This window comes from Geobacillus zalihae, assembly GCF_030414215.1.
Taxonomy (GTDB): domain Bacteria; phylum Bacillota; class Bacilli; order Bacillales; family Anoxybacillaceae; genus Geobacillus; species Geobacillus zalihae.
This window is the reverse complement of record NZ_CP129217.1, coordinates 2,295,486-2,408,743: the sequence shown is the minus strand read 5'-3', so window position 1 is coordinate 2,408,743 and position 113,258 is coordinate 2,295,486. Positions and strand designations below refer to the sequence as shown.

Sequence of the window (113,258 nt, the reverse complement as noted above, 5' to 3'; positions counted from 1 at the left end):
GATATGAATCAAAGCGCGGCGGAGCTGCTTGAAGTCGATAAAGACAAAGTGATCGGCAAGCATATTTTGACCGTTCTGCCGTCAAGCGGCTTGCCGCGCGTGCTCGAAACGAGGCAGACGGAGTTTCATCAAGAAGTGGAGCTGGCCAATGGAAAAAAATTGATCACCACCCGCATCCCGATCATCGATGACAATGGCAAACTGTTTGGGGCGCTCGCGGTATTCAAGGACATCACCGAGCTTCTCGCTTTGGCGGAAGAAATCACCGACTTAAAAGAAGTCCGCATGATGCTTGAAGCGATCATCCACTCGTCGGAAGAGGCAATTTCTGTCGTCGATGAAAATGGGAACGGTATTTTGATCAACCCGGCGTATACACGGCTCACCGGTTTGACAGAGGAAGACGTCATCGGCAAACCGGCGACCGCCGACATCGCCGAAGGGGAAAGCATGCATATGCAAGTATTGAAAACGCGCCGCCCGGTGCGCGGAGCGCGCATGAAAGTCGGCCCGAAAAACCGGGATGTCATCGTCAATGTTGCGCCGATTATTGTTGATGGCGTATTGAAAGGGAGCGTCGGCGTCATTCATGATGTGTCAGAAATTCAGCGGCTGACGACTGAGCTCAATCGGGCGCGGCAAATCATCCGCACGCTCGAGGCGAAATATTCGTTTGCCGACATCGTCGGCGAGTCGGAAGAGATGAAGGTTGCCATCGAGCAGGCGAAGCTGGCGGCGAAAACACCGGCGACGATTTTGCTGCGGGGGGAATCAGGGACGGGCAAGGAGCTGTTCGCCCACGCCATTCACAACGCGAGCGACCGAAAGTATAACAAGTTTATCCGCGTCAATTGCGCGGCCATTCCGGAAACATTATTGGAAAGCGAACTGTTTGGCTATGAGGAAGGAGCGTTTTCCGGCGCGCGGCGCGGAGGCAAGCGAGGGCTGTTTGAAGAAGCAAACAACGGAAGCATTTTCCTTGACGAAATCGGCGAACTGTCGGCCAGCACGCAGGCGAAGCTGCTCCGCGTCTTGCAGGAGCGGGAGATCGTCCGCGTCGGCGGGACGAAGCCGATCCCGATCAACGTCCGCGTCATCGCCGCCACGAACGTCAACCTTGAAAAAGCGATTGCCGAAGGCGCCTTTCGCGAAGACTTATACTATCGGCTCAATCGGATGCCGATTTATATTCCGCCGCTGCGCGCCCGCAAGGAAGACATTCCAGCTCTTTGCCGGCGTTTGATCCAGAAACTGAACCAAGATTACGGGCGCAACGTCGAAGGTGTCACGGATGAAGCGATGGCGAAGCTTCTTGCCTATGATTGGCCGGGAAATGTCCGCGAGCTCGAAAATGTGCTCGGGCGGGCGATGATTTTCATGAAATTTCATGAAGTGATGATCGATGCGACGCATTTGCCGCCGCTCGCTTCGCCTTCGTCAGTGCCGGCTCATCGAGTGGAAACGGAAGAGGAGATTCGGCCGCTTGAGGAAATGGTGAGCCGATACGAAGCGAGCTTGATTGAGCAGGCGCTTCGCCGCCATCGAGGCAATAAAACAGCGGCGGCCCGGGCGCTTGGCATTTCGGTGCGCAATTTATATTACAAGCTGGAGAAATACGGGCTTGACAAAAATATCATGCAATAATTTGCGCGGAGTGAAGAATATTGCACATATCTGTTTGCGAAGGTAGTGTGTTTTAAAGCGCTTTCAGTCATTTTTGGTTGGCACAGTTTTTGCATAAAAAGACTGTGCCGCACGATTTGCAGAAAAGGTTGGTGCAGATGATGAAGCTTGAATCGTTAGTGCAAGAAGCAAGACAATGCCAGGACCGGACGGTGGCCGTGGCGGCGGCGGAAGATGAAGAAGTGATTGAAGCGGTGGCGATGGCGCTCGAACACCGTCTCGGACGCTTTGTGCTTTATGGCGATCGGGAGCGGCTCGGACGGCTGTTGAAGGAAAAAGGATGCGCCCGCTTTTCCGACGTCGATGTCGTTCATGCGAATTCGATCGGGCAAGCCGCAGAGCTTGCCGTGCGCGCCGTTCATTTGAATGAAGCAGATGCCTTAATGAAAGGGCACGTACCGACGGCAACCTTGCTGAAAGCCGTCTTGAACAAAGAATACGGGCTGCGCACAGGAAAGGTGTTGTCCCATGTCGCTGTTTTTGAGGTGCCGGAGTTTGACCGATTTGTCATCGTCACCGACGCGGCGATGAACATCGCTCCGGATTTGGAGCAAAAGGTGCAAATTGTCAACAACGCCGTCAGCATCGCGCGCTCCATCGGCATCGAGCGCCCGAAAGTCGCGGCGCTGGCGGCGGTGGAGACGGTCAATCCGGCCATGCCGGCAACACTTGATGCAGCGGCGCTCGCAATGATGCAAAAGCGGGGGCAAATCGAACATTGCCTCGTTGACGGACCGCTTGCGTTGGACAACGCGGTGTCGCTGGCGGCGGCGAAGCATAAGCGGATTGAAAGCGAAGTGGCTGGACAGGCTGATATTTTGCTTGTGCCGGACATTGAATCCGGCAACATGCTGTATAAGTCGCTCGTCTATTTTGCGAACGCACGCGTCGGCGCAGTCATCGCTGGGGCGAAGGCGCCGATCGTGTTGACGTCGCGCGCCGACTCGGCGGAAAGCAAACTGTATTCGTTGGCGCTTGCTATTTGTTCGGCAGCAAAATGAAATAGATGAAGGAGGCCATCAGTGATGGAACTGTTTCAATATATGGAAAAATATGATTATGAGCAAGTGTTGTTTTGCCAAGACAAAGAATCCGGATTGAAGGCGATCATTGTCATTCATGACACGACGCTCGGCCCGGCGCTCGGCGGGACGCGCATGTGGATGTACAATTCGGAAGAAGAGGCGCTTGAAGACGCCCTGCGCCTCGCCCGCGGCATGACGTACAAAAACGCGGCCGCCGGCCTTAATTTAGGCGGGGGCAAGACGGTCATCATCGGCGATCCGCGCAAAGATAAAAACGAGGCGATGTTCCGCGCGTTCGGCCGGTTCATTCAAGGGCTGAACGGCCGCTACATCACGGCGGAAGACGTCGGCACGACCGTTGCCGATATGGACATCATCTATCAGGAAACGGACTATGTCACCGGGATTTCGCCGGAATTCGGCTCATCCGGCAACCCGTCGCCGGCCACGGCTTACGGCGTATATCGCGGGATGAAAGCGGCGGCGAAGGAAGCGTTTGGAAGCGATTCGCTTGAAGGAAAAGTTGTCGCCGTCCAAGGGGTTGGCAATGTCGCCTACCATTTATGCCGCCATTTGCACGAAGAAGGAGCGAAACTCATCGTTACCGACATCAACAAGGAAGCGGTGGCGCGCGCGGTCGAGGAATTTGGGGCGAAAGCGGTCGACCCGAACGACATTTACGGCGTGGAGTGCGACATTTTTGCTCCATGCGCGCTCGGCGGCATCATCAACGACCAAACGATTCCACAGCTGAAAGCGAAAGTGATCGCCGGCTCGGCGAACAACCAGCTGAAAGAGCCGCGCCATGGCGACATGATCCATGAAATGGGCATCGTCTATGCACCAGATTATGTGATCAACGCCGGCGGCGTCATCAACGTCGCCGATGAGCTGTACGGCTACAACCGTGAACGGGCGATGAAAAAAATCGAGCAAATTTATGACAACATCGAAAAAGTGTTTGTCATCGCCAAGCGTGACAACATTCCAACGTATGTGGCCGCTGACCGGATGGCCGAAGAACGAATTGAAACGATGCGCAAAGCGCGCAGCCAATTTTTGCAAAACGGCCATCATATTTTAAGCCGCTGCCGCGCCCGCTAATAGCGGCGCGGGGCGGCCTTCCGCCCCGCCGGCGGATGATGGAGGGACAGCAACGATGGAAGAGCAGAAGTTTCGCATTTTAACGATCAATCCAGGCTCGACTTCAACGAAGATCGGCGTCTTTGAAAACGAACGGCCATTGCTCGAAAAAACGATCCGCCACGAGGCGGACGTGCTTCGGCAATATAAAACGATCGTGGACCAGTATGAGTTTCGCAAGCAAACGATTTTGCAAGCACTGGATGAAGAAGGGATCAATTTATCGAAGTTGAACGCCGTCTGCGGCCGCGGTGGACTCCTCCGCCCGATCGAAGGCGGGACGTACCGCGTCAATGAGGCGATGCTTGAAGATTTGCGCCGCGGTTATTCGGGACAGCACGCCTCCAATCTCGGCGGCATTTTGGCGCATGAGATCGCCTCGGCCTTAAACATCCCGGCGTTTATCGTCGACCCGGTCGTCGTCGATGAACTTGATCCAATCGCCCGGATCAGCGGATTTCCGCTCATTGAGCGGCGCAGCATTTTCCACGCCTTAAACCAAAAAGCGGTCGCGCGCCGCGTCGCCAAGCAGCTCGGCAAACGGTATGACGAACTGAACTTGATCGTCGCCCATATGGGCGGCGGCATTACGGTCGGCGCCCATAAGCAAGGAAGGGTCGTCGATGTCAACAACGGGCTTGATGGCGAAGGCCCGTTCAGCCCGGAGCGCGCCGGGACGGTGCCGGCCGGCGATTTGGTGGCGCTATGCTTCTCGGGCGACTACTATCGCGAGGAAGTGATGCGCATGCTCGTCGGTCAAGGCGGACTTGTCGGGTATTTGGGCACGAATGATGCGGTGAAAGTCGAGAACATGATCGAAGCCGGCGATGAAAAGGCCAAGCTCGTGTATGAGGCGATGGCGTACCAAGTGGCGAAAGAAATCGGTGCGGCAAGCGCCGTGCTTTCCGGCAAAGTTGACGCCATCATTTTGACCGGCGGACTGGCGTATGGCAAATCGTTTGTCGAACAGATCACTCGCCGCGTGCAATGGATCGCCGATGTCATCGTCCATCCGGGCGAAAACGAACTGCAGGCGCTTGCCGAAGGCGCGCTTCGCGTCCTGCGCGGCGAAGAAGAGGAAAAAGTGTATCCAGGCGAGGCCGTTTCGCCGATTCCAGCCCGGCGTTGATGCGGCAATGGACAGAAAGGAGAAGGCAAGATGGCAAAAGAATACGATGTCGTCATTCTCGGCGGAGGAACGGGTGGCTATGTGGCCGCCATTCGCGCCTCGCAGCTCGGGTTGAAAACGGCCGTTGTGGAAAAAGGGAAGCTCGGCGGCACGTGCCTGCACGCTGGCTGCATTCCGTCCAAAGCGCTGCTTCGCAGTGCCGAAGTGTACGCACAAACGAAAAATGGCGAGGCGTTTGGCGTCATCGCCGACGGCGTGCGCCTTGATTTTGCCAAAGTGCAGGCGCGCAAAGCGGCGATTGTTGAGCAGCTCCATAAAGGAGTGCAGCATTTGATGAAAAAAGGGAAAATCGATGTGTACGCCGGCACCGGCCGCCTGCTCGGCCCGTCGATCTTTTCCCCGCTGCCGGGGACGGTGTCGGTCGAAATGAACGACGGCAGCGAAAACGAAATGCTCGTCCCGAAATTCGTCGTCATCGCCACCGGTTCGCGCCCGCGCACGCTGCCGGGGCTCGAGCCGGACGGCGAATTCGTGATGACGTCCGATGAGGCGCTGCAAATGGAGACGCTCCCCTCGTCCATCTTGATCGTCGGCGGCGGTGTGATCGGCATGGAATGGGCGTCCATGCTCAATGATTTCGGCGTTGACGTGACGGTGCTCGAATATGCCGATCGCATTTTGCCGACAGAAGATGAAGACGTGTCAAAAGAAATGGAAAAACTGCTTCGCCGCCGCGGTGTCAACATCGTCACGGGAGCGCGGGTGCTCGCGGAAACGCTCGAAAAAGGAAACGGCGTCACAATCCAAGCGGAGCATCAAGGCGAGCGGAAAACGTTTGCGGCTGACAAGATGCTCGTTTCCGTCGGGCGTCAGGCGAACATTGAAGGGATTGGCCTTGAGAACACCGACATCGTCATTGAAAAGGGATATATTCAAACGAACGAGTTCGGCCAAACGAAAGAAGCGCACATTTACGCGATCGGCGATGTGATCGGCGGTCTGCAGCTCGCCCATGTCGCCGCCCATGAAGGGATCGTCGCCATTGAACATTTAGCCGGGCATAACCCGGCGCCGATTGACTACACGATGGTGCCCCGCTGCATTTACACCCGTCCGGAAGCGGCGGCGGTTGGCTTAACCGAACAAGAGGCGAAAGCGAAAGGCTATGATGTCAAGGTCGGCAAATTTCCGTTTAAAGCCATTGGCAAGGCGCTTGTGTTCGGTGAGGCGGAAGGGTTTGTGAAGCTCATCGCCGACCGGAACACGGACGATCTGCTTGGCGTCCATATGGTCGGGCCGCACGTAACCGATTTGATTTCCGAAGCCGGTCTCGCCCGCGTGCTTGATGCGGCTCCTTGGGAAATCGCCCATGCGATCCACCCGCATCCGACGCTGTCAGAGGCCATGGCGGAAGCGGCGCTGGCGGTCGATGGCAAAGCGATTCATTTTTAACCGATTTCGCCGTATGCGCGCGGCGCGTGATCATTGGTTGACTATGTGAATCTAAGGGAGGTTGTTGCGATGGCGCAAAACCGTCATCAGGCGCTTGGATTAAGCGATGACACGGTGTTGGAAATGTATGAAACAATGCTTCTCGCCCGCAAGCTCGATGAACGGATGTGGCTGCTAAACCGCGCGGGGAAAATTCCGTTCGTCATCTCATGCCAAGGGCAGGAGGCGGCGCAAGTCGGCGCGGCGTTTGCCCTCGACCGGACGAAAGACTATGTCTTGCCGTATTACCGCGATGTGGGCGTTGTCCTGACGTTTGGCATGACGCCGAGAGAATTGATGTTGGCGGCGTTTGCCAAGGCGGAAGACCCGAACTCGGGTGGCCGGCAAATGCCTGGCCATTTCGGGCAAAAGAAAAATCGGATCGTCACCGGTTCATCGCCTGTGACGACGCAAGTGCCGCACGCGGTCGGCTTTGCGCTGGCGGCGAAAATGGAAAAGAAAGATTTCGTCGCCTTCGTCACCTTTGGCGAAGGGTCGTCGAACCAAGGCGATTTCCACGAAGGGGCAAACTTTGCCGGCGTTCATAAACTCCCAGTCATCTTTATGTGCGAAAACAACAAATACGCCATTTCCGTACCGATTTCGAAACAACTCGCGTGCGAAAAGGTGTCGGACCGCGCCATCGGCTATGGCATGCCGGGCTATACGGTCGACGGCACCGATCCGCTTGAAGTGTACCGCGTCGTGAAAGAAGCGGCCGACCGCGCCCGCCGCGGCGAAGGGCCGACGCTCATCGAGGCGGTGACATACCGGCTGACGTCGCACTCGTCGGACGACGACCACCGCGTCTACCGGACGGAAGAAGAGCTCGCCGAAGCGCGCGCCAAAGACCCGATCGTGTCGTTTGCCAACTATTTGAAAGAAACCGGCGTTTTGACCGATGAACAAGATGAAGAAATTCAAGCGCGCGTCATGAAAGAAGTGAACGAAGCGACCGACTATGCGGAGAAGGCTCCGTACGCCGAGCCGGAGCATGCGCTTCGCTACGTGTATGCCGAGGAGTAAGGGGGAATCGACGATGCCTGTTATTTCCTATATTGATGCCGTCACGATGGCGATTCGCGAAGAAATGGAACGAGACCCGCGCGTGTTTGTGTTAGGAGAAGACGTCGGCCGAAAAGGCGGAGTGTTCAAAGCGACGCAAGGATTGTACGAGCAGTTCGGCGAAGAGCGCGTCATCGACACGCCGCTTTCCGAGTCGGCGATCGTCGGCGTCGGCATCGGCGCGGCGATGTACGGCCTGCGCCCGATTGCCGAAATTCAGTTTGCCGATTTTATCATGCCAGCGGTCAACCAAATCATTTCGGAAGCGGCGCGCATCCGCTACCGCTCGAACAACGACTGGAACTGCCCGATCGTCATCCGTGCCCCGTACGGCGGCGGCGTTCACGGCGCTTTGTACCATTCGCAGTCCGTCGAAGCGATTTTCGCCAACCAGCCTGGGTTAAAAATCGTCATGCCGTCGACGCCATACGATGTGAAAGGGCTGCTGAAAGCGGCGATTCGCGACGAAGACCCAGTGCTCTTTTTCGAGCATAAACGCGCCTACCGCCTCATTAAAGGGGAAGTGCCGGAGGACGACTACGTGCTTCCGATCGGCAAGGCGGACGTCAAGCGTGAAGGCGATGACATCACCGTCATCACGTATGGGCTGTGCGTCCATTTTGCCTTGCAGGCGGCCGAGCGCGTCGCCCAAGACGGCATTTCCGTTCACCTGTTGGATTTGCGCACCGTCTATCCGCTTGACAAAGAAGCGATCATCGAAGCGGCGAGCAAAACAGGAAAAGTGCTGCTCATTACGGAAGACAACAAAGAAGGCAGCGTCATGAGCGAAGTCGCCGCCATTATCGCCGAGCATTGTTTGTTTGATCTCGATGCGCCGATTATGCGCCTCGCCGGCCCGGACGTTCCGGCCATGCCGTATGCGCCGACGATGGAAAAATTCTTTATGATCAATCCAGAAAAAGTCGAAAAAGCGATGCGCGAATTAGCGGCGTTTTGAGGCGAAGACATTGCAGCCAAGATAGGAGGGTATCGATGTGGCCATCGAACAATTGACGATGCCTCAGCTTGGGGAAAGCGTCACGGAAGGCACGATCAGCAAATGGCTCGTTTCCCCGGGCGACAAAGTGAACAAATACGACCCGATCGCTGAAGTCATCACCGATAAAGTGAGCGCGGAAATTCCGTCGTCGTTTGCCGGCGTCATTCGCGAGCTGATCGCCAAAGAAGGGGAGACGCTCCCAGTCGGCGCGCCGATTTGCACGATCGAAGTCGAAGGCGCTGCACCGGCTCCGGAAGCGAAGCCGGCGGATGAAGCGCCGAAAGCAGAAGACAACGCGGAACCAGCCGCTCCGAAACAGACCGGCCGGGCAAACAACGGCCGCTATTCGCCGGCCGTGCTCCGCCTTGCCCAAGAACATGGCATTGACCTTGAACAAGTGAAAGGCACCGGCCTTGGCGGGCGGGTGACGCGCAAAGATTTGCTCAAACTCATTGAGTCCGGCCAAATTCCGAAAGCGGGAGAGGCACCGGCGGCGGAACAAGCGGCGCCAAAAGCGGAACCGAGAACGGAGCAGCCGGCCCCGGCCGCCGCGGCGGCTCAACCGTCTGCCGCTGCCGCGCCAACTGCGCCGCAAGCAGCGCCGGTCAAACTAGCGGCCCCGAACGTCGAAGCCGGAGCGGGCGACATCGAAATTCCGGTCACCCCGGTGCGCAGAGCGATCGCCGCGAACATGCTCCGCAGCAAACACGAAGCGCCGCACGCGTGGACGATGGTCGAAGTCGACGTCACCGACCTGGTCGCCTACCGCGATGCGATCAAAGACGAGTTCAAGCGGCGTGAAGGCTTCAATTTGACGTATTTCGCCTTCTTCGTCAAGGCGGTCGCCCAAGCGCTGAAAGAATTTCCACAGCTGAACTCGACGTGGGCGGGCGATAAGATCATTCAGCGCAAAGACATCAACATCTCGATCGCCGTCGCGACCGATGACGCCTTGTTCGTGCCCGTCATCAAGCACGCCGATGAAAAAACGATCAAAGGCATCGCCCGCGAAATCGCCGAGCTGGCGGCAAAAACGCGCGCCGGCAAACTGCGCCCGGAAGACATGCAAGGCGGTACGTTCACCGTCAACAACACCGGCGCGTTCGGCTCGGTGCAGTCGATGGGCATTATCAACTACCCGCAAGCGGCCATTTTGCAAGTGGAAACGATCGTCAAACGCCCGGTCGTGAAAGACGGCATGATCGCCATCCGCGACATGGTCAACTTATGCTTGTCGCTTGACCACCGCGTCTTGGACGGCCTCATTTGTGGACGCTTCCTCGCCCGCGTCAAAGCGATTTTGGAAAACATGAACAAAGACAACACGCCGATTTATTAACGATTCCCCCATCGCCATCGGTTGGCGGTGGGGGTTTTTGTGTGGCGCGATTTCAAACTTCTTTCACAAATGTGAGGTATAATGAGGGCGGAAACAAACGTGCGAAGGAGAAAAACAAGATGAAACGAGCGAGCGTGTGGATGCTGTTGTGCTGGTTCTTTCTGCTAAGCGGCTGCGTCCATCCGTCGTTTCCCCCGGTGGCCGATTCGCTTTCCGTCGTCATCAGCCTCGATGTCAAAGCGGGAACGGTCACCTTTTTGAACGCGAAAAATGGCAGCAAAATCGCCCGTTGGAACATCAATGAACCGTTTCAAGGCGGGGCGTTGAGCCCAGACGGCCGGACGCTTCTTTTGTACGGACGGGAGCTTGACGGCGTATATCGGTATGATTTGGCGACGGGAAAGCCGCTTTCAGAGTGGAAAACGGGAAGCGGCATCGTCAGCGCGGCCCCGTCCCCGGATGGCCGTACGTGGTTTTTCGGCGACAGCGAACATCACGCGGTGCGCGTTGTGAGCCGGGGCGGAAAAGAGATCGCCCGCCTTTTGGTCGGACGCTCCCCGATGACGCTGCTTGTCAATCGCCAAGGAACGGAGATGTATGCCATCGACTTTCAAGACGGCCGCGCTTTTGTCATTGATCCGAGGCGCCTTCGTGTCATTCGCTCATTTTCGGTGCCGAAGATGGCGTTAGGTGGATTGATGCGCGAGCAGCAAGGGGAATTGTGGGTCGGCGGACATGGAAGCGGAAGCAAGGTGGAGACCAATATCCATGTCTATTCACTTCGAGACGGCCGCTTGTTGCGGACGGTTGCTGCGCCGGTCATGCCGGTCGATTTCGTCGAAACGGGCCGCGGCGTGTTTGTGCTAAGCCACGGTTCGAACACGGTCTATCAATTTTCGCCAAGCGGGAAGCGGCTCGGCTCCATCTCTGTCGGCGCCAATCCATTTGCGATGGAAGCGGCGTTGGGCCGTTTGTATATCGCGAGCTATGACAGCGATGAAATTATCGTGGTCGATGAGGCGACGTTGCGTCCGCTTGTCCGTTGGAAAACAGGGGATGGCCCGCTGCAGCTATTCATTCGGGAGGGACGAACATGAGCGAACGAACCGTTTTAATCGTCGATGATGAAGAAGAAATGCGCCTGCTCGTTGGCATGTATTTGGAAAACGCCGGCTTTCGCTGCCTCGAAGCAGGGGACGGGGAAGAAGCGCTGGTGCTGCTTTCGCAACATCCGGTTGATGCCGTGCTGTTGGACGTCATGATGCCAAAACAGGACGGATTCGCCGTCTGCGCCCGCATCCGCGAGCAGTCGGACGTGCCGATTTTGTTTTTGACCGCGCTTGGCGAAGAATGGGACAAAGTGAAAGGATTGAAGCTGGGAGGCGACGATTACATCGTCAAACCGTTCAGCCCGGGAGAGCTCATCGCCCGCCTTGAGGCGGTGCTGCGCCGGGTGCAGCGCGTCCGCGAGCACGACGGACGGCTGCAATTTGGCGACCTTGCCATCGACGAAAAAGGCCGAACCGTGACCGTTGGCGGCAAACCGGTGAAATTGACGTTGAAAGAGTTTGAGCTGTTGCTGTTTTTGGCGAAGCACCGCGGTCAGGTGTTCAGCCGCGACAACTTGCTCGTCAAAGTGTGGGGATATGATTATACAGGAAACGCCCGCACGGTCGATACGCATGTGAAAACGCTGCGCATGAAGCTGAAAGACGCCGCTCGCCATATCCAAACCGTCTGGGGCATCGGCTACAAGTTTGAGGGATGAACATGAAACGGCTTCGGTTAGGACAAAAACTATGGCTGTCGATCGGCGCCGCGGTCGTGGTGACGCTGGCGTTTTCTTTTGGTCTTCTCAATTATTTTTACCGGACGGTGTACATGAAAGAAGTTGAGCGAACGTTGATCGCGGAAGGGACGAGCCTCGCCCGCGACTATCGCGGCGGGGCGGTGACGGAGGCATATCGCCGTCAAATCGAATGGTATGACGAAAAATCAACGGCCACGATCTTGTTGATTGACAACCCGCGCGAACTGAGCGCCTGCTTTCCGTTTCCGGTCCACTATGACGCGTTAGTCAGCGGCCGCGACCGGGAAACATTGTTAGCCGGGAAGCCTGTTGTCAAAACGGGATACGAAAAGCGGTTCGGCCGCCGCGTGATGGCGGTCGTCGTTCCGCTTTTGGACGGCAAGCGGCTTGAAGGAGCGATTTACTTGTATTTGCCGTTAGCCGACGTTCAGGAAGCAACGAAGCGGGCGGCCGCCGCGTTTTGGCCGTTGGCCGCCATATTCGCCGCCGCGCTTTTGGTTGTCGGCCGACGGATGGTGCGGCAGATGACCGAGCCGCTGCAGGCGATGGAACAAGCGGCAGAACGCATGGCGGAAGGACGCTACGAAGCGGACATCCCCGTGCGGAGCGATGATGAAATCGGCCGCCTGGCGGAGGCGTTCAACCAAATGGCGGACGCCATTGCCAAAGAAGACGAGCGGAAGCGCGAGTTTTTAGCGAACGTCTCGCATGAGCTGCGCACGCCGCTCAGCTATATGAAAGGATACAGCGAAGCGCTCCTTGCTGGCCTCGCGAAAACGAAGGAAGAAGAAAAGGCGTACCTTCGCCTCATCCACCGCGAAACGGAGCGGATGGAGCGGCTGGTGCGCGATCTTCTTGACCTGGCGCGCCTTGAAGGGCAAAGCGTGCCGCTCGAGCGCGAGCCGGTGGCGTTCGCCCAAGTGATCGAAGATGTCATCGCCACGTACGAACCGATCGCCGCGCAAAAGCGGATCGAGCTGGCGTGCGAGTTGGACTATGACATCATCGTCAACGGCGACGCCGACCGGCTCGAACAAGTCGTGCGCAACTTGCTTGACAACGCCATCCGCTACACCCCAGAAGGCGGTGTGGTGACGGTGCGGCTTTCCCGCTTGTCGGAAGCGGAAGGCGAGCTTGTCGTCCAAGATACGGGCAAAGGCATTCCAAAAGACCAGCTCCCGTTTCTCGGCCAGCGCTTTTTCCGCGTCGATCGCGCCCGCACTCGCAAAGAAGGCGGCACCGGCTTGGGGCTTGCCATCGTCAAACAAATCGTCTCTCTTCATGATGGCTCGATTCGGTTCGACAGCGACCTTGGACGCGGGATGACCGTATTCGTCCGCCTGCCGCTCGTTCGGGAAGAGGAATAAACATCGTTCAAGACACAGGAATGGATGGTGTATAATCAATATAAAATTAGGAGGCAGGTGGAGGATATGGGTTCACCAGAAAAGGAACAGGCCCCTATGACGTACAAAGAGTATGCGACATGGCCGGAAGGAAAACGGTGCGAGGTGTTGGATGGGAACATCATCAGCATGGCGCCGTCGCCGACACCGGAACATCAATCCGTTTCGCTCCAACTTTCCATTGAATTCGGGATGCATCTTCGTGGGAAGGATTGCCGCGTGTTGGCCGCCCCGATCGATGTGTATCTTTTCGAAGATCATCGAAAGGGATGGATGGATGAAAACGTCCGAAACTGGGTATGCCCCGATCTTGTCGTCATCTGCGACCAAAACAAAATTCAAAAAAACCGCATTGTCGGGGCTCCGGATTTGGTCGTCGAGATCTTGTCCCCCGCCACGGCCAAAATCGACCGGATGGACAAACGGATCGCGTACGAGCGGGCCGGGGTGAAGGAATATTGGATCGTTGACCCGGCGAATCAAGTGGTGGAAGTGTATTTGCGCGGAAAAACAGGAAGATTGGAACTTCATGGAGTGTACAACCGGGATGACGCCGTTTTGGTTCATGTATTGAAGGATTTCGTGATCGATTTGCGAAACATTTTCCAATGAATAAATGGCAGTTGAGATTTTCGCTAAGCGGCGATTTGGAGGGGGACGAGGGAGCATCGTCCAAGAGAGCATGCAACAACGCCCTCTTCCTTTCATGTTTTTTCAGGGCTTCTTGGAGGATTTGTGAATCGTTGAGATGGTGTTGTTTCGCCAAGTCATCGAGCCATTTCGGGATCGTTCATGTTTTTTTGACCGCTTTGTTTTCCATTTCATGGCGAAATGGTGGCATCAGCAAGTTGTTTGCCTTTTTGTTCATTGCCCAAACGCGGCCGATGTACTACAATAAACATAGAAACCGTTTTTTCCCACACGAAGCGTCATCAGCGTTTCGTTCTGAGCAGACGGGTTCGAGAGGGAAAGGTGCGGCTTGAAAAGAAAGCGGTTTCTTATGTCTGGAAGGCAAAGGGGGATCGGAATGAGCGATGTCGCAAAGATGAAGGAAGCGGCGTTTCCGGCTCCGAGGGTGGAGGAGTGGGAGCGGGAAGCGGAAAAGTCGCTGAAAGGCAAGCCGCTCGAGCGGCTTGTATCGATGACGTACGAAAACATTGCGGTCAAACCGCTCTATACGCGCCGCGATGTGGAGGCGCTCGGCCCGCTTGAGCAGTACCCGGGCTTTGGCCGCTATGTGCGCGGGGCGCGGCCGGAAGGGTATCGGGGCGAGCCGTGGAAGGTGAGCCAGGAGATTTCGGCAGCGAGCCCGTCCGACTGGAACGAGGCAGTGAAGCACGACTTGGAGCGGGGGCAGACGGAAATCCATCTTGCCCTTGGTCGGCTGCCGTTTGCCGTCGAGTCGGTTGATGATGTGGCGGCGATGTTTGATGGCGTGCCGCTCGATCGCTATTCGCTCCGTGTGGACGCCGGGGCGCGGTCGCTTTCGTTTTTGGCGCTGCTTGTCGCTTATTTTAAGGAACAGGGAGTGCCGCTATCGAGCGTACGGGGCGCGATCGGCATGGATCCGCTCGGAGCGTGGGCGGAACAGGGGACGCTCCCGTGTTCGCTTTTGCGGCTGTATGATGAAATGGCGGAAGCAACGAAGTGGACGAAGGAACAGATGCCTGCCGTCCGCACGATTTTGGTGCGCGGCGAGCCGTACCATAACGGCGGGGCGAACGCCGTGCAGGAGCTGGCGTTTGCGCTGGCGGCGGCGGTCGAGTACATCCGCGCCGGGCTGGATCGGGGGCTGACGGTGGATGACATCGCGACACGGATGCAAGCGTCGTTTGCGGTTGGGGCGGACTTTTTTATGGAAATCGCGAAACTGCGGGCGGCGCGGCGGTTGTTTGCTCAAGTGATGGAGGCGTTTGGCGGCGGTGAATCAGCAAGGCGGATCGAGCTGCATGTGCGCACGTCGCCCTTTACGAAAACGGTGTACGACCCGTATGTGAACATGCTCCGAGCGGCGGCGGAAGCGTTTGCGGCCGTTGTCGGTGGCGCCGATGGCGTGCACGTGTCGCCGTTTGACGAGGCGATCGGACTCGCCGATGAGTTTTCTCGGCGCATCGCCCGCAACACGCAGCTCATTTTGCTCGAAGAGGCGCATGTGGCGAACGTCATCGATCCGGCAGGCGGCTCGTATTATGTGGAAACGTTGACCGCCAAGCTCGCCGAAGAAGCGTGGAAGCTGTTCCAGCGTGTGGAGGAAAAAGGCGGCATGGCGAAGGCGCTCGAAGACGGCTTCGTGCAGACGGAAGTGGAAGCGGTCGCCAAGCGGCGGCTGGATCGTGTCAAGACGCGGAAGGAAAGAATCGTTGGCACGAACGTGTACGCCAATTTGGAGGAAACGCCGGTCGAAAAACCGAAGCAAGACGCAGCGAACGTGGCGCCGCCGCTGAATGAAAAGCGGGTGGCCGAGATTCGCAGCGCGCTTGTCGGCGGAAAGTGGATGGAAGCGGCGATTCGTGCGGCCCGCCGTCGAGCAACCGCTCGGGAGATCGCAGCGGCGCTTGCTGACGGAAACGCGTCCATCCGCATTGCGCCGATTCACGCATGGCGCTTGGCCGAGCCGTTTGAGCAGCTGCGGAAGGCAGCCGAGGAGTATGCCGAACGCACGGGAAGCCGGCTTTCCGTTCACTTGATCAATATCGGGCCGCTTGTCCGCCATCAGGCGCGCGCCGATTTCATCGCCGGGCTGTTTGCGGCCGGCGGGGTGGCGGCTGAGCGGAGCGATGGCTTTGCCTCGGTCGCGGAAGCGGTCGAATGGGTGCAAAGCACGAGCGGGACGCATTATATCGTGTGCGGCGCCGATGACGATTACCCGGCGTTCGTTCCAGCGTTGGCTCGGGCGTTTAAGCAAGCCAAGCCGAACGCGAAGCTGTATGTCGCCGGAAAGCCGCCGGAAGAGCTTGAGAGAACGTACGCGGACGCGGGCGTGGACGGATCGATTCATCTCGGTTCGAACGCGTACGAGGTGATCGTGGCGTTTCTAACGGAAAGAGGGGTGGCGCTTGATGGCGAAGTACGTTGATTTTGCCAACATGACGCTTTCCGCCATAGCGGCCGATGTGGATGAGAAACAGTGGAGAGACGCGGTGGAGCGGCGCGTGCAAGCGTCGATCGATGAGCTGTTGTTTCAGACGAACGAACACATTGCGGTGAAGCCGCTTTATACAAAGGAAGACATCGATGGGCTTGATTTTCTTGATTCTATGCCCGGCTTGCCGCCGTACTTGCGCGGGCCGTACCCGACGATGTACGTCGTGCGGCCGTGGACGATCCGCCAATACGCCGGCTTTTCGACCGCCGAGGAGAGCAACGCCTTTTATCGGCGCAACTTGGCGATGGGGCAAAAAGGGTTGTCGGTCGCCTTTGACCTGGCCACCCATCGCGGCTATGACTCCGACCATCCGCGCGTCGTCGGCGACGTCGGCAAAGCAGGGGTGGCCATCGATTCGGTGCTCGATATGAAAATTTTGTTTGACGGCATCCCGCTCGACCAAATGTCGGTGTCGATGACGATGAACGGGGCGGTGCTCCCGATCATGGCGTTTTACATCGTCACCGCCGAAGAGCAGGGAGTGACGCAAGACAAACTGTCCGGCACGATTCAAAACGATATTTTGAAAGAATATATGGTGCGCAACACGTACATTTATCCGCCGGAGATGTCGATGCGCATCATCGCCGACATTTTCGCCTATACGGCCAAATACATGCCGAAGTTCAACAGCATCAGCATTTCCGGCTACCATATGCAGGAAGCCGGGGCGCCGGCCGATCTGGAGCTGGCGTACACGCTCGCCGACGGGCTTGAGTACGTGCGCACCGGCTTGAAAGCGGGCATTGACATCGACTCGTTCGCGCCGAGGCTGTCGTTTTTCTGGGCGATCGGCATGAACTACTTTATGGAAGTGGCGAAACTGCGGGCGGCGCGCCTCATGTGGGCGAAAATGATGAAAACGTTCAATCCGAAAAATCCGAAATCACTCGCTCTCAGGACGCATTCGCAAACGTCGGGTTGGAGCTTGACTGAGCAAGATCCGTTCAACAACGTCGTGCGCACGCTCATCGAGGCGCACGCGGCGGCGATGGGGCATACGCAGTCGCTCCATACGAACGCCTTGGATGAAGCGATCGCCTTGCCAACCGACTTCTCGGCGCGCATCGCCCGCAATACGCAGCTGTACTTGCAGGAAGAAACGGGCATTTGTCGGACGATCGACCCGTGGGCCGGTTCGTATTACGTCGAGACGTTGACGAACGAGTTGATGAAGCGGGCGTGGGCGCATATCGAAGAAATCGAAAGCTTAGGCGGGATGGCGAAAGCCATTGAAACCGGCATCCCGAAAATGCGCATCGAAGAAGCGGCGGCCCGCCGCCAAGCGCGCATCGATTCAGGAGCGGAAACGATCATCGGCGTCAATAAATACCGCCCGGAAAAAGAAGAGCCGATCGACATTTTGGAAGTCGACAACACCGCCGTGCGCCAGCGGCAAATCGAGCGGCTGAACGAGCTAAAGGCGACGCGCGACAACGAGCAGGTCGAAGCGGCGCTTGACGCCATCACGAAAGCGGCGGAAACGGGCGAGGGGAACTTGCTCGAGCTTGCTGTCCAAGCGGCGCGCGTCCGGGCGACGCTCGGGGAAATTTCGTATGCGATCGAAAAAGTGGCGAGCCGTCATCGCGCCGCCATCCGCTCGATCAGCGGCGTTTACAGCTCGGAATACAAAAACGAAGCGCAGCTGGAACGGGTGAAGCGACGGGTTGAGCAGTTCGCCGAACTCGAAGGACGCCGCCCGCGCATCTTGATCGCGAAAATGGGGCAGGACGGCCATGACCGCGGGGCGAAAGTCATCGCCACGGCGTTTGCCGATTTAGGATTTGACGTCGACATCGGCCCGCTCTTCCAGACGCCGGAAGAAACGGCGCGCCAGGCGGTCGAAAACGACGTGCACGCTGTCGGCATCAGCTCGCTCGCCGGCGGGCATAAAACGCTCGTGCCGCAGCTTGTGGCGGAGCTTGAAAAACTCGGCCGCGGCGACATTCTCGTTTTTGTCGGCGGCGTCATCCCGCCGCAAGACTACGCGTTTTTGTATGAGCACGGCGCCGCCGCCATCTTCGGGCCGGGAACCGTGATTCCGGAGTCAGCGGAAAAGGTGTTGGAGGAAATTTACGCCCGGCTTGGCTATGAGGAAGTGAACCAATGAACGGCGAAGAGAAACGGCGGGAACAGGAAAGCGGCCAGAGCGCAGCTTCGGACGGGCAGCCGCGGCGCCCGGAATGGGCGGACGACAATGGCTTGTCGTCGTACGTGCAAGCCGAGCGCCCGCCGGCGCCAAAGCGGGTCGTGAGACGGAAAGAGCGGTCGGTCGAAGAGTACGTCCAAGGGGTGCTCGCCGGCGACCGCACCATTTTGGCGCAGGCGATTACGCTTGTCGAAAGCAATGCGTCTAGGCATATGGATCTTGCCCAGCAAGTGCTCAATGAACTGCTTCCGCACGTCGGCCGCTCGATTCGCATCGGCGTCACCGGCGTGCCGGGGGCGGGAAAAAGCACGTTCATTGAAGCGTTTGGCACGTTTTTATGCGAGCAAGGGCACCGTGTCGCGGTGTTAGCCGTCGACCCGACAAGCTCATTGACCGGCGGCAGCATCCTTGGCGACAAAACGCGGATGGAGGCGCTTGCCCGCCATCCGCACGCCTTCATCCGTCCATCTCCATCCGGTGGGGCGCTTGGCGGCGTGCATCGGAAAACGCGCGAGACGATGATGCTGTGCGAAGCGGCCGGCTATGACATCATCCTCGTCGAGACGGTCGGCGTCGGGCAAAGCGAGTTTGTCGTCCGCGGGATGGTTGACTTTTTCCTGCTGCTCGCCTTAACCGGCGCCGGCGATGAGCTGCAAGGCATGAAGCGCGGCATCATGGAGCTGGTCGACGCCATCGTCATCAACAAGGCGGACGGCGATAATAAAGAAAAAGCGCGGATGGCGCAAAACGAATACAACCAGTTTCTCCATTACCTCCGCCCGGCCACGCCCGGCTGGGAGACGAAAGCATACACATGCTCGGCGCTGTTGGGCGAAGGGATCGCCGACATGTGGCGCGTCATTCAAACGTTTGTCGAAACGACAAAGCGATCCGGCGTCTTTTTTGACCGCCGCCGCCAGCAGCAAAAAGACTGGATGCACGCCATGATCAAAGAATATATCGAAACGCGCTTTTTCGCCGACCCGATCGTGAAAGAAAAGCTCCCGATGCTCGAGAACAGCGTCATTTCCGGCGCCAAGCCGGTCACCGCCGCCGTCCGCGAGCTGATTGAAGCATACGAACGGAGCCTCGGCGGCGAAGTATGATATGATAAAGGCAAACCGAAGGAGGTGTTGAGATGTTCCAATTTCAATTTCCGCTCTATCACGACATCGTCGAACAAGCGCGGCGTGAAGCGGTCGAAGCCGGATTTGAAGAGCTACGCACGCCGGAAGACGTCGATGCGGCATTCCGCCGTCCGGGCACCACGCTTGTCCTCATCAACTCCGTATGCGGCTGCGCCGGCGGCATCGCCCGTCCCGCAGCGGCCCATGCCGTTCACTACGACAAGCGCCCGGACCATTTGGTGACCGTCTTTGCCGGCCAAGACAAAGAAGCAACCGCCCGCGCGCGCGAATATTTTGTCGGCGAGCCGCCATCCTCGCCGTCGTTCGCCTTGTTAAAAGACGGGAAATTGTGCGCCATGCTGCACCGACACGACATCGAAGGGCACGAACCGGTCGCTGTCGTGCAAAAGCTGCAGGCGCTGTTCGATGAATATTGTGAGGAAGTGTGAAAGGAGAACCCGAAGTTCGAAAAGGGACTTCGGGTTTTTGCATGACCATTATTGTTTGTGATAATATAAAAAGAGATCAGAGACAGGCAAACAGCAGTGCATATGATCATCATTTTAGCAGGCTTCTCTTGCGATCAACTTTTTCTCTTGTTTCTATCAAAAACCAAAAACTAAAAAAAGGATCATCTTTTATGGAGTTATATGATGTTAGTCATTGGAAAAAAGATGAGGAGCGGCAAGCTTCTGGGACAAGAGAGAAGTTTTGGTTAATTAATCCAGATAATAAACGTCGGTATCTATTTAAAGGCTCTTCACCACAACATGTACTTGACAAGCAATACGGTTTCCTGCCCAAAGATGTGCAAAAATCACTGATTTGTTGATTTTCCCTCACAAGCGTAAATAGAGTATGTTCAGAAAAAATCAAGTACAACTTTTGGTGAAGAGCCTATTTAAAATTCCTAAGGAAAATACTGGGGAAGCGTGGGCAGAGGTTGTTGCATCCAAAATCGGCCAACATATAGGGTTAGATATGATGAAGGCCGATTTAGCTGTTTACGATGGAACAATAGGTATTTTATCTGAAAATTTCGTCTTATATAATGAGGAATTTTATGAAGGTGGCGATTTGTTCTTTACAATTGAAGAGAGTTTTGATCGCCGCAATTTAAAACATTATCATTTTCTGAATGTAATAAAAGTGTTGTCTGGATTTCATCTTGAAAAAGAATTTGTCCAAATCCCTGTATTTGACGCGCTAATCGCCAATCAAGATCGTCACTGTGATAACTGGGGGATTATTGTTCACCACACTAGCTGCAAGCTTGCACCTATATAAGTTGAAACTTTGTTTTACATCCAGTAGAGCGCCCGCCGCATTCTACCAAACTGACTTGTATGAAGGAAAACAGAATCGAGCAATCGGAAAATCTTTATTACAACTTATATATATATGATAACGGGGCGTCGCTAAGATACCAATTGAAGGAAGAACGTATTCTAAAAATGTTTCAAGATCAGAGAATGTTCGAAGCTTTTACAAATCGGAGTTTTTCTTTAATCGGACTTCCTCATAAGAAGAAGCCTAAATATAAAGAATTACTAAGTTTCATTTATGAATTGTATCCAAAAGAAATGAAGAAGGAAATTGATCGTATCAGTCAAATAAATGAGCAACAAGTCACAACTGTTTTAGATGGTGTTTCAGAAAATGTCATGAGTAAAATTTACAAAGAATGGGTATTAAAATTATTACAGTATCGAAAAGAATGGCTCGTAAATTGGTATATGGAGGTGAAATAAGCGATGCGCCCTTTTGTGCTTTGGTTAATTTGGCAAAATGAATGTACTCGGCAGCGATATCATATTGGAAACTTATTACACGATGGGGATAAGTATGTATTTTATTATGAACGCAGCAGGAAGAGAAGAGGACTGTTCGAAGCACTAGAAAACGGTTATCAACCTCATTTGTCGTTTCCGGATATAGGAAAAAAATACGTTTCTAACAGATTGTTCGGGCCTTTTGAGCGGCGTTTGCCTGACCGGCGCCGTCCGGATTTTTTAGAAATTTTGCGGACATACGGCTTGCCGCGCGATTGTACAGATATGGATATGTTGCGAGCGACTGGTGGTAAACTTGCGACAGATTCTTATGAATTTGTAGCGCCAATTTATGTATGGGGAAATCATTTCGATTTTGATTTTTATGTCGCCGGTTGGAGGTATTATGAGGGAGATCAAGTGGTTCAACATCTTAAAGTGGGAGATGAGGTGCATTTTCGGTTAGAGCCGGAGAATAGGCAAGATTCTAAAGCAGTAGAAGTGTTAACAGATGAAGGGTGTAAGCTAGGGTATATTCCTGCTTTCTATAGCGAGTTTATGTTTAACCTTATTCAAAACAACGGGCGTTATATGGCGAGAATTGAATCAATTCATGTTGAGGCTTTTCCTCAGCGCAAAGTAAATATAAGTGTCTACGGCGAGTTCCTTCCGTCTTATCAGACGCAAGATCTCGATATGTTGCATCAAATATCGTTAGAAGTGATTTAGTCTGTTCACTGTTTTCTGAAGTGAGCATGTTTGATTTCAGATGAATGAATATGTCCACGAAATCGAAGCGCTGCTGCAAAACATCAAAGAAGAAGTGATCGACCGTGATGTATGGAATGAGCCCGACCGTGTTTGAACGGCTGATGGCGTATTTCGCGGGCGAAGAAGATATACAAAAAGTCGTTTTGTTCGGCTCGCGGGCGCGCGGCATGGCCCGCTACAACTCGGACATTGACTTGTGCATTGACTAGACCGGAAAACAGAAGTGGAAAATCAAAGAGGATCTTGACGAGATTGTCGGCATTTACTCATGTGATGTGCTCTTTTTCGACGCGCTGAACGAAGCGATCCGGCGCGAAATCGAGCGCGACGAGAAGACGATTGATGACAAAGCCCGCTCATAAACTATTTTTGTTTAGGATGGTCTGTCCCGTATCGGGGAGATGAGGTGGGGGCTGTACGGGTGTGTCCAACGAACGGAGACCACACCAGCAAGCCCCCACATTCCTCTGTTGGGTTCCGCCCTCGTTTACCAAAACTCCCGTCCAATCAAAACGGCGGCGATCACAATGCCCGCCCCCAGCCACATCATGGGGAGAAGGAGGGACAGCGAATCGGCCGGCGCTTGAAACAAAAACAGATGTGGCCACGGCATGAACGTTCCTTGCGTTGCGACTTCCATAAACGTATAGACCGCGATGACGGACAAGGCGACATCCAGGCTGCCAAAGACGCCTAACAAGGCAAGCCCAATCAACTGGTAAAACAAAAACAACAGAAACAGGTGCCCCAACACGGGAGCGGTGAGAAACATCGTTCCTTGAATCCCTATGACCGCCGCGACAAGAAGAGCGATGCATCCCCCATGCAAAACGGCATAGCGGACCAAGTCGAAGACGACCGCTTTCCGGTAATGCCATACCAACGCGTCTTTCGCCCCTTCGTCGTACAAATGGCGGTACAAAAAGACGAGATGCCATCCGGCGATCGGCACGGCAATGCCTTGGATGACGGTGTACGGCAAAAACGGTTCGTCGGAGCGGGCGGACAAGACCGCCATCAACCCGACGCACAGCCCATACACGAGAAACGGAAACCAGTACAATCGGCCGAGCAAGCGGCGGTCAAAAGAAAAATGATGGGCGATCGTTTTTTTATCCATGCGCTTCCGCCTCTTTCAACAACGCCAAATATCCGTCCATCAGCCGCGGGGCGACAGGCCGGCCGATGGGTTGTTCGGACAAGACGCGCACGACGACGTGGGAAGGCTCTTCGCTCATTTGAACGACTTCGTTGGCGGCCATGATCGAGTCGAGTTCCGCAAACGGCACCTCCAACTCATACGTATAAGGGGCGGCTTTTTGCTTGAGCTCATCGGGACTGCCTTCAAACAGCACCACGCCGCGGTCCAACACCCCGATTTTCGTGCACAGAAATTCAATGTCCTCGACAAGGTGCGAAGAGATGACGATCGTATGATCGTGCCCCAGCCGCTTCAACAAATTGCGAAACCGCACGCGCTCGCGGATGTCAAGCCCGGCCGTCGGCTCATCAAACAGGAGGATGGACGGCTCCCGAAGCAGCAGCATGGCAATGCCCACCCGCCGCCGCATGCCGCCGGACAGCTCGCGCATTTTTTTGTTGAGGTGCGAAGACAAGTTGACTTGTTCGATGACCTTCTCGATTTTGGAGCGGCAGGCGGCGGGATGTTCCCCTTGCAAGACAGCGAGATGCTCAAGCACTTCATACATCGTCAGCTCGGGATACATCATAAACTCTTGCGGCAAATAGCCGATCTCGTTCACCCGCTTCACTCTCGTGCCCGTGCTGATCGGCTCGTCTCCGAGCGACACCCGTCCGGCATTGAACTCCAACAGTCCGGCCACAATGCGCATCAACGTCGTCTTGCCGGCGCCGTTTGGCCCCAGCAAGCCGTACACGCCGGAGAGGGTGAGGGAGACATCGGATAAAATCGGCTTCTTTTTCACGATTTTCGTCAATCCTTCAATGACGACCGCCAACGCCGTTCACCTCCTGCATCATCTCCAAGATGCGGTCCCATGTCCAACCGTCGTCCATGTTCGCATACCATGTCCGCAAACATCGTTGCTTTTGGTCGACATCCAGCGGCTGAAACGCCTGATAAATGGCTTCAATTTGCTTCTTTACGGATGACGGCTGCGACTCGAACCACTCGCTTTTGGAGCTCCAGTCGATCACCGAAAGGCCTTGTTTTTGCATCAGCCAGCGGGTGGCCAGCGAAATCCACTCGTTGTACATGATCCGCGATCCTTTCGGCGGAACCGAAAGACGGAGCATTTTTTCATAATAATCTCGTTCCATATGATAGGTGCCAATCGAAAAAAAATTCGTGTTATAGACAAGATGGTCATGGGCCATAAACGAGGATAGCCCCGAGCTGGAGAACACAATCTTGTTCGGCAGCGATGAAACCGCCGTGGATGCGATTTGTTGTACATGATGAAACGTTTTTTTTAACTGGCGGATGACCGTCGGCGCCCGTTCCGCCATGTGCGGCCAGTCAGCGGGGTAGGTGATCTCATATCCTTGATCGACGAGTTGATGCCCTTGCCCTTTGATCAAGGTGACCGCCTGCGCTTTCCCTCGGTAAACCGTCCCCCGCTTTGGCACATTGCAAAACAGCACATCGCCGTCCACGTTCAAGGTAAAGGTGTACGTTTCATTCGGAACGAATTGATCGGTGAACGCCCCATCCCAAGCTCTCGTTCCCGCCACCCGATATTCATAAGCCCGATACATGTGCGAAGCCCTCCTTTTCGGATACCACGCCCGATCCGCCAACAGGACGATGCGGCCGTTCGTGTACGGAATGAGCGCCGTATCGACGATCTCATAGGAAAAGGTGAGCGTCGAGGTGCGTTTCGGCAGCCGCACGGTCACGAGATCGCCGTTTCTCGTAAACGTGACGGGCTGGTGGTCCGCTTCAATCGAGTGGAGCGGATACAAATGGTACAGTTGAAACGTGGGCCGGTTCGTGTCCAACTGGGACAAGGCCACGCGCACGACCGCGCGCGATCCATGCAAAGAAATGTCATACGACTGGATACGGTAGCGCAAATCGGCTTTCGTCTCTTGTTTCATCTGGCGGTATTCCTCGAGTTCGGTCGTCTGATCGGCCCGAGTGAACGCCTTGGTGTTCGTTTGCAAGGAGTGGTAGGCGGTTAGGACGATCAGAAACGGGAAGACGAGAAATGCTTTCAAGACGGCGTTTCGCTCCTTTCTCGTCTGCGTAAAGCGGATCGACGACAACAACGCCAACCCGACAAGGGAAAGAAACCATGCGGCCCATTTCCATTCCCCGCCGCGGTCGACCTCAAACCCGATGTAGGAATCATACGCCTGTTGAATGGCGTGTTTTCCGATAAACAGCAGCGACGTCCAGTCGCGGGCATGAACGGTTTGGGACAAATCGATGAACAGCTCAGTCGTCATCGGGCCGGTCAGGATCCATACAAGCAACATAGCGAAAAAACTGACCTTTTTCGTTTCCAACAGCAGCGCGATGATGACGCCGTACAGAACGGTGAGCACGAGCGGTCCAAACTGGTAGACGGCGAGAAACCGAAGCAGCGACCAATACAGATCCGAAGGCTCCACCCCAACGAAGAGATACACGAGTGAAAAAACGCCGTAGCTCATCATCAGCATGATCCCTTGGCACAGCGCATGAACCGCCAGCAAGGCGCTCATTTTCTCCAGCAAAATCCGGTAGCCGTCGGCGAACCATGACGAAACGCCGTAACGAAGCTCGTTGGAGTAGAGAAAGTAGAACCATACGATGTAAAAGAGCGAAACGATTTGAACAAGCATGAACACTTCAGAAGGCAAATCTCCAGAGTATTCCATGCCTGCATTCATATCGTCTGAAAAGAATAAAACGAACCTGACAAGCAGCAAAACAAAAAATAGGATGCTGGCGCCAACGTATAACTTGCTTTTCAACAATCGTTTCCAATAAAAAACAAACAGCCATTTCCACCTCATCACCGATCAACCGCTTTCTTTCTGAGAAGTTGACAAATGAAAAATGCGGTCAGGGATCTCCGCATTCTTTTTTAGGCGTATCCCTGACTTCCTCATCATCCGGATTCGGCATCGTTATTTGACCGTAATGGTCACGTATCCTCTTGAACCAACCGTTTGGCCAACAATTTGGCCATAATACTTATCGTCTTTGGTTTGTGGAAAACTGCGCGTTTCTTCTTGACCAGGATTGAGCCAGTTGGTGGAGGCGACGACGCTGTCGGGCCACCAATTGATCAATTTGTAAGCATAGCCTTTCGTTTGGATGGTAAGCCGTTATTTGCCGCCAAACGTCAATGATCCCCTATCTGCTTTTATTGAGGTTTCCGATCTCCTTTGCTGATCCAGACAATGGTGATGAATGCTGCTAGAAAGATGGACAGCGTTAACATGATGAATTTGTTGATGAGCATCGGTTCCCAAACCGGCGGCTCGAACAAAAAGATATGCGGCCAGGGCATGAACGTTCCTAATGTGGCCACTTCAAGCACCGTATAAATAAAAATGACTGTCAGTGCGATATTGGTGTTTTTTGTAAGAACAAGGGAGGCAGTGCTGAAAAATAGGTAAAAGAACGTCAATAGAATGAAATGAATGAGATTCAAAAAAGACAAAGAAGAAACTCCATATTTCCACATGAATGCCCCGCTTAGCACGACAACCCCCAACAAATGGATGAAAGAATAACGTACAATATCGATCCAAACCCATTGCCTATAGTAAGGGACAAGCGTCTCTTGCGCTCCGTCTTCATACAGTTCGCCGAACCGATAGATGAGGCACCAGCCGGAAAACGGGATGAACAGCCCTTGGATGATAATCACATTGTCGTAAATACTTGGCGATTTGCGGGGAACAAGCAAAATAAGCAACAGAGATAGGATGAACATCGCTGGTGGGATAAAAAAGGCTCCGCCCATTGTCTTGCGGTCAAACACGAATGCGGTTCGCATCCATTCGATGTAAGCTTTCATCTTGGTTCCCCTCTCCTGACAACAGCCAAATATCCGTCGATCAATCGCGGCGCCACCCGTCTCCCCCCTGTTCCCCCGTTTTTGGAAAATACTCGCGCGTGAATGCCATCCTCTTCTTCGAGAAGCTGCACCACTTCTCGCGTTGCGATCAAGTCATCCAATTCTTCGGGGTGTATGCAATATTCCCATACGCAGCCTTTTGCGCGGGACTTCAGCTCAGACGGCGTGCCTTCAAACAACACTTGCCCTTGTTTTAAAACCCCAATTTTGGTGCACAAAAACTCAATGTCTTCCACAATGTGCGAAGAAATGACAATCGTATGCTCGGAACCAAGCTGTTTGAGCAGATGGCGAAAGCGGATTCGCTCTTCAATATCCAAGCCGGCCGTCGGCTCGTCAAACAGCAAGATGGACGGCTTTCGCGTCAATAAATGAGCAATTCCCACCCGTCGCCGCATTCCCCCGGACAGCTCGGACATCTTTTTCGTCTCATGGCCGTTCAAGTTCACTTTTTGAATTGCTTCGGCAACGGCCGCGTGCCGTTCGCCTTTGTCCATCATTCCTTGCAATAAAGCGAGATGGTCAAGCGCTTCTTCGACCGTAATGTTTGGATAAACCATGAAATCTTGCGGCAAATAACCGATCCGTTCATGAGCTTTCACATATTTTCCTTTGGTGCAGCTTCGTTCGTCGATCGCCACCTGCCCTTCATCCATGGGTGTCAAGCCGGCCAATATTTTCATCAATGTCGTCTTGCCGGCTCCGTTCGGTCCGACTAACCCGTAAATCCCCTCTATGCAGAGCGATACGTTCGATAAAATGAGTTGTTTTTTGATTCGTTTCGTGACGCTGGATACATGGATCATGTTTGTCCCTCCTGAACCATGCGGATGAGTTGTATCACTTTCTCCCAGCTGCCATCTGCTCCTTCTCTCATTTGTTTGTACCATAAAGCCAAAAATGTTTGTTTTTTCTCATCGGATAAGCGTTCATACTCCCCAGACAGCTGCCTCAGCACTTCCTCTGTTTTCACGTCAGGAGAGTCGACTGACAAAGTCAAATCAAACGTCAAATCTCCTCCGGAATAGGGAAGGGCTAATTGTTGTTGGAACCATCTTGCCAGCAACTCTTGAAACACTTCTTTTTGCATCGATGAATGTACTCCCCTCCAAAGAAGTCCTTCTGTTATGATTTCCGGCAAATACATCAATGTTCCTTCTTGGGAGCGAAGGGAATATGGCGTATCAATTTGAAGAAGCAAATGATCGCTGCTATATACGCTCCGTTGTTCACCATGGGGAGCGAGCAACACGATGTTCGTCGGCAACTTTGCCTCTTTTAAATCGAACATCTGCACGATGTCATGGTGGATGCGCCGTACATGACGTTCGAAAACCGGCCAATCCCGCTCAAGATTCGGCCAATCGGCGGGGTGCACGATCTGCCACGGCCCGATTTTTTCCTTCACAAACATTCCCGCTACGGCTGTAATGCCGCCGGACACAACTCCTTCGTACGTTCCGTCGCTTCGGCGCGGCAAATTCGTATAAAACGGCGCCGTTCCGTGAAACGACAACGTATAGCGGATCGGATGGCTCGGTTGCATCGATACAGGCACCGGACTGGAATGAACATTCACAAAGGCAAACGGCGCATGTTCGGCTTTTGTCGGCACCCAGCTGAAATCGCTCGGCAAAAACAAATAGTGCGGTGAAATCGGAATTTGCGCGGAATCGTTCATTTGATACTCAAATGTCCATTCGTCGGTCAAGCGATTGGGTGAACGTTTGACCGTGATGACATCCCCCTGTTGAATAAACGGCAGCTGTTTTCCGGTTTGATCGGTGATTCGCTTCAGAGAAAAATGATGATAAAGCACGAACGACAGCGTGTCGCCCCGAATTTGCCGCAAGGTCACTTTCACTTTCGCATGGACACCGTTTTTGGCCTCCAGCTGAATGTCGTACCGTTCAATCGAATAGTGCAATGTGCTTGGTTGGATGGTTGGATTGTGAGTTTGGTAGTAAACGTTTTCTTTAGCCAAATCAGCGTAGCTGAACACCAGTTTGTTTCCGGTGAAAAGATGCGGAAACAACCAAGCATCCCCCGCTAAAAGCAAAACGACACCTGTAATAATGGCCGCTTTCTCCTTTGTCGTGCGGGCCGTTTTCCAAAGAATGGCCCATACCGCCATCATCGACGTTAGAATCCAAAACAATAGTTTCATGTACGTCGGAAGGCTGACATTGTATCCAACGACGTCACGAAATACATCGTCCATATTCAACGGACCGATGTAGAACAAACTACGGATGTCAGAAAAGGGGATGCGATGGAAATAACGAGAAAACAATTGTGTATTCATCGGGCCGATGGCCAGCCAAATGACCATCATCCAGGCAAAGCTTAATCGATTTTTCCCAAACAATAGAGCAGTGAAAATACCAAGAAAAAAGGCAAATACGAACGGCAAGAGCCAATACACCGCAATGTACGACGCCGTTTCCGTATACAACGAAGAAAAGGGAAGACCCCATGTGCGGTAAAACTGCCATACAAGTACAACTTGCAGACCGGTGAAGAATGAAAGAAACAGCAAGTGATTCACGAACAAGGCGGCGATTTTCAACGCCGTGATGCGCAGTGAGCCGGCAAACAAAAGATTGGCGCCAAATCGATATTCATCAGAGAACAACTTATAAAAAAACACCATAAACAGTAGCATGGCTGCTTGGACGATTAACGTCATTTCCCCGACAAAGTTTCCATAATCCGTCTTGCCAAAGGAATCATGCTGGCGAATGAGAAAGCGCATCATCAGCATGATGAACCAAAATGTGTAGGTTCCCATATAGAGAATGCTTTTTCCCATCTGTTTGGCGTAAAACCACGATAGGCTAGTAAACAACGTCATAAGGGGTCACTCCATTTTTTCAGCATGATCGCATCCATCAACGATAAAAGGAAGCAAGCGAACGCCGGTGTGATGGAGCCGTGTTGACATTCGCTTGCTTGTTGCAATGAAGCGTGTCAATTTAATTCACGGTCACTTTTGCTTCGCCATAAATAGATGTCGCGTTGGCTTGTGTGTATGCTTCAGCATAGTAGAAAGACCCGTTTTCAGCTGTAAAAGATTTTTTTACTGTTTGTGATGGATAGGCTATTGCCGAAGCAACTGTTGAATCAGGCCACCAGCTGATTTGTTTTTTGGCATACCCTTGTACATAAAATGCTGGACCTGATGAAGAGACGGCCAATGTTCCAGAAGCCCCAGTAGCTTTCACTGGTGTTCCTGTGGCAGAACTAGCCCCCGGTGAAATATGCGCAATGGAAGTGCCGGCGGCATAAACAGATCCAGCAATGCTGAGAACCAACACTAAAATGAATAGTGGTAGCCCCTTAGCTTTCGTTTTACGTGCCTTATTGACAACCATCCTTCTCACCTCCTTTCAAGGGTAGTAATTTGGTAGAATCAAGTTGATAAATGGGTTTAGGAAGCATTGTGAATATTTTTTCTATTCGATTTGTAAAGATGAGATAATGTGCATTCGAAAAATCATCTTTTAAGAAATAATAAAACTGTTCTAAGTCTTCGAAGTCAAAGTGTTTCGTCGGCTGATCGAAAATGAAAACGGTGCGATTTAGCGACTGTCCAAGAGAAACAAGATAAATCAGCCGTTGAAACATCGTCAATGAATCGATGGATGCATGGGAAGGAAGGCGATATTTTTTCCATAGTGCCGATTGCTGAAAAGGACGATTCAGCCATATCGAAATATCTTGCAAACGATAGTTTCTCCACAGTTGGTGGTAGTTCTCAGGAATCACGAAAAATACGCTTTTATTCGTTTTTCCTCTTGCTTCCTGTTCATCGAAATGGATTTCCCCTTCATCGATAGGATGAAAGCCGGCAAGCGCTTTGGCGACAATATCTGTGCGAATGTGATTTTTGGCTAGAATGATGGATTGGGAAGGAAGATTGACGGAACAATGATGCAAAATCAGTTGGCGACGGTGCTTGAGGGTCACATTTTTCAATTCCATCATTTGTCTCCTTTCCCACTTTCTTGCGCTAGTTGAATCAATATGTTTTCTTTTTCTTTTATGGATAGTGCCATGTAGTGCTCCCACGTTGTTGAGTCGATGGAGGATTTTTCCGCTATCCTGTTTCCATATCCGATAGATGGAATATGTAGTTTTTCCATTAAATATAAGCCGGCAAAGAGACTGATCTGTTCGTTTTCGAACAATCGGTATGGGATGAAAAACGCAGCCAACTCCTGAATATGTTTGGTTGCCGGGATGCCATTGACGTCCAAGAACGGATCAACATAAAACGTGTAGGTTCCGTCAGCCACCGTGCTGTCGTAGAGCGAAAGGTTTGTGGTGTTGATGCTTTTTGGGATGATTGAGACGCTCTTGACTTCTTTTGTGCAATAATCTGTATTTGCAAGATTCGGAAACAAGTGGCATAGCTCATTGCGGATGGAAACGAGTTGATGCTTCAATTCCATATAATTTCTTGTTGTGGTGAGAAATGGTTTATAAACAAGGAAACGAGTATGTTGCACTTGAATTTGTTTGTAAGGACCGTTGATCACGGAGAGACAAGGGAGATGGTCCCCATGCCAACGGTACTTTTCCTTTCCGACAATCATGTTGACTCGTGTGCATGTTTTCGTTTCTACATTGGAGTGAAGCGTTCCGGATGAGTTGATATCGTAAAGCGTTGAATCCATGGACTGCGGATACCAGTTGGCTTCAAATGGCAACAACGTGACGCCCGATGTCAACGGATAAAAGGTTGAGCCGAACGTATGTCGATAATAGATCGTCATGGATGGGGCACCGTTGGTCTGCACCTGAACAACGTTTCCTTGTTGTTGAAAGGGCAAACGCTTCCCTCCGCCTTGGATGTGATCGATTTGAAATTGCTCGTTGATCGAAAAACGAACGGTGCGTTCGTTCGGATGCAGAGAGAGTGTGGCTTTGATCGGATACGTGGATTTCGGATTCACCTCGATCTCCTTGATTTTCCAATATCCATGCAACGGGATGTTCTTGGGCTGAGCCTGATGTTTAATTTGTTGATAGAGTTTGGCGTCGTTTGCCAACAGAATGTCATCCAACTGGAATTTTGATTGTGCATGTTGAAGGAAAAATGTTACGAAAATAACGAGAGTCACACAGCCGCAAGCCCCGCGAAGGATCGCCGCATGCTTCGAAAAACGCCATAAACGGCGATGGAAGAAAGAATATACGCCAATTTGATCAGCACGCGTTCTTTTTGGAAGGTTAGGCTGAATAACGGGTCAATGTAAGGCCAACGATGGTTTCCCCACAAGGAGAAGGATGGATTGCGATATTCCAAAGAAAACAGCACGATGATCCACAAAACAAACACACCAACGAGCAACATCGCTTTTTTCGAAGAATGATAGGCGTAAACAGCGCCTGTGGACAATCCGATCATCCACGCCCATAGAAATGGGAGAAGAAAATGAATCAAATACAACGGAAACAGAAAAGTGAAAAGATCCCAACCCGCTGAATAGTTGATCACCACCGCACCGGCGATGATCCCGGCCAAGGCCAGTTGCCAAGCGAAAAAACAAACAAACACGATCAAAGCTTGGCAGAAGGCGATCGTTTGCGGGTTTGGCATGATGTCATTCATCGCGATCCAGTGAATCGGCGTCGAAGTGAACAACGATACATGCAAGCGGAAGCTGAAGAACAGCCAGACCGCCATTCCAATCGGAACCAAGTATTTCGTATATAAAATCCATTCCGCTGGATTAATCGTATGGGGATTGAGGCAAACAAAGATCAAAACCCCAGAAAATACGAATATGAAACTAGCTTCCGCTTTTAAGCGGGACGCCATTCTTGAAATGAACACCCATTTCATATGGAACGCCCTCTCTAATCATGAATTTGAAATGTTTGTAAAATTCAATGGCATTATAAAAAAAAAAAAAAGAAGATGTCAACCTTTTACATGGAAATTCACAGTATATTCACAAATAATAGGAAAATTGTATTGTCATGATGACGATTTTTGGCCAATTTTGCGTCTTTCGGTGTAGGGAGTGTTCATTGTGCGACGTGCTTTTTTCGACGCGCTGAACGAAGCGATCCGGCGGGAAATTGAGCGCGACGGGAAGACGATTTATGAGAAATCTCCGTCGTGAGCCTAGGCGGCCTGCCCCGCATGAGCGGGCGGCCGTTTTTTTTGTGTCCGGCGGCTGTAGGACGGGCGCGCTGTCCGTTTTTCAGTTGCATCGAAAGCGCTGTTATCGGTACAATGGAACTCACATTTCGCACCCTCCCGACAAAAATCGGGAGGATTTTTTTTCGCCTTGCGTCGAATGAATCTTTGAAACACAAGGAAAGCGAAGGAGTTTTCACACCATGGGAATTCCAATCGATGCGGTCTATGAAGGTTCCTATTTGAATATAATAAGTGCCATATTCAAGAAGCTTGGCCTCCTCCAGTTGATTGACCGTCTCGTTCCGGTCGATCCTCAATGCCAAACCCGAACGAGCGATGCCGTTTAGGCCATCGTCTACAATCTTTGACGGCTGGCAAGCGCTCGTTCACTTGGAACGATGGGCGCATGAGATCGACTTGCCCAAGCTGATCCGTCTTGGACTTCACCCCTCTTGGTTCAATGACGACGCTTTGGCGCGCCATCTGGATCGCCTGTATGAGGCCGACATCCATCACGTCACGTCGGCTTGTCTCGTGCAGATCTACAAGAAGGAGACCTCCCTCTTTAGGTGTTTCATGCCGATACGACCGATAAGACGGTATATGGTGCGTACGAAACGAACTCGACCGAAGGCTTGCAAATCACCTATGGCTACAATCGGCATCATTATTGGCAAAAACAGATGGGATTCGGGTTGGTCGGCAATCAAGACGGCCTTCCGTTTTACGGAGATGTGCACGACGGCCATCTGCCCGATAAGACATGGAATCCTTCCGTGTTGGCACGGATGAAAGAATAGTTTGAACGCGCGGGAATCGAAGACGAATGGATTTACGTGGCCGATTCGGCCGCCATGACGCGCGGCACCTTGGCGCAAACGAAAGCCGCCAACGCCTTTTTGATCACGCGCGGCCCGGCTTCGCTTCGGATCGGCAAAACGGCGCTGGACCAAGCCGATGCCGAGGACACGCCGTGGAGCGATCCGTTCGTCTTGGCAGAGAAAAACGGCGCCGCGTATCGAGTGTGGGAAACCGCCTCGACGTATGAAGGCCATCCGGTTCGGCTGATCGTCGTTGAATCCAGCGCGCTGGACCAACGAAAAGGGAAGAAACTTGAAAACAAACGGAAAAAAGAAGCAGAGCTTCTTTCACAAGAACAAGCCCAATGGGAGAGCCGCCTGTTTTCCTGCCGGGAAGACGCCGAACAAGCGCTGGCGTCTCTCAAGGCTTCCCTTCGCCCTCGGTTCCATCGCGTCGAGGCGTCCGTTGACGAGGTCATTCGCCCGAAAAAACGGCGCGGACGGCCGAAAAAAGGGGCGGAACCGGAGGTGGAAACGCGGTTCGCCCTTCGCCTGAACGCGGCATTCGACCAAGAGGCGTGGGAGCGGGCGAGACGGAAAGCGTTCCGTTTTGTCTTGGTCACGACCGTTCCGGAGGAATGGAAGGGCCAACCGATGGACGCGAAAGAGATCTTGAAGCTGTATAAAGGCCACATCTCGGTGGAAATGAACTTTGCCTTTTTGAAAGACCTGTTCTTTACGGATGAAATCTATGTAAAAAAACCGGAACGGGTCGCGGTGCTGGGGTATTTGTTTTTGTTGGCGTTGGCCATTTATCGCGTCTTCCAGCGCCGGGTGCGCCAATTCATTACTCCGGAGCAGCCTCTAAAGGGCGCAGGAGGACGCAAACTGACCCGGCCGACGGGGCAAGCGATCTTTCAGTTGTTTCAGTATGTCAAAGTGGTGCTTCTCAAGCAGCCAGACGGGCAAATCCAACGTGCGTTAAGCCAACCGCTCACGTACGAGCAGCGAAGGATTCTGCAAGGGTTGGGGTTGGACGAGAGCATTTACGTCTAATGGGATAAAGAACGACCAGCGATGGTAAAAAAAGGATTGCCATCGCTCGTTGTGTTGGTTCAAAAGTTATTCTAAAAAAACAAATAAAAAATCCTTTCGTTCTACTTAGTAGGGGTGCGAAATGTGAGTTCCAATGTCAAATGAATCCTTGAAATACAAGGAAAGTGAAGGAATTTCCACACCATGGACGTTCGAATTCGTATCATTTATGAAAGTTCCTATTTGAAATAATAATCGCTATCTTTGAAAACCTTGGCCTCCATCAATTGAGCGTCGTTTTGTTCAGGAATTCTCCGCTTTGTTCCACTAGGATGTTAGTGTTTGCATCAATCTATTCCTCTTCCGCAAACATTGAACACTTCTCCTCCCTACGGTATGGGAAAATCATTGTGTTTGTTTCCCCACCATGCTATGATCATTAGTAAAGAAACCAAGAAATTTGGTTATTTTTTTGGAAGGAGGGGAATAATATGGTACCATCAGATTCGATGACAAAGGAGAAGGTATCGATGGACAATATCCCTAACCGTAAGAAAAACCTTGTGAAACGAATTGCCGTATCGAGCAAAAAACAAATTACGATCCCAAAGGATTTTTATGAGCAATTAGGAATTGGAAACGAGGTGTTAATTGAGTTAGCGGATAATAAGTTAATTATTCATCCTATTCATGAGGATCATTTTGACTTTTCCGATCTGATTTTAAAAGACTTGATCGAAGAAGGATATACAGGCGAAGAACTATACAAAGAATTTGTATACCGTAAATCGCAAATTGCCCCTGCATTCAACGCGATGATTTCTGAGGAAAGACCGAAGGCAAAAACGTATACCGCGGATACGTTAGAGGAGTTATTTGGTGAAGATGATGAACCATAATCGACTGCAATTGCTTCCGAAAGCAGAAAAAGCCATTAAAAAATTGACAAAAAAGGATGCAGCTCTGAAGCAGCGTTTGATCGAAGCCTTGCGGCAGATTCTTACCGATCCCGCCGAAGCAGGGGAAGCGAAAACTGGTGATTTGGCAGGAATTTACGGTTATGACATTTATCATCGAGGCATCAATTATGAGATTGCTTATTTGATCGACCAAGATGACAGCGGACATGTTGTGGTGGTGGTGGTTTTGGTGGGGACGCGTGAAAATTTTTACGAAGAGCTGAAGCGTTATATGAAGACGAATCAAGCGCCATTTTCGAAGCCATAGATGCAGATCCATTTAGGACAATGGGCAAAGGAGAACGATGGCATGGATGAACGAGAATCGATTGTATTATCGTACCAGCGCGCGTTTCGATTGTTGCTTCATTTGAAGAATGTCATTGCCGCGTCGAAGCAAGTGTCGGCAGAAGATGAACTGCTGAAGGAAGTATATCGTGATTCGATCGTGAAAAAGTATGAAATTTTGGAAGACCAGCTCTGGAAGCTGTTGTCGCGAATTTTCAAAGCGTCCGGTCTGGAATTGAACAACCCGCGGGCATGTTACCGCCAGGCGTTTAAGGAAGGGTGGATTCAGAATATTGATGTATGGAACGATATATTGCACTCGCGAAACGCTGCAGCCCATGTATATAACGAGGAAGACTATGAACAGATTAAAAACCGAATTGTATCACAATATGTCCATGAAATTGAAGCACTGCTCAAATACATCAAAAAAGAAGTGATCGATCGTGACCTATGGAATGAGCCCGACCGTGTTTGAACGGTTGATGGCGTATTTCGCGGGCGAAGAAGATATACAAAAAGTCATTTTGTTCGGCTCGCGGGCGCGCGGCACGGCCCGCTACAACTCGGACATCGACTTGTGCGTGGACTACACCGGCAAACAAAAGTGGAAAATCAAAGAGGATCTTGACGAGATTGTCGGCATTTACTCATGTGATGTGCTCTTTTTCGACGCGCTGAACGAAGCGATCCGGCGGGAAATCGAGCGCGACGGGAAGACGATTTATGAGAAATCTCCGTCGTGAGCGTAGGCGGCTTGCCCTGCATGAGCGGACAGCCGCCTTTTTTGTCCTTTTGCGCCTGTTGGGACAGATCGGCTTCGGAGCGGAGGCCAGGATTGTCCGTTTTTTCTTGCACCGAAAGCGCCGCCATCGGTACAATGAAGTCGGCAACCATTGGCAAAGGAGACTCGCGATGAAAATCGGCTATCGGACATTGAAAACGGCGGTGGGGGCGGCGCTGGCGATTGCCATCGCTCAGCTGATCGGTCTTCATAACTTCGCTTCCGCTGGCATTATCGTCATTTTATGCGTCCAAGTGACGAAAAAGCGGTCGCTTGAGACCGCCCGGGCTCGTTTTGCGGCGTGCGTCGTCGCCATTGGGTTTGCGGCGTTGTTTTTTACCGTCTTCGGCTATCATCCGTGGACGATCGGGCTGTTGCTGCTGCTGTTCATTCCAGTGACCGTCAGGCTGAAGGTGAACGAGGGCATTGCCACAAGCTCGGTCATTATTTTGCATTTGTATGCGGCCGGGGACATCACGTGGGGATTGGTCGCCAATGAGATCTTGCTCGTGGCGGTTGGCATTGGGGTAGCGCTGCTGATGAACATGTACATGCCGAGCGCCGAGAAGGAGCTCAAAGAGTACCAGCGCATTGTCGAAGATTTGTTTCGCATTATTTTAAAAGAAATCGTCCGCTACTTGCGCACAAATGAGCTTGATTGGGATGGAAAAGAGCTGCCGCTTGCGGCGGAGACGCTCGACAAAGCGAAAAAACTCGCCATGCGCCACGCCGACAATCAATTATGGCGGAATGAGGATGAATATGTCCGCTACTTCCGCATGCGTGAGCGGCAGTTGGAAATCATCGAGCATATGCTTCCGCTTGTGACATCGCTCGTCTACACGGTCGAGCAGCGGATGATGGTCGCCGATTTTATCGACGAATTAAGCGACGCCATTCATCCGGGAAATACGGCGGACCGCTTTTTGCGGCGCCTTGCCGAGATGCGCGAACAGTTTAAAGCGATGCCGCTGCCAAAGACGCGCGAGCAGTTTGAAGAGCGGGCGGCGTTGTTTCATTTGGTGCGCGAATTGGAGCGATATTTAATCATCAAAAGCGAATTCCATCCCGGAAACGAACGAAAACCGCAGCGGCTGAAGGCATGATGCAGGGCATATGTCCATCCGTTTTGGCGCACACTATAGCCAAACATTCAAGCAAAGGATGGACGGATATGCGGGTATGGTTGGCCATTTGTCTCGTGCTCACCGCCGTGTTGGGAGCGCCTTTCCAGACAGCGGCGGAGGCGAAGCCGCTTGTCATTGTGAACAAAGCGATCAATAAGCTCGCGCTCGTCCGCGACGGCCGCATCGAAGCCGTTTATCCGGTGGCGACCGGGGTCAATGCCGATTTGACGCCGGAGGGGATGTTTACGGTGACGGTGAAGGCGAAACACCCGTATTATCGGAAAAAGAACATTCCAGGCGGGGCGCCGAACAATCCGCTCGGCGCAAGGTGGATCGGCTTTAACGCGCGCGGGACGGACGGGCGCATCTACGGCATTCACGGCACGAACAACCCGGCGTCGATCGGCCGGTATGTGTCGCAAGGTTGTGTGCGCATGCACAACCGCGATGTCGAGCATTTGTATGAACGGGTGCCGATTGGCGCCAACGTGCTCATTCTCCGCAGCAACGAATCGTTTTACGCCATTGCTAAGCGGTATGGTGCGGTGCGCTAAAAAACGCAAGCTCCTCAGCGGGAAGCTTGCGTTTTTTATGCCTGCGGTTAAAACCACATGCTGATGCCGGCGAGGAGCGTCGTCAGCAGCATGCAAATGAGCATTACATACACGATGAATTTTTGCGTTTTCCGCGACAACGGTCCGTCCTCCTTCCGTCCGCTGTTCTACGTTTATTGTACCGGCAAGCAGCGGAGCGGACAAGGAAAAATGCCCGATGCGAAGCGAACCGATCCAAAGCTCGACCGTGGCGCGTACAAAGAAAAACAAAAAAAGCAGGATTTTTTGTCGAAACGGCGAATGATAAAATGTTGGCCTCATCATTTTGCGGCAAAGGGGATGCAGACGATGGAAGTGAAAAAAGTCGACCATATCGGCATTGCCGTCCGTTCGATTGAGAAAGCGCTTCCGTTTTATACGGATGTGCTCGGCCTGCCGTTTCTTGGCATCGAGGAAGTCGAGTCGGAACAGGTGAAAGTGGCGTTTTTGCAGGCGGGAGAGGCGAAAATTGAACTTCTTGAGCCGCTGTCGCCAGAGAGCGCGGTGGCGACATTTATCGAGAAGCGCGGCGAAGGGATTCATCATGTGGCGCTTGGGGTGGAAGACATCACCGAGCGCATCCGCGAGCTGAAGGAGCACGGCATCCGTATGATTCAAGATGCGCCGAAACGCGGCGCCGGCGGGGCATGGGTCGCGTTCATGCACCCGAAATCGACCGGCGGCGTGTTGTATGAGCTTTGTGAACGGACGAAAACGGAGGGACACCAATGAGCGACATGTACGACAAAATCAACGAACTGTATGACCGCCGACGTGAGATTGAACTGGGCGGGGGCGATGAGAAAATTGAACAGCAGCACGCGAAAGGGAAGCTGACGGCGCGAGAGCGGATTGATTTGCTTTTGGACGAAGGGACGTTTGTCGAGCTCAATCCGTTCATCGAGCACCGCTGCACCGATTTTGGCCTCGGGGAAAAGAAGGGGCCGGGTGACGGGGTGGTGACCGGCTACGGGAAGATCAACGGCCGCACCGTGTTTGTGTTTTCGCAAGATTTCACCGTCTTCGGCGGGGCGCTTGGGGAAATGCACGCGAAAAAAATTGCGAACATCATGGATTTAGCGGCGAAAACCGGGGCGCCGGTCATCGGTTTGAACGATTCGGGCGGCGCCCGCATTCAAGAAGGGGTCTTGTCGCTTGACGGGTACGGACACATTTTTTACCGCAACGCCATTTATTCCGGCGTCATCCCGCAAATTTCCGTCATTATGGGGCCGTGCGCCGGCGGGGCCGTCTATTCGCCGGCCATCACCGATTTTGTGTTCATGGTCGAAAAAACGAGCCAAATGTTCATCACCGGTCCGAAAGTGATTGAAGCGGTGACCGGGGAGAAAATCAGCGCTGAAGATTTAGGCGGCGCCCGCGTGCACAACACGATCAGCGGCAACGCCCACTTTGCGGCAGCGAATGAAGAGGAGGCGCTCGCTGAAGTGCGGCGGCTCTTGGGCTATTTGCCGTCCAACAACAACGAAAAGCCGCCGTTTGGCCCGATTCCGGATGGGGATGACTACCGCCCCGATTTGGCCGATGTCGTGCCGATTGACGCCGTCCGCCCGTACGATGTGCGCCACGTCATCGCCCAAGTCGTCGATGACGGGTCGTTTTTTGAGGTGCAAAAAGATTTCGCGAAAAACATCGTGATCGGCTTTGCCCGCATTAAAGGCGAAGTGGTCGGGCTTGTGTGCAACCAGCCGAAGTTTATGGCCGGCGGGCTGGACATCGACTCGTCCGATAAGGCGGCGCGGTTTATCCGCTTTTGCGATTCGTTCAACATCCCGATCATTACGTTTGAGGACGTCACCGGCTTTTTCCCAGGCGTCAAGCAGGAGCACGGCGGCATCATCCGCCATGGGGCGAAAATTTTGTACGCTTACTCGGAAGCGACCGTGCCGAAAATCACCGTCATTTTGCGGAAAGCGTACGGCGGCGCCTATGTCGCCTTAAACAGCAAATCGATCGGCGCCGATGTCGTTTATGCGTGGCCGAACGCCGAAGTGGCCGTCATGGGGCCGCAAGGGGCGGCGAACATCATTTTCGCGGGCGAAATTGAAAAAAGTCCGAACCCGGAAGAAACGAGGGCGCAAAAAATTGCCGAATACCGCGAGAAATTCGCCAATCCGTACGTCGCCGCGAAATACGGCATGATCGATGACGTCATTGACCCGCGCGACACGAGAATCAAGCTCATTCAGGCGCTCGAGATGCTTCGAAACAAGCACGAGGAGCGGCCGAAGAAAAAACATGGCAACATTCCGCTGTAAACGATGGAAGGCGTCCGGCAAGCAACGGGAGCCTTTTTCGCGGCAAACGATATTTTAGATGGAGGCGGCGTGGCCGTTTGCCGCAGCGGGAGCGGATGAAAGCTCGCTCGTTGAGAGGCGGTCAGGCAGCCCGTATCGGTACATCTCAAGCGCGTTCTTATACGTTTGCAGCGTTTTGATCGTTCCGGCGTCCGGTTTGGCTCTTGGCGGAACATTTCGGTATACTTAAGGTGGAGTACATAAGCAGGAGGAAAAAAGCGATGGTCAATGAACAGCGTCTTGTCGACGAATTTTTGGAACTTGTGCAAATCGATTCGGAAACGAAGCATGAAGGGGACATTGCGAAGGTGCTCAAACAAAAGTTTGAAGCGCTTGGCCTCGATGTGATCGAAGACGATGCGGCCGCGAAAACGGGGCATGGGGCAGGCAACTTGATTTGCACGCTCGCCGCGACGAAAGACGGGGTCGACCCGATTTACTTCACGTCGCATATGGATACGGTCGTGCCGGGCAAAGGGGTGAAACCGTCGATCCAAGACGGCTATGTCGTCACCGACGGGACGACGATTTTAGGGGCGGACGACAAGGCGGGCTTGGCGGCCATGTTGGAAGCGATTCGCGTGTTGAAAGAACAAAACATCCCGCATGGCGTAATCCAGTTTATCATCACCGTCGGCGAAGAGTCGGGGCTTGTCGGGGCGAAGGCGCTTGACCCGTCGCTCATTCAAGCGAAATACGGCTATGCCTTGGACAGCGACGGCAAAGTCGGCAACATCGTCGTCGCCGCCCCGACGCAGGCGAAGCTGAAAGTCGTTGTGCACGGCAAAACTGCCCATGCCGGCGTGGCGCCGGAAAAAGGAGTGTCTGCCATTACGATTGCGGCGAAGGCGATCGCAAAAATGCCGCTCGGCCGCATCGACGAGGAGACGACGGCGAACATCGGCCGCTTTGAAGGCGGCACGCAAACGAACATCGTCTGCGACCGCGTTGATATTTTAGCGGAAGCCCGTTCCCTCGTTCCGGAAAAAATGGAAGCGCAAGTGGCGAAAATGAAAGAGGCGTTTGAAACGGTTGCCGCGGAAATGGGGGGGCGCGCCGATGTCGAAGTGGAAGTGATGTACCCGGGCTTTAAGTTCAGCGACGGCGACCATGTCGTCGAGGTCGCCAAACGGGCGGCGGCGAACATCGGACGGCCGTGCAAGCTGGAGAAAAGCGGCGGCGGCAGCGATGCCAACATCATCGCCGGCTTCGGCATTCCGACGGTCAACCTCGCAGTCGGCTACGAAGAAATCCATACGACGAATGAGCGGATGCCGATTGAAGAGCTGGTGAAGCTGACAGAGATGGTTGTCGCCATTGTCGAGGAAGTCGCCAATGCCGAATGAGCATCCCGAGGCTGGATGCTCTTTTTTCTTGAACCTTTCGGTAAACATTCGGCCGGAATGAGCCGATAAAAAAAGCAGAGTGCGAATCACGAAAGAGGTGGCGGAGGAATGGACAAATACGTGGTGTTTCGCGTCGAGCGGGAACAGTACGCCGTCTCGATCGCGTATGTCGTCTCGATTGAGAAAATGACGGCGCCGACGGCCGTGCCGCATATGCCGGATTGTATGGCGGGCGTCGCGCGCATCCGCGGCGAGCTCGCGCCGGTGCTCGATATGCGAAAGCTTCTATATGGGAAAGCGATCGAGGAAACCGAGCAGACGCGTCTTGTCGTCGCCGCGGTCGACGGGTTGTCGGTGGCGTTTATCGTTGACGAAGCAAAGGAAATTGTCGATATTGAACCGGAAGCCATCAAACCGCTGCAGCTCGTATCCGCGGAGCGCACGCCGTATGTCGTCGGGATCGCGACGCTGCCGGAGCGGTTGCTCACGGTGCTGGATCCGCGCGTCTTGTTTGCCCATTTGGAAGAAGCGGACGCGATTCGCGAGCAAGTGGCCGCCGCCCAGGCCGCGGCCCAGGTCATCCAAGAGGAAGAGACGGTATAGGTGTTTGCCTATACCGTTTTTTCTTCCGCGCATATCCTAATCATGGAAATGAACTTCAACTCATGAAGAGGAGGCGCATTCCATGGTTCGACCGTTTGGCCCGTATCCGGGCGGCTTTTATCCGCCGTACTTTGGCGGCTACGGACACTATCCGTATGGCTACTATCCTTATTGGCACGGGGGCTACGGCGGCTATCACCACTTTCCATACGGGATGCATGATGGCCACTATCCGTTTTCCCCATACGGCTTCCCGCACTATGGAGGCTACTAAGCATGAGGGGCGTTACGCCCCTTTTCGCATGGACAGGTCAAGCAAAGTCCGTCGTGCCGCCCCGTTCCTAAATCGGTTTAGAAAAACTTGCAGGCAAGCGCAAACGTATGGTATGTTGTTTGATGAACAAACCAAAACGGAAAGGGACGTTGGACAATGGCGAAACAGCAAATCGGCGTCATCGGACTGGCGGTCATGGGGAAAAACTTGGCGCTCAACATCGAAAGCAAAGGCTATTCGGTGGCGGTGTACAACCGTTCGCGCGAAAAAACGGACGAGTTTTTGCAAGAAGCGAAAGGAAAAAACATTGTCGGTACATACAGCATCGAAGAATTCGTCAACGCCTTGGAAAAACCGCGGAAAATTTTGCTGATGGTGAAAGCGGGCGCGCCGACGGACGCGACGATCGAACAGCTGAAGCCGCATTTGGAAAAAGGCGATATTGTAATTGACGGCGGCAATACGTATTTTAAAGATACGCAGCGCCGCAACAAAGAACTCGCCGAACTTGGCATCCACTTTATTGGCACGGGCGTCTCGGGCGGCGAGGAAGGGGCGCTGAAAGGCCCGTCGATCATGCCAGGGGGCCAAAAAGAAGCGCATGAGCTCGTGCGCCCGATTTTTGAAGCCATCGCCGCCAAAGTCGACGGCGAACCGTGCACGACGTACATCGGTCCGGACGGCGCCGGGCATTATGTCAAAATGGTGCACAACGGCATCGAATACGGCGACATGCAGCTGATCGCTGAAGCGTACTTCTTGCTCAAACATGTGCTCGGCATGGATGCTGCAGAGCTGCACGAAGTGTTCGCCGACTGGAACAAAGGCGAGCTGAACAGCTACTTAATCGAGATCACGGCCGACATTTTCACGAAAATCGATGAAGAAACAGGCAAGCCGCTTGTTGATGTCATTTTGGACAAAGCCGGGCAAAAAGGGACGGGCAAATGGACGAGCCAAAACGCCCTCGATTTGGGCGTGCCGCTGCCGATCATCACGGAATCGGTGTTCGCCCGTTTCCTCTCGGCGATGAAAGACGAGCGCGTGAAAGCAAGCAAAGTGCTGGCAGGCCCAGCGGTGAAGCCGTTTGAAGGCGACCGCGGCCACTTCATCGAAGCCGTGCGCCGCGCGCTTTATATGAGCAAAATTTGCTCGTACGCCCAAGGATTTGCGCAAATGAAGGCGGCTTCTGAGGAATACAACTGGAACTTGCGCTATGGCGACATCGCCATGATCTTCCGCGGCGGCTGCATCATCCGCGCGCAATTTTTGCAAAAAATTAAAGAGGCGTACGACCGCGATCCGGCGCTTTCGAACTTGCTCTTGGATCCGTATTTCAAAGACATTGTCGAACGCTACCAAGACGCGCTCCGTGAAATCGTCGCCACCGCGGCGATGCGCGGCATTCCAGTGCCAGGATTCGCAAGCGCCCTCGCCTATTACGACAGCTACCGCACCGCGGTGCTCCCAGCCAACTTAATCCAAGCGCAGCGCGACTACTTCGGCGCCCACACGTACGAACGCGTTGACAAAGAAGGCATTTTCCATACGGAATGGTTGAAATAAGAAAAAAGCCCTTAGAGTCATTCACCACTCTAAGGGCTTTTCGTGTTCGATAAAGCTAAAATTCGTTCCGTCAACTGGAACTGCATCTTCAGAATGGGATGACCACTGATCGAGTGGGCGAACGTTGGAACGGTTTTGGTTCTTCCCTCACTCGCTGCATCGTTTTAAAGCGCCTCGCGAATTAGCTTTTTGTAATAACGAACGGACAACACGCCAAACAGCGAATAGCAGACCGTGTAAATCGCCATCACCGTCAACATCGGCGTCCACAGTTCGGTGCCGAAAAAGAACCAGCCGGAACGGACAGCGAAATAGCTATGGGACAATCCCAGCAGCAACGGAATGCCAAAGTATAACAGCTGTTTCCGCCGAATGCCCCCGAGCAAGTCTTTTTCGGTGAATCCCAGTTTGCGCAAAATGGTGTAATTCGGCCGCTCTTCTTCGCCGGCGCCCATTTGCTTGAAGTAAAGAATGCAGCCGGATGTGACCAAAAAGGCGAGTCCTAAAAAGGTGACGACAAACAAGATCAATCCGAACGTCTGCTTTTGGTGGCGGCTCATCATCAGGCGCGAATCGGTGATGGAGGAAAACTCCATGCGTTGAAACAACTGATCAGCCCGTTCAATATTTGTTTCGTCAGTCAGATGAATTCCGATATGCACCTTTTTCTTTTGTGGATCGGTTTCTTTTTGCAAACGATCAAACATCGTTTGGTCGACGATGACAGTCGGCATGCCGTACGTGAAATGATAGTTGACGTAATAGTCTTTTTTCATCCCAAGGTAATGAAGCGGGACCATGCGGCCGTTTTCTTCTAAGCGAATCGTTCCCGTTTCTTTAAACGGCAAGAATTGACGGAGCATGTCCTGATATCCCGTCAGCAGTGCTTCATTAGGCTTGACATCGATGCGGCCTGTACTTGTGTCGCTGATCACCGATAGCGGCGCGGCGGACGGCTGAAACTGGAGCCGGCTTTGATCAGCGATGTCCAAAATCATCGAAATATCAGTCGGTGCTTCGATGACATCGATAATCGTTTCCCGATAGCGAATATCATGAGATCGCAGCGCCGCCGTAAAACGGGCGGCATCCTTTTTGTCCGTAAACGCGAAATCGGCGGCGACGTTGTTTTTGGCTGATTGCTCGGCTGAATAATAGGAAATATAGCTTAGTGAGATCAACCCGATCGCGATGGCCGACACGGTCGTGATGATCGTAAGCAGCAACGCGTTCGATTTCATGCGAAACATGAGCGACGATACCGATAGCACGTCGTTGATCGACAAATAGCCACCTTTTTGTTTTCGCCATAGGTGGAACAGAAAGCTGATCGTTCCTTTGAAAAATAAATAGGTGCCGATGATGACAGCGCCTAAAATGAACGCCATGGCCATGAATAATCCTTGAACGCTCTTCCAGTCGCTGCTAAACAATTTCGTCGATATACCATAGCCGCTGCCGATGAGGATGATCCCCACCATCCCCACGACCATGTTCCATACGGATACGTGTTTTGCTTCGGTTGTGGATGTAGTGCGGAACAAGGATAAAATCGTCTGTTTTTTGAGAAACAAGCGGTTCATCCCCATCATGAGGACATCAATCACGCTGAACACAATCAACGTTTGCACCAATGCTCGGCCAGAAAAGGAAAGAGATGCCGCTAGCGGAATATCGATGATTTTAAACAAAATCATCATCAACAGCTTGGAAGCGGCAAATCCCACCAATATGCCGATGATCAGTGTGCCGTAATAAAGAATGACGTTTTCGGCCGCCAGCATAAAAAAGATGTTTCGTTTCGTCATGCCGATCAACTGCAAAAGAGCGATCTCATGGCTCCGACGCTTGATAAACAGGGCGTTGGCGTACAAAAGAAAGACGGCGACAATCACGATAAGAAGCACCGCGCCTGTACGGACGGCCGCCGCGCCTTTCACTCCCCCTTTGATGGCATCAAGCGATGGATCGTACTGCAATGTCACGAACGCGAAATACAAGGCGGAAGCAAACATCAAGGCAAACACGTACAAATAATAATGTTGGATGTTTTGTTTCAAGTTGCGGAACAGGAGTTGCTTCATGCTCATGGCCGAACACCGCCCAGCACGCCTTGCGTTTGCATAATGGCTTGGAAAAATTGCTGCCGCGTTTCCGTTCCTTTATACAGTTGCGTATACAATTGTCCGTCTTTGATAAAAACGACACGGCCTGAGAAACTGGCGGCGACCGGATCGTGGGTGACCATGATGATTGTCGTCTTCCGTTTTTTATTAAGTTGTTGCAGCTTGTGCAATAAATCGGAAGCCGATTTTGAATCGAGTGCGCCCGTCGGCTCATCGGCAAAAATGATGCTCGGTTCATGGATGAACGCCCGCGCCGCCGCAGCGCGCTGTTTTTGCCCACCAGAAATTTCGCTCGGATAGTGGTTTTGGATGTCAGTAATGCCAAGTTCAGCCGCCAATTCTGCAAATTTCTTTTCCGCTTCTCGCTTGGGCGTTTTCGTAATCGATAAAGGCAAAAGGACGTTCTCCTTCACCGTCAGCGTGTCAAGCAAATGATACTCTTGAAAGATGAATCCGACATGGCGTTTGCGAAATTCTGCCAGCTCTCGGTCTTTCATGGCGACGACGTTGTTTCCTTCGATGAAAATAGCGCCCTCGCTCACCCGGTCGATTGAGGAAAGAACGTTGAGGAGCGTCGTTTTCCCTGATCCGGAAGGCCCCATGATCGCGAGAAATTCCCCCTTCTCCACACGCAGATCGATGCCTTTGAGCACTTCTTGTAGGTTCTTTTTCGTTCCGTACGTTTTGTAGATGTTGGTTGCTTCCAATATGACCATCTCGTTTTCCCTCCTTCGTTTCTATCATAAGCAATGGGGTTGGTTTTTTCCTGCGTTTGGCCGAACAAAACGAAACCGCGTGTGACAAAATCGTCACATGCGGTGCGTGCGGATGATGTCATTTTCTTGCGGAAATATGATCGTAAATGTCGTTCCGCGTCCGGGCGTGGATTCGACATGAAAGTCAAGAAGAAGCGGTTTGGCGGCTTTTTTCGCCAAATACAGCCCCATCCCCGTCGCCGCTTCATTTTGGTGTTCGGTGGTGGAGGTGAATCCTTTCTCGAAAATGCGCGGCAAGTCCTTTGGATCAATGCCCAAGCCGAAATCTTGAATTTGCAAGCGGGCATGGCCGTTTTTCATAAAGCTTTTCACGACAATGTCAGATGACTCGCTGTATTTCACCGCATTCGTGATGATTTGCCGGATGATAAAAGAAAGCCATTTGGCATCGCTTAGGACGGAGCGGACGTCCAATTGAAGGTCAAAGCCGATGCCTTTTTGCATACACCACGATTGCAGCGGTTTAATCTCATTGATGAGAAGCGGCTCAAGCTCGACTTGTTCGATATATAAGTCGTTTTCCATGTGTGGAAGCCGTCGTTGATGAAGTTGCTGATCAAGAAGCAGATGAATGCGCAGCCACTCGTACAAGAGTTGCGCTTTCGTGTTTTCGTCCCCGACCCGTTCGATGATGAGCCGCATGGCCGTCAGCGGCGTTTTCATTTCGTGAATCCATGACAACAGTTCATCTTTCTCTTGTTCCAACGTGGCGAGGTGTTCTTTCAGCTCCTGTTTCCATTGGTCCGTTTGGCTGGCGAGGACGCGTTCGACGATCTTCTCCAGTGGGCTTGCCGCCCGCAGGGCAGAGACAGGATCGAGGCCGCGCTCCCACTCTTGCAAACGTTGATAAAATGCCGTTTCTTTTTTCCAACGGATGATGACAAAGACAACAAAGATGATAGTCGTTAAAAAGACGATGTAAAGGATGGAGGAGAGCGGAATCGTCGGATCCAGATAAGCGACAAACAGGATGAACAGCTCCAGAAAGAGAAAGAGGGCCATCCAGCTTTTTCGTTCCCACAAATAGTCTTTGATCATCAGTGGCTCCCTTCTTCCGTAGCCATATAGCCTTGCCCAACTTTCGTTTCAATGAAGCGGCCCAAACCGAGTTCGTCGAGTTTTTTCCGCAGGCGGTTGACGTTGACGGTCAGCGTGTTGTCGCTGACAAACCGTTCGTCTTCCCATAGCCGTTTGATCAGCTCCGTCCGAGCAACGATCTGGTTTTTCTTGGCCAATAAATGTTTCAAAATCAACAGCTCGTTTTTCGTCAGCTCCACTGTTCCGTGTTCATTTGAGACTGTGCTTTTTTCATAGTCGACCGTTGCCCCGCACCATGTTTGCAGCTGAACGGGTCCGGCATTGTAGTTGTACACGCGGCGGAGCAGCGCTTGGATTTTGGCGATCAGCACATCGAAATGAAACGGCTTTTGGATGTAATCATCAGCCCCAAGCTGCATCGACATGACCATATCAGTCGGGTGGTCGCGCGATGATAAAAACAAAATCGGGACGTTCGAATGAGCACGAATCTGGCGGCACCAGTGGAACCCGTCAAATTTCGGCAGCTGGATGTCGATGATCACCAAGTGCGGCTTGCAAGCAGAAAACTCTTCCATCACACGACCGAAATCGCGGATGCCGCAAACGTCGTACGACCATTGTTCCAAACGTGCTTTGATTTCTTGAAACAACGTCACATCATCTTCAATGAGCAAAATGTTCAACTTTGCCTCACCCCACTTGTTTCTATTGGGAGTTCCGTTTTCATTATATTTGTTTGACCGTTCGGGGGAAAGGAGGTTCAAAATGGAAAGCATAAAAATGTATTAGACAGCAAAGCGATGGCCGCTGTTCGTGATCGGCGGCGGTTGGTGTATGCAGCCGAATGGGGTGCGTATGGCAAAAAGAGCTTGAAGTGATGATCGACGGTGGGCTATCATGGATATTGAGGATGGATAAGGAATGGTCAAATGTCGGTGCTCGATTGTTTGAGCTATGCTATGCGCAAGGAATGTATAAGGAAGGAATTAGAAATCATTGTTTGACGGGGGATTGGAATGGCGGGGAGATTTTTTACGGAAAGGCGCGCATCAATCCAGCCCAGCCCGGCGCATTGGTGGCCGCTGAATTTCCGGAGCCGCTGCGGGCGGCGAGCCGTCAATATATCATCACCAGCCGTGCCATTTATAACCGGGCAACAGGAACGAAAATCGCCGATTTGTCATCTGAAGCGTTGCTCGCAACGGCTGGAGATGATGGAATGATCTTCACGTATCGAAAAGTGGCTACGAACCATTATTTGATTAAGCAAAAACTGTCTCAATAAAATTGCCATTGCTGGGAGCGTTGGTGCTCTCCAAAGCGCATGAAACAGTTTTCACAACGTCTAGACGGGCTCGTACCTCCGCCCGTCTAGTTTTATAAAGAAGCAAATATGTCATAATGAGGATGATGCCCAAGGGTGAATTTTCCAAGGCGTTCAATCACTGAAACACGTCTGTTCACAGATAGGAGGGTCTTTCCATGTCACAACAGCGTAAATCGATCATCCCCGACAACTTTTTATGGGGCGGGGCGGTGACGTCGTTTCAGACGGAAGGGGCGTGGAACGAAGGCGGCAAAGGGCTGTCGATCGTGGATGCGCGCCCGATTCCAAAAGGGCATTCCGACTGGAAAGTGGCGGTCGATTTTTACCATCGCTACAAAGAAGACATCGCTTTGTTCAAGGAGCTCGGCTTTACCGCCTACCGGACGAGCATCGCTTGGACGCGCATTTTTCCGGACGGGGAAGGGGAGCCGAATGAAGCGGGCTTGGCGTTTTATGACGCCGTGTTTGATGAATTGAGAGCGAACGGCATCGAGCCGGTCATTACGCTGTACCATTTCGACTTGCCGCTGGCTTTGGCGAGAAAATACAACGGCTTCGCATCAAGGAAAGTCGTCGACTTGTTTGAGCGGTACGCGCGCACCGTATTTGAGCGTTACCGCGGGAAAGTGAACTATTGGCTGACGTTCAACGAACAAAATTTAGTGCTCGAACAACCGCATTTATGGGGGGCGATCTGCCCGGAAGACGAAGACCCGGAAGCGTTTGCCTACCGCGTCTGTCATAATGTGTTCATCGCCCACGCGAAAGCCGTGAAGGCGCTGCGCGAAATCGCTCCCGAGGCGAAGATCGGCGGGATGGTGACGTATTTGACGACGTATCCGGCGACATGCCGGCCGGAAGACGCTTTGGCGAACGTGCAGGCGAAAGAGCTGTTCATTGATTTCTTCTTTGATGTGTTCGCCCGCGGCGCCTATCCGCGTTATGTGACCAACCGGCTTGAGAAAAAAGGAATCTGCCTGCCGCTCGAAGCGGGGGATGAGGAGTTGCTCCGTTCGCAGACGGTCGACTTTTTGTCGTTCAGCTACTATCAAAGCCAAATCGTCCGCCATCAGGAACGGGATGAGCGGATCATCAAAGGGCTTGAACCGAATCCCTATTTGCCAAAGACGAAATGGGGCTGGGCGATCGATCCGATCGGTTTGCGGATTGCCTTAAAAGACGTGTACGCCCGTTACGAAATGCCGATTTTCATCACCGAAAACGGCATCGGGCTTGAGGAGGAGCTGAATGAGGACGGCACGGTCGAAGATGATGAGCGGATCGACTATTTGCGCCGCCATATCGAACAAATGAAGATGGCCATGGAAGAAGGGGTCGAGGTGATCGGCTATTTGATGTGGGGGGCGACGGATCTATTAAGCTCGCAAGGGGAGATGCGCAAGCGCTACGGCGTCATTTTCGTCAACCGCGACGACGAGAACTTGCGCGATTTGAAGCGCTATAAGAAAAAAAGCTTCTACTGGTTCCAACGCGTCATTCGCACGAACGGGGAAGAGCTGTAAAAAAGAGGCGGGGAAGCCCCGCCATTTTACTAGTCTTTAGGGCGGCCATGGCGAATATTCAATTTGAAATGATCAAACAGCCGGTCCCATCGGGGGACCGGCTGTTTTTACGGCTCGCGGTCAAACAGCAAGACGCGCGCCGGGGCGGCGTCGGTGCCGACGAGTTTGAGCGGAGCGGCGACCATGAAATAGCGGCCTTCGGGGACGTCTTTCAGCCGCAGCCCTTCGATGACGATGACGCCGGCCGAAAACAGCGTTTTATGAGTCGGGTGGCCTTCTTGCGCCCGTTCGATGCCGAGCGCATCGATGCCGACGCCGCGGATTTGTTTGTCGGCCAAATAACGAGCCGCGTCTTCGGCGACGAAAATAAACTCGAAATGGAACGCGTCTTCGAACGAATTTTTCGTTTTGAACAACACAAAGTCGCCTTCTTGAATGTCAAGATGCGCGATGTCGTCTTTCGTGATCCGGTCGTTGACATGCGTCAAATCGAACAGCTTGCACGGGCCGACGAGGTCGTTCAATGGAATCGTTTCAAACGTCGCCCCGCCTTCGACCATATGGAGGGGGGCGTCAATGTGCGTGCCGGTGTGCACGTCCATGTCAATGCGCGATTCGGTCACATAGCCGTTGGTGACGGTGGTGCGCTTCGGTTGTTTTTCCGGTTTGTTTTTATATACGGGCATGCCCTCGTAAATCGGGGCCGTGACGTCATACACCTTCATCGTTCATTCGCTCCTTTGCATGAGGGATAAAGGGGCAAGCGCCCCATGTTGGTTTGTCAAAGAGGACGAGATGGGCGCAACAGGCGGGCCATCGCGTCTTTACGAACGCGGATGCTCGATCGGCCACCAGTGGAAGCCGTCTTGTTTGAGCAGCTCGTCCGCGGCCGCCGGGCCCATGGAGCCAGCCGCGTAGTTCGGAAAGTCGGAAGCTTTTGTGTTCGCCCACACCTCAGAAATTGGGTCGACAAATTGCCATGACGCTGCCACCTCGTCCCAATGAGTGAAGTTTGTCGCATCGCCGCGCATGCAGTCGTACAACAGCTTTTCGTACGCTTCGGGCGTGTTGATGCCGTCGATGCAGTTGTTGCAATAGTCGAGTTGAAATGGAGCTGTTATGGTCGTCGATTCCCCGGTTTTTTTGCCGTTTAAATGAAGGGTGATCCCTTCGTCCGGCTGGATGTGGATGACGAGCAAGTTCGGGGCGATCGTCTCATTCGTCCGGTAATACAAGTTCATCGGTACATCTTTAAATTGGACGACGATTTTCGTCGATTTTTCCGCCATCCGTTTGCCGGTGCGAATGTAAAACGGCACGCCAGCCCAACGGAAGTTGTCGATCAGGAGTTTTCCAGCGACGAACGTTTCCGTGTTCGAGTCCGGATCGACGTTCGGCTCCTCGCGATACGCCGGCACGTTTTTGCCGTGGATCACCCCGCGCCCGTATTGGCCGCGCACGAAATAGCGGTCGACTTCATCGTGCGCAATCGGGCGCAAGGCGCGCAACACTTTCACTTTTTCATGGCGGATGTCATCGGTCGTTAATTTGATCGGCGGTTCCATCGCCAACAGAGCGACCATTTGCAGCATATGGTTTTGCACCATGTCGCGCAACGCCCCGGAATGGTCGTAGTAGCGGCCGCGGTCTTCGACGCCGAGCGTTTCGCTCGATGTGATTTGAATGTTGGCGATGAACCGGTTGTTCCAAAGCGGCTCGAAAATGGCGTTTGAAAAGCGGATGACCTCGATGTTTTGCACCATTTCTTTGCCGAGGTAATGGTCGATCCGGTAGATTTCCCGCTCGGAAAAGACGCGGCGAATCTCGTCATTCAGCTTCTCGGCGCTCGCCAAGTCATGCCCGAACGGCTTTTCGATGACGAGCCGCTTAAAGCCGTGCGTTTCCGTCAATCCTTCCGACTGCAAGCGGGAAGTAACGGTGCCGAAAAATTCCGGCGCCATCGCCAAATAAAAGATGCGGTTGCCTTCGGTCTTGTATGTGCCGTCGAGCTGTTCGAGGAGCGACTTTAAGCGCTGGTACGACTCGGCTTCCGTCACGTCGAACGGATGGTAATAGAAATGGGAGGTGAATCGGCCGTCGGCGAGCTTTTGGTGAAACGCCGTTTCGACCGAGTCGCGCACATAGTTCCGGAACTCGTCGGCCGACAACGGGCGGCGCGCGACGCCGACGACAGCGAATTGCTCATGCAAATGCCCTTTTTCATACAGGCGGTAAAGGGACGGAAACAGTTTCCGTTTCGCCAAATCTCCCGTCGCTCCGAAAATGACGATGATCGATTTCGGATTCATGTTGTCCACCGTATGTACCTCGCTTTAACCAAATTTGTCTCTTCAATGAAACCATTGTAGAGGTTTGCCGGTCGGAACGCAAACACTTTGTTGCTTTCCGGCGGGAAAGCGTTTATGTTCATGAAAGAGCCGGGCGCCAACCCGGCGTTTTTGAGCGCAAAAGAAAGTTGAAAAGCCGTTTTGACATTGGTACGCTAACAACAGGCAATGTTGAGCGAGAAAAAGGAGTGAAGCGCGTTGGAACTGTTGTTTTTAGGCACGGGTGCCGGCGTGCCGGCCAAAGAGCGCAACGTATCGTCCGTCGCCCTGCAGCTGCTTGACGAGCGGGGGGCGACATGGCTGTTTGACTGCGGCGAAGCGACGCAGCATCAAATTTTGCATACCGCCATTCGCCCGCGCCGCATTGAGCATATTTTTATTACGCACTTGCATGGCGATCATCTATTCGGCCTGCCTGGGCTGCTTGGCAGCCGTTCGTTTCAAAGCGGCGAAACGCCGCTTACGGTCTTCGGCCCAAAAGGCATTCGCGTGTTTGTCGAAACGGCCCTTGCCGTCAGCGGGACAAAGCTCCGCTATGAACTGAACATTGTGGAGATCGATGAGGGCGTCATTTTTGACGATGAACGGTTTTCCGTCATCGCCAAACGGCTCGATCACGGCATGCCGTCATACGGTTTCCGCGTCGTTGAAAAAGATTTGCCCGGCCCGCTCTTGGTCGAGCGATTGCAAGCACTCGGCGTCCGCCCCGGCCCGATTTATCAAGAAATTAAGCAAGGAAAAACGGTCGTGCTGGATGACGGCACGGTCATCGACGGGCGCGAATTTGTCGGGCCGCCGCAAAAGGGGAGAATCGTCGCCGTGTTGGGCGATACCCGTTTTTGCGAAGCGGCGATTGAACTCGCCCGCGATGCCGATGTCGTCGTCCACGAGGCGACGTTTGCCGCGGCGGAACAGCGGCTGGCCCATGACTATTTCCATTCCACGACCACAGACGCAGCCGAGGTGGCGAGGCGGGCCGGGGCGAAGCGGCTTATTTTGACCCATATCAGCTCTCGCTACCAAGGTGAGGCGGCGCTGCAGCTCGTCGCCGAGGCGCGCAGCGTGTTTCCGAACACCGAGCTCGCCGTTGATTTCGCCTCGTTTTCGATCCCGCGCGGTTAAAACCGCCAGCCGCGCTCATATTGGACGGGCGCCGAGATTTTTGCGCCCAGCTCTCTCGCCGCGGCGTATGGCCAATACGGGTTGCGCAGCAGCTCGCGCCCCAAAAAGACGAGGTCGGCGCGGCCGTTATGCACAATTTCTTCCGCCTGCCAGCCGGATGTAATGAGCCCGACGGCGCCGGTCGGCACGTCCGCTTCGCGGCGGATCAGTTCGGCAAACGGCACTTGGTAGCCCGGATAGACGTCAATGCGCGCCGGAACAACAGCGCCGGAACTGACGTCAACAAGGTCGACGCCTTGCTCTTTCATCCGTTTGGCGTATGGAACATAGTCTTTCGCTGTCAGTCCTTCCGGGTGATAGTCGGACGCTGAGATGCGCACAAACAGCGGCCCGTCCCATACCTCGCGGACAGCGTCAATCACGTCGCCCAAGAAACGGTAACGGTTTTCCGGAGAGCCGCCGTACTCGTCTTGGCGCCGGTTGGAGAGCGGCGATAAAAATTCGTTAATCAGGTAGCCGTGGGCGGCATGGATTTCAATCACGTCAAAGCCGGCTTCTTTTGCCCTCCGCGCCCCGTTTTGGAACGCCTGCACCGTTTCTTCGATGTCGGCTTTCGTCATTTCTTTTGGCGTCGGCGACGAATCATCAAACGGGACGGCTGACGGAGCGATGATCTCTCCCGGCACTTGCGATTTTCTCCCCGCATGGGCAAGCTGGATGCCGATGGCGGCTCCATGCTCTTTCACAAGCCCAACGAGTTCGCGAAGCCCGGCGATATGGTCATCGCTCCAAATGCCTAAGTCGCGTTCAGAAATGCGACCTTGCGGCGTCACGCCGGTCGCCTCGACGATAATCAAGCCGACTTGGCCGACGGCGCGAGCCGAGTAGTGGATTTTGTGCCACGTGCGTACGGCGCCGTCTTTCGTGTCGCACGAATACATGCACATCGGCGACATGACAATTCGGTTTTTCAGCGTCAGCCCGCGGATCGTATACGGCGAAAACAATACCGTGTTCATGACAAGCGGCTCCTTTCTAAGCCAATGAGTGGTTCATGACTGATGATAGCACGCTGCCTGTCAAAAACAAAGTGAAACGGACTGTTTTGCCTGAGCCGGACGGTGGAAAAGCTGCGGCCCTGTTAACATGGTCTGTTTTGGGTAAAGATGGGCTTATGCGGTTGTGTCATGTGCGAAATTCGAGTTTCCGTTATGCGAAACCAAAAAAATCTTCCATAACCGGATGAAAAGGTTCGTTTGTTTCCTTGTTCATTGCGCCCGGTTTTGCCGAAACTTCCCCGCCCATCCGCCGTGCGGGGGCGGCGCGCTCCGGAGGTCCGTTCTTTACGCTTCCATGATGGCAGCGAGAAGCGCGCTGCCGAGCTCTTCGGAGCGGGCCGTCGCCCTTCGGATGCAGGCGATGACCGCTTCTTGGAACCGGTATTGCTCAAGCACGCCAATGCCGGCTTCGGTCGTGCCGCCTGGACTTGTCACTTCGCGGCGCAAGACGGATGGATGTTTGTCGGACGCTTTTAGCATCTCGGCTGCGCCGATGATCGTTTGCAAAATGAGCCGTTTGGCGACATCTCGCTCAAGGCCGATGTCGGCCGCCGCTTTTTCCATCGCTTCGACCAAGTAATACACATACGCCGGACCGCTCCCGGACAGGCCGGTGACCGCATGCAAGTCGCGCTCCGGCACAACAGCGACGATGCCGACCGTTTCAAACAGCTGTTTGGCGATCTCAAGATGTTCTTTCGCGGCGAAGCGGCCGCCGGCGATGGCGGTCGCCGACAAACCGACGGCGGCGGATGTGTTTGGCATGGCGCGCACGACAGGGATGTTGCGCCCGGCGAGCCGTTCGATCGTTTCCGTTGTCACGCCGGCCAACAGCGAAAGAATAAGATGATCGGACCGGATGGATGGTGCGATGGCGTTCATGGCTTCGGCGACGTCTTTCGGTTTCATTGCCAAAATGATGATATCCGCTTGTTTGACGGCTTCTTGCGCGCAATCCGCCGTGCCAACACCGTATTGACGCGCCAGTTCCTCAAGACGGGGGCGGTTTCGTCGGTTGGCGACGACAATGTGCGCCGGATGGCAAAACGCTTTCGTCATGCCGGCGATGAGCGCTTCCGCCATCGAGCCGGCGCCGATGAGCGCGATCGTTCGTTCGTTGTTCATCATTCCACTCCTCCTTGCCTTGATGTATCCATCCAAAAGAAAAAGGTTTCCCGTCCTGCAAAAGGACGGAAAACCTTCGTTTCCGCGGTACCACCTTTTTTGGCCCGATTTGGCCCAAGCGCCAAACAGGCCCAACTCTGCCCCGATAACGCCGGGGAGGCGTTTAGGTTGGCCTAACAGCTCCTAGGGTAGGTTCAACCGCAAAGAGGGCCGCAAAGCCTTCCAGCCGCGGGCTTCGCTCTCTGGTGCCGTTTGCGGTTTACTGGCCCTGTTCATCGCCTGTTTTGCCGTATCATAATTTATTTGTCATTATGCCGCGGGACGAGCACGGTTGTCAAGAGAGGAGAACGAATTTTTTTGCAATTTCGTCGTGCGGAAGAAAAAGGCATGACAAATGGATGAAATCAGTGTAAACTGTAAAATAAAATATAACCCGTGGTGCTAGTTGAGTGTCAGCGCTCAACCAGCCCTAGTGTGACCAAGGAATAAGCCAACAAGATGCCATCGAGTGCCACTTCAAACCCGGCCATGGAATTCGCTCGAATGTCGGTGATCCGGTATTGGTCTACGAGAATCGAAAACACCGTCTCGATGACTTTGCGTTTTTTCCTGATCCATTCTTCCCATGCCTTGGATGGGCCGTGCTTTTGATTGTGTCGAGACGGTGTCCAGAACGCGGCTTGGTGTTCTTCGTACAGCTTTTCTCGAAGAGCGTGGCTGATGTACCCTTTGTCCCCAAAGTTGTAGGGATGAGGGATTTGAGTCATCACCGTTTCAGCGGCTTTGACGTCGTGGCAGGACGCTTCCGTCACGACATAGCCCATGGCCAGCCCTTGATTGGTCACTTGAAGATGCAGCTTGAAACCGTAGTACCATTGCTTTTTGGAAGCACAATACCCCATATCCGCGATCCCTCGAAACCGCTTGACGCGCTGCATTCTTGCGGGATGGCACAACGGAAGAGGCAAGCTGTCGACGACCGCATAAGCATGGTGTTGGCCACGTTTCGCCAGCTCATGACGGATCCATTTGATGGCGAAACCAAGCGCCCGGCAGCGGCGGTTGTATCGGGAGCGTTCAAGAAACGAGCCGTTTGTGAACAAATTTCCCGTGACAAAACGATGCCAGGCTCGTTCGGAAGAAAAGCCCAGCAGCTTCCCCAAAAGGTGAACCGCCATGACCACTTCGTCTTCTTGCTTGACCAAGTGACGGTTGCGGCGATGAAGATACATTTGAATCAACGACAGTTGGGCAGAAACAAAACAGAAAATAGCGGCATATTGTTTTTGAAGTTTGGCTGGATCTGTAGTAAAATGAAAGTGCTCTTGCATGGGGGATCTCTCCTTTCGAATGTTGGGTGACACTTTCATTCTACTGGAGATCCGCCAGCAAGGGCTATTTTTATGCTTGATCAAGTTTATCTAGCACCACGGGTAAAATATAATGAATCATTATTCATTTTGCCTAATGAAACGGTTCGAACGGGATGGTTCATGAACTTTGGGAAAGAAGGGAACGCAATGAACGAAGAACGAGTGTATCGGATCACGGTGCCGACGCCGTTTCCGGTCGGCGATGTGCATATGTACGTGATCGCCGGCGATCGGTTGACACTGGTCGATGCCGGAGTGAAAACAGAGCAGGCATGGCAGCTGTTTGTGAAGCAGCTTGGCGAGGTCGGTTATGCGCCAGAGGATATTGAACAAATCGTCATTACTCACCATCATCCGGATCATGTCGGCTTGCTTGATTATTTTCCGCATGCGCCGATCATCGGCCATCCGAAAGCGGATCCGTTTTTGCGCCGTGAACGTTCGTTTATGGAGCGGTACGTCCAATTTTTTCAGGAATTTTTTACGGAATGCGGCGTCGACCGCCGTTTGTTCAGTCAGCTGTCCAAAGAAGGCGGATCGCTTCGATACGCAAGCCGGCGCGGGCTTGACATCATGGTGACGGAAGGGGACGCGGTGCCGGGGATGCCCGGGTGGCAGGTCATCGAAACGCCGGGGCATGCGCAAAGCCATATCGCCCTCTACCGCGAGGCGGATGGGTTGCTGATCGGCGGCGATCATTTGCTTGTTCATATTTCCCCGAATCCAATGATGGAGCCGCCGGCGGAAGGGGAGACGGGACGGCCGAAACCGTTGTTGCAGTACAACGAGTCGCTGCAAAAAATGCTGCAATACGATATCGTTCGCTCGCTAAACGGCCATGGCGACGATGCGACCGATATTCCGGCGCTCGTTCGCGAGCGGCTCGATAAGCAGCGCCAGCGCGCCGAGCGGGTGCTCGAAATGGTGAAAGAACGCCCGCATACGGTGTTTGACGTTTGTCAAAAGCTGTTCCCAACGGCTTACGAACGCCAGCTCATGCTGACGATGTCGGAGACAATCGGCCAGCTTGATTATCTCGAGGCGAACGGGTATGTGACGAAAAAACAGGAAGCCGGCCGATACGTTTACGAAGCGGCGGGGGTGTCGGTGTGCGGCTGAAGGGGCGCCATGTCGTCATTACCGGAGCGTCGGGAGGAATTGGCGAGCAAATCGCCTATGAAGCGGCGCGCCAAGGGGCAGTGCCGGTGCTCTTGGCGCGCAGTGAAGAAAAGTTGAAAGCAATCAGCGCGCGCATTGAAGCGCAAACCGGCATTCGCGCCCCGTATGCATCGCTTGATGTCAGCGACCGCGGCATGATCGAGGCGGTCGTTTCCCAGCTCATTGCGGACCTTGGCGCGATCGATGTGTTGGTCAACAACGCCGGGTTTGGCGTCTTTCGCTATGTCGAGGACATCGACTTGGATGAAATGGAGAGGATGTTTGCCGTCAATGTCTTCGGCCTCATCGCCTGCACGAAGGCGGTGTATTCTCATATGAAAGAGAGAGGAAGCGGCCATATTATCAACATTGCGTCGCAAGCCGGCAAAATCGCGACACCGAAGTCGAGCGTCTATTCCGCGACGAAACATGCCGTCATCGGCTTTACTGACAGCCTTCGCCTCGAGGCGGGGCGCTTTGGCATTTTTGTCACGACCGTCAATCCGGGGCCGGTGGAGACGAACTTTTTTTCAACCGCTGATGAATCGGGCGAGTATGTGCGCAACGTGTCGCGTTGGATGCTGCGCCCGGAGGCGGTGGCGAAGCGCGTTGTTGCCGCGATGATGACGCCAACGCGCGAAGTGAACATGCCGCGCTGGATGGATCTTGGCAGCCGGCTGTATCGCCTTGCGCCGGGTTTGGTGGAAAAGGTGGCGAAACGGGCGTTTTTCCAAAAGTAAGTCAAAGAAGCTGGTCGAAAACGGTCATGTTGTTTGATCGTTTTGCGTCTATGGAATACGAGAGGGTGTCCCGAGCCTGTGGGACACCCTTTTACAATCGCAGCGCCGCTTTTCTTTCTCATTAGGGGCATTTGACACAAGTCGGGTCAAGAACCGGCGATGAACCGGTAGACGGCGTCATGGACAAGTTCATAGATGTCCGCGTTTGGCTGCCTCTCTTTGGCGGCGGCAATGCGGGCGCAAAGCTCGCGCCAGTCGTCTTCGTCAAGCGGCATCATGTCATCATCGCAGCCGTAATGCCGCAGACAGTTGCGCGCTTGTTTTTGCAGCCAACGTTCATTCATCGATTTCACCGTCCGTTATGAAACTTGTGCAAAGACGTCCTTGCCTGTTGGCTGGGAAGAAACGGCCGTTCGTTACGATTCGCTCGATTCCGGCGACGGGGCGCGGACGACCGATTGGAATCGGCCTTTATGTGAACCGTCACAAAACGGTTTATTGTTCGACAGCCCGCACCGACAGAGCGAAAACGTTTGTTTCGTCACAAACGGCTTTCCTTCTCCATCGAGCAGTTCCACATCGCCGGTGACGCGCAGCGAACCGTTGTCATTCACTTTGATTTGCACGTTTGCCATCGCTTGTTCCTCCTTTGCTTTGACAGTTTCGCGTGTTGGCAGGTAAAATGAAAAGGAAAATCAATAAGGAAAAAGGAGCATTCCCGTTAGGAGCTTTTCCGGGGACTTGATCAAAAAAAGCCCTCTTGGTATGATACAGGGGTGTCAACCACATCACTCACCATACCAAGGAGGACTTCAGATGAATTGTACACAAAACTATAAAATTGATCAAGTAACCGAACAAACGCTTGTCGTGGGTATTGATATCGCGAAACGAACCCACTACGCCTGCTTCGTGGATGACCGGGGGCGCGTGCTTCGCAAATCGTTCCCGATCTTCCAGTCGAAAGAGGGGTTTCAACAGCTGTATAAAGCGATTCAGGAGGCGATGCAAGCGTTCGGGAAGTCAGAGGTGATCGTCGCCGTGGAGCCGACCGGGCACTACTGGTTGAACCTGGCCTACTTCCTCGAGGAGCACGGGATCCCGTTGGTCATGGTCAACCCGGCGCATGTGTGTCGGTCGAAAGAACTTGATGACAACCTGCCGACGAAACACGACGCCAAAGACGCCCTGGTCATTGCCAGACTGGCAAAAGACGGACGATTCCTCGTTCCCCGGCTGCTGCACGAGATTGAAGCCGATTTGCGCGTGGGGAGCACGCTCAAAGAGAAGCTCCGCAAGGAACAGACGGCGGTGAAAAACGCGATCGTCCGCTGGACGGATCGGTATTTTCCAGAGTTTTGGACCGTGTTTCGTGACTTGGGGAAAACGGCGCTTTCGGTGTTGGAGTGGACGCCGCTTCCGGCTGATATGGCCGGCCGGACGGTGGAGGAGCTTCTTGAGGTGTACCGGCAAAGCGAAGGGATGAAATGCCCGCAGAAGGCCAAAATTCAGGCGTTGATCAACACCGCGAAGGACTCGATTGGGGTGACGGAAGGGACAGCGATGGCCCGGTTTGAGATCGCCGCGCTCGTCCGCCGATACCGCCAATTGGAGGCGGAGATCGCTGCACTGGACGCCGAGTTGAAGGCATTGGTTCAAACGACGATGGAGTACCAATGGTTGAAAACGGTCGACGGGTTGGGAGACGCCACGATCATCGATCTGCTGGCGGAGATCGGCAGCTTCGCCCATTATCGGGACCCGCGCCAATTGGTGAAGTTGGCGGGCCTGACGCTCAAGGAGAACTCCTCCGGCCAGCGCAAAGGGCAAAAGCACATCTCCAAACGGGGACGGAAACGGTTGCGCTCGGTGCTGTTTCGGGCGATGATTCCGCTGATTCGGCATAACGAGGCGTTTCGCGAGCTGCATGAGTATTATACGACCCGATCCGTCAATCCGCTGACCGGAAAGCAGTCCATCGTCGCCTTGTGCCGGAAGCTGTTGAATGTGCTGTTTGCGATTTGTACGAAGAAACAAGCGTTTGACGCGGAGCGAATGAAACAGGACGTCTTGTCCCAAGTGCAACGGGCGGCCTAAGGCCTCCCCCCTGCGAACGGAAGAATCGTTGGACAACGAGATGACACCGGAGAAGCTGGCGTGATTTCATCCATTCGACCTTGAGTCCCTAAAGGAGCTTGGCCGGCCTCCGCCTGATGACGAGACCGAACGAGGGAATGTTGGCGCGAAGACGCCCGGAGACATGGGAGGGTTCGTCCTCATCAGCGACGCGGAGATCCAAAGGGTGCATCGAATATGCTTCCCCCGCGGCAGGAAAATATAACCAGCCGTGGCCGCGAAGCGCACCCTAGGTCTGTAAGATATCCACAAAACTGAAAAAGGATGTAAGGGATTTTGTCGAAAAATATTTTTTGGACACCCCTGAGAGGCCGAAAAGCCTTGATAGATCAACATTTCTAGAGGGAGTCAGGCATGAGTGTATCGATCACGTTTACGGATGCAGCCAAACGGGCGCTTGCCTCTATTGTAGCGCAATCCGAACGGCAGTTAAAGCTGGCGTTTGACACGGACGGCTGCGGCTGTTTGGTCGACGGCGTGCCGGCGCTATGGCTTGTCGACAAGGCCGATGACGATGATTGGGCCGTCGAAACGAATTTCGTGCCGGTGCTCGTGGAACGGTCGCGGCTCATCTTTTTTGATGAAGCGATGACGATTGACGTCAAGCCGGGAACGACCGTTTTTCAGCTCAAAAGCCCAGGGCAAATGTTGAATGGTCATATGCCGCTTGTTGAGGTGAAATCCGGCGATGAACGGTAAGTTAGAGCAGCTCGCAAAGACGGCGAAGCAAAAAACATGGGTGTCGTTCACCCATGAAAACGATCCGTACAGCTTGCTTCATTGGTCGGTCGCCGGCCCGTATCATGAGGCGAAAGACGTCTGGCTGCTGCAAAACGAAATGACGTTTGAAACGAAAGAGTTTCCGACGCTTGAGTCGGCCATTGCTTGGCTTGGCGAGCATATGCCGCACATCACCGAAGTGTTGTAAAGGGGATGCCCTGAAAGCCGGTTTGGGCTGCAGGGCGCCCCTTTCTATAAAAATCCGCATATGCCATTTCTATGTCATTGAGGACTGTTTTGCCGCTTGGTCGGGTGGGTTGCTTTTTCCAGCTCTTCTTTTGCGATCACCGGCTTGACCGTATCAGCGGACGGTTTTCCTTTTTGGGCGCGGTTTTTCGCCATCCATCATCTCTCCTTTTCTTTGTCGTGTAGTTGTATCGTTTGACAAATGAACGATTGTTATGCAAGGGGGCGGACATGATGAAGAAGATCGGGCGAAAAAAAGAGCAAGGGACGGAGGCTTTGACGATCGCCGACCGGCTTGGCGCCGCGGTGGAAGCGAAGCTGCTTGAGAAAAAGCGGGTGCTTGCCGAGGAAGAACAGCGGCGTCGGGCGGCAGAGGAAGCGCGGCGCCGCGAGGAAGCGCGCCGCCGCGAGGAACAGAAATCGTTTGCCGAGCTGCTTGAGGAAAGCGAGCTAGACTGGCGGAAATTTAAGTAGCGGAGGGGATGGACGATGAAATCGAATGCGGCAGCGGCGCGCCCCTCTTCTTTTCCATTCTGGACGGCCGGAGCGGTCGTCGCGTTGGCCGTCAATTTGCGCGCGCCGCTTACGACGGTCGGCCCGCTCGTGCCTGATTTGCAGCGGGGGCTTGGCCTTTCCTACGCGGCCGCCGGGGCGTTGACGACAATTCCGCTTATGGCGTTCGCCTTGCTGGCGCCGGCGGCAGCGGCTCTCGCCCGCCGGTTCGGGATGAAGCGGACGCTCTTTTTTTCGTTGATCGTTTTGCTCGTTGGCGAGCTTCTCCGGCCGCTCTCCGGCGTTGGCTGGCTGTTTGCCGGCACGGTGCTGATCGGTGCAGCCATTGCGGTGGACAACGTCTTGCTGCCGGCGCTGGTGAAAGAGTCGTTTCCCGAACGGGTTGGTTTCATGATGGGCATTTATACAGTGACGATGAACATGAGCGCGGCGTTCGCTTCCGGGATCGCCGTTCCGCTTGCGGATGACTGGGGGCTTGGCTGGCAAGGGGCGCTTCGCTTTTGGGCATTGTTGGCGGCTTTGGCGCTTTTCGTTTGGCTGCCGCAAGCGCGCCGCCAGGAGCCGGACGGCGCGCCGTCCGGAAGCCGCCGCTCAACGCTTTGGCGGTCATGGCTCGCCTGGCAAGTGACGTTGTTTATGGGATTGCAATCGTTTTTCTTTTACTGCGTCGTCACTTGGCTTCCGGAGCTTGGACAAAGCAAGGGGTTGGCCGCCGGGGCGGCCGGATGGCTGCTCTTTTTCTTTCAGTTTGCCCAGCTGCCGATGATGTTCGTCTCTCCGATGCTCGCGGAGCGGATGGACAATCAAAAGGTGCTGATTGGTTCAGCTGTGCTTTGCATGGGAGCTGGGACGCTTGTCTTTTTCGGCGGGCAAGGGTGGTGGCTGTGGGCGGGGGCGCTTGTTGCCGGCATCGGCGCTGGCATGGCGTTTTCGCTGGCGATGATGCTGTTTACGCTGCGGACGCGCCATCCGCTCGCCGCCGCCCAATTGTCCGCCATGGCGCAATCGGTCGGCTACTTGCTGGCGGCTTCCGGTCCGCCGTTGTTCGGGGTGCTGTATGATGCGTCCGGCCGCTTCAATGCGCCGCTTGGTCTGCTTGTTGCCGTCTGCATCGCCATGATGGCCGTTGGCTTAGGGGCGGCGAGGGACCGATACGTAGATGAAAAGAAATAAAGCGGCCCGCTCGTCGCAAATGAGCGGCCGCACGTACCGAACGAGAGCCCGTATGCGGCCGTCAACGGCCGCCGGGCTCTCGATTTGTTTGCATTTTTTGGCTCGATCTATTTTTCAGCAAGGCATGTCGGCTTTCTTTCCGCTCCTTTGGTTTTTATCGATGCACGTCGTACACCGAGCGTTTCGTCGCTTGTTTCAGCCATTCGTATTCAGTGCGGTCAAGCGGCGGGGCTGACGCAGCGGCGACGTTTTCCTCAAGCTGTTCAAGGCGGCTGGCGCCCGGGATGACGGCGGCAACGACCGGGTCATACAAGCAAAATTGCAGCGCGGTCGCGGTCAAGGACCGGCGTCCGGCCGTTTTTTCCTTCAGCTTCGGGATGAGCGCCTGCAGTTCTTCATACGAATAATCGAGGTAGCCGTGTTGTTTCACCGCGCTGCCCGCCTGCTCAAGCGGGCGGCTCGTGAGCAAGCCTCTAGCGACCGGACCGCGGGCGATCACGCTGATGTTGTGTTCGCGAAGAAGCGGGAACCATTCTTCCGGCCGACGGTCAAGCAAGCTGTATTGCATCATGACGCTGACGATGTTCGAGCGCTTCACATATTCGCGAATGACGTTTGGGCGGATCGAGGAGATGCCGTACCAACGGATGACGCCTTCTTGCTTCAGCTCTTCGAACGCTTCAATCGTCTCATCGATCGGGTCGTCGATCGTGCCGCCGTGGAGCTGGTATAAGTCAATGTAGTCCGTTTGCAGGCGGCGCAGGCTCTCTTTGACCGCTTGTTTGATATAGGCTTTTGACGGATCCCAGTCCCAGCCGCTTCCGTCTCGGCGCCAACGGTTGCCGACTTTTGTCGCGATGATGACTTGGTCGCGTTTTCCTTTCACCGCTTTGCCGACAAATTCCTCGTTTAAGCCGCGGTCGTATAAATCGGCTGTATCCAAGTAGTTGATGCCGCGCTCCAATGCTTCATGGATGAGATAGATGGCATGGTTTTCATCAGTGCCGAGCGACATGCAGCCGAGTCCAATTTCGCTGACGTATAAGTCTGATGTGCCGATGCGGCGTTTGTTCATGTTTTGCGCCCCCTTTCGCGATCGATAATGATATGTTCATTGTACAACGGAAGCGAAAAAATGGCCAAACATGTAGTACAATGGAAAAGAATCGATCCAATTTGATAGGGGAGAATGAACATGGAGCTGTATGAAAAAACAATCCGCAGAGAGAAGCTGTTCAGCGGCCGCATCATTGACTTGTATATCGAGGAAGTCGAGTTGCCAAATGGGAAAACGAGCCGGCGCGAGGTGATCAAACATCCGGGGGCGGTGGCGGTGCTGCCGCTGTTGCCGGACGGGAAAATCGTTCTTGTCCGCCAGTACCGAAAAGCGTTGGAGCGCGCATTAGTCGAGATTCCGGCGGGCAAGCTAGAACATGGGGAAGAGCCGCTCGCTTCCGCACACCGCGAGCTCGAAGAAGAAACCGGCTGCCGCGCCCAATCGATGCGCCATCTCATGTCCTTTTATACATCCCCAGGGTTTGCCGATGAACTCATCCATTTGTATGTCGCCGAGGGGCTGGAAAAAGCGGAGGACGGCGCCGGTTTGGATGAAGATGAGTTTGTCGAGCTGTTGGAAGTGACATTGGAGGAGGCGCTTGAGATGCTTCAACAACGTGACATTTACGACGCGAAAACGGCATACGCCTTGCAATATTTGCAGCTGCGCCGCGCGCTAGGGGAGCAAAATGCCGAATAAAAAAAACGAGCGCGGCCTCGGCCGTTATTACGCTGATTTACATATTCACATCGGCCGCACCGCCTCGGGCCGCCCGGTGAAAATTACGGGGGCGCGCACGTTGACGCTTGAGAACATCTTGCATGAGGCGGCTGAGGTGAAAGGGATCGACCTCGTCGGTGTCATTGACAGCCATGTGCCCGAAGTGCTGGACGAGCTCGAGCGGGCAGTGGAGAAGCACGGTTGGCGCGAACATGAGGGGGGCGGCGTCAGCGCCGGGAAGGTGACGCTTTTGTTAGGCAGTGAAATCGAAGTATATGACGACCATTGCCATGGACCGATCCACGTGCTCGTTTTTTTGCCGACTGTGCAGACGATGCGCACGTTTTCCGGCTGGCTTGGCAAACGGGTAAAGAACGTGTCGCTCAGTTCACAGCGCATTTACGTGTCCGGCCGTGAACTGCAAGCTGCCGCGAAAGAGCAGGGCGGCTGGTTCATTCCCGCGCACGCGTTCACCCCGTTTAAAAGCTTGTACGGAAAAGGGGTCAAGCACAGCCTGACAGAAGTGTTTGACCCGGATTGGATTGATGCCATTGAACTTGGGTTAAGCGCCGACACGGCGATGGCGGACCAGATCGCCGAATTGCATCGCTACCCGTACTTGACGAATTCCGATGCCCATTCGCTGCGGAAAATCGCCCGTGAATATGAAGAAGTGCGGCTCGCCGCCCCGACGTTTGCCGAATTTGAAAAAGCGCTGCGCGGTGAAGACGGGCGCGCGATTGTCGCCAACTACGGTTTAAATCCCAAACTCGGAAAATATCACCAGACAGTGTGCGAGCGCTGCCTTGCGCCGGCTGCACCGGACGTCGACAGCTGTGCGGCATGCGGCCATCATCGCTTCGTGAAAGGCGTGTTTGACCGGCTGGCGGAGCTGAAAACGGCGGAACGCAGGCCGAAACGGCCGCCGTACATTTATCAAGTGCCGCTTGAATTCATCCCCGGCCTTGGTCCAAAAGCGTATGAAAAGCTGCTCGCCCGTTTTGGCACGGAAATGAGCGTTCTTCATGAGGCGGCGGAGGAAGAGATCGCGGAGACGGTGGGAGAAAAGTTGGCCCAACTGATCGTCCTTGCCCGCAGCGGTGCGCTCCATATCGAGGCCGGGGGCGGTGGGAGATACGGGAAAGTGCGGGAGGGGTAACCACTCGGGCAGCGCTCCTGCCGTTCATCATCATGCCGTGCGTGCTGCTTGGCCCAGCCCAGCCATGCGCCAATGGACCGAGGCGGCGTGCCGCCCGTGAAGTTGGTCACACGTCGGTGTTGAGCTGCTTTTTCATTCCATCACCAGCCTTTTAGAAAAACAGTCATACCGAAAGCGGATGGACATACAATCTACTAAGAGACAAAGTAGGAGGACGAAGCACAATGAGAACCCATCCGCTGAAATCGGCTATCGCTGTCCATTGGCGTGAACATGCTTCGCTGTATGTGTTTGTCATCGTCCTGTTTCTCATGGGCGTCATTTTCGGCGCCATTGTCGTCAACAGCCTCGGTTTCAGTCAAAAGCAAGACTTGTACTATTACTTGACGCAATTTTTTGGACAAGTGTCAAAAGACAATATCGCAAGCGCCCATGATATGTTCCGGCAAAGCTATATGCACAACGTCAAATATACCGCGCTGATGTGGGTGCTTGGCATTTCTGTCATTGGCTTGCCGATCATTCTTGTTTTGCTGTTTTTCAAAGGCGTCGTCGTCGGCTTTACGGTTGGCTTTTTAGTCAACCAAATGGGTTGGCGCGGGTTTCTTTTGTCGTTTGTGTCCATCATGCCGCAAAATTTGGTGGCCATTCCACTCATGATCGTCATGGGCGTCATTTCGATTTCGTTTTCCTTGCACATGGTGCGCAACCAGTTTATGAAGCGGCCGCATGGATCGATGTTTCCGATGGTGATGCGCTACGCAGCGGCGATGGCGGCTGTCGCCCTTGGGTTGCTTCTTTCCTCAGCGGTCGAGGCATATCTTTCGCCGGCATTGATGAAACAGGCGGTTCAATGGACAATGAGTTTAATCATAATGAATATTATATAATAACCATTATCATTTCTTCATAATAGTGATTTTACTTTGATACTTCCCTCGTGCATTTGTTATAATGATGGGTGAATGGCGAGGGAGGAATGAAAAGATGGAAGATCGTGTGGAACGAATCAAGAAGCAGCTGCATTCGGCGGGTTACAAGTTAACGCCGCAGCGGGAAGCAACAGTAAGAGTCCTGCTTGAACATGAAGAAGACCATTTAAGCGCGGAAGACGTCTACCTCCTCGTGAAAGAAAAATCCCCAGAAATCGGGTTGGCGACCGTTTACCGGACGCTCGAGCTGTTAACCGAGCTGAAAATTGTCGATAAAATCAATTTCGGGGACGGGGTGTCGCGCTATGACCTCCGCAAGGAAGGAGCGGCCCATTTCCATCACCACCTCATCTGCTTGGAATGCGGATCGGTGGCGGAAATTCAAGAAGATTTGCTTGAGGATGTCGAAGCGATTGTTGAGGAGAAGTGGAAATTTAAAATTAAAGACCATCGTTTGACGTTCCACGGCATTTGTCACCGTTGCCAGCAAAAGCATGAAGAAAAATAAAAACCTTTTCCAACGGGAAAGGTTTTTTGCGTATAAACAACGAAACAAATGGCATATCCTCATACTAGCAAGCTGACAAGCAGCTGATAGGGAGGATGCCATGAAAACCGTTTGGCAAATGGTGAAAGTGTTTCTTTTATTTACGGGATGCACCATTTTATTTTATTATAGTCTTGTATGGTTTAACCGCGAGTACGAGTATTACCACCGATACGATGAGCCGAAGGGATCGGCGGTCAAAGTATCGGCGGCGGAGAGTGCGCCGCCAAGTTGGCTCGACCGGCTGTTATTTTTTTATCGCGATGGGGAGTAGAGAGCGTTGGAATACGAGTTGAAAGATTTTCTGCATTATTTGACGGTGGAGCGGAATTTGGCGCACAATACGATCGTTTCGTATGAACGCGATTTGAAAAAATACGTCCGCTATTTGCGCCAAGTCGAGCAGCTTCAGGCGTGGGGCGAAGTGGAGCGCCTCCATATTCTCCATTTTTTAAAGTTTTTAAGCGAACAAGGGCAATCGGCGCGGACGATCGCCCGCCATTTGGCGTCGATCCGTTCGTTTCATCAGTTTTTGCTAAGGGAGAAAATCGCGGCGCAAGACCCGACCGTCCATATCGAAACGCCGCAGTTTGAACGGACGCTGCCGAAAGTGCTGTCGGTCGAGGAAGTCGAGGCGCTGCTTGCAGCGCCGCAAGTGAGCACACCGTTTGGGCTGCGCGACAAGGCGATGCTGGAGCTGTTGTATGCGACCGGCATGCGCGTCAGTGAGCTTGTGCAGCTCAACTTAAGCGACGTGCATTTGACGATGGGGTTTGTCCGCTGCTATGGAAAAGGGCGGAAAGAGCGGATCGTGCCGATCGGGCGCATGGCGATTGAAGCGCTTGCCCACTATTTGGAGCGAGGGCGCCCGCAGCTTGTCAATCCGCGACGGCGGGCAACGGAGGCGCTGTTTTTGAACCATTATGGCCAGCGGTTGACACGGCAAGGGTTTTGGAAAATTTTAAAGCGGCTCGCGAAAGAAGCCGGCATCGAAAAAGAATTGACGCCGCATACGCTTCGGCATTCGTTTGCGACGCATCTGCTTGAGAACGGAGCCGATTTGCGCGCTGTGCAAGAGTTGCTTGGGCATGCCGACATTTCGACGACGCAAATGTATACGCATGTTACGAAAACGCGCCTAAAAGACGTGTACAAACAGTACCACCCGCGCGCCTAGCAGTTGCCGTATGCTAGGCGCTTGCCTGTCGTTTTAGTTGTCAGACTTCTGACCAATTGGCCATAGGCGTGTTTTCGCGAAAATACGGGAACGATAGAAAGAGACTCCATATTTTTCATTGCAGGCAGGGGGAATGAATGTGAAAGCGACATACCGGCGCGTCTTTTTGATTGTGATGGATTCAGTCGGCATCGGCGAAGCGCCGGATGCCGAGAAATACAACGACAAAGGAGCGGATACGCTCGGCCATATCGCTGAGTATCGCGGCGGCCTCTATATGCCGAACATGGCGAAGCTCGGCCTAAGCCATATTCGTGAGATCAAAGGGGTGCCGAAAGTCGATCGACCGCTCGCGTACTATACAAAAATGAAGGAAGCATCGGCTGGAAAAGATACGATGACAGGCCATTGGGAGCTGATGGGCCTTCGCATCGACAAGCCGTTCCGCGTCTTTCCGAACGGGTTCCCAGATGAATTGATCGCTGAGCTCGAGCGGCGCACCGGCCGGAACGTGATCGGCAACAAACCGGCGAGCGGAACAGCGATCATCGAAGAGCTTGGCGAAGAGCATATGAAAACAGGGGCGATCATCGTCTATACATCAGCCGACTCCGTCTTGCAAATCGCCGCCCATGAACAAGTTGTGCCGCTTGATGAATTGTACCGCATTTGCGAAATCGCTCGTGAATTGACGCGCGACGAGCCGTATATGGTCGGGCGCGTCATTGCCCGACCGTTCATCGGCACACCCGGCCATTTTGAGCGAACCGCCAACCGGCACGACTATGCGCTTAAGCCGTTTGGCAAAACGGTGATGAATGAATTGAAAGACGCCGGTTATGAAGTGATTGCCATCGGGAAGATCGCCGATATTTACGACAATGAAGGAGTTACCCAGTCGTTGCGAACGACATCCAATATGGACGGAATGGATAAGCTCGTCGACACGCTCGGCATGGACTTTACCGGGTTGAGTTTCGTCAATCTCGTCGATTTTGACGCTAAATACGGCCATCGCCGCGACCCAAAAGGTTACGGCGATGCGCTCGAAGAGTTTGACGCCCGGCTTGCCGATGTGTTGCCGCGCTTGACAGCGGACGACTTGCTTATCATCACCGCTGACCACGGCAACGACCCGATTCACCACGGAACCGACCATACGCGCGAATATGTGCCGCTTTTGGTGTACAGCCCGCGATTTCGCGGCGGCAAGCCGCTCCCAGTCCGCGAGACGTTTGCCGATGTCGGCGCAACGATTGCGGATAACTTCCAAGTCAACCGGCCGCCGTACGGAACAAGCTTTTTGGCTGATTTGGCCTAACTTCATAAAGAACGATGAGGGGGAAAAGAATGGATCGACAAGCGATTGAAAAAACCGCCGGTCATTTGCGCCCATTGATGCCAACTCCGCCTGAAATCGGTCTCATTCTCGGCTCGGGGCTCGGCGTGCTCGCTGATGAAATCGAAGAGGCGGTTCGCATTCCGTATGAAGATATTCCCGGATTTCCAGTGTCGACCGTTGAAGGACACGCTGGACGGCTCGTATATGGGCGGCTTGAGGGGGCGACCGTTGTCGCCATGCAAGGGCGGTTTCATTATTATGAAGGGTATTCGCTTCAGGAAGTGACGTTTCCCGTCCGGGTGATGAAGGCGCTTGGCGTCCGCGAATTGATCGTGACAAACGCTGCGGGCGGCATCAACGAACGGTTTCAGCCCGGCGATTTCATGATCATTTCCGACCATATCAACTTGCTGGGCACAAATCCGCTCATTGGTCCGAACGATCCGGAGCTTGGTCCGCGCTTTCCGGACATGACGGAAGCGTATAGCCGGCGGCTGCGCGAGCTCGCCAAGGAAACGGCGGCGAGACTTGGCGTTCGCGTGCATGAAGGAGTATATGTCGCCAATACGGGGCCGTCGTACGAAACGCCGGCGGAAATCCGCATGATTCGTACGCTCGGCGGCGATGCGGTCGGCATGTCGACCGTCCCGGAAGTGATCGTCGCCCGCCACGGCGGCATTGAGGTGCTCGGCATTTCGTGCATTTCGAATATGGCTGCAGGGATGTCGGATGCTCCGCTTCACCACGACGAAGTGGTTGAAACGGCTGAGCGGGTGAAGACGGACTTTTTGCGGTTTGTGAAAGCGATTGTCGCCGAAATGGCGAAATCAAAACGAAAAAGGTGATCGCGATGCGAATGGTCGATTTGATTGCGAAAAAGCGCGACGGAAAGGCGCTGACGAAGGAAGAAATTGAGTGGATCGTCCGAGGGTATACAGACGGGGACATTCCCGATTACCAAATGAGCGCGCTCGCGATGGCGATTTATTTCCGCGGCATGACCGAGGAAGAAACGGCCGCGCTGACGATGGCGATGGTGCACTCCGGCGAAATGCTCGATTTGTCGAGTATTCGCGGCGTGAAAGTCGATAAACATTCGACCGGCGGGGTCGGCGATACGACGACGCTTGTTTTAGGGCCGCTTGTCGCTTCTGTCGGCGTGCCGGTGGCGAAAATGTCTGGGCGCGGCCTCGGCCATACGGGCGGCACGATCGACAAACTCGAGTCCGTGCCCGGGTTTCATGTCGAGATCAGCAAAGACGAGTTCATTCGACTCGTGAATGAAAACGGAATCGCCATTATCGGCCAAACGGGCGATTTGACACCGGCTGACAAAAAGCTATATGCGCTTCGCGATGTGACGGCGACCGTCAACAGCATTCCGCTCATCGCCTCGTCGATCATGAGCAAAAAAATCGCCGCTGGGGCTGATGCCATCGTCTTGGATGTGAAAACGGGCGCCGGAGCGTTTATGAAGGAACTTGACGAGGCGCGCCGGCTCGCTCGAGCGATGGTCGACATTGGCAAGCGCGTCGGCCGCCGGACGATGGCGGTCATTTCTGACATGAGCCAGCCGCTCGGCTATGCCGTCGGCAACGCCTTGGAAGTGAAAGAGGCCATCGAAACGTTAAAAGGAAACGGGCCGCACGATTTAACCGAACTTTGTTTGACGCTCGGCAGCCATATGGTCTATTTGGCGGAGAAGGCGCCATCGCTTGATGAGGCGCGCCGTTTGCTTGAAGAGGCGATTCGCAGCGGGGCCGCCATCGCGGCGTTCAAAACGTTTTTGGCCGCTCAAGGTGGAGATGCATCGGTCGTCGACGATCTGGATCAATTGCCAAAGGCGGCCTATACGTCGACCGTCACGGCGGCTGCCGACGGCTATGTCGCCGAGATGGCTGCCGATGACATCGGCACGGCCGCCATGTGGCTCGGCGCCGGCCGGGCGAAAAAAGAAGACATGATCGATTTGGCGGTCGGCATTGTGCTCCATAAAAAAATCGGCGATCGCGTGCAGAAAGGGGAAGTGCTCGCCACGATTCACAGCAACCGGCCAGATGTGCTTGACGTGAAAGAAAAGATCGAGGCGGCTATTCGTCTGTCGCCGCAGCCGGTTGCTCGGCCGCCGCTCATTTATGAGACCATCGTATAGAGAGGGACGCTGGCGATCCGCAAGGAAAAAAGCAGTTGTTCAAGTAGAAGACGCCTGAAACGCGTGTTTCGGGCGTTTTTTTTGTTTTTTGGAAAATGAGCTGTTTTTTGTATAAAAATATCTCGTCTGGAAAAAATGGCATGTATAAAGAATGGAGGTTTGGGAGATGAAAACGACAGTCATCCGTCTGCTTGTATTGCCGATTCTTCTGTTCCTTCCTCTTTCCGTGCATGCCGAGTCACACGAAAAGAAGGCGGCAAAGGTGAAGCTGGCCGATGAGGCGAAATCAGCCATTTTGATTGAACGCGACACCGGCAAAGTATTGTATGAAAAAAATGCCCATGAACCATTGCCGCCGGCGAGCATGACGAAAATTATGACGATGCTGCTAGTCATGGAAGCCATCGATGAAGGAAAGCTGTCCTACGATGAAAAAGTGCGGGCGAGCGAATACGCCGCGTCAATGGGTGGATCGCAAATTTTCCTCGAGCCGGGCGAGGAAATGACCGTCGATGAGCTGCTGCGCGGCATTGCCATCGGTTCGGCCAACGACGCGTCGGTCGCTATGGCTGAGCAGATCGCCGGGTCGGAAGAAGCATTTGTCGAGATGATGAATGAAAAAGCGAAACAGCTTGGCTTAAAAAACACCCATTTCGCCAATGCGACCGGCCTGCCGGCGGAACATCACTACAGCAGCGCTTATGATATGGCCATGATGGCGCGCGAACTGTTGAAATATGAAGATATTACCAAATATACGAGCAAATACGAAGACTATTTGCGCGAAAATACGGACAAAAAGTTTTGGCTCGTCAATACGAACCGGCTTGTCAAATTTTATCCGGGCGTTGACGGCCTGAAAACCGGATATACAGCCGAAGCGAAATATTGTTTGACCGCCACGGCGAAAAAGAACGGCATGCGCGTCATCGCTGTTGTGTTTGGAGCGCCGACGCCGAAATCGCGCAATGCGCAAATTACGAAGATGCTCGATTACGCGTTTTCCCAATATCGAACTCACCCGGTGTACAAACGGAATGAAACTGTCGCCCGCGTCAACATAAGCAAAGGCAAACGGTCATCCGTCGAAGCGGTGACGTCGGAGCCGGTGTCGGTGCTGACGAAAAAAGGGCAGTCGGTCGAGCAGATCGAAAAAGTGATCAAAGTGAAAGACAATGTGAAAGCACCCGTTCGCAAAGGCGATGAGCTTGGCGTCCTCATTTTAAAACAGGATGGAAAAGAAATTTTGCACAGCCCGATCGTCGCCAAGCAAACGGTCGAAGAAGCGAGCTTTTGGGACTTGTTTAAGCGGGTGTTTGGCCGCTTCGTGCAAGCGGGATAATGTCAAGTTTTGCGGTCTTTTCGCTCTCTTTGGCGAACGACCACTAGTTTTGTCGGGCGGCAGGATTTCGGGCGGACAGCAGCGAAATGTCTCCATATCTTGAAATGGACAAGGGGGAACACGCTGTGAGTCTCGCGATCGACTTGGAAGTGAAGCAAGACGTGCTCATCGTTCGCCTGTCTGGGGAGCTTGACCATCATACAGCCGAAGAATTGCGTGAACAAGTGACGGATGTGCTCGAAAACCGAGCGATCCGCCACATCGTGCTCAATTTAGGACAATTGACGTTCATGGACAGCTCTGGCCTCGGCGTCATTCTCGGACGCTATAAACAAATCAAAAACGTCGGCGGGCAGATGGTTGTATGCGCCGTATCGCCGGCCGTCAAACGGCTGTTTGACATGTCGGGTCTGTTTAAAATCATCCGCGTTGAGGCGGATGAGCAATTCGCCTTGCAAGCATTGGGGGTGGCGTAAATGCGCAATGAAATGCACCTCCAATTTTCTGCCCGCAGCGAAAATGAATCGTTCGCCCGTGTGACCGTGGCGGCGTTCGTCGCCCAGCTTGACCCGACGATGGACGAACTGACGGAAATTAAAACGGTTGTCTCTGAGGCGGTGACAAACGCGATCATTCACGGCTACAACAACGATCCGAACGGCATCGTCTCCATTTCGGTCATCATTGAAGACGGTGTCGTCCATTTGACGGTGAGAGACGAAGGAGTCGGCATTCCTGACATCGAAGAAGCGCGCCAGCCGTTGTTTACGACAAAGCCCGAGCTCGAGCGGTCAGGGATGGGCTTTACCATTATGGAAAACTTCATGGACGAAGTCATCGTCGAGTCGGAAGTGAACAAAGGGACGACTGTGTATTTGAAAAAGCATATTGCGAAAAGCAAAGCGTTATGTAACTGAGGGAGACATGCCTATGGATGTCGATGTCAAGCAAGATCAGTCGCCAATCAAAGATCAGGAGATGAAAGAGCTGATCCGCCGCAGCCAAGAAGGCGATCAAGAAGCGCGTGATGAAATTATTGAAAAAAACATGCGCCTCGTCTGGTCGGTCGTTCAACGTTTTTTAAACCGCGGCTATGAAGCGGACGACTTGTTTCAAATCGGCTGCATCGGCTTGTTAAAGTCGGTCGACAAGTTTGACCTGTCGTATGACGTCAAGTTTTCGACGTACGCCGTGCCGATGATCATTGGGGAGATTCAGCGGTTTCTTCGCGACGACGGCACCGTCAAAGTGAGCCGTTCGCTGAAAGAGATGGGCAACAAAATCCGCAAGGCGAAAGATGAGCTGTCGAAAACGCGCGGGCGGGCGCCGACGGTTACGGAAATCGCCGACCATTTAGGCATTTCGCCAGAAGACGTCGTTCTGGCTCAAGAGGCGGTCCGCTCGCCGACATCGATTCACGAAACGGTGTACGAAAACGACGGCGATCCGATTACGTTGCTTGATCAAATCGCTGACGCCGACGAGGCGTCATGGTTTGACAAAATCGCCTTAAAAAAAGCGATCGAAGAACTCGACGAGCGTGAGAGGCTGATCGTCTATTTGCGCTATTACAAAGACCAAACCCAGTCCGAAGTGGCATCGAGGCTCGGCATCTCTCAAGTGCAAGTATCCCGGCTGGAAAAGAAAATATTGCAGCACATAAAGGACAAAATGGACGGATAGTCCATTTTGTCCGCACGGAGTGAGCAACAAAATGGACGGATCGACCATTTTGTCCGCACGGAGTGAGCAACAAAATGGACGGATCGACCATTTTGTCCGCACAAGGTGTTCCCAAAATGGACGGATGTCAATTCATCGGCGGTGAACCATGAATCGCATCCGTCTTTTGGTGTGTAAGCGCATCTTGGAACGCTTTTTCCGGAGCAAGCAACAAAAGTCTAAAAAAGAATGGGCGTTTTTTTCTTTGCCCATTCTTTTCTATTTTTATGAAATCGATGGTGAACGTCGACAGGCCGCATGATCGGTGTTTTTGCCAACCAAACTAAAGAAAAACAAAATGGGGACAAAGGTGTGAAGCAAATGGCCAACACCGTATTTATCAAGCCGCGCCATCGCGTGCAAGTCAAGCCGGGGGCGGTGGTGACGCTCGGGCAGGCGGCCCAAATCGCTGCGCCGGATGGCGGGCTCATTCGGCGGTTGAAGGCGATTCCGCTCTATCGCATCCAGCCCAGCGATAAAAATATCGTCATCATCGATATGATGCAAATGATCAGGGCTGTGTTTGACGTGGATTCCTCGCTTGATGTGCAGATGATCGGTCCATCACAGACGATCATTGAAGTCGTCTATGAAAAACGGAAGGTTTCGACCGCTTCCTTCGTTCTCGTTTGGCTTCTTTTGTTCGTCGGTTCGGCGATGGCGATCATGAACTTTCACGAGGACGTCAGCATGCAACAAGTGCATCGCCATCTGTACGAAATGATGACCGGCCAAGCGGTCGATAAACCGCTGCTTTTGCAAATTCCGTATTCGCTTGGGCTCGGCATCGGGATGATTTTATTTTTCAACCATTGGTTCCGCAAACGAATCAACGAGGAGCCCAGCCCTCTTGAAGTCGAAATGTTCAACTACCAGCAATCGATCGATCAGTACGTCATTTTGCATGAAAACAAAGAAAGCTTGAGGCCTCTTGACGACGCTTGAGATTTTGCTGGTAGTGTTCGTCGGCTTCGCCGGAGGGTTGGCGGTCGGAACCGGATTTGTCGCTTTTTTGGTCGTGCTTGGCGTCATCCCGCGCCTGACGCAGCTGACGAAAACGCCAAAACGCATTCACGCCTATGAATGGGGGGCTGTAGCCGGCGCCATCGTTGGCGGTTGGATGAGTTTGCGCCATTCGGTTTGGCATTTATCCAAATATTGGCTAGCGCCGATCGGATTGTTTCATGGTGTGTTTATCGGAATGCTCGCTGCCGCTTTAACAGAGGTGTTGAACGTTTGGCCGATTTTAGCGAAGCGGATCGGCGTCGATGATAAAATCGTCATTTTACTTATGGCCATCGCCTTTGGCAAAGTGGCCGGTTCGTTGTTTCATTGGCTTTATTTTGTCGATCACTTTCGCTGACAAAGGGGGAAGGAAACGTGGGATTGAAGTCCGATTATGTCCGCGAGGTGAAGGCGTTTCAGCCTTCTCCCCCATACGCCGCCAATGCGGTAAAAGCGTTTTTTGTCGGTGGGATGTTTTGTGCGTTGGCGCAATGGCTCGCTGATTGGTATGGCGGCACGTTTGCCGCTTCGCCGCTCGAGGCCCATCTGTGGGCGTCTATGGTGATGGCTGGATTGGCGATTGTGCTGACGGCCGTCGGGAAATATGATGATTTCAGCCAATTTGCCGGTGCGGGGGCGACGATGCTCATTACAGGGCTGGCCAATGCGATCGCCAGCGCCGCTATCGAGCATCGCAGCGAAGGATGGACGGCCGGGGTGGCCGGGCAGATGTTGAAAGCCGGTGGGGCAGCGGTCATTTATGGTCTGATTGCCGCCTATGTGCTTGGCCTTGTTTGGCCGTGACGAAAAGAGGGATTGGCCATGAAACGTGTCGGAAAGCAGACATGGGTGTTTGACGATGGTGTTTACATCCAAGCGGCCGCTGCCGCGGTCGGGCCGCTTGAAGCCGACGGGCCGCTCGGAAGTTATTTTGATGTTTGCCATCGCGACTTATATTGCGGCGAAGCGACGTGGGAGCTGGCCGAGCGGAGGCTGATGCGGGAGGCGGTGGACTGCTGCTTGCAAAAGGCGGGCGTCTCTGCCGAAGAAGTCGATCTATTTTTGGCCGGTGATTTATTAAACCAAAATGCGACATCGAATTATGTCGCCCGCGAGCTGCCGATTCCGTTTTTATGCTTGTTCGGCGCCTGTTCGACCTCGATGCAAACGTTGGCGGCAGCCGCTGCGTTTGTCGCTGGTGGATTGGCTGATCGGGCGCTTGCGGCGACAAGCAGTCATAACGCGACGGCCGAACGGCAGTTTCGCTACCCGACTGAGCTTGGGGTGCAAAAGCCGAAAACGGCGACGTTCACCGTCACGGGCGCCGGCGCCGCGCTTGTTGGCCGCGCGCCGGGACGTTGGCGCGTCCGGGCGGCGACGATCGGCAAAGTCGTTGACGCCGGGCTGAAAAACCCACTCGACATGGGGGCGGCGATGGCTCCGGCGGCGGCCGATACGATCGAGCAGCATTTCCGTGACTTAGGCGTCTCGCCGGGCGATTACGATTTGATCGTCACCGGCGACTTGTCGCGCGTCGGCAGCGTCATCGTCCGCGAGTTGCTTGCTGAATCAGGCTACGATGTGACCGACGTTTACAACGATTGCGGGCTGATGATTTACCGGCCAGATCAAAAGGTGTTCGCCGGCGGCAGCGGCTGCGCCTGCTCGGCGGTCGTCACGTACGGGTATTTGCTTCAAGAGCTCGCCCGCGGAACGTTTCGACGCCTGTTTGTCGTCGCTACCGGGGCGCTCTTGAGTCAAACGATGGTGCAGCAAAAACAGTCGATCCCAGCGATCGCTCACGGCGTCGTCATCGAAGCGGCTGGACAGGAGCCGGATTTGCCGCCGTAGGACGCCTTTTATTTGGGAACGATCAGGAGGGAATGTGATATGGAATACGTCCGTGCCTTTCTCGCCGGCGGGCTGCTGTGCGCCATCGTTCAGCTCATCATCGACCGCGGCAAATGGACGCCGGCTGGCGTCGCCGGTTCGCTTGTCGTCTTTGGCGTACTCCTTGGCTTTGGCGGCGTCTATGATCCATTCGTCGCTTGGGCTGGCGCCGGGGCGACGATGCCGCTATGCGGATTTGGGTATTGGTTGGCGAAAGGAGCCATGGCAGAACCGCGGCCGGAGGGATTTGTCGAAACCGGAGCAGCGGTGTTCCGCTTGGCCGGCGCCTTGGTTGCTTTCATGGTGGCCGGGTCGTTCGTCGCCGCGCTCATTTGCAAACCGAAAGGGTAGGGATCATGAAAAAAAGACGGGTGATTTTAGTAACCGATGGGGACGAGTTCGCCTGCCGGGCGATTGAGCGGGTTGCCGCCGAGATCGGCGGCCGTTGCATTTCCCGCTCGCAAGGCAATCCGACGAAACTGAGTGGTGAACAGTTGGTCGAACTCATTTTGCAAACGCCGCACGATCCAGTGTTTGTCATGTTTGACGATTGCGGCGCCCTCGGGGAGGGGGCCGGAGAGCAGGCGCTTCGCTATGTGGCGGGGCATGAGCAAATTGAGGTGCTTGGGGCGCTGGCGGTTGCCTCCAATACGCACCAGCATGAATGGACAAAAGTACATGTGAGCATCGACCGTGACGGCGTGATGACCGAATATGGGGTCGATAAAGAAGGCGTCCGGGACCTCGAGATCGGGCGGATCAATGGCGATACCGTCTACTGCCTTGACCGGCTGAACATTCCGCTCATCGTCGGCATCGGCGACATCGGCAAAATGGGATACCGAGACCATGCGAAATACGGAGCGCCGATTACGCGCAAGGCGGTCGAGTTGATTCTCGAAAGGAGTGGTGGCCATGCCGGAAAAAGAAAAGAAACCGAAAGCGCCGATCGCGAAGCGGCTCGTTGACAACGCGAAGTTTTTGCAACAGCGGATCGGCGTCGGGACAAGCTTTGATTTAGGCGTGCGGAAAATTGATGTCCTAAACCGGGAAGTACATATTTACTACTGCAACGGTTTATGCGACACGCAATACATTATCGAATTGTTAAAACAAATTGTGCGCGTCAACGATGATGAACGCCAGGCGTCCCAAGCGTGGCAGATCATCGAAAATCGACTTGTTCATCAGCAAGTCAGTCCGGTGACGAGCCTCGACGAAGCGGTTGACAAGCTGCTGTCGGGCTTGATCATCGTCTTGATTGAAGGCGAATCGACCGGATTTGCTGTCGACGTCCGCAGCTATCCGGGTCGGCAGCCGCAAGAGCCGGATACGGAAAAAGTTGTGCGCGGCGCCCGCGACGGCTATGTCGAGAACATCATTGTCAACACGGCGCTCACCCGCCGCCGCATCCGCGACGAGCGGCTGCGCTTTGAAATTTTGCAAGTCGGCGAGCGGTCAAAAACGGACGTATGCATCGCCTATATTAAAGACGTCGCTGACCCGGGGCTTGTTGAACTCGTCAAGAAAGAGTTGCAGCAAATCAACGTCGATGGACTGACGATGGGCGACAAAACAGTCGAAGAGTTTTTAGTCAAGCAAGGATACAACCCGTACCCGCTCGTCCGTTACACCGAGAGGCCAGATGTAGCAGCGACGCACCTGCTTGAAGGGCACGTGCTCATTATGGTTGATACATCGCCAAGCGTCATCATCACGCCGACAACATTTTTTCACCACGTCCAGCATGCCGAGGAATACCGGCAGTCGCCAGGGGTCGGGACGTTTGTGCGCTGGGTGCGGTTTTTAGGCATTTTGACGTCGTTGTTTTTGCTGCCGCTGTGGGTGCTGTTCGTCCTTGAACCGTCGTTGCTGCCCGAATCATGGGCGTTTATTGGGCCGAACAAACAAACGAACATCCCGATCATTGTGCAAATTTTGCTCGCTGATTTTGGGATTGAGTTTTTGCGGATGGCAGCCATTCATACCCCGACGCCGCTATCAACCGCGATGGGTTTGATTGCCGCCGTCTTGATCGGACAAATCGCCATCGATGTCGGGCTGTTTGTGCCGGAAGTGATCTTGTACATTTCGGTGGCGGCGATCGGTTCCTTTGCGACGCCAAGCTATGAGTTGAGCGTGGCGAATAAGATTTCTCGATTGGCATTGGTCATTCTTGTCGCCTTGTTTAAAGTGCCCGGGCTCGTCATTGGCACGACCGTTTATTTGCTTTGGCTCGCCAGCATCCGCTCGCTTAATACGCCGTACTTATGGCCGTTCATCCCGTTCGATCCAGCGGCATTTATGCAAATTGTCGTCCGCCGTTCGGTTGCCGGAGCGAGAGTGCGCCCGAGCATCGTTCACCCGCAAGACCGGCAAAAACAGCCGTCATGACGCGAACGATCCATTTGGAAGCGGCCGTTTCCACCTATTGGCGGCCGCTTTTTTCGTTTTAGCGCTATTGCAACTTTTTTATCATTATGATAAGTTATATGTAATTGCTTGCACTGATGGTGCTTGCCTCAGTGCTTCGCACGTTTGCACGGGCGGAATGGGCATGGCCCAGCGCGGGGTGTGCGGCCTTCCGTTTCAAGGCAGAGCCGATGGCGCTTTGCGGTTTTCCATTTTGTAAAGGCAGTTGCCGATTTTGCAAACTGTCTTTTTTGCTTTTGCCATGCGATTTCGATAGAGGAATGAGGGGTTTGCGATGTTTCTTCACGGGACAAGCCGCGTGAATGAACAAGGGCATTTGGAAATCGGCGGTGTCGATGTGGTCGAGTTGGCCAAAACGTATGGCACGCCGCTTTATATTTATGACGTTGCGTTGATCCGCGCTCGGGCGCGCGCGTTTAAAGAAGCGTTCCAGCGCCACGGCGTGCGGGCGCAAGTCGCGTATGCGAGCAAGGCGTTTTCCGCCGTCGCCATCGTGCAGCTGGCCGCTGAGGAGGGATTGTCGCTTGACGTCGTCTCAGGCGGTGAGCTGTATACGGCGCTTGCGGCCGGTTTTCCGCCTGAGCGCATCCATTTTCATGGCAACAACAAAAGCCGGGACGAATTGGCGATGGCGCTTGAACACGGCATCGGCTGCATCGTTGCCGACAACTTTTACGAACTCGAGCTGATCGAAGAGCTGGCGGAGTCATCCGGTCGGACGGTGCCGGTTTTGCTCCGCGTGACGCCGGGGGTCGAGGCGCATACGCACGATTACATTTTAACCGGGCAAGAAGATTCAAAGTTCGGCTTTGACTTAAACAACGGTCAGGCGGACGAGGCGTTTCGCCGTGTCATGGCATCGGCCGCGTTTCAGCTGCTCGGCGTTCATTGCCATATCGGCTCGCAAATTTTTGAAACAGCTGGGTTTGTGCTCGCGGCGCAAAAAGTGTTTGCCAAGCTGGCGGAGTGGAACAAGGCGCACGGATTTGTCCCAGCGGTTGTCAACCTTGGCGGCGGCTTTGGCATCCGCTATACGGAGGAAGACGACCCGATTCCGGTGACAGCGTACGTCGACTGCATCGTGGAAGAGGTGAAAAGGCAGGCCGAAGCTTGCCGCTTGCCGTTGCCGGAAATTTGGATCGAGCCGGGCCGGTCGCTCGTGGGTGATGCCGGAACGACGATTTATACGATCGGTTCGCGCAAAGAGGTGCCCAACGTCCGCACCTATATTGCCGTTGACGGCGGCATGAGCGACAACATCCGTCCGGCGCTTTACGGAGCGAAATACGAAGCCGCGCTCGCCAACCGGGTGTTCGGCGAGCCGACGGAAGTCGTATCGATCGCCGGGAAGTGTTGCGAGTCAGGCGACATGCTCATTTGGGACATCGCCCTGCCGGAAGCGGAGCCGGGCGATTATTTGGCCGTTTTTTGCACCGGCGCTTACGGCTATTCCATGGCGAACAATTACAACCGTCTGCCGCGCCCAGCCGTTGTGTTCGTTGAAAACGGCGACGCCCAGCTCGTTGTGAAACGGGAGACATATGAAGATTTGATCCAATATGATTTGCCTTTGAAAACGAAAGTGAAAAAGTGAAGGCCGCCGGTTGGAAAGAGAACGGGCCTTCACAAAGAAAAGGCGCCCGCTGCCTTTTTTGGGGCGCCTTCTTTCATTGTTGATTTGAGGAAAATGCTGATTTGATCGCGTTCCAAATTTCTTTCAAGATGTCGATCAGATTTTGAATGAACGTTTTCCCTTCTTCTGACTGCAAAAACGCCGATAGCTGTTCTTTCGCCTTGCTCAGCTGATCGTTCACTTGATCCCAATTAATATGGGCGTTTTGCATTTTATGGAAAAGGGAAATCAGGTTGTTGATTTCATTCTCGCTCAGCGTAATGCCAAGGTCGTTGGCGATTTTTTCAATAAGGGCGCGCAAATCAGCGTCCGTCTGCGGTGGGTTGTTGGCGATTTCTTGTTTGATTTTCGCCAGCAGGGCGACCGCTTTGTCCGCGCCGATCGAATCGGCGAGCTTCGCCGTCTGCACCATTTCCTCGTTCGCCACTTTTTTGACATCATCAGGGATGGCTTGGTCCGAGGAAATTTCATACGCCTTCATCAGCCCCGTCAGCGCTGCGGTGCCGGAAACCGGAAACGGGGCGGTGATGTAAATATCGGCATCTTTCACCCCTGCGGTGATCAAGGCGTTTGTATACATCTCTTTCGTCACCCATGTGATGTTGTGCGTTTCGACATGAAGCCCCGAGCCAGGCTCTTTTATCGTGATCATCGACGACGAGATGGCGCGCGTGCCGATTTGCGCTTTCGGAATGAGTCCGTCCAAATATTTATGCTCCTCAACGTTTGAGACGGTGATCGTTTGCGCCCCGTCCGGCGCCTTCATTTCGTCGAGCACTTTTTGCTTTTGTTCATTCGTTAAGTTTTCCCCGAGCGTCACAATGACATCGCCCGGCGCGGCATCGGCCGCTGCGATGCCCGGAGATGCCAAGAGCACCGCCCAAAGCAGCGATGAAGCGATCATTCGTTTCACATAGCTCGCCTCCTGTTTACGAAAATGCATTACCATTATACCGTACGCTCGCCTGCTTGGCTATCGGAAAAACGCGACGCGGTCAGGCGGCGTGCGAATTTGAAAAGACATTTTTTCTTTTGTTTCACTTGGCCATCATGGTATGATAAAAGCAGTTTCGATGTCGAAAAGGAGCTGGATGCTTGTGGCAAAAAAAGGATATATTCTAATGGAAAACGGCGGGAAAATCGAGTTTGAACTGTTCCCAAACGAGGCGCCGGCGACGGTGGCCAATTTTGAGAAGCTCGCAAACGAAGGCTTTTATAACGGGTTGACGTTCCACCGCGTCATCCCTGGATTTGTCAGCCAAGGAGGATGTCCACGCGGCAATGGAACGGGCGATGCCGGCTATACGATCCCGTGCGAGACGGACAACAATCCACACCGACATGTCACCGGCGCGATGTCAATGGCGCACCGCGGCCGCGATACCGGCAGCTGCCAGTTCTTTATCGTCCACGAGCCGCAGCCGCACTTGGATGGGGTGCATACCGTCTTTGGCCAAGTGACATCGGGCATGGACGTCGTGAAGACGATGAAAAACGGCGACGTGATGAAGGAAGTGAGAGTATTTGACGAACCGTAAACAGCGCATGAGCGAGGATGATCGGACTGTTCGAAACAACTGGCGCTTGTTTTTCTTTTTGCTTGCGGCCAGCCTGTTGTGGGGAGCGGCGTATTGGATTTGGGTTGCGGAATGATGATGCAGGGCGTTTCGTGTGGTATAATGAACATAACGATATCGTGATGCATCCTTCGGGGCAGGGTGAAATTCCCGACCGGCGGTGATGGGGCTTTCCGCCCCTCAGCCCGCGAGCCGAAAGGCAGGATCCGGTGCGATTCCGGAGCCGACAGTATAGTCTGGATGGGAGAAGGATGCCAATATGCGCACGGCTGTTTTCGGCCGGTTCAGACCGCGTGGGCAGCGTCTGTCGGCCGACTAGGCATGGTAGTATCTTTTGTTTCCGACCGGCCGGTATAGCCTGCTTGGCGAACATGTGTTTGTTTGCGCATCATTGGTCATTCTCTCATCGATGAGCCCCCGGGGACATCCCGGGGGTTTCATTTTTATTGAAGGAGGGAGTGCGGTGCATAACGATGAACATTATATGCGGCTCGCTCTCGATGTGGCCAAAGCTGGAGTCGGGCAAACGTCTCCCAATCCTGCCGTTGGCGCGGTCGTTGTCAACGGTGGGACGGTTGTTGGGCTTGGCGCCCATTTGAAAGCGGGTGAGCCGCACGCGGAAGTCTATGCGATCCGCATGGCTGGCGAGAAGGCGCGCGGTGCGACGGTGTACGTGACGCTTGAGCCGTGCAGCCATTATGGAAAAACGCCGCCATGTGCCGATTTGCTCATCCAGGCGGGCGTCCGTCGCGTCGTCGTTGCCACGACCGACCCGAATCCGCTTGTCGCGGGAAAAGGGATTGCCAAGCTGCGCCAAGCGGGCATTGACGTTGATGTTGGCGTATTAAAAGACGAAGCGGACGAATTGAATCGGATGTTTTTCCACTATATCGCCGCAAAAACGCCGTTTGTCACGTTGAAGTTCGCATGCAGCCTCGATGGCAAAATCGCGACGGCGACGGGGGAAAGCAAATGGATTACATCAAGCGCGGCGCGTGAGGATGTCCATCGCCTTCGTGCGCAGCATGACGCCATTTTGGTCGGCGTCAACACCGTTTTGACCGACAACCCGAAGCTTACCGTCCGCTTTGGGGAAAAGCGGAAAAATCCGCTCCGCATCATTTTGGATACAAAATTGCGTACACCGCTTGACGCCCATGTCGTCGCTGACAAGGAAGCAGAGACGTGGATCATCACCGGCGGCGTCAGTCGGGAACAAGCGGCGGCGTATGAGCGCCTTGGGGTGCGCGTATTTTCAATGCCGACGGCCCAGATCGATGTCCGCGATGTGCTCCGTCTGCTTGGGGAGCAGGGAGTCATGTCGCTGTTTGTCGAAGGCGGCTCGCGCGTTCATGACAGCTTCCTCCGCTCGGGAGCAGTCAATGAGGTCATCGCCTATATCGCTCCGAAGCTGATCGGCGGCCGCGGGGCGCCGACGCCGGTCGGCGGCCTTGGCTTCGCCCGGCTTGCTGAAGCGGTGGAGCTTGACATCCGCCGCATCGAGACGATCGGCCCGGACATCAAAATCGTCGCCGCGCCGAAACGGAAGGAGGAATCGTTGTGTTCACTGGCATTATTGAAGAGATCGGCACGATCGAACAAATGAAGCAAACCGGCGACGCCATCGTGATGACGATTGGCGCCAAGCGGGTGCTCGAAGATGTGCGGCTTGGCGACAGCATCGCCGTCAACGGCGTCTGCTTGACCGTCACATCGTTCACCGAACGGCAGTTTACGGTCGATGTCATGCCGGAGACGGTGAAAGCGACGGCGCTAAAAACATTAAAGCCGGGATCGAAGGTGAATTTGGAGCGGGCAATGGCGGCTGGGGGACGGTTTGGCGGCCATTTCGTCACCGGGCATGTGGACGGCGTCGGGCGCATCATCCGGCAGTGGCCGAAAGCGAACGCCGTCTACTATGAAATCGAAGTGCCGGCCTCGCTGCGCGCCTATATGATTGAGAAAGGATCGGTCGCTGTCGATGGGACGAGCTTGACGATTTTCGGTCTGAGCGAGCGCACGTTCATCGTTTCACTCATTCCGCATACGCGTGAGGCGACGATTTTAGGCGAAAAGCGGCCGGGCGATCTCGTCAATATCGAGTGCGACATGATCGGCAAGTACGTCGCCGCTTTCCTCGACGCGAAAGCGACGGCGACCTCCAAATTGACGGTCGAATTTTTGGAGCAGCACGGCTATAAATAGTGGAAAAGGGGGCAAGCTTGATGTTTGACACGATTGAAGCAGCGCTTTCGGCGCTGAAAAACGGAGAAGTGATCATCGTTTGCGATGACGAAGACCGCGAAAATGAAGGCGATTTTGTCGTGCTGGCCGAAAAAGCGACGCCGGATGTCATTAACTTTATGATCACTCATGGCCGCGGGCTCGTCTGCGTGCCGATTACGGAGGAATTGGCGGAGCGGCTCGAGCTTGAGCCGATGGTCACTCATAACACGGACGCGCATGGCACAGCGTTTACGGTGAGTGTCGACTACAAAACGACAACGACGGGAATCAGCGCCTACGAGCGGGCGGCGACGATTCAGGCGCTGCTTGATCCGAATGTGAAAGCGAGCGATTTTAAACGTCCTGGCCACGTTTTTCCGTTGATTGCGAAAAAGGGGGGCGTCTTGCGGCGCGCCGGCCATACGGAAGCGGCGGTCGATTTGGCCCGTTTGTGCGGCGCGAAGCCGGCCGGCGTCATTTGCGAAATCATTAAAGAGGACGGGACGATGGCTCGCGTTCCTGATTTGCGGCAAATCGCCGATCAGTTCGGATTGAAAATGATCACGATCAAAGATTTGATCGCCTATCGGAGCCAGCGGGAAAAGCTCGTGAAACGGGAGGTGGACGTTTGGCTGCCGACCGAATTCGGCGAATTTCGCGCCATCGGCTACACAAACGTGCTCGACGGAAAAGAGCATGTGGCGCTTGTCAAAGGAGAGATCATCCCGGATGAGCCGATCTTGGTGCGCGTCCATTCCGAATGCTTAACGGGCGATGTGTTTGGCTCGTACCGGTGCGACTGCGGTCCGCAGCTGCATGCGGCGCTCAGGCAAATCGAGGCGGAAGGGCGCGGGGTGTTGCTTTACATGCGCCAAGAAGGGCGCGGCATCGGCCTTATGAACAAGTTGCGCGCTTACAAGTTGCAGGAGCAAGGTTATGATACGGTCGAAGCGAACGAAAAACTGGGCTTCCCCGCCGATTTGCGCGATTATGGCATCGGGGCGCAAATTTTGAAAGATCTTGGCGTGACGAAAATGCGCCTGCTCACGAACAACCCGCGCAAAATCGCCGGCTTAAAAGGGCATGGACTCGAAGTCGTTGAACGGGTGCCCATTCAGATGCCAGCGAAAAAGGAAAATGAAAAATATTTGCGCACGAAACATGAAAAATTAGGACATATGCTTCATTTTTAATGATGGGAGGAGCAACGAACATGCGCATCATTGAAGGAAACTTAGTCGGCACCGGATTGAAAATCGGCATCGTCGTCTCTCGTTTTAACGAATTCATCACGGGCAAGCTTTTATCTGGGGCGATCGACGGCTTGACGCGCCATGGCGTGAGCGACAGCGACATCACTGTCGCCTGGGTGCCGGGTGCGTTTGAAATCCCGCTTGTGGCGAAAAAAATGGCGGAATCGAAGCAGTTTGACGCTGTCATTACGCTTGGCGCCGTCATCCGTGGGGCAACGAGCCATTTTGACTACGTCTGCAGCGAGGCGGCCAAAGGCGTCTCCCACGCGGCGCTTGCAAGCGGTGTTCCGGTCATTTTCGGCGTGTTGACGACGGACACCATTGAACAGGCGATCGAGCGGGCCGGCACGAAAGCGGGCAATAAAGGATGGGAAGCGGCGGTGTCGGCGATCGAAATGGCGAACGTCTTGCGGACATTTGCGTAAAAAGGCATGAAATGGTTCACAATATCGGTGAGAATGTTTATAATACGTATAGAGAAAATGACAAAAACTTTTCCATTTCGGAAAAGCGTTTGTCGATAATGAGGGATTTTTATGTTAATCCGTTACCGAAAAAACTATGAGAAAATCGCCATGGGACTGTTGTCGTTTATGCCGACGGAAAAAGACCTGAAACGGCTGCAGCAGACGATGAAACAGTATGAAACAAACAACGATTGGCAGCTGTTTTTATGGAAAGAAGGGGATGACATCGTCGGCATTATCGGCGTCCTGTTGCGCGCTCCTGATGTTGTGGAAATCCAGCACATCAGCGTCAATCCGTCACACCGCCACCAAGGGATCGGAAAACAGATGGTCAAGGCATTGAAAGAGGTGTACCCGGGCCGCCGATTGTGCGCCAACGAGTGGACCGCCTCGTTTTTCGATAAATGCCATGCGTGCAACGAATAACGAAACTAGCGCGGTGCCGCGCTCAGGCGGGCGGCGGAGGGGGAGGGAAGCCAACTCCTTCCGCTTTGGCCCGTTTTTTTTGTTCGCGTGCGGCGATGACGTCCGAGCGGTCGCGGCGCCGGTGTTTATCCACAAGATCAAGGTTGGCTAGGTCGCTGGCTTGCCCCCAAACGAGCTGCCGGCGGGCGCAGGCGGCCTGGCATTGCTCATAAAGGGAACGGTCGCGAATCGGCAGTTCGACGCTTTCGTACGGTTCGCCGCGAGTGATCCGCCCAGCCGTCTCGTCGAGCAAGCGGGCGAGCGCCTCGTCATCGAGGCCGAGCCGCCGGATCATCTCTTGCGCTTCGTCAAGCAGCGCCCGCGCCCGTCGAATGAGGCGCAGCGCTCCCAAGACGTTGCCGCGCCGGTAATGGTAAAAAGCGACCGCCATTTGAATGAGCACAAGCCAACCTTTGTTTCGACCGTCTTGTTTCCAATGTTCCTCCAAAATCTCGTGGCATTCAAAATAATCGCGGTCGCTATGGAAATGGACCAAATACTCGATATACGCTTTTGGATACATCGGCCATCGTTCCTTTCAAAAGTGGGCCGCGCCATGTGAAGGCGGACGGCTCTTCTTCGATTATACGGCTTCGGCGGCCTGCGGCGCAAAAAAGAGACTGTTTTCCGTTCGCTTCGCCGCTTCGTTATGATACAATAAATGTACTGCAGCTGGAGACGAGCCTACCGGGCGGTGGTTCTGGAAAAAATGGTGGGATGGATGTGCAATTGCCGTACAACGTCAAAATCGAAGCGTTTGAAGGGCCGCTTGATCTGCTTTTGCATTTGATCAACCGCTATGAAATTGATATTTATGATATTCCGGTCGCGCAAATTACGGAGCAGTATATGGCGTACATTCACGCCATGCAGGAGCTTGAGTTGGATATCGCCAGCGAATATTTAGTGATGGCGGCCACCTTGCTTGCGATCAAAAGCAAAATGCTGCTGCCGCCCTCCAATGAAGAAGCGGTCGACGGCGACATCGAGTGGGGCGATGACGGGGACCCGCGTGAGGAGCTGACGCAGCGGCTGCTTGAATATAAAAAGTTTAAAGAGGCGGCGCGCGAACTGAAGCGGCGCGAAGAGGAACGGGCGCTTTTGTTTACAAAGCCGCCGAGCGACTTAAGCGCATACGCGGATGAGAAAAAGGCGGCGCCGCTGGATGTGAACGTATACGATATGCTTGGCGCCTTGTCGAAGCTGTTGCGCCGCAAAAAACTGCAAAAACCGATGCGGGCGAAAATCTCCCGCCAAGATATTTCCGTCGAACAGCGCATGGCGGAAATTTTGCATGAACTAAAGCAGGCGAACGGGCGGAAAAACTTTTACGAGCTGTTTCCGTCCTACGATCGTTCGTATATCGTCGTGACGTTTTTGGCCATTTTAGAGTTGATGAAGCAAGACGAAATCATCGTTGAGCAAGAACGGAATTTCAGCGATTTGTTTCTTGCGGTGAAACCAGCCGGTTGAGGTGGTGCGGTTTGGCCGCGGCGGTTCGCTGCGGCGGGCCGCTTTTCTTTTGTTGTTTGTTTGCCCATGCCATGATAAGGCGGAGAGTTGACTCACATTGGGGTGAGAAGACTTGGGAAACGACGAAAACAGGAGGAAAGGAGGAGGGGCGCCAACGAGTTTGGCGTGGCAGAAGGGCGATGGAACAAAACGAAAGAGAAAAAAAGGGAGCCGGCGCGCTCAAGCCGGCGAAGGCGATTGTCGAAGCGCTGTTGTTTGCTGCCGGTGACGAAGGGCTGTCGCTTTCACAAATTGCCGCTGTGTTGGAAGTCAGCGAGCTAGAGGCGAAAGCGGTGATCGAGGAGCTTCAACAAGACTGCCGACGGGAAGAGCGCGGCATCCAGCTTGTCGAACTTGGCGGCGTGTTTTTGTTGGCGACAAAAAAAGAACACGCCCCCTATTTAAAGAAGTTGGTCGAAGCGCCGGGAGCATCGCCGCTGTCGCAGGCGGCGCTTGAGACGCTCGCCATTATCGCATACCGCCAACCGATTACACGCGCGGAGATTGAGGAAATTCGCGGCGTAAAAAGCGACAAGCCATTGCAGACGCTGATGGCACGGGCGCTCATTAAAGAGGTTGGACGAGCCGAAGGAACCGGGCGGCCGATTTTGTACGGGACAACCCCGGAATTTCTCGATTATTTCGGGCTAAAAACGCTCGAGGAGCTGCCGCCGCTGCCGGAATGGGCGGACGATGGCGAATCCGAGCGGGAAGCGGATTTATTTTTCGAAAAATTAGCAGAAAATTTGAGCGATGGGCAGCCGGAATATGGTAAACTAAAGAAAAATGGCTGATCGGGAAGGAGAGCGCTCATGAACGTTTGCCGCCTGTACGGTGAAGAGCTGCAAAAGTCGCAATCGAACACGTTTGAAGACTATTTCAACCGCTCGGAAGTCACGTACCGCGACGGGGGCGAAGAGCGGACGCTGTCTGTGTTGTATTTGCGCCATTTTGAGGCGGCGCTGCTTGATTGGCTGCCGTATGAAAGCGATCCACTGTTTACGGCTAATGGGCGCGACATTCATTTGCGCGACATCATTGCTCTTGTCTGTTTATGGAAAAATCCGGCGTATCGGCAGCGAAAGCGCGTCTATATTCACGATGAAGAGGAATTGCGCCGTTATTTTGCCGAGGTAGACGCCAAAACGCTGCAGGCGCTTGTCAGCGAATGGGTGGAAACCGGCGAGTGCCGCTTGCCTGAACGGTCGGCGTAACGAGAAAATGCGGTTGGCGCCGCGTTTTCTGTGCGTCCGGACAAGGAAACCGTTTGGTGCAGCCGGCAGTTTGCCAAAGTAGCCTGCCTTTTTCAGAAAAAAGGGGGGCTGACCCAAAACGCGAATATGTTTTGGGTCAGCCCGATTTTTTTGAGCGGTTTATCTATGGCTCATTTGCAGACCCGCCGCAGGGAAGCATTGCGGCGATTCTGTTCTTCCTTGCTGTCTTTTCCTATGATGACTGCCCTCGCTCCTCTATGTATGAGCGGCCGGGAATTTGGGTGAATGCGGACAAGAACGATTTCCCCATGACAGCATACGATATGGCGAACAAAACAGGAGGAGGTTTTTACCAAATGGACGATCAGGTGTTGTTCGCCCAATATGCGGCTAGGGTGAACGAATGGGGAAATCAAGTCAAGGAGACGCTCGCTTTGCGTGGGGCAAGCACGGATGGCGCTTCGTCGCTGCTCGAGTTTATTGCCGAGCATGACGGCGAGTGGACGGAAGAGGCCGTCCGCGAGCTTCAGCGCCTTGCCGATGACGTGTATGTCGGTGCGCTTCGCCAGTATGTCATGGAAGCGGCTGCGTGGGGAAGACAAGTTGAACAGGCGCTGTCTGCACGCAGGATGGCTGAGGATGTTGGGCTTTCGTCTTTGTTGGCGTACATCGATGGACACGGCGATGAATGGACCGAAGAAGCGATTTACGAGCTCCAGCGTCTTGTCGATGACGTATACACTCGGGCCGTCCGCCTGGCTGATTCGTCAGCTGCCGAGCGGGAAGAAGAGGCGACGCAAGAACAAGTCGAAGGGGAATCGGTGTCGCCTGAACTGGAGAGTGAAAACAAAGAGAACGAAGACGGATGGCTTGACACCAGCGGGACGGCAGAGCGGGTTGAGGACGGAAAAGAGCCGGCTTTTATGGCGGAGCTCTCCGACTCGCTGCCTGATATAGCTGACGGCGAGCCGGGTCAAGCGGACAACGTGACCGATGGAAAGCGACGCTGGGTGGATGCGGACGACGGCGGTGAGCCGCGTCAACAAGTAGCGCCCGGCCGTCATGTCTTGCCGCCGCTGCCGTACCGTTATGATGCACTCGAGCCGCATATTTCCGAAGAAATCATGCGCCTCCACCATACGAAGCATCATCAAAGCTATGTCGACGGTCTCAATCAGGCGGAGCGGATGATGGCCGAGGCGCGCCGGACGAACAATTTTGATCTGTTGAAACATTGGGAGCGGGAAGCGGCGTTCCACGGCTCCGGGCATTATTTGCACACTATCTTTTGGTACAACATGCATCCAGAGGGCGGCGGCGAGCCGCGCGGGGAGCTGCGGGCGCAAATCGAGCGCGATTTTGGCAGCTTTGCCGCCTTTCGCCGTCATTTCACCGAAGCGGCGAAAAGCGCCGAAGGGGTCGGCTGGGCGCTGCTCGTTTGGGCGCCGCGAGCGCACCGGCTGGAAATTTTGCAGGCGGAAAAACACCAGCTCATGGCGCAATGGGATGTGATCCCGCTTCTTGTGCTTGATGTGTGGGAGCATGCCTACTATTTGCAATACAAAAATGATCGGGCGGCGTACATCGAACATTGGTGGAACGTCGTCAACTGGCGCAACGTTGAAGAGCGCTTTCATGAGGCGCGGAAGCTTCGTTGGCAGCCGTTTTAAACGGGCGGGGGGGAACCCCCTGCCCGTTTTTTTGGGAGAGCAGGCGCTGCGATCCATCAGGACACCTGTCCGTCTTTTCGGGGAGCGGCTTTCTCTTTGCAGGGAAATGTCATCAATGAGCCCAGCGCAAGCGCCGGAGCGGATCGTTCAGGGCTGTCTCCCCTTGCAACGGCATTTTTTCATCATATTTGTCCCATCGACGCATACACTTGTACAAAACGCGGCTTTGGGGTTCAGCCTGTTTCCGCCGCGACGTTTCTTCGGCTGCGGCCCGTTCAGCCTAATCGGAAAGGAGGAACAGGCGATTCCTCCCCGCTCCTTAAAGGAGGGGGATCCTCGCCGATATGAGATGAATAAGCAGAAGCGGCTCATTGCGCTCATTCTTGCACTCGCTGCGGGGATTATGGCATTTGTTCCAGAGCGGATGCGCGCTATGGATGGGGTGAGCGCAAAAAGCGCGATTTTGATAGAGCAGCATTCCGGGCGGGTTTTGTTTGCCAAGGATGCCTATACAAAACGGCGCATCGCCAGCATTACGAAAATTATGACCGCCATTTTGGCGATTGAATCGGGGAAGATGGACGACACGGTGACGGTCAGCGCCCGCGCTGTCCGGACCGAAGGGTCGTCAATTTACTTGCGCCAAGGGGAGAAAATCAAACTGCGCGATTTGGTATATGGGCTGATGCTTCGTTCCGGCAACGACGCGGCGGTGGCCATCGCTGAACATGTCGGCGGCAGCGTCGAAGGATTTGTTTTTTTAATGAACCAAAAAGCGGCTGAAATCGGGATGCGTGATACCGAGTTTGCCAATCCGCACGGGTTGGATGACGCGGAAAACCACTACTCAACCGCGTACGATATGGCGCTGCTCATGCAATATGCGATGAAAAACAAAGAGTTTCGGCGCATCTCGGGGACGAAAGTGTACCGCGCCCCCGCTCCGCCCGGCGAAGACGGCGCGCGTGTGTGGCGAAATAAAAACAAGTTGTTGACAAGTCTTTACGAATATTGCACCGGCGGCAAAACCGGCTATACGAAACGGGCCCATCGCACGCTCGTGACGACGGCGTCCAAAGGCGGCGTCGATTTGATCGCCGTGACGTTGGATGCACCGGACGATTGGAATGATCATATCGCTATGTACGAATATGGATTTTCTCATTATCACATCGCCAAAGTGAGCAGCGAGCGGGTGGTCGACAAAATTTCTGATCCGTTTTACCGCGGGCGGCTGCAGGCGGTCCGCGATTTGCGATATCCGGTGACCGATAAAGAGGAGAGCGGGCTGCAGGTGAAAGTGTATTTGCTGAAGCCGCGCAAAGAATGGAAAAAATACCCAGAACGGGTGCCGACAGAGGTCGGAAAGGCGGTGCTTTATTTGCATCAAAAGGCGGTTGATTCGGTGCCGCTGCTGTATGAACCGGGAAAGGAAGGAAGCGGCCGAGGGTTTTTATGGCAAGCATTTCGCTTTTTAGGTGTGAGAAGCGATGGTTAACCTCATTTGGGTGATGATGGCGGTCATTGGCATCGTCTTTGCGGCGGCCAACGGCACGATGGACGAAGTGAACAAAGCGGTGTTTGAAAGCGCCAAAGAAGCGGTGACGATCAGCATCGGCATGGTCAGCATTTTAGTGTTTTGGCTCGGGCTGATGGCGATCGCGGAACGCGCCGGCTTGCTTGACAAAGCGGCGCGCCTGTTTATGCCGCTCGTACGCCGCTTGTTTCCAGAGGTGCCGCCCGGCCATCCCGCGCTCGGCTATATCGTCTCGAATATGGTCGCCAACATGTTCGGCCTTGGCAATGCGGCGACGCCGATGGGCATAAAGGCGATGGAGCAGCTAAAAAAGCTCAACGGCGGCCGCGACGAGGCGAGCCGGTCGATGGTGACATTTTTGGCCATGAACACATCAGGCATTACGCTCATTCCGGCGACCGTCATCTCGATCCGCATGACGTACGGTTCAGCGGCGCCTGGCGAGATCATTGGGACGACGATCGTCGCCTCGACGATTTCGACGATTGGGGCGGTATTGATTGACCGGTACTATTATTGGAAACGGATGCGGAAAGGCAGGAAGCCATAATGGCCATCGTCCAACTTCTTTCTGTTTGGCTGATCCCTGCGCTCATCGCTTTTATTTTGCTTTACGGTACAGCAAAGAAAGTGCCGACGTACGAAGCGTTTGTGGAAGGCGGCAAGGAAGGGATCGAGATCGCGTTTTCGCTCATCCCGTATTTGGTCGGCATGTTGGTGTCGGTCGCCATTTTCCGAGCCTCAGGGGCGCTTGATGCCATGATGGAAGTGATCAAACCGCTGGCTGATGCCATTGGACTGCCGGCCGAAGTCGTTCCGCTTGCGGCTCTCCGCACGCTTTCCGGCACGGCGGCGCTCGGCATGACGACCGATTTGATCGCTACTTACGGCCCGGATTCGTTCATCGGGCGCCTTGCTTCTACGATCCAAGGCAGTACGGAGACGACGCTTTACGTGCTCACCGTCTATTTTGGCGCCGTCGGCGTCAAAAAAATGGGCGATGCGTTAAAAGTCGGCATTTTGGCCGACATTCTCAGCTTTATTGTTTCTGTTTTCATCGTTTTGTTTGTATTCGGGCGCTAGCGGCGCCTTTTTTCGTTCCCGTCGTCCGGCGGGTTTTTTGTTTGCAAAGGGAACGGGAAAGGTGAAAAATAAAAGTGCCGCACTTGTATCTGTTAGACGGAAAGGGTAAGATGATGAAAGAGGTGAGAGAGAATGGAACGGTTGCAAAAAGTGATCGCCCGCGCCGGCATCGCGTCAAGGCGCAAGGCGGAAGAACTCATTTTGCAAGGGCGGGTGAAAGTGAACGGCCGCGTCGTCAAGGAGCTTGGCGTCAAGGTCGGGCCGCGCGATGATGTCGAAGTCGACGGCATCCCGATCGAGCGCGAAGAGCCGGTATATTATTTGCTGTACAAGCCGCGCGGGGTGATTTCCAGCGTCAAAGATGACAGAGGCCGCAAAGTGGTGACCGATTTTTTCAAAGATCTGGACAAACGCATTTATCCGATCGGGCGGCTTGACTACGATACGTCTGGACTGCTTTTGTTGACGAATGACGGCGACTTTGCCAACCTGCTTATGCACCCGCGGTATGAAATTGAAAAAGTGTACATTGCCAAAGTGAAAGGCATTCCAACGCACGAGCAGCTGAAACGGCTCGAACAAGGAGTGCAGTTGGAAGATGGCATGACGGCGCCAGCCAAAGTGAAGCTGCTCTCCGCCGACCGAAAGAAGGGGACAGCCATTGTGGAAATCCGTATCCACGAAGGACGAAACCGGCAAGTGCGCCGCATGTTTGAGGCGATCGGCTGCGAGGTGCTGAAGCTGAAGCGGGAGCGGTACGCGTTTCTCGATTTGAAAGGGCTGCGCCCCGGCGAATACCGCGAGCTGACACCGCATGAGGTGAAGTTGCTGCGCGTCCTTGCCCAATCCGGGGGAAGAAAATGACGAAGATTGTCACATAACGTTCATATCCTTGCGCATAAACGAGCGAGGGACTTTGCTATAATGGAAAATGGGAGATTGTGAACCGCTTGCCTCCCCCTCTAGCGTTGGCTGTGGGGGAGGAGAAACGTAAAGGGGTTTGAACGATGAAAAAACAACAGCGCTTAGTGATGAGGACAGCGATTTTGCTCGTGTTGCTCGCGGCGATCGGCTATACGATTTACACGAATTTTTTCACGGAGAAAACGGCTGTCGCTGTTGGTTCGACGGCGCCTGATTTTGTGCTGACCGATTTGAAAGGGCATGAACATCGTCTTTCAGACTATCGCGGCAAAGGCGTTTTTTTGAACTTTTGGGGAACGTGGTGCAAGCCGTGCGAGCGGGAGATGCCGTATATGAACGAGCTGTACCCGATTTACAAAAAACAAGGGGTTGAAATTTTGGCTGTCAATGTCGGTGAACCGAAGTTGAGCGTTGAAAAATTCGCGGAACGGTTCGGCCTGACATTTCCGATTGTGATCGACCGTCAAGATCAAGTATTGAACGCCTATAACGTCGGGCCGCTGCCGACAACGTTTTTGATTGACAAAAACGGCGAAGTAAAACAAATCATTACCGGAACGATGACGAAAGAAGACATCGAACGGCATCTAGAAAGCATCAAACCGTAAGGAGTTTTGCGCCATGGAACACGTCAAATGCGAATGCGGCCATGTCAATCCGCACGGCACGGCGTTTTGTGAGTCGTGCGGCAAGCCGCTTGCCGATTTGGGAGAAAAACTGATTTTGGACATGCGCTACGAAGGAAGCGCCCGCCGGTCGCAAACGTACAAAAAAACGATGATCGACCAAATTTGGGCGTTTTTCTCGTCGGTCAAAGTCGGAGTGGCGCTCATCGTCATTACGCTCATTGCTTCGGCGATCGGCACGATTTTCCCTCAGCAAATGTATATTCCGCCGAACGTCGATCCGGCGGAGTATTATAAGCAGCAGTACGGTTGGGCAGGGAAGCTGTATTATGAGCTCGGCTTTAACAACTTGTACGGCTCATGGTGGTACATTTTGCTCATCGCCTTAATCGGCGTTTCGCTTGTCATTTGCAGCTTGGACCGGGTCGTTCCGCTTTATCGCGCCTTGAAGCGGCAAGGGGTGAAGCGCCATCCGCGCTTTTTAGAGCGGCAGCGGTTGTTTGGCGTCTCGCATGTGAGCGATCTCGACAAGACGATGGCTGTGTTGAAAGAACGGCTGGCTGCGCGGCGCTACCATGTCCGCGAGGAAGACGGGCATTTGCTCGCTGAAAAAGGGCGGTTTTCCCGCTGGGGGCCGTACGTCAATCATATCGGCCTCATCATTTTCTTGATCGGGGCGATGCTTCGTTCCGTTCCCGGCATGTACATCGATCGGGTGATGTGGATTCCGGAAGGGGAGACGAAAGAAATTCCTGGGACGAACGGCCGCTACTTTTTAAAGAGTGAAAAATTTATTTTTGAAACATATGAGAAAGGCAAAGACAACGAAGTGTTCAACGCTGCCATCGACCGCGTCGGCAACGGGATGATCGCCAAAAACTATCAAACAAACGTCGTGTTGTATAAGCGTGTCGGTCCTGTGATCCCCGGCGCCAAGCCGAAGCTTGAAAAAGTGAAGGAGTATCCGATTCGCGTCAACGAGCCGCTGGAGTTCGACCATTATGCGCTCTACCAAGTCGATTTCCGCTTGAATGAGCCGAAAGCGATGTCATTTCAGTTGGCGGACAAGCAGTCGGGGGAAACGTTCGGCACGGTGACGGTCGACTTGTATGATCCGAAAGAGTCGTACAATCTCGGACATGGGTATCGCGTTGAGCTATTAAGCTATTTTCCTGATTTTGAGTTTGATGAAGACGGCAATCCGTCAACGAAGTCGCGCGTGCCGAACAATCCGGCGTTCGTGTTCAAAATGTACGCGCCGGACCGGCCGAAAGGGGAAGTGAGTTTCGTCGCCATCCGGCAAACGATCGAACCGTTTGGCAACAACAAATACAAAATGGCGTTCGCAGGGCTTCAAACCCGCAATGTCTCCGGTTTGACCGTCCGCCGCGACTTTACGCTTTGGATTTTAGGGGTAGGCGGCGCGATTTTCATGATTGGGCTCATCCAAGGGATGTATTGGAACCACCGCCGCATTTGGGTGCAGCGGGTAAACGGCGAGCTATGGATCGCCGCGCACACGAATAAAAACTGGTTCGGCTTGAAAAACGAGCTGCGCCGTTTGCTTGACGGCACCGGCGTCATGATGCCGGCTGATCAGCTCGAAAACGACAAAAAAGCCGGACAAGGGGGACAAGTCCATGGACATGGCACAGCTTAGCAGCACGTTGCTCTATATCGCGTTCGTTCTATATTTAATCGGCACGTTCTTTTTTGGCGGCGCCATTCGCGACAAGCGAAAAGAACGGCAAGAGAAGGACCGTTGGTCGCAGCTCGGCATCTCCGTGACGATCATCGGCTTTCTCGCCCAAGTCGGCTATTTTGTGACGCGCTGGATCGCCGCCGGGCACGCGCCCGTGAGCAACTTGTTCGAGTTTACGACCTTTTTCGGCATGATGCTGGTTGCTGCTTTCATTATTATTTATTTCATTTACCGGCTGAGTGTGCTCGGCTTGTTTGCGCTGCCGGTCGCGTTGCTTGTGATTGCTTACGCAAGCATGTTTCCGCGGGAAATTTCGCCGCTCATTCCCGCCTTGCAAAGCGATTGGCTGCACATCCATGTGACGACGGCGGCGGCTGGTGAAGCGATTTTGGCCATCAGCTTTGTCGCTGGGCTCATCTATTTGATTCGCGTCGTCGATCAATCGAAGCCGTCGAAACGGACGTTTTGGCTCGAAGTGGTCATGTTTTGCTTAATTACGACGCTCGGCTTTGTCATCGTTTCGACAGCGTTCGGTCTTTCTGGGTATGAAGCGAAGTTCACGTGGGTCGACAAAAACAAGCAGACGGTTGAGGTCATCTACGATATGCCGGCGCTCGTTGGGCCGCACAAAGGGGAGCTTATGAAAGAAAGCGCCGGCCGCATGGAGCCGCTTGTTGAGATGCCGGCGATCATCAATGCAAGAAAGCTCAATACGGTCATCTGGTCGCTCATAGCCGGAACGGCGCTGTACATCATGCTTCGGCTTCTCTTGCGCAAGCGCGTTGCCGCCGCACTCAAGCCGCTCGTGAAGAACGTTAACTTGGATCTGACCGATGAGATCAGCTATCGGGCGGTGGCGATCGGCTTTCCGGTGTTTACGCTCGGGGCGCTCATTTTCGCGATGATTTGGGCGCAAATTGCCTGGACGCGCTTTTGGGGCTGGGACCCGAAGGAAGTGTGGGCGCTTATCACTTGGCTGTTTTACGCTGCCTTTTTGCACCTTCGTTTGTCAAAAGGCTGGCATGGTGAAAAGTCGGCATGGCTCGCCGTCATCGGCTTTGCCATTATTATGTTTAACTTAGTGGCGGTCAACCTCGTCATTGCGGGATTGCACTCGTACGCCGGAACATAATGGAAAACAACCGGATGCTCTGTTGGCGAGCATCCGGTTTTTCGGTAAACTAGAAAATAGGGAGTGTTTCCATTGATGATGGGAGGGTGCAAAGCATTGGAAAAACAAGAAAAAACCATCCGTATTTTAGTGGTTGACGATGAAGAGCGCATCCGGCGGCTCTTGAAAATGTATTTGGAGCGGGAAAACTATGTGATCGATGAGGCCGGCGACGGCAATGAAGCGTTGGAGAAGGCGTTGACGAATGATTATGACGTCATTTTGCTCGATCTGATGCTGCCGGGCAAAGATGGAATTGAGGTGTGCAAAGAAATCCGCGAGCAAAAAACGACGCCGATCATCATGTTGACGGCAAAAGGCGAAGAATCCAACCGCGTGCAAGGGTTTGAAGTCGGCACGGATGATTACATCGTCAAGCCGTTCAGTCCGCGCGAAGTCGTGCTGCGCGTAAAAGCGCTGTTGCGCCGCGCGGCGAACGCCGCCTACGCGCCGGTGGAGACGACGGCGAAAGACGTGCTTGTGTTTCCGCATTTGACGATTGACAACGATGCCCACCGGGTGACGGTCGACGGCAAGGAAGTCAGCTTAACGCCGAAAGAATATGAGCTGCTTCTCTTTTTGGCCCGCTCGCCCGACAAAGTGTTCGACCGCGAACAGCTGTTGAAGGAAGTATGGCATTACGAGTTTTTCGGCGACTTGCGCACGGTCGACACCCACATTAAACGGTTGCGCGAAAAGTTGAATAAAGCGTCGCCGCAGGCGGGAAAAATGATCGTCACCGTCTGGGGCGTCGGCTACAAGTTTGAGGCAGTGAACGACTGATGTGGCTGTTTCGCAGCGTCGTCGGCAAGCTATGGTTTACGATTTTGTTGCTCGTTTCGTGCGTGCTGTTTATTTTAAGCATTTTGCTTATTAAATTTTTGGAAGATTATTATGTGCAGGAAGCGGAAAACGACTTGACCCGCCTGGCGACAAAAGTGGCCGAGGTGATGCACGATTACCGCGATGAGCAGCTTGCCCGCTCGATCGCTTGGACGCTTGTGGACAATCGAACGAAAGCCGTCATCGTCGCCGATGAGTCGCACTATTGGTATTCGCCTGGCGATGCTGGTTTGGACAATATGCCGCTGTCGTCGATCCGCCAAGATCGGGACTTGCGGCGTGTGCTGACAGATGGGAAAACGGTGAAAAAGCGTTTGTATATGCCACAGCGGCATCCAAAAGAAAAGCTGCCCCGTGATATGATCATTGTCGGCGTGCCGATGTCGATGCCGGATGGCAGCCGAGGAGCTGTGTTTATCTATCAGTCGCTCGAGGCGATCGCCGATGCAACGGAGCATACGAAAGAGCTCATTTTTCTTGCCGCCTTTATCGCCATTATTATGACGACGTTTTTTGCCTTTTTCTTGTCGACGCGCATCACCGCTCCGCTCCGGAAAATGCGGCAAGCCGCGTTCGAAATGGCGCGGGGCCATTTCGATATGAAAGTGCCGATTTTAACGAACGATGAGATCGGTGGGCTGGCGATGGCGTTCAACCAAATGGGACGGCGTCTGCAGTTTAACATCAACGCCTTAAACCAGGAAAAAGAACAGCTCGCCAGCATTTTAAGCAGCATGGCCGATGGCGTCATCACGTTTAACCGCGACGGGGAAATCTTGATTACGAACCCGCCGGCTGAGCGGTTTTTGCAGGCGTGGTATTTTGAGCAAGGGAACGACGTCGAGGCCATGGCCCCGCTGCCGCCGCAAGTGAAAGAGCTGTTCGCCCGCGTCGTTCGCGAGGAGAAGGAGCAATCGACCGAAGTGACGCTGCAGGGGCGGACGTGGGTCATTTTAATGACGCCGCTGTACGGCAAAACGATGGTGCGCGGCGCGGTGGCTGTTTTGCGCGACATGACCGAAGAGCGGCGGCTTGACAAGCTGCGCAAAGACTTTATCGCCAACGTTTCGCACGAATTGCGCACGCCGATTGCCATGCTCCAAGGCTACAGCGAGGCCATCATCGACGATATCGCGGCGAGCGAAGAAGAGAAGAAAGAGATGGCGAAAGTCATTTACGACGAGTCGCTGCGCATGGGCCGCCTTGTTAACGATTTGCTTGACTTGGCGCGCATGGAAGCTGGCCATATCGAGCTAGAGTACGAACAAGTCAAGCTTGTTCCTTACATCGAGCGGGTGATCCGCAAGTTTTACGGGCTGGCGAAAGAAAAGCAGATTGAGCTGACAGCCGAGTTTCGCGATCGGGACATCGAAATCGCTCTCGATCCGGATCGGATCGAACAGGTGCTGACGAACTTAATTGACAACGCCATCCGCCATACGGAATCGGGCGGCACAGTTCGCCTCATCATCGAACCAAGCGGCGACGGCGTGACGATCCATGTCCAAGACTCTGGTTCCGGCATTCCTGAAGAGGATTTGCCGTTTGTGTTTGAACGGTTTTACAAAGCCGATAAAGCGCGCACGCGCGGCCGTTCCGGCACCGGGTTAGGCCTTGCCATCGCCAAAAACATCGTCGAAGCGCATAAAGGGCTCATTACCGTTCACAGCAAACTGAACGAAGGAACGACGTTTTCGTTTTATTTGCCGGCCCGCGGACCGAAAGGAGCGTAGCGCCGTTTGGAAGAACGGGGAAGCCACGGCTTCCCTGCTTCTTTCATGCTGAAGCGAACTGGTTGACGGATTTGTTTTAGTGGTATAGACAACTAGAATATATAATGTTATAATGAGAGACAGAAAGTGGGGAATCGCGATGAAGCGGTGGATATTGAAAAATGCCGCGGTGTATGCAGAAACAGGAAACATTGAACAAGGGTATGTGCTGATCGAAGGGGAAAAAGTGGCCGCGATCGGGCCGATGTCGTCGTGCCCAACTGATGCAGGGGCGGAAGTGATCGAGCTTTCCTCACGGTTTTCCATCGTGCCGGGATTCATCGATGTCCATATTCATGGGGCGGCTGGGGCGGATGTCATGGATGCGACCCCGGAGGCGCTTTACAAGATGGCCAACGCCTTGCCGGCGGAAGGGACGACAAGTTTCCTGGCGACGACGATGACAGCGCCAAGCGAACAAATCGAAGCCGCGCTTCGCAACGTCGCTCGCTATATGGCGGAGGCGAACAGGCCGGGAGCCGCCGAAGTGCTCGGTGTTCATCTGGAAGGACCGTTTTTGTCGCTGAAGCGCGCCGGAGCGCAGCACCCGCGCCATCTCGCCGATCCGGACATCTCACTGTTCCAGCACTGGCAAAAGGCGGCGGGCGGCCATATCCGCCTTGTCACGCTTGCCCCAGAGCGGAACGGGGGGCTGGAACTTGCCTCCTACTTGAAACAGACCGGTGTGATCGCTTCGATCGGCCATTCCGATGCCGTTTACGACGAAGTAAAAGCGGCGGTCCATGCAGGGGTGGCGCATGCGACCCACCTGTTCAATGGGATGCGCGGCATCCATCACCGTGAACCGGGTGTCGCCGGTGCGGTGCTTATGTTTGAAGAAGTGATGTGCGAGCTGATCGCCGACGGGTTGCACGTTGCGCCGCCGATGGTCCGCTTCGCTTACCGGAATAAAGGAAGCGATGGGCTTATCTTAATCACCGACGCCATGCGGGCGAAATGTCTCGGCGATGGGAAGTATGATCTCGGCGGCCAAGAGGTGGAAGTCTGCGGCGGGGAGGCGCGGCTTGCCGACGGCACGCTGGCGGGAAGCGTGCTCAAGCTTGGCGAGGCCATCCGCCGTGTGCTCGATTATACTGGCTGCACGCTTGAAGAGGTGATCCGCATGGCGAGCTGGAATCCGGCGAAACAGCTTGGCTTGCTTGATCGGAAAGGCAGCTTGCGGCCCGGCAAAGACGCCGATGTCGTCGTTTTGAATGAACGATATGAAGTCATGATGACGTTTTGCCGCGGCGTTCTTGCTTATCGCAAACCGGATGAAAGGAGGAAGAGCGATGGCCATGAAGCTTTTGAAAGCTGCTGACTACGCAGAGATGAGCCGTCAGGCGGCGGACATCATCATCAAACAAGTCAAGGAAAAGCCGAACGCTGTTCTCGGCTTGGCGACCGGCTCGACCGTGCTCGGTGTGTACCGCGAATTGGCCGCCGATCATCGGCAGCATGGGACATCGTATCGGCTTGTGCGCACGGTCAATTTGGATGAATACGTCGGCCTTGGTCCGGATCATCCGAACAGCTATCGCCATTATATGAATGAGCATTTGTTTTCAAAGCTTGACATCCCGCTTCACGAGACGCATGTGCCGAACGGCTTGGCTGCTGATCTTGACGAAGAATGCCGCCGTTACGAGCGGCTCATCGATGAATTGGGCGGCATCGATTTGCAGCTCTTGGGCATCGGCCGCAACGGCCATATCGGGTTCAACGAGCCTGGGACGCCGTTTTCGACAGCCACCCACGTCGTCGAGCTGACCGAGCTGACACGGGAAGCGAACGCCCGCTTTTTCCCATCGCTTGATGACGTGCCGCGCTATGCCATTACGATGGGGATTGCGACCATTTTGCGCAGCCGCCGCATCGTGCTGTTGGCGTCAGGGGAGGAAAAAGCGGAGGCCATGGCCCGGCTTCTCGAAGGCGTTGTCACACCGGACTTGCCGGCTTCAGCGCTTCACCTTCATCCGGACGTGACGATCATCGCCGACCGAGAGGCGCTCTCGCTCATCCCAAAGGAAAAGCAGTGGGTGGATGCGCCGTGATCGATAAACAGTCGCCGATTCCGATTTACTATCAGCTCGAGCAATATATAAAAGAAAAGATTGAAAAAGGAGAATGGCAGCCGGGCGAGATAATCCCGTCTGAGCGCGAGTTGGCGGAAATGTATGACATCAGCCGAATGACCGTTCGGCAGGCGGTCAACAATTTAGTGAACGATGGCTATCTCATCCGCCGGCGCGGGAAGGGGACGTTTGTCGCCGCCCAAAAAATCGAGCAGCCGCTGAAAGGGCTGACGAGCTTTTCCGAAGATATGCGGGCGCGTGGCCTGGAGCCGGGCACGATCGTCCTCAGCTTTGAGATGGTTCCGGCTTCCGAGAAGCTCGCTGAAGGACTTGGCGTCACGGAAGGCGATGACCTTTACGAAGTCCGCCGCCTTCGGTTGGCCGACGGCTTGCCGATGGCGTTGGAGACGCTGTACATTCCTGTCCATCTTGTTCCCGGGCTGACGCGTGATGTTGTAAGCGGTTCCGTCTATGAATTTATCGAAAAAGAAAAAGGGATGATCATCGGCTCCGCTGTTCAAACATTGGAAGCATCGGTCGCCCGCAAGGTGGAGGCGGAGCATCTGAAGATGAAAGAAGGGGCTCCGGTGCTGTTGCTTGAGCGCCGCACGCACCTTGTCGACGGTCGGCCGCTTGAAGTCGTCAAATCGGTGTACCGCGGCGACCGGTACAAATTTATGATTGAGATGAAAAGGGGAGGATCATGATGTTAGGCTTTTTACAGCGGCTTGGAAAAGCATTAATGTTGCCGATTGCCGTTTTGCCGGCGGCAGGATTGCTGCTTCGGCTCGGTCAGCCTGATTTATCTTAATTAGGCGAGAAGACTCCCACTTCAACGAAGCGAAGCGGAGTAAGTGGGAGATGAATCGCCTTAACTATATTTTGCTGAAAATAGGATAGATTCAGTAAAATATGGTATAATATAGTTAGATGGGAGGTGAAAAAATGTATTTTTGTATCAAACAACAGCTAAATGGTTTGACCAAAGAAGAATACTTGACTCTTCGAGAACTGTGCCATATTGCCAAGAACATGTACAACGTCGGATTGTACAATGTCAGACAATACTATTTTGAACACAAGGAATTTCTTAATTATGAGAAAAACTATCATCTTGCCAAAACTAACGAAAACTATAAGCTGTTAAACAGCAACATGGCACAGCAAATTTTAAAAAAGGTCAATGAAGCCTTTAAATCTTTCTTTGGTTTGATCAGTCTTGCCAAACAAGGAAAATATGACCACAAGGCTATCAGTATTCCAAAATATCTTAAAAAAGATGGCTTTCATTCACTGATCATTGGCCAGATTCGTATAGACGGCAACAAATTTACGATACCGTATTCTCGCCTATTTAAAAAGACTCACAAGCCTATCACGATAACGATTCCGCCTGTGTTACTGGACAAAAAGATTAAGCAGATTGAAATCATTCCTAAGCATCATGCCAGGTTCTTTGAGATTCAGTACAAATATGAAATGCCTGAAGATCAAAGAGAATTAAATGACCAAAAAGCACTGGCAATTGATTTAGGATTAAACAATTTTGCCACTTGTGTCACATCAGACGGCAGATCATTCATCATTGATGGGCGGAGATTAAAAAGTATAAATCAATGGTTTAACAAAGAAAATGCCAGACTTCAAAGCATAAAAGATAAGCAAAAAATCAAAGGCACCACTCGTAAACAGGCTTTGCTTGCTATGAATCGCAATAATAAAGTGAATGATTATATCAACAAGACTTGCCGTTACATCATTAACTACTGTATTGAAAATCAAATTGGCAAACTTGTCATTGGCTATGCGGAAACATGGCAACGCAATATTAATCTAGGAAAAAAGACAAATCAAAACTTTGTCAATATTCCTCTCGGTAACATAAAAGAAAAACTAGAATATCTTTGTGAATTTTACGGCATTGAATTCTTGAAACAGGAAGAATCCTATACGTCTCAAGCCAGCTTTTTTGACGGCGATGAGATTCCTGAATATAATGCCGACAATCCAAAAGAATATAAGTTCAGCGGCAAACGTATTAAGCGCGGCTTGTATCGAACAAAGTCTGGCAAACTAATTAATGCTGATGTCAATGGCGCATTAAACATCTTAAAGAAAAGTAAAGCTGTAGACCTGAGTGTCTTATGCTCTAGCGGCGAAGTGGACACGCCTCAAAGAATAAGGATTGCTTGAAGCAGTCAAACTTCTTTGGAAGCCCCCACTTCAAATTTTCGCTAGAAAATTAAGTGGGGGTAGTTCACTGAATATTCCGTTTATCGCCGCCGCAGGCGATGCAGTGTTTTCCAATTTAGCGCTCATTTTCGCCATCGGCGTGGCGATCGGTTTTGCGAAAGATGGCAACGGCGCCGCCGCTCTGGCCGGCGCGATCGGTTACTTTGTCTTGACAAAAGGGGCCGCCGCGATTGATAAGGACATCAATATGTCTGTGTTGGGCGGCATCCTCTCCGGGGTGATCGCCGGGCTTTTATATAACCGTTATCATGATATCAAGCTGCCGGATTGGCTCGGCTTCTTCGGCGGCCGGCGGTTTGTGCCGATCGTGACATCGCTTGTCATGCTCGTGCTTGCCTTGATTTTTGGCTATGTATGGCCGCCGATTCAAGATGGCATCAACGCGGTCGGCCATTGGATCGTCGGCGCCGGGGCGGTTGGCGTCGGCATTTTCGGGTTCCTCAACCGGCTGCTCATTCCAGTCGGATTGCACCATGTGTTAAAACAATCGATTCAAGCGTCAGAAGGCAGGGTGATCGTCGCGGAAGTCGTCGGGGAATTTGCGCCGCTGTATCCGGCGGTCACCAACGCCGAACTGGCCACGGCGTTTGGGGCGGATTTGCTGTTGTTGAATTTTACCTGATCTTTTTGCGGCTCACGAACAAAGACTCCCGTCTAAGCGGGGAACTGTAGTCGCTTGTAAAGCCTGACGCCGTCATAAAAGGCGTCGGGTCTTTGATTTTTAGAGGCGATGAAACGTTTTTCCGATCTCGACGTATTACATAGATGAAAGGTATGAGATTACGGCGCCTTGTTAAGGCAAAACGCCGTTCATCCGCCAATAGGTGGGCGCCGATAAAACGTGGAAGGAGCCGGAGGAACATGAGCATGTTTGGAAAAGTCGCCGCCGATGTGCTTGGGCTAAGCGACATCGGCTCGGTTATTCAGCCGAAAGACTACGACAAAGTGGATGCCGATGATTATGTGATGCACGAGGATGGAGAAAAAATCTATTTTCTCATCAAGTCGAAATCCGATGAATATTGCTTCACAAACCGCGCGCTCATTCATCTGGACGGCACGAGCGCCGCGAGCAAAAAACGGACGCTGCGCCGCTACGATTACTATAAGCATCCGATTTCCGACGTGTCGCTCGAAACAGCCGGGACGGTCGATTTGGATGCGGAAATCAAATTTAAAATCGGCCCGCACGCATACTCGATCGATGTGCATAAAAAGCATATCGAGGAACTGAAAGACTTGTATAAATCGCTGCTGGCGATCGCGGACATTTGCCATGAAAACGAAACGAAGTTCAACTATGCGGAGCGGAGTTTGGAACTGGCGGCCAAGGTGTTTGCCAACATGCGCGGCGACGGCGCCAATGTGTCGGCGGATTTTCAGGCCGTGAATGAATACGCTTTTCGCTGGCTGACGGAAGCGAAAAAGAACTATACGGTCAAAGATTTTGGTTTTGTGTTTGACAAATATATTCAACAGTGACGAGTGGAGCCGGCAGTCAGAAAGGCGTCTTGCATAAAGGCGGGGCGCCTTTTCCTATGGCGGTTAGGCGGACGCTTGGCTGGGAACGCTGGTTTGGAGAGCTGGCTGCCAGTTTTCTATAAAAATAGTTGTCAAACGGCAAACGCTGTTTTAATATAAAAATGTCCATATCCCATAACTGAATCCATTTGCAGCAAGGTGCCGAAACGGCTTAATAGGGAATCCGGTGGGAATCCGGAGCTGTCCCCGCAACTGTCAATGCGGACGAAATGAAATCGCCACTGTACGGACAGATGGCTTGCGCTGTTTTCCGTACGGGAAGGCTTCAGAGTAGGATGAAGCATGAGCCAGTAGACCTGCCTTGCTTGCCGCAGTTTCCGAATCTTCGGGGGGTGAGACGCGGAAACAGTCGTACAGGGCATTGTTGTGCCCATTGGCGGTCTGTTTCGCGCTCATTCCCAGATTTAGGCGGAATGGGCGTTTTTTATTGTACATACATCACTGAAGGGGGAATGACGGATGAAACGTTGGACATGGCCGGCGGTGGTGGCGGTGTTCTTCCTTTTGGCCGCCGTGCTCGTCGGCTGTGGCGGGGCGAATGGCAGCACCGAGCCTGCGAAAAAAGACGAGCCGAAAACGGAACAAGCGGCGTTTCCAGTGACAGTGAAAGACGGGCTTGGCGAGGATGTCACGATCAAAGCGGAACCGAAAAAAATCGTCTCGCTCATCCCGAGCAATACGGAAATCGCCTATGCGTTGGGGTTGGGCGATAAGATCGTCGGCGTCAGCGATTTTGACAATTATCCGGAAGACGTCAAAACGAAAACGAAAATCGGCGGCATGGAGTTTAATGTCGAGAAAATCATTTCGCTCAAACCGGATCTCGTCTTGGCCCACGCGTCAAGCGCCCATAACTCGCGCGATGGCCTCAAGCAATTGAAAGACGCCGGCATTACCGTGCTTGTCGTCAATGACGCGAAGTCGTTCGACGATGTATATGCGTCCATCGACTTGATCGGCAAAGCGACCGGGACGACAGACAAAGCGAAGCAAGTGATTGATGAGATGAAAGAGAAGCTTGCGAAAATCAAAGAAAAAGCGAAACAAATCCCGGCGGACAAACAGGCCAATGTCTGGATTGAAGTGTCGCCGCCGCCGCAGCTGTATACGGCCGGCAAAGGGACGTTTATGGATGAGATGCTTCAAGTGATTTCAGCGAAAAACGTCGCCGGCAGCTTGGAAGGCTGGCCGATGGTGACGGAAGAAAAAGCCGTGGCCTATAAGCCGGATGTCATCATCACGACATACGGCGGAGCGAAGCAAGTGTTGGCGCGCGCCGCTTGGAAAGACGTGCCGGCGGTGAAAAACAAGCGGGTGTATGACGTCAACACCGACTTAGTAAGCCGACCGGGTCCGCGCCTTGTCGAAGGGGTCGAGGAACTTGCCAAAGCCATTTACCCGGATGTGTTCAAGTAAAATGTGGATGTATATATTGGCCGTCACCGCGGCCGTGTTATCGTTGCTCGTAGGGATATCGACAGGATCGCTGTCGATTCCCTTTTCTTCTATTGTCCGCATTTTGGCGGCTGAATGGTTCGGAGCGGCGCTGCCTCGCCACATTCCGGCTGATTGGGTGCCGATCGTGATGGCGATCCGCTTGCCGCGCGTCGTGCTTGCGTTTTTGGTCGGGGCGTCATTGGCGCTGGCCGGGTCCGCGTTTCAAGGGCTGTTAAAAAATGCGCTCGCCGATCCGTACACGCTCGGTGTCTCGTCCGGCGCGTCGGTCGGGGCGGTGCTCGTCATCTTTCTCGGCTGGCAATGGCCGTTCTTTGGCACGTTTACGCTGCCGGTCGTGAGCATCTTGTTTGGCATGGCGACGCTTGCCGCCGTTTTGGCGTTCACTCGCGCTGTGGAGCGGCGCATGTCGGTTGAGACGATCATTTTAGCCGGCATTATCTTCGGCGCGTTTTTCAGCGCGTTCATTTCGCTCATGATCGCGTTGACCGGGGAAGAATTGCGGCAAATCATCTCATGGCTGATGGGGAGCGTGGCGATGCGCGGCTGGAAATACAGCGGGCTGTTGCTGCCGTTTTTTCTCGTTGGGGCCGCAGTGCTCATCGCCAACAGCCGCGAGTTGAACGCGTTTGCCTTTGGCGAGGAGGCGGCGCTTCATGTCGGCGTTGATGTTACGCGCCGAAAAGTCATCATTTTGACGGCAGCGGCGCTGCTCACCGGCGCGGCGGTGTCGGTGTCAGGGACGATCGGCTTTGTCGGGCTTGTCGTTCCGCATATGGTTCGGCTTGTGTGCGGGCCGAACTACCGGGTGCTGTTGCCGCTGTCGCTCTTGTACGGCGGTGCGTTTCTTGTGCTTGCCGATGTGGCGGCGCGGACGATCATCGAACCGCGCGAACTGCCGATCGGCGTCATCACCGCGCTGATCGGCGCCCCGCTATTTGCCGTCTTGTTTTTCCGAAAAATGAAGCGAAAGATGGGATGATGATGCTCGAGGTGCGGGCCGTATCGCATCGGTATGGACCAAAGCAAGTGCTTGATCGTGTGACGTTTGCCGTGGAAAAAGGCGAAATATTCGGCATCTTAGGGCCGAATGGCAGCGGGAAAACGACTTTGATCAAACTCATCAGCAAAGAGCTGCCGCTGGCAAGCGGGGAGATCGTCATCGATGGCCGAAAGCTCTCGGCGCTGTCTGCGAAGCAATGGGCGCGGATGGCCGCCGTCTTGCCGCAGACAGCGGAGGCGGCGCCCGGCTATACGGTGAGGGAAACGGTGGCGCTCGGCCGCTATCCTCATCAGCGCGGCTTCTTTCCGACGTG

The 113,258-nt window shown here is 53.8% G+C and carries 117 protein-coding genes, 6 pseudogenes and 2 riboswitches (2 of these 125 cut by a window edge); of the genes and pseudogenes, 98 read left to right on the top strand and 25 right to left on the bottom strand.

What is annotated here, in order from left to right; translation table 11 throughout:
- The 12 genes from QWV57_RS12150 to QWV57_RS12095 form a co-directional block, all read left to right on the top strand.
- Positions 1-1,644, top strand: the 3' portion of a protein-coding gene (locus QWV57_RS12150; protein ID WP_033004876.1) for a sigma-54 interaction domain-containing protein. It extends 420 nt beyond the left edge of the window; only the last 1,644 of its 2,064 coding nucleotides appear in the window; the start codon falls outside the window, past its left edge; its stop codon occupies positions 1,642-1,644.
- Positions 1,645-1,784: 140 nt separating this feature from the next.
- Positions 1,785-2,684, top strand: coding sequence for a phosphate butyryltransferase (gene yqiS, locus QWV57_RS12145; RefSeq protein WP_031206534.1), 900 nt, complete (start codon positions 1,785-1,787; stop codon positions 2,682-2,684).
- A 24-nt stretch (positions 2,685-2,708) separates the two neighbouring features.
- On the top strand, positions 2,709-3,812 hold the full coding sequence (locus tag QWV57_RS12140; RefSeq protein ID WP_301099932.1) for a leucine dehydrogenase: 1,104 nt from the start codon (positions 2,709-2,711) through the stop codon (positions 3,810-3,812).
- 55 nt (positions 3,813-3,867) lie between these two features.
- Positions 3,868-4,980 (top strand): butyrate kinase, encoded by a 1,113-nt coding sequence (gene buk / locus QWV57_RS12135; protein WP_301099931.1) that lies wholly within the window; start codon positions 3,868-3,870, stop codon positions 4,978-4,980.
- A 30-nt stretch (positions 4,981-5,010) separates the two neighbouring features.
- Positions 5,011-6,432, top strand: a complete 1,422-nt coding sequence (gene lpdA, locus QWV57_RS12130; RefSeq protein ID WP_015375360.1) for a dihydrolipoyl dehydrogenase — start codon at positions 5,011-5,013, stop codon at positions 6,430-6,432.
- Between the two features lie 69 nt (positions 6,433-6,501).
- The gene (locus QWV57_RS12125) at positions 6,502-7,497 is read left to right on the top strand and encodes a thiamine pyrophosphate-dependent dehydrogenase E1 component subunit alpha (RefSeq protein WP_015375359.1); all 996 of its coding nucleotides are present in this window, start codon (positions 6,502-6,504) and stop codon (positions 7,495-7,497) included.
- Between the two features lie 13 nt (positions 7,498-7,510).
- Entirely contained in the window at positions 7,511-8,494 is a 984-nt protein-coding gene (locus QWV57_RS12120; protein WP_011231859.1) for an alpha-ketoacid dehydrogenase subunit beta, read from the top strand.
- 37 nt (positions 8,495-8,531) lie between these two features.
- Positions 8,532-9,875, top strand: coding sequence for a dihydrolipoamide acetyltransferase family protein (locus tag QWV57_RS12115; protein WP_190300164.1), 1,344 nt, complete (start codon positions 8,532-8,534; stop codon positions 9,873-9,875).
- Positions 9,876-9,994: 119 nt separating this feature from the next.
- Positions 9,995-10,972, top strand: a complete 978-nt coding sequence (locus QWV57_RS12110) for a YncE family protein (protein WP_033004865.1) — start codon at positions 9,995-9,997, stop codon at positions 10,970-10,972.
- Positions 10,969-11,643 carry a response regulator transcription factor gene (locus QWV57_RS12105; protein ID WP_033004863.1) on the top strand — a complete coding sequence of 225 codons (675 nt, stop codon included), beginning with the start codon at positions 10,969-10,971 and terminating at the stop codon, positions 11,641-11,643. Before QWV57_RS12110 ends, QWV57_RS12105 begins: the two co-directional genes overlap by 4 nt.
- 2 nt (positions 11,644-11,645) lie before the next feature.
- Positions 11,646-13,052: a sensor histidine kinase gene (locus QWV57_RS12100; RefSeq protein WP_015375355.1), complete on the top strand. Its 1,407-nt coding sequence runs from the start codon at positions 11,646-11,648 to the stop codon at positions 13,050-13,052.
- Between the two features lie 66 nt (positions 13,053-13,118).
- Positions 13,119-13,703 (top strand): Uma2 family endonuclease, encoded by a 585-nt coding sequence (locus tag QWV57_RS12095; RefSeq protein WP_015375354.1) that lies wholly within the window; start codon positions 13,119-13,121, stop codon positions 13,701-13,703.
- 94 nt (positions 13,704-13,797) lie between these two features.
- Here the strand turns inward: QWV57_RS12095 and QWV57_RS12090 are convergent.
- Positions 13,798-13,932: pseudogene (locus tag QWV57_RS12090) on the bottom strand (type II toxin-antitoxin system HicB family antitoxin); the annotation flags it as partial.
- A gap of 186 nt (positions 13,933-14,118) precedes the next feature.
- Here QWV57_RS12090 and QWV57_RS12085 point away from each other — a divergent pair.
- The 9 genes and pseudogenes from QWV57_RS12085 (at position 14,119) to QWV57_RS12045 (ending at position 22,417) form a co-directional block, all read left to right on the top strand.
- Positions 14,119-16,167: a methylmalonyl-CoA mutase family protein gene (locus QWV57_RS12085; protein WP_301099930.1), complete on the top strand. Its 2,049-nt coding sequence runs from the start codon at positions 14,119-14,121 to the stop codon at positions 16,165-16,167.
- Positions 16,151-18,346 (top strand): methylmalonyl-CoA mutase, encoded by a 2,196-nt coding sequence (gene scpA, locus QWV57_RS12080; RefSeq protein ID WP_033004858.1) that lies wholly within the window; start codon positions 16,151-16,153, stop codon positions 18,344-18,346. Before QWV57_RS12085 ends, scpA begins: the two co-directional genes overlap by 17 nt.
- The gene (gene meaB, locus QWV57_RS12075; RefSeq protein WP_081132470.1) at positions 18,343-19,491 is read left to right on the top strand and encodes a methylmalonyl Co-A mutase-associated GTPase MeaB; all 1,149 of its coding nucleotides are present in this window, start codon (positions 18,343-18,345) and stop codon (positions 19,489-19,491) included. The genes scpA and meaB overlap by 4 nt, the downstream gene beginning before the upstream one ends.
- Positions 19,492-19,523: 32 nt before the next feature.
- Positions 19,524-19,961, top strand: coding sequence for a BrxA/BrxB family bacilliredoxin (locus tag QWV57_RS12070; protein WP_020756259.1), 438 nt, complete (start codon positions 19,524-19,526; stop codon positions 19,959-19,961).
- Between the two features lie 41 nt (positions 19,962-20,002).
- Entirely contained in the window at positions 20,003-20,344 is a 342-nt protein-coding gene (locus QWV57_RS12065; RefSeq protein ID WP_223810928.1) for a hypothetical protein, read from the top strand.
- Between the two features lie 26 nt (positions 20,345-20,370).
- Positions 20,371-20,799 carry a HipA domain-containing protein gene (locus QWV57_RS12060; protein ID WP_020756257.1) on the top strand — a complete coding sequence of 143 codons (429 nt, stop codon included), beginning with the start codon at positions 20,371-20,373 and terminating at the stop codon, positions 20,797-20,799.
- Between the two features lie 167 nt (positions 20,800-20,966).
- On the top strand, positions 20,967-21,263 hold the full coding sequence (locus QWV57_RS12055) for a HipA domain-containing protein (RefSeq protein ID WP_223810927.1): 297 nt from the start codon (positions 20,967-20,969) through the stop codon (positions 21,261-21,263).
- Between the two features lie 3 nt (positions 21,264-21,266).
- Positions 21,267-22,013: an HIRAN domain-containing protein gene (locus QWV57_RS12050; RefSeq protein WP_020756988.1), complete on the top strand. Its 747-nt coding sequence runs from the start codon at positions 21,267-21,269 to the stop codon at positions 22,011-22,013.
- A 107-nt stretch (positions 22,014-22,120) separates the two neighbouring features.
- A pseudogene (locus tag QWV57_RS12045) lies at positions 22,121-22,417 on the top strand (nucleotidyltransferase family protein).
- Positions 22,418-22,542: 125 nt separating this feature from the next.
- On the opposite strand, the gene QWV57_RS12040 reads toward QWV57_RS12045, so the two are convergent.
- From QWV57_RS12040 to QWV57_RS12000, 9 genes and pseudogenes are all read right to left on the bottom strand, one after another.
- The gene (locus QWV57_RS12040; RefSeq protein WP_060787673.1) at positions 22,543-23,175 is read right to left on the bottom strand and encodes a hypothetical protein; all 633 of its coding nucleotides are present in this window, start codon (positions 23,173-23,175) and stop codon (positions 22,543-22,545) included.
- Positions 23,168-24,034, bottom strand: coding sequence for an ATP-binding cassette domain-containing protein (locus QWV57_RS12035; RefSeq protein ID WP_081133370.1), 867 nt, complete (start codon positions 24,032-24,034; stop codon positions 23,168-23,170). The genes QWV57_RS12040 and QWV57_RS12035 overlap by 8 nt, the downstream gene beginning before the upstream one ends.
- On the bottom strand, positions 24,018-26,039 hold the full coding sequence (locus QWV57_RS12030; RefSeq protein ID WP_301102088.1) for an ABC transporter permease: 2,022 nt from the start codon (positions 26,037-26,039) through the stop codon (positions 24,018-24,020). Before QWV57_RS12030 ends, QWV57_RS12035 begins: the two co-directional genes overlap by 17 nt.
- A gap of 353 nt (positions 26,040-26,392) precedes the next feature.
- On the bottom strand, positions 26,393-27,052 hold the full coding sequence (locus QWV57_RS12025; RefSeq protein ID WP_081133343.1) for a hypothetical protein: 660 nt from the start codon (positions 27,050-27,052) through the stop codon (positions 26,393-26,395).
- Positions 27,049-27,918, bottom strand: a complete 870-nt coding sequence (locus QWV57_RS12020) for an ABC transporter ATP-binding protein (RefSeq protein WP_020279884.1) — start codon at positions 27,916-27,918, stop codon at positions 27,049-27,051. Before QWV57_RS12020 ends, QWV57_RS12025 begins: the two co-directional genes overlap by 4 nt.
- Positions 27,915-29,966, bottom strand: a complete 2,052-nt coding sequence (locus tag QWV57_RS12015) for an LTA synthase family protein (RefSeq protein WP_301099929.1) — start codon at positions 29,964-29,966, stop codon at positions 27,915-27,917. Before QWV57_RS12015 ends, QWV57_RS12020 begins: the two co-directional genes overlap by 4 nt.
- A 121-nt stretch (positions 29,967-30,087) precedes the next feature.
- Positions 30,088-30,486 carry a hypothetical protein gene (locus tag QWV57_RS12010; RefSeq protein ID WP_020756660.1) on the bottom strand — a complete coding sequence of 133 codons (399 nt, stop codon included), beginning with the start codon at positions 30,484-30,486 and terminating at the stop codon, positions 30,088-30,090.
- Positions 30,473-31,099, bottom strand: coding sequence for a P-loop NTPase family protein (locus QWV57_RS12005; RefSeq protein ID WP_020756661.1), 627 nt, complete (start codon positions 31,097-31,099; stop codon positions 30,473-30,475). The genes QWV57_RS12010 and QWV57_RS12005 overlap by 14 nt, the downstream gene beginning before the upstream one ends.
- Positions 31,096-32,963, bottom strand: a pseudogene (locus QWV57_RS12000) (hypothetical protein). The gene QWV57_RS12005 and the pseudogene QWV57_RS12000 overlap by 4 nt, the downstream one beginning before the upstream one ends.
- Before the next feature lie 190 nt (positions 32,964-33,153).
- Here QWV57_RS12000 and QWV57_RS11995 point away from each other — a divergent pair.
- The 8 genes and pseudogenes from QWV57_RS11995 to QWV57_RS11960 all read left to right on the top strand — a co-directional run bounded on the left by QWV57_RS11995 (position 33,154) and on the right by QWV57_RS11960 (position 38,813).
- Positions 33,154-33,246: a hypothetical protein gene (locus QWV57_RS11995; protein WP_021322083.1), complete on the top strand. Its 93-nt coding sequence runs from the start codon at positions 33,154-33,156 to the stop codon at positions 33,244-33,246.
- 220 nt (positions 33,247-33,466) lie between these two features.
- Positions 33,467-35,122, top strand: a pseudogene (locus tag QWV57_RS11990) (IS1634 family transposase).
- Positions 35,123-35,592: 470 nt separating this feature from the next.
- Positions 35,593-36,000, top strand: a complete 408-nt coding sequence (locus tag QWV57_RS11985) for an AbrB/MazE/SpoVT family DNA-binding domain-containing protein (RefSeq protein ID WP_020756390.1) — start codon at positions 35,593-35,595, stop codon at positions 35,998-36,000.
- Positions 35,987-36,328: a type II toxin-antitoxin system RelE/ParE family toxin gene (locus QWV57_RS11980; protein WP_050572321.1), complete on the top strand. Its 342-nt coding sequence runs from the start codon at positions 35,987-35,989 to the stop codon at positions 36,326-36,328. The genes QWV57_RS11985 and QWV57_RS11980 overlap by 14 nt, the downstream gene beginning before the upstream one ends.
- A 42-nt stretch (positions 36,329-36,370) precedes the next feature.
- Positions 36,371-36,826 carry an HI0074 family nucleotidyltransferase substrate-binding subunit gene (locus tag QWV57_RS11975; RefSeq protein ID WP_033006466.1) on the top strand — a complete coding sequence of 152 codons (456 nt, stop codon included), beginning with the start codon at positions 36,371-36,373 and terminating at the stop codon, positions 36,824-36,826.
- Positions 36,807-37,094 (top strand): type VII toxin-antitoxin system MntA family adenylyltransferase antitoxin, encoded by a 288-nt coding sequence (gene mntA, locus QWV57_RS11970; protein ID WP_081132527.1) that lies wholly within the window; start codon positions 36,807-36,809, stop codon positions 37,092-37,094. Before QWV57_RS11975 ends, mntA begins: the two co-directional genes overlap by 20 nt.
- A 169-nt stretch (positions 37,095-37,263) precedes the next feature.
- Positions 37,264-38,238, top strand: coding sequence for an aromatic acid exporter family protein (locus QWV57_RS11965; RefSeq protein WP_129447089.1), 975 nt, complete (start codon positions 37,264-37,266; stop codon positions 38,236-38,238).
- A 68-nt stretch (positions 38,239-38,306) separates the two neighbouring features.
- The gene (locus QWV57_RS11960) at positions 38,307-38,813 is read left to right on the top strand and encodes a L,D-transpeptidase (RefSeq protein ID WP_033005760.1); all 507 of its coding nucleotides are present in this window, start codon (positions 38,307-38,309) and stop codon (positions 38,811-38,813) included.
- 47 nt (positions 38,814-38,860) lie between these two features.
- Here the strand turns inward: QWV57_RS11960 and prli42 are convergent, their stop codons facing one another.
- Positions 38,861-38,953 (bottom strand): stressosome-associated protein Prli42, encoded by a 93-nt coding sequence (prli42, locus tag QWV57_RS11955; protein ID WP_020755294.1) that lies wholly within the window; start codon positions 38,951-38,953, stop codon positions 38,861-38,863.
- Positions 38,954-39,161: 208 nt separating this feature from the next.
- On the opposite strand from prli42, the gene mce reads away from it, so the two are divergent.
- The 7 genes from mce (at position 39,162) to gnd (ending at position 44,959) form a co-directional block, all read left to right on the top strand.
- Positions 39,162-39,584, top strand: coding sequence for a methylmalonyl-CoA epimerase (gene mce / locus QWV57_RS11950; protein WP_033005773.1), 423 nt, complete (start codon positions 39,162-39,164; stop codon positions 39,582-39,584).
- Positions 39,581-41,131 carry an acyl-CoA carboxylase subunit beta gene (locus QWV57_RS11945; protein ID WP_011231831.1) on the top strand — a complete coding sequence of 517 codons (1,551 nt, stop codon included), beginning with the start codon at positions 39,581-39,583 and terminating at the stop codon, positions 41,129-41,131. The genes mce and QWV57_RS11945 overlap by 4 nt, the downstream gene beginning before the upstream one ends.
- A 58-nt stretch (positions 41,132-41,189) precedes the next feature.
- Positions 41,190-41,360 (top strand): hypothetical protein, encoded by a 171-nt coding sequence (locus tag QWV57_RS11940; protein WP_157074349.1) that lies wholly within the window; start codon positions 41,190-41,192, stop codon positions 41,358-41,360.
- A gap of 31 nt (positions 41,361-41,391) precedes the next feature.
- Positions 41,392-42,516, top strand: a complete 1,125-nt coding sequence (locus tag QWV57_RS11935; RefSeq protein ID WP_033005758.1) for a tripeptidase T — start codon at positions 41,392-41,394, stop codon at positions 42,514-42,516.
- A gap of 108 nt (positions 42,517-42,624) precedes the next feature.
- Positions 42,625-43,119: a chemotaxis protein CheW gene (locus QWV57_RS11930; protein ID WP_011231828.1), complete on the top strand. Its 495-nt coding sequence runs from the start codon at positions 42,625-42,627 to the stop codon at positions 43,117-43,119.
- Positions 43,120-43,201: 82 nt separating this feature from the next.
- Complete coding sequence (locus QWV57_RS11925; protein WP_020755290.1) at positions 43,202-43,393, top strand: hypothetical protein; 192 nt, start codon at positions 43,202-43,204, stop codon at positions 43,391-43,393.
- Between the two features lie 156 nt (positions 43,394-43,549).
- Positions 43,550-44,959, top strand: a complete 1,410-nt coding sequence (gene gnd, locus QWV57_RS11920) for an NADP-dependent phosphogluconate dehydrogenase (RefSeq protein ID WP_020755289.1) — start codon at positions 43,550-43,552, stop codon at positions 44,957-44,959.
- A 164-nt stretch (positions 44,960-45,123) separates the two neighbouring features.
- On the opposite strand, the gene QWV57_RS11915 is transcribed toward gnd, so the two are convergent.
- From QWV57_RS11915 to QWV57_RS11900, 4 genes are all read right to left on the bottom strand, one after another.
- Entirely contained in the window at positions 45,124-47,049 is a 1,926-nt protein-coding gene (locus QWV57_RS11915) for an FtsX-like permease family protein (RefSeq protein ID WP_020755288.1), read from the bottom strand.
- Positions 47,046-47,801, bottom strand: coding sequence for an ABC transporter ATP-binding protein (locus tag QWV57_RS11910; RefSeq protein ID WP_015375338.1), 756 nt, complete (start codon positions 47,799-47,801; stop codon positions 47,046-47,048). The genes QWV57_RS11915 and QWV57_RS11910 overlap by 4 nt, the downstream gene beginning before the upstream one ends.
- Positions 47,802-47,894: 93 nt before the next feature.
- Positions 47,895-48,899, bottom strand: a complete 1,005-nt coding sequence (locus tag QWV57_RS11905; RefSeq protein ID WP_060787668.1) for a sensor histidine kinase — start codon at positions 48,897-48,899, stop codon at positions 47,895-47,897.
- Positions 48,899-49,585: a response regulator transcription factor gene (locus tag QWV57_RS11900; protein ID WP_013144816.1), complete on the bottom strand. Its 687-nt coding sequence runs from the start codon at positions 49,583-49,585 to the stop codon at positions 48,899-48,901. The genes QWV57_RS11905 and QWV57_RS11900 overlap by 1 nt, the downstream gene beginning before the upstream one ends.
- A 161-nt stretch (positions 49,586-49,746) precedes the next feature.
- Here QWV57_RS11900 and QWV57_RS11895 point away from each other — a divergent pair, with 161 nt between their 5' ends.
- Entirely contained in the window at positions 49,747-50,187 is a 441-nt protein-coding gene (locus tag QWV57_RS11895; protein ID WP_020755285.1) for a hypothetical protein, read from the top strand.
- A gap of 197 nt (positions 50,188-50,384) precedes the next feature.
- A complete protein-coding gene (locus QWV57_RS11890; RefSeq protein WP_301099928.1) occupies positions 50,385-51,752 on the top strand; it encodes a glycoside hydrolase family 1 protein in 1,368 nt (455 codons plus the stop codon).
- A 107-nt stretch (positions 51,753-51,859) separates the two neighbouring features.
- Here the strand turns inward: QWV57_RS11890 and QWV57_RS11885 are convergent, their stop codons facing one another.
- Both QWV57_RS11885 and zwf read right to left on the bottom strand, forming a co-directional pair.
- On the bottom strand, positions 51,860-52,477 hold the full coding sequence (locus tag QWV57_RS11885; RefSeq protein WP_301099927.1) for a cyclase family protein: 618 nt from the start codon (positions 52,475-52,477) through the stop codon (positions 51,860-51,862).
- A 99-nt stretch (positions 52,478-52,576) separates the two neighbouring features.
- The gene (gene zwf, locus QWV57_RS11880; RefSeq protein ID WP_301099926.1) at positions 52,577-54,070 is read right to left on the bottom strand and encodes a glucose-6-phosphate dehydrogenase; all 1,494 of its coding nucleotides are present in this window, start codon (positions 54,068-54,070) and stop codon (positions 52,577-52,579) included.
- A gap of 228 nt (positions 54,071-54,298) precedes the next feature.
- On the opposite strand from zwf, the gene rnz reads away from it, so the two are divergent.
- Positions 54,299-55,222, top strand: a complete 924-nt coding sequence (gene rnz, locus QWV57_RS11875; RefSeq protein ID WP_129447078.1) for a ribonuclease Z — start codon at positions 54,299-54,301, stop codon at positions 55,220-55,222.
- On the opposite strand, the gene namA is transcribed toward rnz, so the two are convergent.
- From namA to QWV57_RS11860, 3 genes are all read right to left on the bottom strand, one after another.
- Positions 55,219-56,241: an NADPH dehydrogenase NamA gene (gene namA, locus QWV57_RS11870; RefSeq protein WP_129447079.1), complete on the bottom strand. Its 1,023-nt coding sequence runs from the start codon at positions 56,239-56,241 to the stop codon at positions 55,219-55,221. The genes rnz and namA overlap by 4 nt on opposite strands.
- Before the next feature lie 324 nt (positions 56,242-56,565).
- Complete coding sequence (gene proI, locus QWV57_RS11865) at positions 56,566-57,405, bottom strand: pyrroline-5-carboxylate reductase ProI (protein ID WP_060787746.1); 840 nt, start codon at positions 57,403-57,405, stop codon at positions 56,566-56,568.
- Between the two features lie 452 nt (positions 57,406-57,857).
- Positions 57,858-58,736 carry an IS982-like element ISGsp1 family transposase gene (locus QWV57_RS11860; protein WP_004439648.1) on the bottom strand — a complete coding sequence of 293 codons (879 nt, stop codon included), beginning with the start codon at positions 58,734-58,736 and terminating at the stop codon, positions 57,858-57,860.
- Between the two features lie 189 nt (positions 58,737-58,925).
- On the opposite strand from QWV57_RS11860, the gene QWV57_RS11855 reads away from it, so the two are divergent.
- The gene (locus tag QWV57_RS11855) at positions 58,926-59,897 is read left to right on the top strand and encodes an MBL fold metallo-hydrolase (RefSeq protein ID WP_301099925.1); all 972 of its coding nucleotides are present in this window, start codon (positions 58,926-58,928) and stop codon (positions 59,895-59,897) included.
- Positions 59,888-60,676 (top strand): SDR family NAD(P)-dependent oxidoreductase, encoded by a 789-nt coding sequence (locus tag QWV57_RS11850; protein WP_301099924.1) that lies wholly within the window; start codon positions 59,888-59,890, stop codon positions 60,674-60,676. The genes QWV57_RS11855 and QWV57_RS11850 overlap by 10 nt, the downstream gene beginning before the upstream one ends.
- Positions 60,677-60,822: 146 nt before the next feature.
- Here the strand turns inward: QWV57_RS11850 and QWV57_RS11845 are convergent, their stop codons facing one another.
- Entirely contained in the window at positions 60,823-61,020 is a 198-nt protein-coding gene (locus QWV57_RS11845) for a YqzH family protein (protein WP_033005755.1), read from the bottom strand.
- Between the two features lie 72 nt (positions 61,021-61,092).
- Positions 61,093-61,311 (bottom strand): CDGSH iron-sulfur domain-containing protein, encoded by a 219-nt coding sequence (locus QWV57_RS11840; RefSeq protein ID WP_012820666.1) that lies wholly within the window; start codon positions 61,309-61,311, stop codon positions 61,093-61,095.
- Between the two features lie 181 nt (positions 61,312-61,492).
- On the opposite strand from QWV57_RS11840, the gene QWV57_RS11835 reads away from it, so the two are divergent.
- The 5 genes from QWV57_RS11835 (at position 61,493) to QWV57_RS11815 (ending at position 65,464) form a co-directional block, all read left to right on the top strand.
- Positions 61,493-62,773: an IS110 family RNA-guided transposase gene (locus QWV57_RS11835; RefSeq protein ID WP_055358439.1), complete on the top strand. Its 1,281-nt coding sequence runs from the start codon at positions 61,493-61,495 to the stop codon at positions 62,771-62,773.
- A gap of 393 nt (positions 62,774-63,166) precedes the next feature.
- Positions 63,167-63,511, top strand: a complete 345-nt coding sequence (locus tag QWV57_RS11830; protein WP_129447082.1) for an iron-sulfur cluster biosynthesis family protein — start codon at positions 63,167-63,169, stop codon at positions 63,509-63,511.
- On the top strand, positions 63,501-63,740 hold the full coding sequence (locus QWV57_RS11825) for a YqkC family protein (RefSeq protein WP_015375326.1): 240 nt from the start codon (positions 63,501-63,503) through the stop codon (positions 63,738-63,740). The genes QWV57_RS11830 and QWV57_RS11825 overlap by 11 nt, the downstream gene beginning before the upstream one ends.
- Positions 63,741-64,009: 269 nt before the next feature.
- A complete protein-coding gene (locus QWV57_RS11820; protein ID WP_015375324.1) occupies positions 64,010-64,252 on the top strand; it encodes a YqkE family protein in 243 nt (80 codons plus the stop codon).
- A gap of 15 nt (positions 64,253-64,267) precedes the next feature.
- The gene (locus tag QWV57_RS11815) at positions 64,268-65,464 is read left to right on the top strand and encodes a CynX/NimT family MFS transporter (protein ID WP_020755272.1); all 1,197 of its coding nucleotides are present in this window, start codon (positions 64,268-64,270) and stop codon (positions 65,462-65,464) included.
- A 154-nt stretch (positions 65,465-65,618) separates the two neighbouring features.
- Here QWV57_RS11815 and QWV57_RS11810 read toward each other — a convergent pair whose 3' ends face one another.
- Complete coding sequence (locus QWV57_RS11810; RefSeq protein ID WP_020755271.1) at positions 65,619-66,539, bottom strand: aldo/keto reductase; 921 nt, start codon at positions 66,537-66,539, stop codon at positions 65,619-65,621.
- A gap of 120 nt (positions 66,540-66,659) precedes the next feature.
- Here QWV57_RS11810 and QWV57_RS11805 point away from each other — a divergent pair, with 120 nt between their 5' ends.
- From QWV57_RS11805 to lysA, 21 genes are all read left to right on the top strand, one after another.
- Entirely contained in the window at positions 66,660-67,220 is a 561-nt protein-coding gene (locus QWV57_RS11805; protein ID WP_301099923.1) for an NUDIX domain-containing protein, read from the top strand.
- Positions 67,210-68,400, top strand: coding sequence for a TIGR00375 family protein (locus tag QWV57_RS11800; RefSeq protein WP_060787661.1), 1,191 nt, complete (start codon positions 67,210-67,212; stop codon positions 68,398-68,400). Before QWV57_RS11805 ends, QWV57_RS11800 begins: the two co-directional genes overlap by 11 nt.
- Positions 68,401-68,624: 224 nt before the next feature.
- Positions 68,625-69,290: a stage II sporulation protein M gene (spoIIM, locus tag QWV57_RS11795; protein WP_013144830.1), complete on the top strand. Its 666-nt coding sequence runs from the start codon at positions 68,625-68,627 to the stop codon at positions 69,288-69,290.
- 97 nt (positions 69,291-69,387) lie between these two features.
- Positions 69,388-69,840 (top strand): ferric iron uptake transcriptional regulator, encoded by a 453-nt coding sequence (gene fur, locus QWV57_RS11790; protein WP_011231799.1) that lies wholly within the window; start codon positions 69,388-69,390, stop codon positions 69,838-69,840.
- 100 nt (positions 69,841-69,940) lie between these two features.
- Positions 69,941-70,153: a YqzK family protein gene (locus QWV57_RS11785; RefSeq protein WP_011231798.1), complete on the top strand. Its 213-nt coding sequence runs from the start codon at positions 69,941-69,943 to the stop codon at positions 70,151-70,153.
- A 6-nt stretch (positions 70,154-70,159) separates the two neighbouring features.
- Positions 70,160-71,056 (top strand): site-specific tyrosine recombinase XerD, encoded by an 897-nt coding sequence (xerD, locus tag QWV57_RS11780; protein WP_011231797.1) that lies wholly within the window; start codon positions 70,160-70,162, stop codon positions 71,054-71,056.
- A 133-nt stretch (positions 71,057-71,189) separates the two neighbouring features.
- Positions 71,190-72,377: a phosphopentomutase gene (gene deoB / locus QWV57_RS11775; RefSeq protein ID WP_033005752.1), complete on the top strand. Its 1,188-nt coding sequence runs from the start codon at positions 71,190-71,192 to the stop codon at positions 72,375-72,377.
- A gap of 29 nt (positions 72,378-72,406) precedes the next feature.
- Positions 72,407-73,243: a purine-nucleoside phosphorylase gene (locus QWV57_RS11770; protein WP_011231795.1), complete on the top strand. Its 837-nt coding sequence runs from the start codon at positions 72,407-72,409 to the stop codon at positions 73,241-73,243.
- Positions 73,244-73,248: 5 nt separating this feature from the next.
- Entirely contained in the window at positions 73,249-74,550 is a 1,302-nt protein-coding gene (locus tag QWV57_RS11765) for a pyrimidine-nucleoside phosphorylase (protein ID WP_033005751.1), read from the top strand.
- A gap of 166 nt (positions 74,551-74,716) precedes the next feature.
- Positions 74,717-75,892 (top strand): D-alanyl-D-alanine carboxypeptidase family protein, encoded by a 1,176-nt coding sequence (locus tag QWV57_RS11760; RefSeq protein ID WP_301099922.1) that lies wholly within the window; start codon positions 74,717-74,719, stop codon positions 75,890-75,892.
- 125 nt (positions 75,893-76,017) lie between these two features.
- On the top strand, positions 76,018-76,368 hold the full coding sequence (spoIIAA, locus tag QWV57_RS11755; protein WP_011231792.1) for an anti-sigma F factor antagonist: 351 nt from the start codon (positions 76,018-76,020) through the stop codon (positions 76,366-76,368).
- Positions 76,369-76,809, top strand: a complete 441-nt coding sequence (gene spoIIAB / locus QWV57_RS11750) for an anti-sigma F factor (RefSeq protein ID WP_011231791.1) — start codon at positions 76,369-76,371, stop codon at positions 76,807-76,809.
- Between the two features lie 13 nt (positions 76,810-76,822).
- The gene (gene sigF, locus QWV57_RS11745) at positions 76,823-77,575 is read left to right on the top strand and encodes an RNA polymerase sporulation sigma factor SigF (protein WP_011231790.1); all 753 of its coding nucleotides are present in this window, start codon (positions 76,823-76,825) and stop codon (positions 77,573-77,575) included.
- 360 nt (positions 77,576-77,935) lie between these two features.
- Positions 77,936-78,559, top strand: a complete 624-nt coding sequence (locus QWV57_RS11740; protein WP_301099921.1) for a stage V sporulation protein AA — start codon at positions 77,936-77,938, stop codon at positions 78,557-78,559.
- Entirely contained in the window at positions 78,546-78,977 is a 432-nt protein-coding gene (locus QWV57_RS11735; protein WP_011231788.1) for a stage V sporulation protein AB, read from the top strand. Before QWV57_RS11740 ends, QWV57_RS11735 begins: the two co-directional genes overlap by 14 nt.
- 17 nt (positions 78,978-78,994) lie before the next feature.
- Entirely contained in the window at positions 78,995-79,423 is a 429-nt protein-coding gene (locus tag QWV57_RS11730; RefSeq protein WP_013144836.1) for a SpoVA/SpoVAEb family sporulation membrane protein, read from the top strand.
- 18 nt (positions 79,424-79,441) lie between these two features.
- A complete protein-coding gene (gene spoVAD, locus QWV57_RS11725) occupies positions 79,442-80,470 on the top strand; it encodes a stage V sporulation protein AD (protein ID WP_011231786.1) in 1,029 nt (342 codons plus the stop codon).
- A gap of 39 nt (positions 80,471-80,509) precedes the next feature.
- A complete protein-coding gene (locus QWV57_RS11720) occupies positions 80,510-80,860 on the top strand; it encodes a SpoVA/SpoVAEb family sporulation membrane protein (RefSeq protein ID WP_301099920.1) in 351 nt (116 codons plus the stop codon).
- 5 nt (positions 80,861-80,865) lie between these two features.
- Positions 80,866-81,477: a stage V sporulation protein SpoVABEA gene (gene spoVAEA, locus QWV57_RS11715; protein WP_301099919.1), complete on the top strand. Its 612-nt coding sequence runs from the start codon at positions 80,866-80,868 to the stop codon at positions 81,475-81,477.
- Positions 81,425-82,903, top strand: coding sequence for a spore germination protein (locus QWV57_RS11710; RefSeq protein WP_033005742.1), 1,479 nt, complete (start codon positions 81,425-81,427; stop codon positions 82,901-82,903). The genes spoVAEA and QWV57_RS11710 overlap by 53 nt, the downstream gene beginning before the upstream one ends.
- Positions 82,904-83,216: 313 nt before the next feature.
- Positions 83,217-84,536: a diaminopimelate decarboxylase gene (gene lysA, locus QWV57_RS11705; RefSeq protein ID WP_301099918.1), complete on the top strand. Its 1,320-nt coding sequence runs from the start codon at positions 83,217-83,219 to the stop codon at positions 84,534-84,536.
- Between the two features lie 73 nt (positions 84,537-84,609).
- Here the strand turns inward: lysA and QWV57_RS11700 are convergent, their stop codons facing one another.
- Entirely contained in the window at positions 84,610-85,488 is an 879-nt protein-coding gene (locus QWV57_RS11700; protein WP_025948557.1) for a DUF1002 domain-containing protein, read from the bottom strand.
- A 184-nt stretch (positions 85,489-85,672) separates the two neighbouring features.
- Here QWV57_RS11700 and QWV57_RS11695 point away from each other — a divergent pair, with 184 nt between their 5' ends.
- From QWV57_RS11695 to QWV57_RS11665, 7 genes are all read left to right on the top strand, one after another.
- Positions 85,673-86,113, top strand: a complete 441-nt coding sequence (locus tag QWV57_RS11695) for a peptidylprolyl isomerase (RefSeq protein WP_301099917.1) — start codon at positions 85,673-85,675, stop codon at positions 86,111-86,113.
- On the top strand, positions 86,100-86,228 hold the full coding sequence (locus QWV57_RS11690; protein ID WP_014196248.1) for a hypothetical protein: 129 nt from the start codon (positions 86,100-86,102) through the stop codon (positions 86,226-86,228). Before QWV57_RS11695 ends, QWV57_RS11690 begins: the two co-directional genes overlap by 14 nt.
- A gap of 47 nt (positions 86,229-86,275) precedes the next feature.
- Positions 86,276-86,408, top strand: a riboswitch (FMN riboswitch).
- A gap of 207 nt (positions 86,409-86,615) precedes the next feature.
- Positions 86,616-87,758: a bifunctional diaminohydroxyphosphoribosylaminopyrimidine deaminase/5-amino-6-(5-phosphoribosylamino)uracil reductase RibD gene (gene ribD, locus QWV57_RS11685; RefSeq protein ID WP_301099916.1), complete on the top strand. Its 1,143-nt coding sequence runs from the start codon at positions 86,616-86,618 to the stop codon at positions 87,756-87,758.
- Positions 87,713-88,357, top strand: coding sequence for a riboflavin synthase (gene ribE, locus QWV57_RS11680; RefSeq protein WP_129447085.1), 645 nt, complete (start codon positions 87,713-87,715; stop codon positions 88,355-88,357). Before ribD ends, ribE begins: the two co-directional genes overlap by 46 nt.
- A gap of 20 nt (positions 88,358-88,377) precedes the next feature.
- Positions 88,378-89,571, top strand: a complete 1,194-nt coding sequence (locus QWV57_RS11675) for a bifunctional 3,4-dihydroxy-2-butanone-4-phosphate synthase/GTP cyclohydrolase II (RefSeq protein ID WP_014196246.1) — start codon at positions 88,378-88,380, stop codon at positions 89,569-89,571.
- 20 nt (positions 89,572-89,591) lie between these two features.
- Positions 89,592-90,056 carry a 6,7-dimethyl-8-ribityllumazine synthase gene (gene ribH / locus QWV57_RS11670; protein ID WP_033005258.1) on the top strand — a complete coding sequence of 155 codons (465 nt, stop codon included), beginning with the start codon at positions 89,592-89,594 and terminating at the stop codon, positions 90,054-90,056.
- Positions 90,057-90,167: 111 nt separating this feature from the next.
- Entirely contained in the window at positions 90,168-90,524 is a 357-nt protein-coding gene (locus tag QWV57_RS11665) for a GNAT family N-acetyltransferase (protein WP_013144843.1), read from the top strand.
- A 22-nt stretch (positions 90,525-90,546) separates the two neighbouring features.
- On the opposite strand, the gene QWV57_RS11660 is transcribed toward QWV57_RS11665, so the two are convergent.
- On the bottom strand, positions 90,547-91,086 hold the full coding sequence (locus tag QWV57_RS11660; protein WP_012820694.1) for a DUF309 domain-containing protein: 540 nt from the start codon (positions 91,084-91,086) through the stop codon (positions 90,547-90,549).
- 194 nt (positions 91,087-91,280) lie between these two features.
- Between QWV57_RS11660 and QWV57_RS11655 the strand changes: the two genes are divergently transcribed.
- From QWV57_RS11655 to QWV57_RS11545, 24 genes and pseudogenes are all read left to right on the top strand, one after another.
- Positions 91,281-92,036 (top strand): segregation/condensation protein A, encoded by a 756-nt coding sequence (locus tag QWV57_RS11655; protein ID WP_033005256.1) that lies wholly within the window; start codon positions 91,281-91,283, stop codon positions 92,034-92,036.
- 179 nt (positions 92,037-92,215) lie between these two features.
- Positions 92,216-92,869, top strand: coding sequence for an SMC-Scp complex subunit ScpB (scpB, locus tag QWV57_RS11650; RefSeq protein ID WP_033005253.1), 654 nt, complete (start codon positions 92,216-92,218; stop codon positions 92,867-92,869).
- Positions 92,870-92,887: 18 nt separating this feature from the next.
- Positions 92,888-93,289, top strand: coding sequence for a hypothetical protein (locus QWV57_RS11645; RefSeq protein ID WP_020754622.1), 402 nt, complete (start codon positions 92,888-92,890; stop codon positions 93,287-93,289).
- Between the two features lie 356 nt (positions 93,290-93,645).
- Positions 93,646-94,959: a superoxide dismutase gene (locus tag QWV57_RS11640; protein ID WP_033005275.1), complete on the top strand. Its 1,314-nt coding sequence runs from the start codon at positions 93,646-93,648 to the stop codon at positions 94,957-94,959.
- Between the two features lie 349 nt (positions 94,960-95,308).
- Positions 95,309-96,457, top strand: coding sequence for a D-alanyl-D-alanine carboxypeptidase family protein (locus QWV57_RS11635; protein ID WP_060787657.1), 1,149 nt, complete (start codon positions 95,309-95,311; stop codon positions 96,455-96,457).
- On the top strand, positions 96,450-97,046 hold the full coding sequence (locus QWV57_RS11630) for a nucleoside recognition domain-containing protein (protein ID WP_012820700.1): 597 nt from the start codon (positions 96,450-96,452) through the stop codon (positions 97,044-97,046). Before QWV57_RS11635 ends, QWV57_RS11630 begins: the two co-directional genes overlap by 8 nt.
- Positions 97,046-97,579 (top strand): spore maturation protein, encoded by a 534-nt coding sequence (locus tag QWV57_RS11625; RefSeq protein WP_011231766.1) that lies wholly within the window; start codon positions 97,046-97,048, stop codon positions 97,577-97,579. The genes QWV57_RS11630 and QWV57_RS11625 overlap by 1 nt, the downstream gene beginning before the upstream one ends.
- 132 nt (positions 97,580-97,711) lie before the next feature.
- On the top strand, positions 97,712-98,443 hold the full coding sequence (locus tag QWV57_RS11620) for a pseudouridine synthase (protein ID WP_011231765.1): 732 nt from the start codon (positions 97,712-97,714) through the stop codon (positions 98,441-98,443).
- A gap of 143 nt (positions 98,444-98,586) precedes the next feature.
- Entirely contained in the window at positions 98,587-99,111 is a 525-nt protein-coding gene (resA, locus tag QWV57_RS11615) for a thiol-disulfide oxidoreductase ResA (protein WP_011231764.1), read from the top strand.
- Between the two features lie 13 nt (positions 99,112-99,124).
- Positions 99,125-100,789 (top strand): cytochrome c biogenesis ResB family protein, encoded by a 1,665-nt coding sequence (locus tag QWV57_RS11610; protein WP_020754616.1) that lies wholly within the window; start codon positions 99,125-99,127, stop codon positions 100,787-100,789.
- Positions 100,776-101,963, top strand: coding sequence for a c-type cytochrome biogenesis protein CcsB (ccsB, locus tag QWV57_RS11605; protein ID WP_033005273.1), 1,188 nt, complete (start codon positions 100,776-100,778; stop codon positions 101,961-101,963). Before QWV57_RS11610 ends, ccsB begins: the two co-directional genes overlap by 14 nt.
- A gap of 96 nt (positions 101,964-102,059) precedes the next feature.
- Positions 102,060-102,785, top strand: coding sequence for a response regulator transcription factor (locus QWV57_RS11600; protein WP_272945220.1), 726 nt, complete (start codon positions 102,060-102,062; stop codon positions 102,783-102,785).
- The gene (locus QWV57_RS11595) at positions 102,785-104,578 is read left to right on the top strand and encodes an ATP-binding protein (protein WP_020754613.1); all 1,794 of its coding nucleotides are present in this window, start codon (positions 102,785-102,787) and stop codon (positions 104,576-104,578) included. The genes QWV57_RS11600 and QWV57_RS11595 overlap by 1 nt, the downstream gene beginning before the upstream one ends.
- 139 nt (positions 104,579-104,717) lie before the next feature.
- Entirely contained in the window at positions 104,718-105,938 is a 1,221-nt protein-coding gene (nagA, locus tag QWV57_RS11590; RefSeq protein WP_033005249.1) for an N-acetylglucosamine-6-phosphate deacetylase, read from the top strand.
- Positions 105,910-106,671, top strand: coding sequence for a glucosamine-6-phosphate deaminase (nagB, locus tag QWV57_RS11585; protein WP_081132538.1), 762 nt, complete (start codon positions 105,910-105,912; stop codon positions 106,669-106,671). The genes nagA and nagB overlap by 29 nt, the downstream gene beginning before the upstream one ends.
- Complete coding sequence (locus tag QWV57_RS11580) at positions 106,668-107,399, top strand: GntR family transcriptional regulator (protein ID WP_033005270.1); 732 nt, start codon at positions 106,668-106,670, stop codon at positions 107,397-107,399. The genes nagB and QWV57_RS11580 overlap by 4 nt, the downstream gene beginning before the upstream one ends.
- Positions 107,399-107,497 (top strand): annotated as a pseudogene (locus QWV57_RS11575) (PTS transporter subunit EIIC); the annotation flags it as partial. The gene QWV57_RS11580 and the pseudogene QWV57_RS11575, both read left to right, overlap by 1 nt.
- Positions 107,498-107,637: 140 nt before the next feature.
- A complete protein-coding gene (locus QWV57_RS11570) occupies positions 107,638-108,885 on the top strand; it encodes an RNA-guided endonuclease InsQ/TnpB family protein (RefSeq protein ID WP_014195799.1) in 1,248 nt (415 codons plus the stop codon).
- A gap of 67 nt (positions 108,886-108,952) precedes the next feature.
- Positions 108,953-109,438, top strand: a pseudogene (locus QWV57_RS11565) (PTS transporter subunit EIIC); the annotation flags it as partial.
- Positions 109,421-109,567: a DUF7916 family protein gene (locus QWV57_RS18040; RefSeq protein ID WP_494407779.1), complete on the top strand. Its 147-nt coding sequence runs from the start codon at positions 109,421-109,423 to the stop codon at positions 109,565-109,567. The pseudogene QWV57_RS11565 and the gene QWV57_RS18040, both read left to right, overlap by 18 nt.
- Before the next feature lie 245 nt (positions 109,568-109,812).
- Positions 109,813-110,427, top strand: a complete 615-nt coding sequence (locus tag QWV57_RS11560; RefSeq protein ID WP_033005264.1) for a PH domain-containing protein — start codon at positions 109,813-109,815, stop codon at positions 110,425-110,427.
- Between the two features lie 179 nt (positions 110,428-110,606).
- Positions 110,607-110,805: riboswitch (cobalamin riboswitch) on the top strand.
- Positions 110,806-110,946: 141 nt separating this feature from the next.
- The gene (locus QWV57_RS11555) at positions 110,947-111,903 is read left to right on the top strand and encodes an ABC transporter substrate-binding protein (protein ID WP_020754606.1); all 957 of its coding nucleotides are present in this window, start codon (positions 110,947-110,949) and stop codon (positions 111,901-111,903) included.
- The gene (locus QWV57_RS11550; protein WP_190300170.1) at positions 111,890-112,924 is read left to right on the top strand and encodes a FecCD family ABC transporter permease; all 1,035 of its coding nucleotides are present in this window, start codon (positions 111,890-111,892) and stop codon (positions 112,922-112,924) included. The genes QWV57_RS11555 and QWV57_RS11550 overlap by 14 nt, the downstream gene beginning before the upstream one ends.
- Positions 112,921-113,258, top strand: partial view of an adenosylcobinamide amidohydrolase gene (locus QWV57_RS11545; protein WP_020754604.1) — the 5' end (the start) only. It continues 1,135 nt past the right edge of the window; 338 of the gene's 1,473 nt are visible here — the first part of the coding sequence; it begins with the start codon at positions 112,921-112,923; its stop codon lies off the right edge, out of view. The genes QWV57_RS11550 and QWV57_RS11545 overlap by 4 nt, the downstream gene beginning before the upstream one ends.

Excerpts from the sequence above, each read along its gene's own strand:
- yqiS (WP_031206534.1), top strand. The coding sequence starts at position 1,785 with ATGAAGCTTGAATCGTTAGTGCAAGAAGCAAGACAATGCCAGGACCGG.
- QWV57_RS12140 (WP_301099932.1), top strand. The coding sequence starts at position 2,709 with ATGGAACTGTTTCAATATATGGAAAAATATGATTATGAGCAAGTGTTG.
- buk (WP_301099931.1), top strand. The coding sequence starts at position 3,868 with ATGGAAGAGCAGAAGTTTCGCATTTTAACGATCAATCCAGGCTCGACT.
- lpdA (WP_015375360.1), top strand. The coding sequence starts at position 5,011 with ATGGCAAAAGAATACGATGTCGTCATTCTCGGCGGAGGAACGGGTGGC.
- QWV57_RS12125 (WP_015375359.1), top strand. The coding sequence starts at position 6,502 with ATGGCGCAAAACCGTCATCAGGCGCTTGGATTAAGCGATGACACGGTG.
- QWV57_RS12120 (WP_011231859.1), top strand. The coding sequence starts at position 7,511 with ATGCCTGTTATTTCCTATATTGATGCCGTCACGATGGCGATTCGCGAA.
- QWV57_RS12110 (WP_033004865.1), top strand. The coding sequence starts at position 9,995 with ATGAAACGAGCGAGCGTGTGGATGCTGTTGTGCTGGTTCTTTCTGCTA.
- QWV57_RS12105 (WP_033004863.1), top strand. The coding sequence starts at position 10,969 with ATGAGCGAACGAACCGTTTTAATCGTCGATGATGAAGAAGAAATGCGC.
- QWV57_RS12100 (WP_015375355.1), top strand. The coding sequence starts at position 11,646 with ATGAAACGGCTTCGGTTAGGACAAAAACTATGGCTGTCGATCGGCGCC.
- QWV57_RS12095 (WP_015375354.1), top strand. The coding sequence starts at position 13,119 with ATGGGTTCACCAGAAAAGGAACAGGCCCCTATGACGTACAAAGAGTAT.
- QWV57_RS12085 (WP_301099930.1), top strand. The coding sequence starts at position 14,119 with ATGAGCGATGTCGCAAAGATGAAGGAAGCGGCGTTTCCGGCTCCGAGG.
- scpA (WP_033004858.1), top strand. The coding sequence starts at position 16,151 with ATGGCGAAGTACGTTGATTTTGCCAACATGACGCTTTCCGCCATAGCG.
- meaB (WP_081132470.1), top strand. The coding sequence starts at position 18,343 with ATGAACGGCGAAGAGAAACGGCGGGAACAGGAAAGCGGCCAGAGCGCA.
- QWV57_RS12070 (WP_020756259.1), top strand. The coding sequence starts at position 19,524 with ATGTTCCAATTTCAATTTCCGCTCTATCACGACATCGTCGAACAAGCG.
- QWV57_RS12065 (WP_223810928.1), top strand. The coding sequence starts at position 20,003 with ATGACCATTATTGTTTGTGATAATATAAAAAGAGATCAGAGACAGGCA.
- QWV57_RS12060 (WP_020756257.1), top strand. The coding sequence starts at position 20,371 with ATGTTCAGAAAAAATCAAGTACAACTTTTGGTGAAGAGCCTATTTAAA.
- QWV57_RS12055 (WP_223810927.1), top strand. The coding sequence starts at position 20,967 with ATGTTTCAAGATCAGAGAATGTTCGAAGCTTTTACAAATCGGAGTTTT.
- QWV57_RS12050 (WP_020756988.1), top strand. The coding sequence starts at position 21,267 with ATGCGCCCTTTTGTGCTTTGGTTAATTTGGCAAAATGAATGTACTCGG.
- QWV57_RS12040 (WP_060787673.1), bottom strand. The coding sequence starts at position 23,175 with ATGGATAAAAAAACGATCGCCCATCATTTTTCTTTTGACCGCCGCTTG.
- QWV57_RS12030 (WP_301102088.1), bottom strand. The coding sequence starts at position 26,039 with ATGAGGTGGAAATGGCTGTTTGTTTTTTATTGGAAACGATTGTTGAAA.
- QWV57_RS12025 (WP_081133343.1), bottom strand. The coding sequence starts at position 27,052 with ATGAAAGCTTACATCGAATGGATGCGAACCGCATTCGTGTTTGACCGC.
- QWV57_RS12020 (WP_020279884.1), bottom strand. The coding sequence starts at position 27,918 with ATGATCCATGTATCCAGCGTCACGAAACGAATCAAAAAACAACTCATT.
- QWV57_RS12015 (WP_301099929.1), bottom strand. The coding sequence starts at position 29,966 with ATGACGTTGTTTACTAGCCTATCGTGGTTTTACGCCAAACAGATGGGA.
- QWV57_RS12010 (WP_020756660.1), bottom strand. The coding sequence starts at position 30,486 with ATGGTTGTCAATAAGGCACGTAAAACGAAAGCTAAGGGGCTACCACTA.
- QWV57_RS12005 (WP_020756661.1), bottom strand. The coding sequence starts at position 31,099 with ATGATGGAATTGAAAAATGTGACCCTCAAGCACCGTCGCCAACTGATT.
- QWV57_RS11985 (WP_020756390.1), top strand. The coding sequence starts at position 35,593 with ATGGTACCATCAGATTCGATGACAAAGGAGAAGGTATCGATGGACAAT.
- QWV57_RS11980 (WP_050572321.1), top strand. The coding sequence starts at position 35,987 with ATGATGAACCATAATCGACTGCAATTGCTTCCGAAAGCAGAAAAAGCC.
- QWV57_RS11975 (WP_033006466.1), top strand. The coding sequence starts at position 36,371 with ATGGATGAACGAGAATCGATTGTATTATCGTACCAGCGCGCGTTTCGA.
- mntA (WP_081132527.1), top strand. The coding sequence starts at position 36,807 with ATGAGCCCGACCGTGTTTGAACGGTTGATGGCGTATTTCGCGGGCGAA.
- QWV57_RS11965 (WP_129447089.1), top strand. The coding sequence starts at position 37,264 with ATGAAAATCGGCTATCGGACATTGAAAACGGCGGTGGGGGCGGCGCTG.
- QWV57_RS11960 (WP_033005760.1), top strand. The coding sequence starts at position 38,307 with ATGCGGGTATGGTTGGCCATTTGTCTCGTGCTCACCGCCGTGTTGGGA.
- mce (WP_033005773.1), top strand. The coding sequence starts at position 39,162 with ATGGAAGTGAAAAAAGTCGACCATATCGGCATTGCCGTCCGTTCGATT.
- QWV57_RS11945 (WP_011231831.1), top strand. The coding sequence starts at position 39,581 with ATGAGCGACATGTACGACAAAATCAACGAACTGTATGACCGCCGACGT.
- QWV57_RS11940 (WP_157074349.1), top strand. The coding sequence starts at position 41,190 with ATGGAGGCGGCGTGGCCGTTTGCCGCAGCGGGAGCGGATGAAAGCTCG.
- QWV57_RS11935 (WP_033005758.1), top strand. The coding sequence starts at position 41,392 with ATGGTCAATGAACAGCGTCTTGTCGACGAATTTTTGGAACTTGTGCAA.
- QWV57_RS11930 (WP_011231828.1), top strand. The coding sequence starts at position 42,625 with ATGGACAAATACGTGGTGTTTCGCGTCGAGCGGGAACAGTACGCCGTC.
- QWV57_RS11925 (WP_020755290.1), top strand. The coding sequence starts at position 43,202 with ATGGTTCGACCGTTTGGCCCGTATCCGGGCGGCTTTTATCCGCCGTAC.
- gnd (WP_020755289.1), top strand. The coding sequence starts at position 43,550 with ATGGCGAAACAGCAAATCGGCGTCATCGGACTGGCGGTCATGGGGAAA.
- QWV57_RS11915 (WP_020755288.1), bottom strand. The coding sequence starts at position 47,049 with ATGAGCATGAAGCAACTCCTGTTCCGCAACTTGAAACAAAACATCCAA.
- QWV57_RS11910 (WP_015375338.1), bottom strand. The coding sequence starts at position 47,801 with ATGGTCATATTGGAAGCAACCAACATCTACAAAACGTACGGAACGAAA.
- QWV57_RS11905 (WP_060787668.1), bottom strand. The coding sequence starts at position 48,899 with ATGATCAAAGACTATTTGTGGGAACGAAAAAGCTGGATGGCCCTCTTT.
- QWV57_RS11895 (WP_020755285.1), top strand. The coding sequence starts at position 49,747 with ATGGGGTGCGTATGGCAAAAAGAGCTTGAAGTGATGATCGACGGTGGG.
- QWV57_RS11890 (WP_301099928.1), top strand. The coding sequence starts at position 50,385 with ATGTCACAACAGCGTAAATCGATCATCCCCGACAACTTTTTATGGGGC.
- QWV57_RS11885 (WP_301099927.1), bottom strand. The coding sequence starts at position 52,477 with ATGAAGGTGTATGACGTCACGGCCCCGATTTACGAGGGCATGCCCGTA.
- namA (WP_129447079.1), bottom strand. The coding sequence starts at position 56,241 with ATGAACACGGTATTGTTTTCGCCGTATACGATCCGCGGGCTGACGCTG.
- proI (WP_060787746.1), bottom strand. The coding sequence starts at position 57,405 with ATGAACAACGAACGAACGATCGCGCTCATCGGCGCCGGCTCGATGGCG.
- QWV57_RS11860 (WP_004439648.1), bottom strand. The coding sequence starts at position 58,736 with ATGCAAGAGCACTTTCATTTTACTACAGATCCAGCCAAACTTCAAAAA.
- QWV57_RS11855 (WP_301099925.1), top strand. The coding sequence starts at position 58,926 with ATGAACGAAGAACGAGTGTATCGGATCACGGTGCCGACGCCGTTTCCG.
- QWV57_RS11845 (WP_033005755.1), bottom strand. The coding sequence starts at position 61,020 with ATGAATGAACGTTGGCTGCAAAAACAAGCGCGCAACTGTCTGCGGCAT.
- QWV57_RS11840 (WP_012820666.1), bottom strand. The coding sequence starts at position 61,311 with ATGGCAAACGTGCAAATCAAAGTGAATGACAACGGTTCGCTGCGCGTC.
- QWV57_RS11835 (WP_055358439.1), top strand. The coding sequence starts at position 61,493 with ATGAATTGTACACAAAACTATAAAATTGATCAAGTAACCGAACAAACG.
- QWV57_RS11830 (WP_129447082.1), top strand. The coding sequence starts at position 63,167 with ATGAGTGTATCGATCACGTTTACGGATGCAGCCAAACGGGCGCTTGCC.
- QWV57_RS11825 (WP_015375326.1), top strand. The coding sequence starts at position 63,501 with ATGAACGGTAAGTTAGAGCAGCTCGCAAAGACGGCGAAGCAAAAAACA.
- QWV57_RS11820 (WP_015375324.1), top strand. The coding sequence starts at position 64,010 with ATGATGAAGAAGATCGGGCGAAAAAAAGAGCAAGGGACGGAGGCTTTG.
- QWV57_RS11815 (WP_020755272.1), top strand. The coding sequence starts at position 64,268 with ATGAAATCGAATGCGGCAGCGGCGCGCCCCTCTTCTTTTCCATTCTGG.
- QWV57_RS11810 (WP_020755271.1), bottom strand. The coding sequence starts at position 66,539 with ATGAACAAACGCCGCATCGGCACATCAGACTTATACGTCAGCGAAATT.
- QWV57_RS11805 (WP_301099923.1), top strand. The coding sequence starts at position 66,660 with ATGGAGCTGTATGAAAAAACAATCCGCAGAGAGAAGCTGTTCAGCGGC.
- QWV57_RS11800 (WP_060787661.1), top strand. The coding sequence starts at position 67,210 with ATGCCGAATAAAAAAAACGAGCGCGGCCTCGGCCGTTATTACGCTGAT.
- spoIIM (WP_013144830.1), top strand. The coding sequence starts at position 68,625 with ATGAGAACCCATCCGCTGAAATCGGCTATCGCTGTCCATTGGCGTGAA.
- fur (WP_011231799.1), top strand. The coding sequence starts at position 69,388 with ATGGAAGATCGTGTGGAACGAATCAAGAAGCAGCTGCATTCGGCGGGT.
- QWV57_RS11785 (WP_011231798.1), top strand. The coding sequence starts at position 69,941 with ATGAAAACCGTTTGGCAAATGGTGAAAGTGTTTCTTTTATTTACGGGA.
- deoB (WP_033005752.1), top strand. The coding sequence starts at position 71,190 with ATGAATGTGAAAGCGACATACCGGCGCGTCTTTTTGATTGTGATGGAT.
- QWV57_RS11770 (WP_011231795.1), top strand. The coding sequence starts at position 72,407 with ATGGATCGACAAGCGATTGAAAAAACCGCCGGTCATTTGCGCCCATTG.
- QWV57_RS11765 (WP_033005751.1), top strand. The coding sequence starts at position 73,249 with ATGCGAATGGTCGATTTGATTGCGAAAAAGCGCGACGGAAAGGCGCTG.
- QWV57_RS11760 (WP_301099922.1), top strand. The coding sequence starts at position 74,717 with ATGAAAACGACAGTCATCCGTCTGCTTGTATTGCCGATTCTTCTGTTC.
- spoIIAB (WP_011231791.1), top strand. The coding sequence starts at position 76,369 with ATGCGCAATGAAATGCACCTCCAATTTTCTGCCCGCAGCGAAAATGAA.
- sigF (WP_011231790.1), top strand. The coding sequence starts at position 76,823 with ATGGATGTCGATGTCAAGCAAGATCAGTCGCCAATCAAAGATCAGGAG.
- QWV57_RS11740 (WP_301099921.1), top strand. The coding sequence starts at position 77,936 with ATGGCCAACACCGTATTTATCAAGCCGCGCCATCGCGTGCAAGTCAAG.
- spoVAD (WP_011231786.1), top strand. The coding sequence starts at position 79,442 with ATGAAACGTGTCGGAAAGCAGACATGGGTGTTTGACGATGGTGTTTAC.
- QWV57_RS11720 (WP_301099920.1), top strand. The coding sequence starts at position 80,510 with ATGGAATACGTCCGTGCCTTTCTCGCCGGCGGGCTGCTGTGCGCCATC.
- spoVAEA (WP_301099919.1), top strand. The coding sequence starts at position 80,866 with ATGAAAAAAAGACGGGTGATTTTAGTAACCGATGGGGACGAGTTCGCC.
- QWV57_RS11710 (WP_033005742.1), top strand. The coding sequence starts at position 81,425 with ATGCCGGAAAAAGAAAAGAAACCGAAAGCGCCGATCGCGAAGCGGCTC.
- lysA (WP_301099918.1), top strand. The coding sequence starts at position 83,217 with ATGTTTCTTCACGGGACAAGCCGCGTGAATGAACAAGGGCATTTGGAA.
- QWV57_RS11675 (WP_014196246.1), top strand. The coding sequence starts at position 88,378 with ATGTTTGACACGATTGAAGCAGCGCTTTCGGCGCTGAAAAACGGAGAA.
- ribH (WP_033005258.1), top strand. The coding sequence starts at position 89,592 with ATGCGCATCATTGAAGGAAACTTAGTCGGCACCGGATTGAAAATCGGC.
- QWV57_RS11665 (WP_013144843.1), top strand. The coding sequence starts at position 90,168 with ATGTTAATCCGTTACCGAAAAAACTATGAGAAAATCGCCATGGGACTG.
- QWV57_RS11660 (WP_012820694.1), bottom strand. The coding sequence starts at position 91,086 with ATGTATCCAAAAGCGTATATCGAGTATTTGGTCCATTTCCATAGCGAC.
- QWV57_RS11655 (WP_033005256.1), top strand. The coding sequence starts at position 91,281 with ATGGATGTGCAATTGCCGTACAACGTCAAAATCGAAGCGTTTGAAGGG.
- scpB (WP_033005253.1), top strand. The coding sequence starts at position 92,216 with ATGGAACAAAACGAAAGAGAAAAAAAGGGAGCCGGCGCGCTCAAGCCG.
- QWV57_RS11645 (WP_020754622.1), top strand. The coding sequence starts at position 92,888 with ATGAACGTTTGCCGCCTGTACGGTGAAGAGCTGCAAAAGTCGCAATCG.
- QWV57_RS11640 (WP_033005275.1), top strand. The coding sequence starts at position 93,646 with ATGGACGATCAGGTGTTGTTCGCCCAATATGCGGCTAGGGTGAACGAA.
- QWV57_RS11635 (WP_060787657.1), top strand. The coding sequence starts at position 95,309 with ATGAATAAGCAGAAGCGGCTCATTGCGCTCATTCTTGCACTCGCTGCG.
- QWV57_RS11630 (WP_012820700.1), top strand. The coding sequence starts at position 96,450 with ATGGTTAACCTCATTTGGGTGATGATGGCGGTCATTGGCATCGTCTTT.
- QWV57_RS11625 (WP_011231766.1), top strand. The coding sequence starts at position 97,046 with ATGGCCATCGTCCAACTTCTTTCTGTTTGGCTGATCCCTGCGCTCATC.
- QWV57_RS11620 (WP_011231765.1), top strand. The coding sequence starts at position 97,712 with ATGGAACGGTTGCAAAAAGTGATCGCCCGCGCCGGCATCGCGTCAAGG.
- resA (WP_011231764.1), top strand. The coding sequence starts at position 98,587 with ATGAAAAAACAACAGCGCTTAGTGATGAGGACAGCGATTTTGCTCGTG.
- QWV57_RS11610 (WP_020754616.1), top strand. The coding sequence starts at position 99,125 with ATGGAACACGTCAAATGCGAATGCGGCCATGTCAATCCGCACGGCACG.
- ccsB (WP_033005273.1), top strand. The coding sequence starts at position 100,776 with ATGGCACAGCTTAGCAGCACGTTGCTCTATATCGCGTTCGTTCTATAT.
- QWV57_RS11595 (WP_020754613.1), top strand. The coding sequence starts at position 102,785 with ATGTGGCTGTTTCGCAGCGTCGTCGGCAAGCTATGGTTTACGATTTTG.
- nagA (WP_033005249.1), top strand. The coding sequence starts at position 104,718 with ATGAAGCGGTGGATATTGAAAAATGCCGCGGTGTATGCAGAAACAGGA.
- nagB (WP_081132538.1), top strand. The coding sequence starts at position 105,910 with ATGGCCATGAAGCTTTTGAAAGCTGCTGACTACGCAGAGATGAGCCGT.
- QWV57_RS11570 (WP_014195799.1), top strand. The coding sequence starts at position 107,638 with ATGTATTTTTGTATCAAACAACAGCTAAATGGTTTGACCAAAGAAGAA.
- QWV57_RS11560 (WP_033005264.1), top strand. The coding sequence starts at position 109,813 with ATGTTTGGAAAAGTCGCCGCCGATGTGCTTGGGCTAAGCGACATCGGC.
- QWV57_RS11555 (WP_020754606.1), top strand. The coding sequence starts at position 110,947 with ATGAAACGTTGGACATGGCCGGCGGTGGTGGCGGTGTTCTTCCTTTTG.
- QWV57_RS11550 (WP_190300170.1), top strand. The coding sequence starts at position 111,890 with ATGTGTTCAAGTAAAATGTGGATGTATATATTGGCCGTCACCGCGGCC.